General features: G+C 65.4%; 102 protein-coding genes, 1 tRNA gene and 1 pseudogene (1 of these 104 only partly in view). 56 read left to right on the top strand and 48 right to left on the bottom strand.

Annotated elements, in window-relative coordinates:
- Positions 1-205 carry the 3' portion of an N-acetyltransferase gene (locus MJ606_RS03920; RefSeq protein WP_243048091.1) on the top strand. The gene continues 452 nt to the left of window position 1, outside the view, so 205 of the gene's 657 nt are visible here — the last part of the coding sequence; its start codon lies off the left edge, out of view; the stop codon is at positions 203-205.
- Between the two features lie 55 nt (positions 206-260).
- On the opposite strand, the gene MJ606_RS03915 is transcribed toward MJ606_RS03920, so the two are convergent.
- From MJ606_RS03915 to rpsU, 3 genes are all read right to left on the bottom strand, one after another.
- Positions 261-431, bottom strand: coding sequence for a DUF1328 domain-containing protein (locus MJ606_RS03915; RefSeq protein ID WP_243048090.1), 171 nt, complete (start codon positions 429-431; stop codon positions 261-263).
- Between the two features lie 137 nt (positions 432-568).
- The gene (locus MJ606_RS03910; protein ID WP_243048089.1) at positions 569-1015 is read right to left on the bottom strand and encodes a GatB/YqeY domain-containing protein; all 447 of its coding nucleotides are present in this window, start codon (positions 1013-1015) and stop codon (positions 569-571) included.
- Between the two features lie 165 nt (positions 1016-1180).
- Complete coding sequence (gene rpsU, locus MJ606_RS03905; protein WP_055999514.1) at positions 1181-1396, bottom strand: 30S ribosomal protein S21; 216 nt, start codon at positions 1394-1396, stop codon at positions 1181-1183.
- A gap of 111 nt (positions 1397-1507) precedes the next feature.
- On the opposite strand from rpsU, the gene tsaD reads away from it, so the two are divergent.
- The 4 genes from tsaD (at position 1508) to MJ606_RS03885 (ending at position 4332) form a co-directional block, all read left to right on the top strand.
- On the top strand, positions 1508-2533 hold the full coding sequence (gene tsaD / locus MJ606_RS03900; protein ID WP_243048088.1) for a tRNA (adenosine(37)-N6)-threonylcarbamoyltransferase complex transferase subunit TsaD: 1026 nt from the start codon (positions 1508-1510) through the stop codon (positions 2531-2533).
- A gap of 28 nt (positions 2534-2561) precedes the next feature.
- Positions 2562-2918 carry a dihydroneopterin aldolase gene (gene folB, locus MJ606_RS03895; protein ID WP_243048087.1) on the top strand — a complete coding sequence of 119 codons (357 nt, stop codon included), beginning with the start codon at positions 2562-2564 and terminating at the stop codon, positions 2916-2918.
- Between the two features lie 3 nt (positions 2919-2921).
- A complete protein-coding gene (gene folK, locus MJ606_RS03890; RefSeq protein ID WP_243048086.1) occupies positions 2922-3404 on the top strand; it encodes a 2-amino-4-hydroxy-6-hydroxymethyldihydropteridine diphosphokinase in 483 nt (160 codons plus the stop codon).
- A gap of 67 nt (positions 3405-3471) precedes the next feature.
- Positions 3472-4332 (top strand): DUF6159 family protein, encoded by an 861-nt coding sequence (locus tag MJ606_RS03885; RefSeq protein ID WP_243048085.1) that lies wholly within the window; start codon positions 3472-3474, stop codon positions 4330-4332.
- 35 nt (positions 4333-4367) lie between these two features.
- Here MJ606_RS03885 and MJ606_RS03880 read toward each other — a convergent pair whose 3' ends face one another.
- Positions 4368-5114, bottom strand: coding sequence for a pteridine reductase (locus MJ606_RS03880; RefSeq protein ID WP_243048084.1), 747 nt, complete (start codon positions 5112-5114; stop codon positions 4368-4370).
- A gap of 61 nt (positions 5115-5175) precedes the next feature.
- On the bottom strand, positions 5176-5820 hold the full coding sequence (locus tag MJ606_RS03875) for an EcsC family protein (RefSeq protein ID WP_243048083.1): 645 nt from the start codon (positions 5818-5820) through the stop codon (positions 5176-5178).
- Between the two features lie 212 nt (positions 5821-6032).
- On the opposite strand from MJ606_RS03875, the gene MJ606_RS03870 reads away from it, so the two are divergent.
- Positions 6033-8231, top strand: coding sequence for a TonB-dependent receptor (locus MJ606_RS03870; RefSeq protein WP_243048082.1), 2199 nt, complete (start codon positions 6033-6035; stop codon positions 8229-8231).
- A gap of 97 nt (positions 8232-8328) precedes the next feature.
- The gene (locus tag MJ606_RS03865; protein ID WP_243048081.1) at positions 8329-9522 is read left to right on the top strand and encodes an SAM-dependent methyltransferase; all 1194 of its coding nucleotides are present in this window, start codon (positions 8329-8331) and stop codon (positions 9520-9522) included.
- A gap of 27 nt (positions 9523-9549) precedes the next feature.
- Here the strand turns inward: MJ606_RS03865 and MJ606_RS03860 are convergent, their stop codons facing one another.
- The 6 genes and pseudogenes from MJ606_RS03860 to MJ606_RS03835 all read right to left on the bottom strand — a co-directional run bounded on the left by MJ606_RS03860 (position 9550) and on the right by MJ606_RS03835 (position 18734).
- On the bottom strand, positions 9550-11142 hold the full coding sequence (locus tag MJ606_RS03860; protein WP_243048080.1) for a glycosyltransferase family 39 protein: 1593 nt from the start codon (positions 11140-11142) through the stop codon (positions 9550-9552).
- An 88-nt stretch (positions 11143-11230) separates the two neighbouring features.
- Positions 11231-12174 (bottom strand): annotated as a pseudogene (locus MJ606_RS03855) (glycosyltransferase family 2 protein).
- Positions 12175-12242: 68 nt separating this feature from the next.
- Positions 12243-14198 (bottom strand): LTA synthase family protein, encoded by a 1956-nt coding sequence (locus MJ606_RS03850; RefSeq protein WP_243048079.1) that lies wholly within the window; start codon positions 14196-14198, stop codon positions 12243-12245.
- Between the two features lie 157 nt (positions 14199-14355).
- A complete protein-coding gene (locus MJ606_RS03845; RefSeq protein WP_243048078.1) occupies positions 14356-15585 on the bottom strand; it encodes a multifunctional CCA addition/repair protein in 1230 nt (409 codons plus the stop codon).
- A gap of 115 nt (positions 15586-15700) precedes the next feature.
- Positions 15701-16639 carry a complex I NDUFA9 subunit family protein gene (locus tag MJ606_RS03840; RefSeq protein WP_243048077.1) on the bottom strand — a complete coding sequence of 313 codons (939 nt, stop codon included), beginning with the start codon at positions 16637-16639 and terminating at the stop codon, positions 15701-15703.
- A 13-nt stretch (positions 16640-16652) separates the two neighbouring features.
- On the bottom strand, positions 16653-18734 hold the full coding sequence (locus MJ606_RS03835) for a transglycosylase SLT domain-containing protein (RefSeq protein ID WP_243048076.1): 2082 nt from the start codon (positions 18732-18734) through the stop codon (positions 16653-16655).
- 217 nt (positions 18735-18951) lie between these two features.
- Between MJ606_RS03835 and MJ606_RS03830 the strand changes: the two genes are divergently transcribed.
- Positions 18952-20571: a glycoside hydrolase family 17 gene (locus tag MJ606_RS03830; RefSeq protein WP_243048075.1), complete on the top strand. Its 1620-nt coding sequence runs from the start codon at positions 18952-18954 to the stop codon at positions 20569-20571.
- Here MJ606_RS03830 and MJ606_RS03825 read toward each other — a convergent pair.
- The 5 genes from MJ606_RS03825 to MJ606_RS03805 all read right to left on the bottom strand — a co-directional run bounded on the left by MJ606_RS03825 (position 20470) and on the right by MJ606_RS03805 (position 24233).
- Complete coding sequence (locus MJ606_RS03825) at positions 20470-20904, bottom strand: hypothetical protein (RefSeq protein WP_243048074.1); 435 nt, start codon at positions 20902-20904, stop codon at positions 20470-20472. The two genes, MJ606_RS03830 and MJ606_RS03825, sit on opposite strands and share 102 nt — an antisense overlap.
- Positions 20901-21710, bottom strand: a complete 810-nt coding sequence (locus MJ606_RS03820) for an endonuclease/exonuclease/phosphatase family protein (protein WP_243048073.1) — start codon at positions 21708-21710, stop codon at positions 20901-20903. The genes MJ606_RS03825 and MJ606_RS03820 overlap by 4 nt, the downstream gene beginning before the upstream one ends.
- Before the next feature lie 119 nt (positions 21711-21829).
- Complete coding sequence (locus MJ606_RS03815) at positions 21830-22483, bottom strand: thiol:disulfide interchange protein DsbA/DsbL (RefSeq protein ID WP_243048072.1); 654 nt, start codon at positions 22481-22483, stop codon at positions 21830-21832.
- A 44-nt stretch (positions 22484-22527) separates the two neighbouring features.
- Entirely contained in the window at positions 22528-23391 is an 864-nt protein-coding gene (locus tag MJ606_RS03810) for a thiol:disulfide interchange protein DsbA/DsbL (protein WP_243048071.1), read from the bottom strand.
- Positions 23392-23465: 74 nt separating this feature from the next.
- The gene (locus tag MJ606_RS03805; protein ID WP_243048070.1) at positions 23466-24233 is read right to left on the bottom strand and encodes a c-type cytochrome; all 768 of its coding nucleotides are present in this window, start codon (positions 24231-24233) and stop codon (positions 23466-23468) included.
- A 110-nt stretch (positions 24234-24343) separates the two neighbouring features.
- Here MJ606_RS03805 and yihA point away from each other — a divergent pair, with 110 nt between their 5' ends.
- Complete coding sequence (yihA, locus tag MJ606_RS03800) at positions 24344-24985, top strand: ribosome biogenesis GTP-binding protein YihA/YsxC (protein WP_243048069.1); 642 nt, start codon at positions 24344-24346, stop codon at positions 24983-24985.
- Here yihA and MJ606_RS03795 read toward each other — a convergent pair.
- Complete coding sequence (locus MJ606_RS03795; protein ID WP_243048068.1) at positions 24982-25473, bottom strand: GAF domain-containing protein; 492 nt, start codon at positions 25471-25473, stop codon at positions 24982-24984. The two genes, yihA and MJ606_RS03795, sit on opposite strands and share 4 nt — an antisense overlap.
- 127 nt (positions 25474-25600) lie before the next feature.
- On the opposite strand from MJ606_RS03795, the gene bioD reads away from it, so the two are divergent.
- The 3 genes from bioD (at position 25601) to dcp (ending at position 28962) form a co-directional block, all read left to right on the top strand.
- Positions 25601-26272, top strand: a complete 672-nt coding sequence (gene bioD / locus MJ606_RS03790) for a dethiobiotin synthase (protein ID WP_243048067.1) — start codon at positions 25601-25603, stop codon at positions 26270-26272.
- Between the two features lie 50 nt (positions 26273-26322).
- The gene (locus tag MJ606_RS03785) at positions 26323-26673 is read left to right on the top strand and encodes a hypothetical protein (protein ID WP_243048066.1); all 351 of its coding nucleotides are present in this window, start codon (positions 26323-26325) and stop codon (positions 26671-26673) included.
- Positions 26674-26748: 75 nt separating this feature from the next.
- Positions 26749-28962: a peptidyl-dipeptidase Dcp gene (dcp, locus tag MJ606_RS03780; RefSeq protein ID WP_243048065.1), complete on the top strand. Its 2214-nt coding sequence runs from the start codon at positions 26749-26751 to the stop codon at positions 28960-28962.
- 78 nt (positions 28963-29040) lie between these two features.
- Here the strand turns inward: dcp and MJ606_RS03775 are convergent, their stop codons facing one another.
- From MJ606_RS03775 to MJ606_RS03740, 8 genes are all read right to left on the bottom strand, one after another.
- Complete coding sequence (locus MJ606_RS03775) at positions 29041-30408, bottom strand: glutamate--cysteine ligase (RefSeq protein ID WP_243048064.1); 1368 nt, start codon at positions 30406-30408, stop codon at positions 29041-29043.
- Positions 30409-30491: 83 nt separating this feature from the next.
- Positions 30492-31871, bottom strand: coding sequence for a sensor histidine kinase (locus MJ606_RS03770; protein WP_243048063.1), 1380 nt, complete (start codon positions 31869-31871; stop codon positions 30492-30494).
- Positions 31864-32529, bottom strand: coding sequence for a response regulator (locus tag MJ606_RS03765; protein ID WP_243048062.1), 666 nt, complete (start codon positions 32527-32529; stop codon positions 31864-31866). The genes MJ606_RS03770 and MJ606_RS03765 overlap by 8 nt, the downstream gene beginning before the upstream one ends.
- 285 nt (positions 32530-32814) lie before the next feature.
- A complete protein-coding gene (locus MJ606_RS03760) occupies positions 32815-35823 on the bottom strand; it encodes a TonB-dependent receptor (RefSeq protein ID WP_243048061.1) in 3009 nt (1002 codons plus the stop codon).
- A gap of 882 nt (positions 35824-36705) precedes the next feature.
- Complete coding sequence (grxD, locus tag MJ606_RS03755) at positions 36706-37629, bottom strand: Grx4 family monothiol glutaredoxin (RefSeq protein ID WP_243048060.1); 924 nt, start codon at positions 37627-37629, stop codon at positions 36706-36708.
- A gap of 62 nt (positions 37630-37691) precedes the next feature.
- Positions 37692-38549 carry a UDP-2,3-diacylglucosamine diphosphatase gene (locus MJ606_RS03750; RefSeq protein ID WP_243048059.1) on the bottom strand — a complete coding sequence of 286 codons (858 nt, stop codon included), beginning with the start codon at positions 38547-38549 and terminating at the stop codon, positions 37692-37694.
- 145 nt (positions 38550-38694) lie between these two features.
- Complete coding sequence (locus tag MJ606_RS03745) at positions 38695-39291, bottom strand: SGNH/GDSL hydrolase family protein (RefSeq protein WP_243048058.1); 597 nt, start codon at positions 39289-39291, stop codon at positions 38695-38697.
- 13 nt (positions 39292-39304) lie between these two features.
- Positions 39305-40549: an aminotransferase class I/II-fold pyridoxal phosphate-dependent enzyme gene (locus tag MJ606_RS03740; RefSeq protein ID WP_243048057.1), complete on the bottom strand. Its 1245-nt coding sequence runs from the start codon at positions 40547-40549 to the stop codon at positions 39305-39307.
- 151 nt (positions 40550-40700) lie between these two features.
- On the opposite strand from MJ606_RS03740, the gene rsgA reads away from it, so the two are divergent.
- From rsgA to aceE, 4 genes are all read left to right on the top strand, one after another.
- Positions 40701-41756, top strand: coding sequence for a ribosome small subunit-dependent GTPase A (gene rsgA / locus MJ606_RS03735; RefSeq protein WP_243048056.1), 1056 nt, complete (start codon positions 40701-40703; stop codon positions 41754-41756).
- A 176-nt stretch (positions 41757-41932) separates the two neighbouring features.
- Entirely contained in the window at positions 41933-43207 is a 1275-nt protein-coding gene (locus MJ606_RS03730; protein WP_243048055.1) for a flavohemoglobin expression-modulating QEGLA motif protein, read from the top strand.
- Positions 43208-43341: 134 nt separating this feature from the next.
- On the top strand, positions 43342-45633 hold the full coding sequence (locus tag MJ606_RS03725) for an NADP-dependent malic enzyme (protein ID WP_243048054.1): 2292 nt from the start codon (positions 43342-43344) through the stop codon (positions 45631-45633).
- A gap of 268 nt (positions 45634-45901) precedes the next feature.
- Complete coding sequence (gene aceE, locus MJ606_RS03720) at positions 45902-48595, top strand: pyruvate dehydrogenase (acetyl-transferring), homodimeric type (RefSeq protein ID WP_243048053.1); 2694 nt, start codon at positions 45902-45904, stop codon at positions 48593-48595.
- Between the two features lie 61 nt (positions 48596-48656).
- On the opposite strand, the gene MJ606_RS03715 is transcribed toward aceE, so the two are convergent.
- The 3 genes from MJ606_RS03715 to MJ606_RS03705 all read right to left on the bottom strand — a co-directional run bounded on the left by MJ606_RS03715 (position 48657) and on the right by MJ606_RS03705 (position 51667).
- Positions 48657-48980, bottom strand: a complete 324-nt coding sequence (locus MJ606_RS03715; protein ID WP_243048052.1) for a hypothetical protein — start codon at positions 48978-48980, stop codon at positions 48657-48659.
- Between the two features lie 97 nt (positions 48981-49077).
- Positions 49078-50274 (bottom strand): 5-demethoxyubiquinol-8 5-hydroxylase UbiM, encoded by a 1197-nt coding sequence (gene ubiM, locus MJ606_RS03710; protein WP_243048051.1) that lies wholly within the window; start codon positions 50272-50274, stop codon positions 49078-49080.
- A 121-nt stretch (positions 50275-50395) separates the two neighbouring features.
- Positions 50396-51667 (bottom strand): MFS transporter, encoded by a 1272-nt coding sequence (locus tag MJ606_RS03705; protein ID WP_243048050.1) that lies wholly within the window; start codon positions 51665-51667, stop codon positions 50396-50398.
- A gap of 157 nt (positions 51668-51824) precedes the next feature.
- Between MJ606_RS03705 and MJ606_RS03700 the strand changes: the two genes are divergently transcribed.
- From MJ606_RS03700 to MJ606_RS03690, 3 genes are all read left to right on the top strand, one after another.
- Positions 51825-52712: a LytTR family DNA-binding domain-containing protein gene (locus tag MJ606_RS03700; RefSeq protein WP_243048049.1), complete on the top strand. Its 888-nt coding sequence runs from the start codon at positions 51825-51827 to the stop codon at positions 52710-52712.
- A gap of 97 nt (positions 52713-52809) precedes the next feature.
- Positions 52810-53538, top strand: coding sequence for a hypothetical protein (locus MJ606_RS03695; protein ID WP_243048048.1), 729 nt, complete (start codon positions 52810-52812; stop codon positions 53536-53538).
- Between the two features lie 61 nt (positions 53539-53599).
- Positions 53600-54046, top strand: coding sequence for a DUF6491 family protein (locus tag MJ606_RS03690; RefSeq protein ID WP_243048047.1), 447 nt, complete (start codon positions 53600-53602; stop codon positions 54044-54046).
- A 57-nt stretch (positions 54047-54103) separates the two neighbouring features.
- Here the strand turns inward: MJ606_RS03690 and MJ606_RS03685 are convergent, their stop codons facing one another.
- Positions 54104-54925, bottom strand: coding sequence for a ferritin-like domain-containing protein (locus MJ606_RS03685; RefSeq protein ID WP_243048046.1), 822 nt, complete (start codon positions 54923-54925; stop codon positions 54104-54106).
- Between the two features lie 146 nt (positions 54926-55071).
- Positions 55072-55488, bottom strand: coding sequence for a universal stress protein (locus tag MJ606_RS03680; protein ID WP_243048045.1), 417 nt, complete (start codon positions 55486-55488; stop codon positions 55072-55074).
- 339 nt (positions 55489-55827) lie between these two features.
- Between MJ606_RS03680 and MJ606_RS03675 the strand changes: the two genes are divergently transcribed.
- The 8 genes from MJ606_RS03675 (at position 55828) to MJ606_RS03640 (ending at position 60973) form a co-directional block, all read left to right on the top strand.
- Entirely contained in the window at positions 55828-56286 is a 459-nt protein-coding gene (locus tag MJ606_RS03675; protein WP_243048044.1) for a hypothetical protein, read from the top strand.
- Between the two features lie 96 nt (positions 56287-56382).
- Positions 56383-56925: a peroxiredoxin gene (locus MJ606_RS03670; protein WP_243048043.1), complete on the top strand. Its 543-nt coding sequence runs from the start codon at positions 56383-56385 to the stop codon at positions 56923-56925.
- Complete coding sequence (locus MJ606_RS03665) at positions 56925-57488, top strand: hypothetical protein (protein WP_243048042.1); 564 nt, start codon at positions 56925-56927, stop codon at positions 57486-57488. The genes MJ606_RS03670 and MJ606_RS03665 overlap by 1 nt, the downstream gene beginning before the upstream one ends.
- Positions 57489-57549: 61 nt before the next feature.
- Positions 57550-58302 (top strand): DUF2884 family protein, encoded by a 753-nt coding sequence (locus MJ606_RS03660; RefSeq protein WP_243048041.1) that lies wholly within the window; start codon positions 57550-57552, stop codon positions 58300-58302.
- A 109-nt stretch (positions 58303-58411) separates the two neighbouring features.
- Entirely contained in the window at positions 58412-58852 is a 441-nt protein-coding gene (locus MJ606_RS03655; protein ID WP_243048040.1) for a PA2169 family four-helix-bundle protein, read from the top strand.
- A 109-nt stretch (positions 58853-58961) separates the two neighbouring features.
- Positions 58962-59234: a DUF2845 domain-containing protein gene (locus MJ606_RS03650; protein WP_243048039.1), complete on the top strand. Its 273-nt coding sequence runs from the start codon at positions 58962-58964 to the stop codon at positions 59232-59234.
- A 151-nt stretch (positions 59235-59385) separates the two neighbouring features.
- Entirely contained in the window at positions 59386-59688 is a 303-nt protein-coding gene (locus tag MJ606_RS03645; RefSeq protein ID WP_243048038.1) for a DUF2845 domain-containing protein, read from the top strand.
- Between the two features lie 76 nt (positions 59689-59764).
- Positions 59765-60973, top strand: a complete 1209-nt coding sequence (locus MJ606_RS03640; protein ID WP_243048037.1) for a low temperature requirement protein A — start codon at positions 59765-59767, stop codon at positions 60971-60973.
- A gap of 45 nt (positions 60974-61018) precedes the next feature.
- Here the strand turns inward: MJ606_RS03640 and MJ606_RS03635 are convergent, their stop codons facing one another.
- On the bottom strand, positions 61019-62035 hold the full coding sequence (locus tag MJ606_RS03635; protein WP_243048036.1) for a 2-dehydropantoate 2-reductase: 1017 nt from the start codon (positions 62033-62035) through the stop codon (positions 61019-61021).
- Positions 62032-63690, bottom strand: a complete 1659-nt coding sequence (locus MJ606_RS03630; RefSeq protein WP_243048035.1) for an FAD-binding dehydrogenase — start codon at positions 63688-63690, stop codon at positions 62032-62034. Before MJ606_RS03630 ends, MJ606_RS03635 begins: the two co-directional genes overlap by 4 nt.
- 226 nt (positions 63691-63916) lie before the next feature.
- On the opposite strand from MJ606_RS03630, the gene MJ606_RS03625 reads away from it, so the two are divergent.
- From MJ606_RS03625 to lpdA, 4 genes are all read left to right on the top strand, one after another.
- Positions 63917-64753: a DUF2884 family protein gene (locus tag MJ606_RS03625; protein WP_243048034.1), complete on the top strand. Its 837-nt coding sequence runs from the start codon at positions 63917-63919 to the stop codon at positions 64751-64753.
- 155 nt (positions 64754-64908) lie between these two features.
- Positions 64909-65742 (top strand): mechanosensitive ion channel domain-containing protein, encoded by an 834-nt coding sequence (locus MJ606_RS03620; RefSeq protein WP_243048033.1) that lies wholly within the window; start codon positions 64909-64911, stop codon positions 65740-65742.
- A gap of 159 nt (positions 65743-65901) precedes the next feature.
- Positions 65902-67584: a dihydrolipoyllysine-residue acetyltransferase gene (gene aceF, locus MJ606_RS03615; RefSeq protein ID WP_243048032.1), complete on the top strand. Its 1683-nt coding sequence runs from the start codon at positions 65902-65904 to the stop codon at positions 67582-67584.
- A gap of 92 nt (positions 67585-67676) precedes the next feature.
- Positions 67677-69443, top strand: coding sequence for a dihydrolipoyl dehydrogenase (gene lpdA / locus MJ606_RS03610; protein ID WP_243048031.1), 1767 nt, complete (start codon positions 67677-67679; stop codon positions 69441-69443).
- A gap of 78 nt (positions 69444-69521) precedes the next feature.
- On the opposite strand, the gene MJ606_RS03605 is transcribed toward lpdA, so the two are convergent.
- The 4 genes from MJ606_RS03605 to dinB form a co-directional block, all read right to left on the bottom strand.
- Positions 69522-70571, bottom strand: a complete 1050-nt coding sequence (locus MJ606_RS03605) for a hypothetical protein (protein WP_243048030.1) — start codon at positions 70569-70571, stop codon at positions 69522-69524.
- A gap of 395 nt (positions 70572-70966) precedes the next feature.
- Positions 70967-72841: a sulfotransferase family protein gene (locus MJ606_RS03600; RefSeq protein WP_243048029.1), complete on the bottom strand. Its 1875-nt coding sequence runs from the start codon at positions 72839-72841 to the stop codon at positions 70967-70969.
- A gap of 61 nt (positions 72842-72902) precedes the next feature.
- Complete coding sequence (locus tag MJ606_RS03595; protein WP_243048028.1) at positions 72903-75809, bottom strand: TonB-dependent receptor; 2907 nt, start codon at positions 75807-75809, stop codon at positions 72903-72905.
- Positions 75810-75970: 161 nt separating this feature from the next.
- Complete coding sequence (dinB, locus tag MJ606_RS03590; RefSeq protein WP_243048027.1) at positions 75971-77083, bottom strand: DNA polymerase IV; 1113 nt, start codon at positions 77081-77083, stop codon at positions 75971-75973.
- 149 nt (positions 77084-77232) lie between these two features.
- Here dinB and MJ606_RS03585 point away from each other — a divergent pair, with 149 nt between their 5' ends.
- The gene (locus MJ606_RS03585; RefSeq protein WP_243048026.1) at positions 77233-78561 is read left to right on the top strand and encodes an amino acid permease; all 1329 of its coding nucleotides are present in this window, start codon (positions 77233-77235) and stop codon (positions 78559-78561) included.
- 88 nt (positions 78562-78649) lie between these two features.
- Entirely contained in the window at positions 78650-80833 is a 2184-nt protein-coding gene (locus MJ606_RS03580; protein WP_243048025.1) for a beta-agarase, read from the top strand.
- A 149-nt stretch (positions 80834-80982) separates the two neighbouring features.
- Here the strand turns inward: MJ606_RS03580 and MJ606_RS03575 are convergent, their stop codons facing one another.
- The 3 genes from MJ606_RS03575 to MJ606_RS03565 are packed head-to-tail and all read right to left on the bottom strand — an operon-like array spanning position 80983 to position 82779.
- The gene (locus MJ606_RS03575) at positions 80983-81393 is read right to left on the bottom strand and encodes a hypothetical protein (RefSeq protein WP_243048024.1); all 411 of its coding nucleotides are present in this window, start codon (positions 81391-81393) and stop codon (positions 80983-80985) included.
- Between the two features lie 31 nt (positions 81394-81424).
- The gene (locus tag MJ606_RS03570) at positions 81425-81883 is read right to left on the bottom strand and encodes a DUF962 domain-containing protein (RefSeq protein WP_243048023.1); all 459 of its coding nucleotides are present in this window, start codon (positions 81881-81883) and stop codon (positions 81425-81427) included.
- On the bottom strand, positions 81883-82779 hold the full coding sequence (locus tag MJ606_RS03565; RefSeq protein ID WP_243048022.1) for a phosphoribosylaminoimidazolesuccinocarboxamide synthase: 897 nt from the start codon (positions 82777-82779) through the stop codon (positions 81883-81885). Before MJ606_RS03565 ends, MJ606_RS03570 begins: the two co-directional genes overlap by 1 nt.
- A 200-nt stretch (positions 82780-82979) precedes the next feature.
- Between MJ606_RS03565 and MJ606_RS03560 the strand changes: the two genes are divergently transcribed.
- From MJ606_RS03560 to MJ606_RS03535, 6 genes are all read left to right on the top strand, one after another.
- Positions 82980-83306, top strand: a complete 327-nt coding sequence (locus MJ606_RS03560) for a c-type cytochrome (protein ID WP_243048021.1) — start codon at positions 82980-82982, stop codon at positions 83304-83306.
- Positions 83303-84115, top strand: coding sequence for a co-chaperone DjlA (gene djlA, locus MJ606_RS03555; RefSeq protein ID WP_243048020.1), 813 nt, complete (start codon positions 83303-83305; stop codon positions 84113-84115). Before MJ606_RS03560 ends, djlA begins: the two co-directional genes overlap by 4 nt.
- A 101-nt stretch (positions 84116-84216) precedes the next feature.
- The gene (gene rpe, locus MJ606_RS03550; RefSeq protein ID WP_243048019.1) at positions 84217-84897 is read left to right on the top strand and encodes a ribulose-phosphate 3-epimerase; all 681 of its coding nucleotides are present in this window, start codon (positions 84217-84219) and stop codon (positions 84895-84897) included.
- 770 nt (positions 84898-85667) lie between these two features.
- Positions 85668-86357, top strand: coding sequence for a proteobacterial dedicated sortase system response regulator (pdsR, locus tag MJ606_RS03545; protein WP_243048018.1), 690 nt, complete (start codon positions 85668-85670; stop codon positions 86355-86357).
- Complete coding sequence (locus MJ606_RS03540) at positions 86357-86956, top strand: hypothetical protein (protein ID WP_243048017.1); 600 nt, start codon at positions 86357-86359, stop codon at positions 86954-86956. Before pdsR ends, MJ606_RS03540 begins: the two co-directional genes overlap by 1 nt.
- Positions 86957-87043: 87 nt before the next feature.
- The gene (locus tag MJ606_RS03535) at positions 87044-89056 is read left to right on the top strand and encodes an ATP-binding protein (protein ID WP_243048016.1); all 2013 of its coding nucleotides are present in this window, start codon (positions 87044-87046) and stop codon (positions 89054-89056) included.
- 21 nt (positions 89057-89077) lie between these two features.
- On the opposite strand, the gene MJ606_RS03530 is transcribed toward MJ606_RS03535, so the two are convergent.
- Entirely contained in the window at positions 89078-90274 is a 1197-nt protein-coding gene (locus tag MJ606_RS03530) for a hypothetical protein (protein ID WP_243048015.1), read from the bottom strand.
- 152 nt (positions 90275-90426) lie between these two features.
- Between MJ606_RS03530 and trpE the strand changes: the two genes are divergently transcribed.
- The 3 genes from trpE to MJ606_RS03515 all read left to right on the top strand — a co-directional run bounded on the left by trpE (position 90427) and on the right by MJ606_RS03515 (position 93506).
- Complete coding sequence (trpE, locus tag MJ606_RS03525) at positions 90427-91902, top strand: anthranilate synthase component I (protein ID WP_243048014.1); 1476 nt, start codon at positions 90427-90429, stop codon at positions 91900-91902.
- 2 nt (positions 91903-91904) lie between these two features.
- Complete coding sequence (locus MJ606_RS03520) at positions 91905-92606, top strand: hypothetical protein (protein WP_243048013.1); 702 nt, start codon at positions 91905-91907, stop codon at positions 92604-92606.
- Between the two features lie 225 nt (positions 92607-92831).
- A complete protein-coding gene (locus MJ606_RS03515) occupies positions 92832-93506 on the top strand; it encodes a hypothetical protein (RefSeq protein WP_243048012.1) in 675 nt (224 codons plus the stop codon).
- Between the two features lie 44 nt (positions 93507-93550).
- Here MJ606_RS03515 and MJ606_RS03510 read toward each other — a convergent pair whose 3' ends face one another.
- A complete protein-coding gene (locus tag MJ606_RS03510; RefSeq protein WP_243048011.1) occupies positions 93551-94303 on the bottom strand; it encodes a M15 family metallopeptidase in 753 nt (250 codons plus the stop codon).
- Positions 94281-95501 (bottom strand): dipeptidase, encoded by a 1221-nt coding sequence (locus tag MJ606_RS03505; protein WP_243048580.1) that lies wholly within the window; start codon positions 95499-95501, stop codon positions 94281-94283. The genes MJ606_RS03510 and MJ606_RS03505 overlap by 23 nt, the downstream gene beginning before the upstream one ends.
- Before the next feature lie 126 nt (positions 95502-95627).
- Here MJ606_RS03505 and MJ606_RS03500 point away from each other — a divergent pair, with 126 nt between their 5' ends.
- The 7 genes from MJ606_RS03500 (at position 95628) to MJ606_RS03470 (ending at position 102368) form a co-directional block, all read left to right on the top strand.
- The gene (locus tag MJ606_RS03500) at positions 95628-97034 is read left to right on the top strand and encodes an SH3 domain-containing protein (RefSeq protein ID WP_243048010.1); all 1407 of its coding nucleotides are present in this window, start codon (positions 95628-95630) and stop codon (positions 97032-97034) included.
- Positions 97035-97163: 129 nt separating this feature from the next.
- Complete coding sequence (locus MJ606_RS03495; RefSeq protein ID WP_243048579.1) at positions 97164-97886, top strand: L,D-transpeptidase family protein; 723 nt, start codon at positions 97164-97166, stop codon at positions 97884-97886.
- A 177-nt stretch (positions 97887-98063) separates the two neighbouring features.
- The gene (locus tag MJ606_RS03490; protein ID WP_243048009.1) at positions 98064-98660 is read left to right on the top strand and encodes an aminodeoxychorismate/anthranilate synthase component II; all 597 of its coding nucleotides are present in this window, start codon (positions 98064-98066) and stop codon (positions 98658-98660) included.
- Positions 98657-99733, top strand: a complete 1077-nt coding sequence (trpD, locus tag MJ606_RS03485) for an anthranilate phosphoribosyltransferase (protein ID WP_243048008.1) — start codon at positions 98657-98659, stop codon at positions 99731-99733. Before MJ606_RS03490 ends, trpD begins: the two co-directional genes overlap by 4 nt.
- A 42-nt stretch (positions 99734-99775) precedes the next feature.
- Positions 99776-100570, top strand: coding sequence for an indole-3-glycerol phosphate synthase TrpC (gene trpC, locus MJ606_RS03480; protein WP_243048007.1), 795 nt, complete (start codon positions 99776-99778; stop codon positions 100568-100570).
- Positions 100571-100573: 3 nt separating this feature from the next.
- Positions 100574-101272, top strand: coding sequence for an HAD family hydrolase (locus MJ606_RS03475; protein ID WP_243048006.1), 699 nt, complete (start codon positions 100574-100576; stop codon positions 101270-101272).
- A gap of 88 nt (positions 101273-101360) precedes the next feature.
- Positions 101361-102368, top strand: coding sequence for a helix-turn-helix domain-containing GNAT family N-acetyltransferase (locus MJ606_RS03470; protein ID WP_243048005.1), 1008 nt, complete (start codon positions 101361-101363; stop codon positions 102366-102368).
- Here MJ606_RS03470 and crp read toward each other — a convergent pair.
- On the bottom strand, positions 102365-102979 hold the full coding sequence (crp, locus tag MJ606_RS03465) for a cAMP-activated global transcriptional regulator CRP (protein WP_243048004.1): 615 nt from the start codon (positions 102977-102979) through the stop codon (positions 102365-102367). The genes MJ606_RS03470 and crp overlap by 4 nt on opposite strands.
- Positions 102980-103338: 359 nt before the next feature.
- Between crp and speD the strand changes: the two genes are divergently transcribed.
- Positions 103339-104124 carry an adenosylmethionine decarboxylase gene (speD, locus tag MJ606_RS03460; RefSeq protein ID WP_026633844.1) on the top strand — a complete coding sequence of 262 codons (786 nt, stop codon included), beginning with the start codon at positions 103339-103341 and terminating at the stop codon, positions 104122-104124.
- A gap of 104 nt (positions 104125-104228) precedes the next feature.
- On the opposite strand, the gene coq7 is transcribed toward speD, so the two are convergent.
- Complete coding sequence (gene coq7, locus MJ606_RS03455; RefSeq protein ID WP_243048003.1) at positions 104229-104870, bottom strand: 2-polyprenyl-3-methyl-6-methoxy-1,4-benzoquinone monooxygenase; 642 nt, start codon at positions 104868-104870, stop codon at positions 104229-104231.
- Positions 104867-106081: a (Fe-S)-binding protein gene (locus MJ606_RS03450; protein ID WP_243048002.1), complete on the bottom strand. Its 1215-nt coding sequence runs from the start codon at positions 106079-106081 to the stop codon at positions 104867-104869. The genes coq7 and MJ606_RS03450 overlap by 4 nt, the downstream gene beginning before the upstream one ends.
- Positions 106082-106215: 134 nt before the next feature.
- Between MJ606_RS03450 and rplM the strand changes: the two genes are divergently transcribed.
- The 4 genes from rplM (at position 106216) to MJ606_RS03430 (ending at position 108717) form a co-directional block, all read left to right on the top strand.
- Entirely contained in the window at positions 106216-106644 is a 429-nt protein-coding gene (gene rplM, locus MJ606_RS03445; RefSeq protein WP_130619814.1) for a 50S ribosomal protein L13, read from the top strand.
- A gap of 9 nt (positions 106645-106653) precedes the next feature.
- On the top strand, positions 106654-107046 hold the full coding sequence (rpsI, locus tag MJ606_RS03440; RefSeq protein ID WP_243048001.1) for a 30S ribosomal protein S9: 393 nt from the start codon (positions 106654-106656) through the stop codon (positions 107044-107046).
- Positions 107047-107112: 66 nt separating this feature from the next.
- Positions 107113-107186 (top strand) — tRNA-Gln (locus tag MJ606_RS03435).
- An 82-nt stretch (positions 107187-107268) separates the two neighbouring features.
- Positions 107269-108717, top strand: a complete 1449-nt coding sequence (locus tag MJ606_RS03430; RefSeq protein WP_243048000.1) for a site-specific integrase — start codon at positions 107269-107271, stop codon at positions 108715-108717.
- On the opposite strand, the gene MJ606_RS03425 is transcribed toward MJ606_RS03430, so the two are convergent.
- The 3 genes from MJ606_RS03425 to MJ606_RS03415 form a co-directional block, all read right to left on the bottom strand.
- Positions 108714-109949: a hypothetical protein gene (locus MJ606_RS03425; protein WP_243047999.1), complete on the bottom strand. Its 1236-nt coding sequence runs from the start codon at positions 109947-109949 to the stop codon at positions 108714-108716. The two genes, MJ606_RS03430 and MJ606_RS03425, sit on opposite strands and share 4 nt — an antisense overlap.
- A gap of 411 nt (positions 109950-110360) precedes the next feature.
- Positions 110361-110594 (bottom strand): hypothetical protein, encoded by a 234-nt coding sequence (locus tag MJ606_RS03420; RefSeq protein ID WP_243047998.1) that lies wholly within the window; start codon positions 110592-110594, stop codon positions 110361-110363.
- Positions 110595-111538: 944 nt separating this feature from the next.
- Entirely contained in the window at positions 111539-111946 is a 408-nt protein-coding gene (locus MJ606_RS03415) for a very short patch repair endonuclease (RefSeq protein ID WP_343214789.1), read from the bottom strand.
- A 225-nt stretch (positions 111947-112171) separates the two neighbouring features.
- Here MJ606_RS03415 and MJ606_RS03410 point away from each other — a divergent pair, with 225 nt between their 5' ends.
- The gene (locus MJ606_RS03410) at positions 112172-112477 is read left to right on the top strand and encodes a hypothetical protein (RefSeq protein ID WP_243047996.1); all 306 of its coding nucleotides are present in this window, start codon (positions 112172-112174) and stop codon (positions 112475-112477) included.
- A gap of 10 nt (positions 112478-112487) precedes the next feature.
- Positions 112488-113510, top strand: a complete 1023-nt coding sequence (locus tag MJ606_RS03405; RefSeq protein ID WP_243047995.1) for a DNA cytosine methyltransferase — start codon at positions 112488-112490, stop codon at positions 113508-113510.
- Positions 113511-113586 lie beyond the last annotated feature (76 nt).

The raw sequence follows: 113586 nt of genomic DNA, 5'->3' as shown, positions 1-113586 counted from the left end.
CCGGGCCCTGATCGATCAGCTGATCGGCACGGCGCGGGACGCGGGGCGCCATCGCGTGGCGCTGGACGTGGCGGTCAGCAACCCGCGCGCCGAGGCGCTGTATCGGCGCGCGGGTTTCAAGGTGGTCAGCGAGCGGCGCTCACGGCTGGCCAGGGGCGAGACACGGGTGCCCGATCATCGGCGCATGGAGCGCATCATCGATTGACCTGGGGCCGGTTCTCGCTCTCCGGCGTGGACTGCGCGGAGAGTGGGCGCTGGCGCTAGACGGCGTGGATCACGCCAATCACTGCCAGCAGCGCCAGCAGGAACAGGATCACGAAGATCGCAAACAGCACCTTGGCGATAGTGGCGGCGACACCGGATACGGTGCCGAAGCCGAGCCAGCCGGTGACCAGCGAGACGATGGCGAGAATGATGGCCCACTTGAGCATGCGCTACTCCCTATGCAATGGGGTTGCCGCCGGCAACGCCGCCGATGGCGCTACCGGTTGTAGGGGGCCGTACGTGAAGAGGGTGCAGTGAGGAGCTGTATGTCGCGTGCACGCCTGCGACAGGGTGGGCTTTTTGTTCAGCCGGCCAGGCGCGCCTTGATGCGGCCCGAGACCACGCCCATGTCGGCGCGGCCGGCGGCCTTTTCCTTCACGGCGGCCACCACCTTGCCCATGTCGCGCGCCGACGCGGCGCCGGTGTCGGCGATGGCGGCGGTGATCAGCGCGTCGATTTCCTCGTCGCTGAGCTTGGCCGGCAGATAGGTCTCGATCACCGCCATTTCGTTGCGCTCGACCTCGGCCAGGTCCTCGCGGCCGGCAGCCACGTACTGGCTTACCGAGTCTTTGCGCTGCTTGAGCATCTTCTCCAGCACCGACAGCACCTGGACGTCGTCCAGCTCGATGCGCTCGTCCACTTCGCGCTGCTTGATGGCCGCCAGCATCAGGCGGATCACGCCCAGGCGATGCTTGTCGCCGCCGCGCATGGCCGTCTTCATGTCTTCGGTAAGCTGCTGCTTGAGGGTCATGGCCTTTCCTTTGGAAGCACACAAAGCCAGCGTTGCTCCAGGCAACGCCGGCCAGTGTAAGGGTAAAGAACAGCGGCGGCGGATTAACGCGCCAGCTGCCGGTTAACCCGGGTCGCGGCGCCTGGGCGCCGGCAACCGATCGTCCGCACGGGGCGGACGATGGACTCAGTACATGCGGGTCTTGCGCGAAACGTCGCGCGAGAGGCGGCGCAGGTGGCGCTTGACCGCGGCAGCACGCTTGCGCTTACGCTCCTGGGTCGGCTTCTCGTAGAACTCGCGCTTACGGGTTTCGGCCAGGACGCCGGCCTTTTCGCAGGTGCGCTTGAAGCGGCGGAGGGCAAGCTCGAACGGCTCGTTCTCGCGGACTTTTACGCTGGGCATGGAGACTCCAAGTGTTAGACTGGCCCGCACTAACGAGCCGGTGGAATACGGTGAGCCGCGAAGTATAACGTGGAAACGACAGCATTTTCAAAGCCCCAGTCAGCCAAGCCTGTGCTGGGCATCGAAACCTCCTGTGACGAGACCGGCGTGGCCCTGCTGCAGTGGGAACCCGCCGCGCCCGGCCGCGGCCTGCTTTCACATACCCTCTACAGCCAGATCAAGCTGCACGCCGACTACGGCGGGGTGGTGCCGGAGCTGGCCAGCCGCGACCACGTGCGCAAGCTGCTGCCGCTGGTGCGCGAGGCGCTGGCCGAGGCCGGCCTGACCCCCGCCGACCTGGGCGGCGTCGCCTACACCGCCGGCCCCGGCCTGGTGGGTGCGCTGCTGGTCGGCGCTTCGGCCGCCCGTGCCATGGCCTGGGCGCTGGGCGTGCCGGCCATCGGCGTGCATCACATGGAAGGCCACCTGCTGGCGCCGCTGCTGGAGGATGACCCGCCGGCACCGCCGTTCGTGGCCCTGCTGGTCTCCGGCGGCCACTCCATGCTGGTGGAGGTGAAGGGCATCGGCCAGTACCGCATCCTGGGCGACACGCTGGACGATGCCGCCGGCGAAGCCTTCGACAAGACCGCCAAGCTGATGGGGCTGCCCTATCCCGGTGGTCCGGCGCTGGCCACGCTGGCCGAGCAGGGGCGTCCCGGCGCCTTCCGCTTCTCGCGCCCGATGACCGACCGTCCGGGGCTGGATTTCAGCTTCTCGGGCCTGAAGACCCAGGTGCTGCTGGCCTGGCAACACTCGGACCAGAGCGAGCAGACCCGCGCCGATATCGCCCGCGCCTTCGAGGAGGCGATTGTCGACACCATGATCATCAAGTGCCGCCGCGCCTTGCAGGCCAGTGGTGCGAAACGGCTGGTGATCGCCGGTGGCGTGGGCGCCAACAAGCACCTGCGTGCCGAGCTTGCCGCGGCCGGCGCGAAGGATGGCTTCAAGGTGTACTTTCCGCGCCTGGCGTTCTGTACCGACAACGGCGCGATGATCGCGCTGGCCGGCGCCATCCGCCTGGCGGCGGGCCAGCACCAGGACGCCTCGGTGCAGGTGTTCCCGCGCTGGGATCTGGAAAGCCTGCCGCCGGCGCGGTGACGGCGGCGGTATCCGTTACCCTATCGCCATGGATATCGTTTTCATTGAAGACCTGCGCATCGATGCGGTGATCGGCATCTACGACTGGGAGCGCCGCGTGCGCCAGACCTTGTCGTTCGACATCGAGATGGCGTTCGACAACAGCGTGCCCGCCGCCAGCGACGACATCGCCCACACGCTCAACTACAAGGACGTGTCCAAGCGTCTGATCGACTATGTGGGCGCCTCCCGTTTCGGATTGGTGGAGACACTGGCCGAGCGTTGCGCGGCGATCATCCGCGAAGAGTTCGGCGTGTCGTGGGTGCGGCTCAAGCTGTCCAAGCCCGGCGCGGTGCGTGGCGCCAAGGCGGTGGGTGTACGCATCGAACGTGGCACGCGTCCTTAGAGCATGGCGCGCGTTTACCTGAGCCTGGGCTCCAACCGGGAGCCAAAGCGCTATCTCGCCGCCGCGCTGGTTGAGTTGCGCGAGCGCTTCGGCGAGCTGGCGGTGTCCCCCGCGTATCGCAGCCAATCGGTGGGTTTCGACGGCGCCGATTTCATCAATCTGGCGGTGGGGCTGGATACCGATCTTTCGCCCGAGGCGCTCAACGACTGGTTGCACGCGCTGGAGGACCGCCACGGCCGGCGTCGCGACGTGCCGCGCTTCTCCGATCGCACGCTCGATGTGGATATCGTGCTTTACGACGACCTGGTGCGGCAGGGCGAGGGCCATCTGGACATCCCGCGCAAAGAGCTGCGCCACGCGTTCGTGCTCAAGCCGATGGCCGATATCGCGCCGCAGCTGGTGCATCCGGTGAGTGGTCGGACCATGGCGGCGCTGTGGGCGGCCTTCCCGGTGGACAGCGAGCCGCTGGTGCCCGAGCCGCTTTGACCCATGCACTGTCGCCCGTGCATGGCGGGTGTTAGAACATCGCGGTCCATCACACGGAGGTCGCTTTATGGCAGGTCGGTTTTCACGCAGCTGGAGCCTGATGAAGGCCAGCGCGGCGGTGTTGCGTTCGGACAAGTCGCTGTTGATGTTTCCGCTGGCGTCCGGCATCTGCTGCCTGCTGGTGGCGGCAAGCTTCCTTATCCCCATCGGCATGGCGTTTGCCGCGGCGGACGGGGTAGGGGGCGAGACGCACCAGCGCGCGCTGTCCACGGGCGGCTATGTCGCGTTGTTCCTGTTCTACCTGGTGCAGTACTTCGTCATCATCTTCTTCAACACCGCGCTGGCCGGCGCCGCGCTGATGCGGCTACGCGGCGAGCCCACCAGCTTTGCCGCCGGTTTCGCGCTGGCGCGCGAGCGGGTGGTGAGCATCTTTGGTTACGCATTGATCGCTGCCACGGTGGGCCTGGTATTGCGCGCCTTGCAGGAGCGCCTGGGGCTGATCGGCCGGCTGGTGGCCGGCTTCCTCGGCCTGGCCTGGACGGTGGCCACCTTCCTGGTGGTGCCGGTGCTGGCCAGCCAGGAGGTGGGGCCGACCGAGGCGATCAGTCGCAGCGTCGCGCTGCTCAAGCGCACCTGGGGCGAGAACATCATCGGCAACGCCGGCATCGGCGTGGTGTTTGGCCTGCTGATGTTCCTCGCCATCCTGGCGGCAGGCGGACTGATCGTGGGCGCGTTCGCGATGCAGTCGATCGCGGCGGTGATCCTGGCCTTCGCGGTGGCCGCCATCGGCATCACCCTGCTCGGCCTGATCCAGGCTTCGCTGCAGGGCATCTATGCGGCGGCGTTGTACAACTATGCCGAGGAAGGGCAGGTGGGCTATGGCTTCGACCAGGCCATGCTCGAGCAGGCGTTCAAGCCGAAGCAATAGGCGATAAGGACGGGACGCGCAGTGCGCGTCCCGTTCTACACGGACAGCGTCCGTCCGCCATCCACGCGGATGATCTGCCCCGTCACGAACGGGGCATCGCGCAGCAGCCACAGTACGGCGCCGGCCACATCCTCCGGCGAGCCGGCGCGCTGCAGCGGCGTGCGGGCCAGCATGGCCTGCTGATCGTCGTACGGCTTGCCGTCGCTGGGCCACATCACCGCGCCGGGCGCCACGCCATTGACCCGCACGTCAGGCCCCAGGTCGAGCGCGAGCGAGCGCGTCATGGCGGCCAGCGCCGCTTTCGCCATGCAGTACAGCGGATGCTGGGCGAGCGGGCGTTCGGCGTAGATATCCACCAGATTGACGATGGCTCCCCGTGCTTCCCGCAGCGCGGGCACCGCCGCCTGCGCGAGAAAGAAGGGGGCCTGCGCGTTGGACGCGAACAGCTCGTTCCACTGCGTGGGCGTGGCCGTGCCCAGTGGCGTGGGATAGAACGCCGAGGCGTTGTTGACCAGCGCATCGAGCCGGCCGTAGCGGGCCAGCACGCGTTGCACGACATCGGGCAGGGCGTCCAGATCGGCCAGTTCGGCCTGCACGGTATAGGTGCTGCCGCTGCGCTGGCGTTCGAGCGAAGTGGCCAGCCGCTCGGCTTCCGTGGCCGAGCGGCGATAGTGCAGCGCGAGGTCGTAGCCGGCGGCGTGGAGGGTCCGCGCGATCACCGCGCCCACCCGCTTGCCGGCGCCCGTGACGAGGGCGACCGGACGTTCGTGGCGTGGATTCATGCGCGGGCTCCTGCGTGACGCGATGGGGCTGCGAGCTTGCCGCAAACCGCGCGGGGCGTCATCAGGTCGCGGCCTTGTCGGTGGGTGCGCCGCCTTCCACCGGTGCTTCATCGGTGCTGAAGGGGGCGCCGAACATGGCGATGGCGGTGCGCGCCACCTGTCCGGTGTCGTAATAGGCGTAGGCGCCCACGCCCATCGCGCCCACCACCGGCAGCCATCGCGAGATGCCCTTGCCCACCGCGCGCTGGGTCACCTTGATGCCGACGGTCTTGGCGACGTGTTCGGCCACGCTATAGGTGATGCGGCGAAACAGCAGGCGATCGCCCACCCGCACCACCAGGTCGCGGAACGCCTGCGCGGTGGTGTGGCGGAACAGGCACCACAGCATCTGCTCGCGCCCCAGCTCCGAGTGCTGGCCATAGGCGGCGGCGATGTCGCTGACCATCTGCGCCTGGATCTTCCAGATGGCGATCAGCTCCGGCAGCACGGTGAGCCAGCCCAGGGGCCCTGGGGGCAGCGCCAGCGAACCGGCGGTGAGCGCGGCGCGCTGGGCGGCACGGGCGGCCAGCCGGCGGGCTTCGGCCTCCGGGTTCCGGCTGCCTTCGATCTTGCTGTCCGGGATCTGGCTGACGAAGTCCAGGATGGCCTGGGTGACGCGGCTATGGTCGGCAATGACCGCCGGCAGCTGGGAGGAGGGTTTGCTCATGGGCCTGCGGCTCGCTGGGCACGGCGGCTGCCGTATGGCCGCAGTCTAGGCCGTGGCGGTGAAACCCCGCTGACCCCGCCGTGCGGTGGCAGGCTTAACGTAGGATGTTGCACCGCAATGCATGACTTTTGGGGCAGGCGGCTGGCGGTTTAGAATGGCAATGTTATAACGTATCGAAAATAGCAACTTCACCGCCCCTTTCCGGAAACCCGATGAAACGTTCCCTGCTTGCCTTGAGTCTTGCTGTTGCGCTTGGTGCCGTCCCGACGGCGTTTGCCCAGACCAATCCGAACGCGGATGCCAGCAGCGCAGCCACTACCGGCGATGCCGGTGGCAACGGTGCTGACACGACCGGCGCCGCCAGCAACAAGCCGGCCAAGGTGAAGCAGCTCGGTACGGTGGACGTGAGCGCCGCGCTCGACCAGGCCCGCAACTCGCTGTCGCCGGATACCGGCAGCAGCCAGTACGTGATCGACGAGAAGGCCATCCAGGCGCTTCCGCTGGGTGATTCGACGCCGCTGAACCAGGTGATCCTGCAGGCGCCGGGCGTGGTGCAGGACTCCTATGGCGGGCTGCATGTGCGTGGCGACCACGCCAACCTGCAGTACCGCATCAATGGCGTGATGCTGCCCGAATCGATTTCCGGTTTTGGCCAGGCGCTGGACGCCCGCACCATCCAGAGCGTGACCCTGCTCGACGGCGCCCTGCCGGCCCAGTACGGCGAGCGCACGGCGGCGGTGGTGGACATCACCACCAAGAGCGGTTCGTCGCTGGGCAACGGCGGCAGCGTCGGCATCACCGGTGGCTCGTTCGGCACGGTCAATCCCAACGCCTCACTGTGGGGCAGCAACGATCGCTGGAGCTACTTCCTCACGGCGAACTACCTGCAGAGCGATGTCGGTATCGAGAATCCGACCGCCAGCCGCTCGCCGATCCACGACCACACCAACCAGGTGAAGGTGTTCGGCGACATCAGCTACCTGATCAACAACGATACGCGCATCAGCTTCATGTTCGGCGCGAGCAACAACCGTTTCCAGATTCCCAACAATCCCGACCAGGAGCCGCAGTTCGGCTATCTGGATACGGTCAATTTCAACTCCGCCGATCTCGATGAGCGCCAGAACGAGCAGACCCGCTTCGGCGTGCTCTCGCTGCAGGGCAAGCTGGGCGAGACGGCGTATCAGGTGTCGCTGGGCCAGCGCTATAGCGGCTTGCAGTACATGCCCGACGATATCGGCGACCTGATGTTCAACGGCGTGGCCGCCGCCATCAACCAGAGCGACCGCGCCAGCACGCTGCAGGCCGACTTCTCCATGCCGTGGGGCGGCAGCCATACGTTGCGCTACGGCCTGTACGGCAACTTCGACCAGGCCGTTACCAATACCAATTCGCTGGTGTTCCCGGCCAATCCGGACGGCAGCCAGGCCAGCACGGTGCCGTTCAACATCTTCACCGGCGACAAGATCACCGCGCGTACCTGGGCCGCCTATGTCCAGGACGAATGGAACATCAACGACAAGTGGACCCTCAACTACGGCTTGCGTGGCGACCAGTACGAAGCATTCCGTACCGAAAGCCAGCTGAGCCCGCGCGTGGGCGTGGTGTGGCAGGCCACCGACAGCACCACGGTGCATGCGGGCTACTCGCGCTACTTCACGCCGCCGGCGAACGAGCTGATTTCCTCCAAGGACATCAACGCATTCGCCAACACCACCAATGCGGTGCTCAACTACGGCAACAACACGCCGCTGGCCGAGCGTTCCAACTATTACGACCTGGGCGTACAGCAGAGCATCGGCGCCCACTGGACGGTGGGCCTGGATGCGTACTATCGCGACGTGAGCCGCCTGCAGGATGAAGGCCAGTTCGGTGCCGCCTTGGTGTATTCCACCTTCAACTATCGGTACGGCCGCATCCGCGGCACCGAGTTCAGCCTGAACTACGACAACGGCCCGGTGACCGCGTACTTCAACTTCGCCTACAACCGCGCGATGGGCAAGGACGTGATCACCAGCCAGTACAACTTCGCGCCGGATGAGCTGGCCTATATCGCGGACAACTGGATCCATCTCGACCACGACCAGAAGCTGACCTCGTCCGGCGGCATCAACTACGCCTTCACCGACAGCACCAAGATCGGCGCCGACTACCTGTTCGGCAGCGGTTTGCGTGAGGACGGCGAGGTGCCCAACGGCCTGTCGCTGCCGTACTACTTCCAGCTCAATCTCAGCGTCTCGCACGACTTCAACTTCGACAGCACCGGCAAGTTCCATACGCAGCTGGCCCTGATCAACGCGCTGGATCGCAGCTACGAGCTGCGTAGCGGCACCGGCGTGGGCGTGGGCGCGCCGCAGTTCGGTCCCCGCCGCGGCGTGTTCCTGAGCTTGCAGAAGGACTTCAATTTCTAAGTCAGCTGGGCCCGTCCCCCGCCATGGCCTTCCTCCCTCACGAGGCCATGGCGGGGGCATGGGTTATCCTTTGCCTGTACTTCCACAGGCAACGTGCATGTCCTCCCGACTCCCCGAACCTGGCGCCGACGAGCGCGCCCATTCCGACCGGCTGCTCGCGCGCCTGCGCGAGGAGATCGCCGCGCACGGACCGATGCCGTTCTCGCAATACATGGAGCGCTGCCTGTACGCGCCGGGCCTGGGCTACTACAGCGCAGGCAAGACCAAGTTCGGCGAAGCCGGCGACTTCATCACCGCGCCGGAGCTGGGCGAGCTGTTTGCGCGCTGCGTGGTCAATGCCACCCATCCCGTGCTGGAGCTGCTCGGCGAGAACGCGGATTTCCTGGAGCTGGGCGGTGGCAGTGGCGCGTTTGCGGAAGCCGCGCTCAAGGCCTTCGCCGCCAGCGGTACGCTGCCGCGTCGTTACCTGATCCTCGAACCCAGCGCGGACCTGCGCGAGCGCCAGCGCGAACGGCTGCGGCAGGCGCTGCCGGCGGAACTGTTCGCCCGTGTGCTATGGCTCGATCGCCCGCCTGAGCAGGATTGGCGCGGGGTGCTGTTCGCCAATGAAGTTATCGATGCGCTGCCCACCACGCGCTTCACCATGCGCGCCGGCGAGGCCTACGAAGAATACGTGGCACTCGATGGCGAAGGCCGGCTGATGCGCGTGGATCGCCCCGCCGATGCGCTGGTGTCCGGCGCGGTGCGGCATGTCGAGCGCGACATGGAGGTCGAATTCGCCGATGGTTATCGCTCGGAGATCCTGCCGCAGCTTCCTTACTGGGTGCAGGCCATTGCCGGGTCGCTCACAGCCGGCGTGATGCTGTTCGTCGACTACGGTTATGTGCGGCGCGAGTTCTACCTGCCCGAGCGCGACGATGGCACCCTCAGGGCGTACTACCGGCATCGCGCGCACAACGACCCGCTCTACCTCCCCGGCCTCAACGACCTTACCGCCTCGGTGGATTTCACCGCGCTGGCCGAGGCCGGCAACAGCGCCGGCTTCGGTGTCGCCGGTTACCTGTCGCAGGCGCAGTTCCTGATCGGCAGCGGCCTGCAGGAAGCCTTCGAGGCTGCGTATGAAAGCGCGCCCGACGAGCCGGCACGCTATCGGCTTGCCCAGGAAGTGAAGAAGCTGACCATGCCCGACCAGATGGGCGAACGCTTCCAGGCGATGCTGTTCGCACGCGGCATGGAGGTGGTGCCGCTACCGGCGGCGTTGCTCGAAGCGGACCAGGGCGAGCGGTTGTAGGCGTCCAAGGCGGGCCATTCGCACAACTCACTCGGCATCCAGCCAATAGAATGTAGGCATGCCTTCCCTGGTGGTAAAGGTACGCTCGGTGATCGAGCTGGCGCCAGCCGACAGCAGGGTTTGACGGTAGTGCTCGCGGTTGGCGATATCCCAATACACAAGTCGAAAGTGTCGATAGCCCGCTTTGCGAAGCTTATCGAAGGTTTCAGGCTGGGAGTCGGTCACGTAACGGACGCGATTGCCGGTGAGGAAACTGAATGAAGTAAAGAAGCCCCATTCGGGAAAGATATACGCCACATCTTTGGGGGCATCTCTGGCCTCGACAGCAAGAGTCGTCAACGCCTCCGGGCTTTTGGCCCCGCCGCCGGTTTTGGCGAGCCGTTCGTGGAAGTCAGCCTGCTGCACCAGGTTTCCCGCCAGGCAGCCCACGATCACAAGACCAGTCACCGCATTTTTCATGCGAAGCGAGAGACCTGCCCAGCGCCCTATCTCTGCCACCAATAACGTGGCAAGCAGATAGAGGAACGGAACGAGCACAGAAAAGTGATGGACCCAGAGACGCTGGCCGAACAGCAGGGCCACGCTTACGAAGGATACTGGCAGCAAAGCGGGCAGCGTCTGCAGCAGGTGTTCGTCGCGGCGGAAAAGCCGCAAGACGCATAGCGCAGTCAGGCTTAGGGTGACGCCCGCGAACAGGTAGAACTTTATGACGCCCCAGGTGAATGGCAGTGGCTGGCCGAAGATCATGGCTTCGTTACCGCTGTCCGTGACAGCGAGTCGGATCAGCTGCCATGCGTAACCGAGATGACCACCGCTGGCGCCATTCGCGTCGAAGGGGTGAAGCTGGGAAAGGAGACTGCGGATGAAGGCCAGTGCAGGCTCGACACCGTGCAGTTTAAGCACGAGGGAGAGGTATCCCAAGGCAAAAGGCAGCATGCCTGCTGCGAGACCGATGATCCAGATGGGCAGATCGCGCCATCCATTTCGTGAGCGTAGTGCCACCAGCATCAGCATGCCTGGCACAAAGAACAGCAGGACGAAATAGCCATAGCCGGCCAATCCCGCAAATACGCCTGAAAGAAACGTGCGGTGCCGTAGGACGAGCGATCTTTTATCCGCGGGGAGTGCAAGGAGCAACGAGACGAACAACCAGGCGGCGCCACCTAGAACGATGTAGAACTGGGTGCGAAAAGAGGCGGTAAAGGCCAGTTCGGTCGCAAGGCCCAGTCCGCATGCCAGGGCGAGCCCATTCGAACGCGTCAAGCGCCGGGCGGTGAGGTAGACGGCGCTGAGCAGAATGACCCCGAATACCGCTTGCGCGAGCCGCAAAGTGGCTACGCTGCAGCCGAACAGAGCGAAGAGCGGCAAGCCCACATAAACGTTTTGCACGCCATGGTAGAGGTTGCCCAGCAGCGGGAAGGTGCTTGAGGGAAGCGCTGCGCCAGGGTTGTGCAGCCGATGATCCAGCAGTTGCGCGGCGAGGAAGTCCGGGTTGATGGCATCCATGTAGATGCCGGGCAGCTGGATCTGCGCAACGACGAGCATCATGAAGGTGGCTATGGGTAGCAGCCAAAGACACCGCCCGACAATGTCGTCGCGGTCGGAGAAGTCGAAACGCATCAGGCGAGCCATCCTAGATCGAAGCGCCAAGCATCTTGCCAGAATTCCTGCGCGGAGTTCCGGGTAGCTGGCATCGATGAAATCGACCTCAGGGCTCGTCGGCACCAGGCGGATGGTAGGCCAGATAGGCCAGGTGCTTTTGCTCGCGCCGGCCCAGCGTGACCGTGTCGAGAATCAGCCCGCAGACCAGGAAAATCGCCGCCAGCAGCACGAGGGCCGAGCACAGGATGGCGGTGGGGAAGCGCGGCACCAGCCCGGTTTCGACATAGGTGGTGAACAGCGGAACCGCGAGCAGCAGGGATTCAGCATGCATGCCACCGCGCCCAGCGAGAAGAACGCCAGCGGCCTGCCGTTCTTGGTCAACGCGAGAATGGTCATGAGGATGCGCCAGCCGTCTGTCCATGTGCTGAGCTTGCTCTGTGAGCCGTCCATGCGCGCGGCGTAACGGGTCGGGTGCTCGGCCACCGGCATGTGCTGCTCCAGCGCATGCACGGTCAGTTCGGTTTCCACCTCGAAGCCACCGGCGCGCGCGGGATACGATTTCACGAAGCGCCTGGAAAACACCCGGTAACCGGAAAGCATGTCGGAAAAGGTGCGGCCGAAGATGCGTCCGGTCAGCTCCGTCAACAGCCAGTTGCCGAAACGGTGTCCGTGGCGGTAGGCCTCAAGTTCGGTGCTGACACGCGTGCCGACCACCATGTCCAGCTGCTCGGCCAGCAGTCGCTCGATCATCACGGGCGCTTGCGCGGCATCGTAGGTGGCATCGCCATCCACCAGCACGTACACATCGGCATCGACGTCGGCGAACATGCGTCGCACGACATGCCCCTTGCCCTGCAGGTCCTGCCGGCGCACAACGGCGCCCGCGGCGGTCGCCGCGGCCATGGTGCCGTCGGTGGAGTTGTTGTCGTAGACGTAGATGCGCGCCTGCGGTAGGGCCGCCGCGAAGTCGCGCACCACGACAGGGATGGCAACTGCCTCGTTATGGCAGGGAATCAGGACCGCAACGCGGGTCTTCCTTGAATGGCTCATCGCTTCGAGGGCGCAAAGGACGTGGGCGTCAGTGTCTCAGAAAACCCACGCCTTTGGCTCGGCCCCTGCTATTTCACCGGCGTACTGTCTTCCGGTCGTTTCACCATCAGGCCATGCTTGAACAGGAACGCGGCCACCTGGTAGTACGCCGTGGCGTCGTCGACCTGGCCCTGGTCTATCGGCGTGTTGGGCACGGCGTCGCCGTTGTCGAAGTTCGGGCGCAGCTGTTCGAGCTTGCGCTGCGGCTCCAGCACCGTCAGCACGTCGCCATGCAGGTAGCCGAGCTTTTCGTAAGTGGCGGGGAAGGCGCGCTCGCGGCCGGGTTCGAGCTCGAAGAGATCGGCGCCGAAGAAGCGGCTGCGGTAGCTGAAGTTCAGCAGGCCCAGCACGGTGGGCATGATGTCCACCTGCGCCATCTGGCGCGACACGCGCTGCGGTGCGATGTGCTTGGGTGCGTAGATCCACAACGGGATGTGGTAGCGGTTGATCGGCACGCTGGTGCGGCCCGCGCTGGAGGCGCAATGGTCGGCGGTGATCACGAACACCGTGTCGTCGAAATACGGTTTGGCCTGCGCGCGCTTGATGAAGTCGGCGATCGACCAGTCGGTGTACGCCACCGCGGCTTCGCGCGTGCCGTTCTTCTGCGGCACGCGGTTGGCCGGCACGGTGAAGGGGCGGTGGTTCGAGGTAGTCATGATGTGCAGGAAGAACGGCTTGCCCTGCGCATGGGCCTCGTCCATCTGCTTGAGTGCCAGCGTGTAGAGATCCTCGTCCGCCACGCCCCACACGTTCTCGTGGTGGATGACATCGTTCTTGCCGATGTCATTGCGATCGACCGTGCGATAGCCGTTGTGCGAGAAGTAGTAGTTCATGTTGTCGAAGTAGCCGTAGCCACCGTAGACAAAGTCCGACTGGTAGCCGCGATCGTTGAAGATGTCGGCTACCGACAGCAGGTTTTCGTTGTTGTGCGCCTTGACGATGGAGTCGCCGGGCGTCGGCGGCACGGACAGCGACAGCGCTTCCAGGCCACGCACCGTGCGGGTGCCGTTGGCGTAGAGGTGGTCGAAGAACATGCTCTGGCCGATCAGCGCATCGAGGTTGGGCGTGATGCCGCGCTTGTCGCCGAATTCCTTGAGGAAGTCCGCCGACAGGCTCTCCACGCTGATCAGCACTACATTGAGGTGTTTTTCCGGGCCTTCGTGGCGGATCTCGCGGGTGAGGTCGCGCGGATCGTCGTTGACGTAGGTGGCCTCGGGCGTCTTGACCAGCTCGCGTACGCGCTTGAATGCTTCATCGTCAGGCAGCGTGCGATAGAAACGCGAATAGTCGAGATGGCTGCTGCGGAAGGCTGCGAAGAACTCGTAGATGCCGTTGCCGGAAAGCTCGTTGACGTAGGCGTTGTCGGTACGGTCCTTGTAGGTGCCCTTGAACGCCACCGCCGTGATCACCGTGATCAGCAGCCACACCAGCACCACCTTGCCGCGCTGCAGGAAGCGCGTGCCGCCGTCGCTGGCGCGCAGTCCGCGGCGGCTGAACCATACGATGGCCAAGGTGGCCAGGGCCAGCAAGCTGATCCAGGTGCCCAGCGGATACGACTCGCGGATATTGCCGATCACCTCGGTGGTATAGACCAGGTAATCCACGGCGATGAAGTTGAAGCGCGTACCGAATTCGCCCCAGAACACCAGCTCGGAGGCGCCGACGAACATCAGCCCGAACAGCAGGATCGCGCCGAGGGCGTAGAGCGCCCATTGGCCTGCACGCGACACGTAGGCGCGCTGCGGCATTAGCCACAGGTACAGCACCAGCGGCCAGGCGACATAGCCAAAGACGATCAGGTCATAGACCAGGCCCACGCCGAACGCATAGGCCCAGTACAGCGGATGGTGCGGTACGCCACTGCCCGCCATGAACAGCAGCGCGATGCGCGTGATCGCCCCGATCAGTACATAGCAGATGGCCAGCCACCAAAGCGGGCGAAAGCGCTGGCGCAGCGGTGAGGTCGGGTTGGATGCAATCGGCACGGATAGCTCCGGACAAAAGGAAAGGTGATGCCGTACCGTCCTGGTCGGGGCACGCGACCCGTCTTTATACACGCGGGGAGGCCCACGTGGCATCGCGGGCGATATTGAGCCAGCTACCTTAGTAACAGCTGTCTTCCGTCAGGCTTTCCGTGCCGGCTCAGGCGAGGGGGCGGCACAAGGCCGCGATCGCGGCGACCCGCGCCGCCGCCATGGCCTCGCCGATGGCCGGCCCTTGCAGGCCCCTGGCCACAAACGGCGCCGAACTGACTGCCGCCGCCGCATCCCGCGCCTGCCGCAGGTAAGCGGCCTGCGGATAGGCGTCGTGCTCATGCCCCAGGCGACCGCGCTTGTCCGCCTCGCAGGCGGCCAGGAATAGCGCCAGCCGCTCGGGCCGCCGCAACGCGTCCAGCGAGGAGAGCAGGCGCAGCACGGTGGCCGGCTTCAGCTCGAAGGCCCGGTGCGCGTTGAGATGCTCGCGGCACACCTGCTCGGCCAGGGTGGCGTGCTCGGTCGGCACCTTCAGGCGGGCGACCAGCCGCTGCAGCGGCGCCACCCCGGCGTGCTCATGGCCCAGGTGGCGCGGCAGGACATCAGCGGGCGTCAGCGCCTTGCCCAGGTCGTGGGTGAGCGCGCAAAAGCCCACCACGTCGCTGCCCGGGGCAATGCGCGCCGCCATGTCCAGCACCATCTCCACGTGCAGCCCGGTGTCGATTTCCGGGTGGAACTCCGCGCGCTGCGGCACGCCATACAGCGCATCCACTTCGGGAAACAGCACGGCCAGCGCGCCCGACTCGCGCAGCACGCGCAGGAAAGCGGAAGGCTGCGCTTCGCCCAGGGCCTTGCGCGTCTCCTGCCATACCCGCTCGGGCACCAGGTGATCCACCTCGCCATCGCGCACCATCTGCTGCATCAGCGCCATCGTCTCCGGCGCCACGCTGAAGCCCAGCGGCGCGAAGCGTGCGGCGAAGCGCGCCACGCGGAGCAGTCGCACGGGGTCTTCCACGAACGCTGGCGACACGTGGCGCAGCAGGCGTCGTTCGAGGTCGCGGGCGCCGTCGAACGGGTCCACCAGTGAACCATCCTCGGCCTCGGCCATGGCATTGATGGTGAGGTCGCGGCGCGCGAGGTCTTCTTCCAGCGTCACGCCAGGATCGGCGTGGAAGGCGAAGCCGTGATAGCCATGTCCCGTCTTGCGTTCGGTGCGCGCCAGGGCGTATTCCTCGCCGGTCCTGGGATGCAGGAAGACCGGAAAATCCTTGCCGACGGGGCGGTAGCCCTGGGCGAGCAACTCCTCGGGGCGGGCGCCGACCACGACATGATCGCGATCGGCGACTGTCCGGCCGAGCAGTTTGTCGCGGACGGCACCGCCGACGAGATAGATGCGCATGAGGGGGATTCTGCCACGGGGTGGGGATGTGCTTGCTGCTCATCGTGCGGATGGAGGTTGGGCAAGCGCGAGGCGCGCTTGCCCAACCTCCATCCGGCTGACCAGCCAAAAAAGCTCAGCGCGTCCGCGCCAACGCCAATCGCCGCTCCCTCGCGGGCGCATGCAGCAGCACCGGCAACCATGCCGAGAACGGCTGCGGCGTGATGCCCAGCGCCGCATAACCATCCACCTTGCCCACCGAGTCGGTCCGCAGCGTGCGGAAGTTGTCCAGCGAAAACGGTTTGCCCGGCAGCAGCTCGGCGACCTGCGCCTGCAGCCGTCCCAGGCTGTCGGGCAGCGGAATGATGGGTGTGCGCAGGCCGAGGGTGTCGCGGATCTTGTGCACGATCTCGCCCAGCGTGAGCACTTCCGGCCCGTACAGCTCGTAGCTGCGGTCGACGCCGAGCTTGTCGTCGCCGACGCAACGGGCGATGGCCTCGGCCACGTCGCCTGACCAGGTCGGCGCAAGGCGCGAGGCGGCGCGCGCCAGCGGCAGCACCGGCAGCTGCTTCAGCAGGCTGGCAAAACGACTGACCAGGCCGCCGCCCGCGCCGAACATCACGCTGGGCTGGTAGATGGTCCAGTCCAGCGACGAGTTGCGCACCTGCGCCTCGGCCTCGCCCTTGCTCTTGAGGTATTGCGACAGGCCCTGGCCCGCCTTGAGCGCGCTCATGTGATGCAGTCGCGACACGCCGGCGGACTGGCAGGCGGCGATCACGCGCTGGGTCAGCTCCACGTGCGCGCGCTGGAAGCTCTGGTCGCCCACGTTGTTGAGGATGCCGACCAGGTTGATGATGGCGTCGGCGCCGTCGAACTGTCGGCGCAGCGCGTTGCCGTCGTAGATGTCGACGCTGCGGATGCGCACGTTGGGCAGCACGCCCAACTCGCGGCGGCGCTCGCGGTTGCGCGAGAGCAGCAGGATGCGATGGCCATCGGCGGCCAGTCGCGGCAGCAGTTGCCTGCCGACGAAGCCGGTGCCGCCGAGGACGACCAATTGCTGTGCTTTCCGGGTCACACGTATCTCCACGTCAACGCGTACCACTGGATGAGGCAGCGGCCGGCGCCGGCATGCTGCTGGCAGGGGCGGCAGTGGCTGCTTCCGCCGGTGCGGGCGGGGCGATCACTGGGCAAGTCGCCAGCTTACGCTGACTGTGGCCATCGGGGAGTTGGTAGGTCTGCCCAATCGGCGTCAGGCGCTGGGACAGCGTTACCGCGTTGCCGTGCTGGCGCCAGTCGTAGATCACCGCGAAGGACATCACGCGCGCCACGTACTCGCGGGTTTCCTTGTAGGGAATGGTGGCGACGAACAGGTCGGGGGACAGGCTGCCGCGCGCTTCGAGCCATTGGTCCACCTTGCCCGGGCCGGCGTTGTAGGCGGCGCTGGCCAGCCATGGCGCACCGTTGAAGCGATCCGCCATCTGCGCGAGATAGCGCGTGCCCAGCTTGATGTTGACGACCGGGTCGAACAGCGTGTCGCCGCCGCCCCAGTCGAGGCCGTTGCGCTTGGCCACCAGCGCGGCCGTCGACGGCAGCAGCTGCATCAGGCCACGCGCGTCGGCGCCGGAGCGTGCGTCGGGCATCCAGGCGCTTTCGGCGCGCAGGATGGCGTATGCCCACGAGGGATCGATGCCGGCTTCCTGCGCCTGCGGCACCACGCCGTCCTGGCTGGCCAGCGGGAAGCGCTGCTCGTAATAGCGCAGGGCGTCGCCGGTGTTGAAGGTGAACACGGCGCGGTCGTACCAGCCGCGGCGGTAGGCGAGGTCCACCGCCAGCTTCAACGTATCCGGATCGGCGCCGTCGAGCGCCTGTGTCCATTCGCGGCGCGCCAGCTTTGGCAGGTCCACCGCGTACAGTTCGAATGCGCGCAGCAAACCGCGATTGGCCAGCAACGCCTGCTCGCGTTGCGGGTCGCCGTTGAGCGTGAGCTGGCAGATGCCGTAGGGCAGGCCAAGACGATCGGCGGCGAGGAAGCCGAAGAAGGTGGGTTCCGTCGCCAGCGAGGTGAGCACGCGCTGGGCGTCGGCACTGCGGCCCAGTTCGGTCAGTGCGCGGGCACGGAACCAGCGCCATTCGCCGTCCTGCTGCTGCGTCGGCGGCATCGCGTCGATGGCGGCAAGCACGGCCGTCCAGTCCAGCTGCGCCAGCGCGGCGCGCACGCGCCACTCGCGGCTCACATCGGTCTGCGCCGAGGGCGGCAGGGCGATCAGGCGCGACAACGCGCTCTGGTCGTAATCGGTGGCGTGGAACAGGGCCAGCGCATACAGCACGCGGTCGCGTTGCTCGGGAGAGAAGGTGAAACGACTCTGCAGCTTCTGCCAGGCGATGTCGGCGGTGACCGACTGGCGGCGCGCCAGCCGTTCCAGCGCCAGCGTGGCGGCCTGGCGGTCGCGCGGCGTATCGGGCCACTGCGCCGCCGCGGTCACCGCGCTGCCCGGGTCGCGCAAGGCGGTGGCGATGCGTTGCGCTTCCGGTGTCTGATCGGGCGGCAGCCAGTCGGCGATTGCCGCGATGGTGCCCGGCTGGTTGGCGTCGGCGGCGCGGTCGATGCGGTCCCACAGGCGCGGCGCGGTGAGCAGGCCCTGGTCGTGTGCGGCGCTCAGCACCGGATCGCAGGCGCTGGGCAGCTTGGGCTTGGCCCACAAGGCGGCGAGATCGCGATCGAAGTCGAGCGTGCCGCCCTTGGCCAGCTGCGCCTGCAGCGCGTTGCAGGCCAGCGCATCGCCGAGGCCGGGCTGGTACATGGCGAGGAAGCTGTCCCAGTCCTGCCGGCGGGCCAGTTCGGTCAGGAAGTCGCGGCGCAGGTCGCTCGCCGGAATCAGCCCGGGATTGCGCTTGAGATAATCCTCCACCCGGGCCCGGTCGAGCTGGCGGATGTCGTGGGTCAGCGCCGCTGCTTCCAGGTAGGGGTAGAGCGGATAGTCCTGCAGCCCGCTGGCCAAGCTGCGCCAGCCGTCGCCACCCTGCTGGGCTGCGGCGTAGGCCTGCCTGAACGTCGCGCGCTGGGTCTCGGTGGGTTCGGCGGCGCTGGCGGCACCGGCGGCCAGCCACAGGCCAGCGATCACGATGAGCAGACGTCGGGCGTAACGCCGCGGTGCTGCGTGAAGGGACATGACAACTCCTTGGGGCTTGTTCAATGCCGATCCCGGCACAGTGTACTTGGCGACTTCCGCTGGGACGGTGCGCTGCAGAGCCCGGCAGCATGGCCAACGGCCGCTGAGCGTGGCGTGAAACGCCGGGGTGGCCGGCCGCACACATGGCGGAGCGGGCCAGCCTGATAGAATCGCCCGCCCATCAGGCGCCGCATCCGGCGCATTCGTCAGGAAGCGCATGTCGCCATCGCCCTCGCCGTTATCCCGTGTAGCGCCGCTTGCGTGGCTGATCCTTGTCGCGGCCGCACTGTCGGGTGGGCTGTGGTGGTGGAACGTTGGCCGTCCGGTGCCGCTGGCCGACACGCCCACCGCGCATATCGCCTGCGTGTCCTATGCGCCCTTCCGCAAGCCGGGCGAAACGCCGCTCGATCCTCGTGCCTTCGTCAGCCCCGAGCGCATCGACGCCGATCTGCGGGCGTTGTCGCAGCGCTTCGATTGCGTGCGTACCTACTCGCAGGGCCTCGGCCTCAACGCCGTGCCGCAGATTGCCCAGCGCTACGGCATGAAGGTGCTGATGGGCATCTGGATCGGCCGCGATCCGGCGGGCAACGAGCGCGAGATCCAGCTGGGTATCGCCACCGCCAAGGCCTACCCGGACGTGTTGCGTGGCGTGATCGTGGGCAACGAGGTGCTGCTGCGGGGCGAGCAGTCGTCCACCTCGCTGGCGGCCTATGTGAACCAGGTGCGCGACGCGATCCATGACACCCACGTACCGGTCACCTATGCCGACGTGTGGGAGTTCTGGCTGCGTTATCCGCAGATGGCCAATGCGGTGGACTACATCACCATTCACATCCTGCCGTACTGGGAGGACGAACCGGTCGAACCGAAGGACGCCCTGCAGCATGTGGCCGAGGTCTATGCCCATGTGAAGGCGAGTTTTCCCGGCCGCGCGGTGATGATCGGCGAGACCGGCTGGCCCAGCGAGGGCAAGCAGCGCCGCGGCGCCGCCGCCAGCCTGGTGAACGAGGCGCGCTACCTGCGCGAGTTCCTGCGCTACGCCGGCAGCGTGGACATGCCCTACAACGTGATCGAGGCCTTCGACCAACCCTGGAAGCGCCAGCAGGAAGGCACCGTGGGCGGCTACTGGGGCATCTTCGATGTGAATGCGCAGCCGAAGTTCGCCATGCAGGGCCCGGTGGTGGAGGAGCCGCGCTGGCTGCTGGGCTGGTGGGCGGGCGCGGCGGGCGCGGTGCTGTTCCTGCTGGCCGGGCTGTGGCGCCGTGAGTGGCGCAGCCCGCGCAGTCGGGTGGCGCTGGCGCTGGCGGGGTTCGCCAGCGGCACCGCCATGGCATGGCAGTTCCGCCAGATGTGGTTCGCCTGCCGCAACCAGACCGAATGGGTGTTCTGCGGACTGATCTGCCTGCTGGCGCTGCTCACCGCCATTGCGCTGGCCCGCTGGGTGGCCGCGCGACTGGGCGGCCTGCCGGCGACCAAGGCACCGGACCCGCGGCTGCGTTTCTGCTGGATGTTCGCGCTGGCCTTCTACGGCCTGCTGCTGGCCTTCGATGGCCGCTACCGCGATTTCCCGCTGGGCATGTTCTGGCCGCCCGCGCTGGGCTACCTGCTGGCCTCGCTGCTGGATGTGCGGGATGCCGTGCTGCCTTCGGTGGAGGCGCGCTTTCTCGCCTGCGTGATGCCGCTGCTGGCGGCCATGGCCGTGGTGCAGGAGATCGGGCTCAGCCCGCCGGCCTGGCTATGGCTGGGCGTGAACCTGGCGCTCGGTGGCGCGGTGTTGGTCGACTGGCGTCGGGCCAGCCGCCTGCAGGCGCACCAGGCGCAGGCAGCCGATCAATAGCGCCAACGCGCCGGGCACGAAGCAGTACAGGATCACCGCGAACAGGCCGGTCGCCGCGGCGAGCCACGCCAATGGCAGCTTCTGCCAGCGCAGCGCCAGCACGGTGGCCGCCATCGCCACCCAGCCGAAGATGCCGATCGCCCAGCCGAAGATGTTGCCGGTGATGAAGCCGGTGACGGTCAGGTGGCGCAGGTCGCAGCTGAGGGCGTGGCTGGTCTCGCAGATGCGTGCCACGTCGGCCGATTCGATCAGCCCATAGCGCAGCCCGGCGGCGATCGCGCCGACGACGAGCACCAGCAGCCAGGGCAAGGTAAGGCAGAGCAAGCGCTTCATCGGCGGAGTCGGTGGGTGCGTGGTGCGACATGGTCGGGCAAGCGGATCTCCGCTGCCAGCGGCAGGTGGTCGGAAAACGCTTGCGGCAGCGCCCAGACCTTGTCGAGCCGGATCGACTCGGAGGTCAGGATATGGTCCAGTGCCTTGCGCGGCTTCCAACTGGGGAACGTCGGCGTGGGCTGCGCCGGGCCCACCAGGCTGGAGTGGGCGAACAGCTGCTGCATCTCGGCGCTGCGCACGTCGGTATTGAGGTCGCCCATCAACACGGCATGGCGATAGTCCTGCAGCACCTCGGCGATGAAGGCCAGCTGCCTGGCGCGGGCCGGCGCGCTCAGCGACAGGTGGGCGATCATCACTGCCAGCGCATCCGGACCCTCGCCAAACCGCGCCAGCAGGGCGCCACGGCCCGGGATGCGGCTGGGCAGCGGGTAGTCCAGCACGCTGGTGGGTTCCAGCCGGCTGATCAGGCCGTTGGCCGAGTGGGCCAGGCGCGCCATCGGGCGATTGGGCTGATGGCTCCAGAACGGCATGCCCGCTGCTTCGGCGAGATAACGGGTCTGGTTGAGGAAGCCCGAGCGCAGGCTGCCGGCGTCGGCTTCCTGCAGGCCGATCACGTCGAACTGCGGCAGCACTTCGGCCAGGCGGTCGAGGTTTTCCAGCTTGCTGCGGCCGGGCAGCACCGCGTTGATGCTGCGAGTGACGTATTCGCTGTAGCGCTGGACGCTGGCGCCGGCCAGGATATTGCAGCTCAGCAGACGCAATCGGCGTTCAGGAGCGGCAGCGGGCTTGGGATCGGCGCGGGTCATCGGGCGGGCAGGGTAGTCGCAAAAGGGTGGCCGCCGCCATCGCGGCGGCGATCCGGCCCGTAAGAATGCCCAGTTTGACGTGAATGCGGGGAAAGTCCCAGGGGCCCTCCCCGCCAGGCTTACTTGCCGGCCAGCTCGCGCTTGGCCAGCCACTGGGTCAAGGCGGACAGTTCATCCAGGGTCTTGACGTTGGCGCTGCGGTACTTGCCGTTGACCACGATGGTCGGGGTGCCGTCCACCTGCCACTGCTGGACCAGCGTCATGTCCTTGCGGATCTGCGCGGTGACCTCGTCCGAGCTGGCGATGCGCAGGAACTCCTCGCGATTCACCCCATGGCTGGCATAGAAGTCGGCCAGCTCGTCCAGCGTGGAGATCGGGTAGTGCTCGTCGAACTTGGCCTTGAACAGCGCCAGGTGCGTCTGCTCCACCACGCCCAGCTTCTGGGCGGCGTAGAACGCGCGGGCGTAGGGCAGCCATTCGTCGTTGAACGCGGCGGGCATCAGCTTGAACACCACGCCGGGCGGCAGCTGCTTGCGCAGCTGGTCGGCGATCGGCGCGAAGTGGGCGCAATGGATGCAGCCGTAGGAGAACACCTCGACCACTTCCACCTTGCCGGCATCGCTGAGGCGATGGGCCGGGCCGGCGATGGTCACGTACTCGGCACCGTCGGTGTACGGCGCCGGCTCATTAGAGCCGGTGGCGGTGCAGGCACTGGCCAGCACCAGGCCGGCCAGCAGGCCAAGTACGCGCAGGGGGGCAAAACGCTTGAACATGGGTCGGTACTCTCGGGTGATTGGTGTCGGTGGCGGGCGGGGGCTTACTTGCCGGCCGCTTCCTTGGACACCAGCCACTTCACCAGTTCAATCGCCTGCTCGTCGCCGCCGGCGGTGCCGCGGTCGAGGCGGTACTTGCCGTCGATGATGATGGTGGGCGTGCCTTCCACGCCATAGGCCTTCACCAGCTCGTCGGCGCGCTTGACCTTGGTGTTGATGGTGAAGGAGTTGGCCGTGGCCACGAATTCCTTCGGGTCGACGCCGAACTTGGCATAGACCTTGGCGGCGTCGTCGAGCGTGGGCAGGGCGGAGGACGGCTTGAGGCCGCGGCCGCCGGGGGCCATGGCGCTCAGTTCTTCGCTCTTCCACACGGCGTCGTACATGGCGTCGTTGGCCTTGTCGGCCACGCCCAGCGCCTGCGCGGTGAGGTAGGCACGCTGCAGCATCGGCCAGTTTTCCTGCGGCATGAACGAGGCCGGCAGATAGGCCACCACGGCGTCGGCGGGCAGCTCCTGCACCAGCTTGTTCATCACCGGGTGGAACTGGTTGCAGGCCGGGCAGCCGTACGAGAACACCTCGACCACTTCAACCTTGTCGGTATTGGTGAGCTTGGGCTGGGCCGGCTCGATGCGGACATAGTTCTTGCCTTCCACCCACTTGCCGTCGTCGACGAACGGGGTGGCCGGCGGCGCGGCGGGCGCGGGCGCCTGGGCGGCCGTGCTGGCAGCGGCAGGCGCCGCCGTGCTCGCGGCTGCCGGGGCGGCAGCGGTCGAAGCGGCCGGCGGCTGGGCGGCGGGCGCGCTGGCGGCAGGGGCCGGTTGCGGCGCCGGGCTGGCGTTGTCGTTGTTGTTGCTGCAGGCGGCGAGCGCGAGCAGGGCGGTACACAGGAACGACAAACGCTTCAACATGGTGATCCTCGGTGCGCTGGGCATGGCTTGGAACGAACACGCCAGCCGGGTGCCGGCCGGCGTGTGCAGGGCAATCACTTGGCGGCGGAGGCGCCCGCCCCTTCGGCGGCGTGCAGGCCTTCGACATAGCTGGCCACGGCGGCGATGTCCTTTTCGTCCAGTTTCTTGGCAATGCCCGGCATGATCTGGGCATGGGCCTCATCGCCCCAGGTCGTGCCGTCGTGCCAGGCCTTCAGCGTGGCCTCGATGTACTGCGCGTGCTGGCTGGTCAGCTGCGGGTACATGGCGCCGGGGTTGCCGCGGCCGTCGATGCTGTGACAGGCCATGCAGGCGGGTACGCCCTTGCTGGTGTCGCCTTCGCGATACAGCTGCTGGCCGCGCGCGACCAGCGCCTGGTCGGCCACGCCGGGCAGCGACGACTTGCTGGCGAAGTAGGCGCCGATGTCGTGCATGTCCTGTTCGGACAGCGGGGTGGCCATGCCCAGCATGATCGGGTTCTGGCGCTTGCCGCTCTTGAAGCTGGTCAGCTGGTGGGCGATGTACGACTCGTGCTGGCCGGCAAGCTTCGGGTATTGCGGGTCGCTGGAGTTGCCGTCCATGCCATGGCAGGCGCCGCAAACGGCGGCCTTGGCGGCGCCGGCGGTGGCGTCGCCCGGCTTGACGGCGGCCGGTGCAGCGGCAGCTTGTTCGGCGGTGGCGGCCGCGGCAGGCTGGGCGGCGCTGGCCGCGGCGGCCGGTGCCTTGGCTTGCTGGGCGAGAACCACGCTAGAAGACAGCGCAAAGACGAGGGCTACGGCATAACCAACAACAGCGGACCGAGAACCGGCGGGCCGAAAACTCATACACTTGTCTCCCGAAAAACTGCTATGGCTGCACGGCTCGCACAGACCTGCACGTCCGCAACTGGCAGAAACTCCCGGATTATCTCTGCGCCACCTTAGTCGGTCAAACCATGCCAAATCCCTTACAGGGCGCCCAGTTCGTGCTGGCTGCCCATCGAATCTCGCAGCTCCCGCACGATAGTGGCGGCGAGGTGGCGTTCGCCGGTCGCTCCAATGCGGGCAAGTCCAGCGCGCTCAATGCGTTGACCGGCCATCGCGGCCTGGCCCGTACCTCCAAGACGCCGGGGCGCACCCAGCAGATGGTGGCCTTCTCGCTGCCGCCGCTGGTCCAGGGGGACGGCCAGCCGCCGCTGGAGGTGCGTCTTATTGACCTACCCGGCTATGGCTATGCCAAGGTGCCGCCTGAACTGCGCGATCACTGGAAGCAGGAGATCGACGCCTATCTGCATCGGCGGCGCAGCTTGCGGGGCATTGTGCTGATCAGCGACATCCGTCATCCGATGAAGGAATTCGACCGGATGATGCTGGAGTTCTGCTTCGCCACTCACCTGCCGTGCCACGTGCTGCTGACCAAGGCCGACAAGGTCTCGCGCAGCCAGGCCGCGCAGGCGCTGGCTTCGTTGCGCAAGGAGCTGGCCGCTGGCGGCACGCAGGCCACCGCTCAGGTGTTCTCGTCCTCCGCGCCGACCGGCGTGGACGAGGCGCGCGACACGGTGATGACCCTGCTGCGCACGCCCCGCATCGACGCTTAGCGGTTAACGCTCTGCATGAACACCGCGCACAGTGCTTCCATGCCCGCGCGGTCTTCATCGTCGAAGCGCGCGATGCGGGGGCTGTCCACGTCCCACACGCCGAACAGGCTGCCGTCGGCGCGCACCAGCGGCACCACGATCTCCGATTGGGAGGCGGCGTCGCAGGCGATATGCCCGTCGAAATCGTGGACGTCGCGTACCACCTGGGTGGTGCGCGTCTGCGCGGCGGTGCCGCACACGCCGCGGCCAAGCGCGATGCGGATGCATGCGGGCTTGCCCTGGAACGGTCCCACCACCAGCTCGCTGCCGTCGAACAGATAGAACCCGCACCAGTTGAGGTCGGCCAGGCTGTGGTAGACCAGTGCGGAGAAGTTCGCGGCATTGGCGATCACGCTGGGCTCGCCTTCGAGCAGGCCGCGCGCCTGGCTGCACAGGTCCTCGTAGTGTTCGCGCTTGCTGGCGTAGGCCTGCGTGGTGACTTCAAACATGACATCGGCCCTGTCGGCAAAGTCCGTATTATGCGCCTGACCAGCCGGGGTGCGGCGATCGCGACCGCCCGGCGGCGACGGCACGTCGGGGTGGTGTTTTCTCATTCGTCATCAGGGGTGACGTGACATGTCGACATTCTTTATCGCGGGTACCGATACCGGCGTGGGCAAAACCCATGCCACCTGCGCGTTGCTGCATGCGTTGCGCGCCCAGGGGCTGAACGCGTGCGGCATGAAACCGGTGGCCAGCGGTTGCGTCGAGACGGCCGAGGGACTGCGCAACGAGGACGGCCTGGCGCTGCAGGGGGCGAGCAGTGCGCCGATGCCCTATGAATGGATCAATCCCATCGCCCTGCGCGAGCCGGTGTCGCCGCACCTGGCCGCCGCGCACGAGGGCGTGGAGATCCGGTTGGCTCCCCTTTTCGAGGCGTTCGAACGGCTGCGCGACATCCATGACGTGGTGCTGGTCGAAGGCGTGGGCGGCTGGCTGGTGCCGCTGTCGCGCGGGTTGCTGGCGTCGGACATCGCGCGGCAATGGCAGTTGCCGGTGATCCTGGTGGTGGGCTTGCGTCTGGGCTGCATCAATCACGCCTTGCTCAGCGCGCGCGCCATCGCCACCGATGGCTGTCGCCTGGTCGGCTGGGTCGGCAACCTGATCGATCCGGACATGGCCGCGGTCGACGAGAACCTGGCCACCCTGCGCCAGCTGTTGCCGGCGCCTTGCCTGGGCGTGCTGCCCCATGGCGTCCCGGCCCATGTCGCCGCATCGCAACTGGATGTGGGCGCGATCTTGGAGTGATTTCACATGGCGTGTGCTTGCATGCGCCCATTCCGCAGGAGAGCCTTGCCATGTCCATTCGCAGTCACTACTACCTTTCGATCGCCGACCTGGCCCATGCGCGCGGTCCGGTGCCGTCACTGAGCTATGACGGCGCGGGGCCGGATGACCTGGCCGCTGCATTGCAAAATGCCGTGCGTACCCCCGGGCTGTTCGAGCGCTGGCGCGCCCTGCAGGACGAGCCGGACGACGTCGATCCGGCCCTGGGGGCGATCGACCCGGCCGCCACGGTCAGCGCTCGCGTGGATGACCTGCGCATCGACGTGGACCTCATCACCGACCTGCCGATGAGCATCGTGCGGCAACGGCTGAACCTGTTGATCGGGCCGAGCTGGCAGCTGCGGGATATGCGAAAGGCCTGACTTCCAGCCCTTGGCACCCGTGCCGGGGTGTGGTTACGCTCGGGGTTTGTTTCACCGCCCACATGGGGAACCCCGATGCTCCGTCTTCGTACACTCGTGATTGCCACTTCCATCGCGCTGGCTGCCTGCTCGCAGCAGTCCAACGACCAGGCCAAGCCGGCCGAGCAGCCGGCCCCGGCGAGCACCGCCCCGGCCAAGGCCGCCAGCGCCGCCGCCCCAGCCGCCGAGGTCAGTGCCGTGAACCCGTTCCTCGAACCCAGCACGCTGCCGTTCCAGGCGCCGCCGTTCGACAAGATCAAGGACGGTGACTACCAGCCGGCCTTCGAGGAGGGCATGAAGCAGCACCTGGCGGAGATCGAGAAGATCGCCGACAACCCGGAGCCGCCGACCTTCGAGAACACCTTCGTGGCGATGGAGAAATCCGGCGCCCTGCTGACCCGCGTCATGCATGCGTTCGACGCGGTGAGCGGCGCCAACACCAACGACACGCTGCAGAAGGTGCAGGAAGAGGAAGCGCCGAAGTTCGCCGAGCACCAGGACGCCATCGTCATGAACGCCAAGCTGTTCAAGCGTGTCGAGACGATCTACGACCAGCGCGATTCGCTCAAGCTCGATCCGGAATCCAAGCGCCTGGTGGAAGTGGTCTACAAGAACTTCGTGCACGGTGGCGCCAAGCTGTCCGACGCCGACAAGGCCAAGCTGAAGGACCTCAACAAGGAGGAGTCGAGCCTCACCACGCAGTTCACCAACAAGCTGCTGGCCGCCACCAAGGACGGCGCACTGGTAGTGGACGACAAGGCCAAGCTCGATGGCCTGTCCGACGGCGAAATCGCCTCGGCCGCCGAAGCCGCCCAGGGCCGCAAGCTCGACGGCAAGTGGGTGATCCCGCTGCAGAACACCACGCAGCAGCCGGCGCTGCAGCCGCTGAACGATCGTGCCACCCGCGAAGCGCTGTTCAAGGCCTCGTGGAATCGCGCGGAGAAGGGCGACGCCAACGACACCCGCGAGCTGATCTCGCGCATCGCGCAGATCCGCGCCGAACAGGCCAAGCTGCTCGGCTACCCGAACTACGCGGCGTGGAAGCTGGAAGACCAGATGGCCAAGACGCCGGAAGCGGCGCTGAAGTTCATGGACAACCTGGCGCCGGCCGCCACCGCGCGTGCCGCGCGCGAGGCCAAGGACATCCAGGACCTGATCGACCAGCAGAAGGGCGGCTTCAAGGTCGAGGCGTGGGACTGGAACCACTACGCCGAGCAGGTGCGCAAGGCCAAGTACGACCTCGACGAGTCGCAGATCAAGCCGTACTTCGAACTGGACAACGTGCTGCAGAACGGCGTGTTCTACGCCGCCAACCAGCTCTACGGGCTGACCTTCAAGGAGCGCAAGGACATTCCGGTGTGGCAGCCGGATGTGCGCGTGTTCGAAGTGTTCGACAAGGACGGCACCTCGCTGGCGCTGTTCTATTGCGACTACTTCAAGCGCGACAACAAGAACGGCGGCGCCTGGATGAGCAACCTGGTCGACCAGTCCAAGCTGCTGGGCACCAAGCCGGTGATCTTCAACGTCGCCAACTTCGCCAAGCCGGTGGCGGGCCAGCCGGCGCTGCTGTCGTTCGACGACGTGATCACCATGTTCCACGAGTTCGGCCATGGCCTGCACGGCATCTTCGCCGACTCGCAGTACCCGACGCTGTCGGGCACCTCGACCGCGCGTGACTTCGTGGAATTCCCCTCGCAGTTCAACGAGCACTGGGCGACCGATCCGAAGGTCTTCGCCAACTACGCGAAGAACTACAAGACCGGCGAGCCGATGCCGCAGGAGCTGGTGGACAAGATCAAGAAGGCCGCCACCTTCAACAAGGGCTACGACATGACCGAACTGGTCGGCGCCGCCCTGCTCGACATGAGCTGGCACAGCCTCAGCGCCGATGCGCCGAAGCAGGACCCGGACAAGTTCGAGGTGGATGCGCTGACCAAGGCCAAGATCAACCTCAGCTACGTGCCGCCGCGCTACCGTTCCAGCTACTTCCAGCACATCTGGGGCAACGGCTATGCCGCCGGCTACTACGCCTACCTGTGGACCGAGATGCTGGCCGACGATGCCTTCCAGGGTTTCGTGGAGCACGGTGGCCTCACCCGCGAGAATGGCGATCGCTTCCGCGCCATGATCCTCTCGCAGGGCAACACCGTGGAACTGAGCAAGCTGTACCACGACTGGCGCGGCAAGGAGCCGAGCATCGAGCCGATGCTGCTCAATCGTGGCCTGAAGGAAGCGCCGCAGAAGAAGTAAGGCGTTGCCCGATAGGCAAAAAAGGCCGGCATTGCCGGCCTTTTTTGTGGGCGGATGTCGCCCGGTGCCGGGCGCCGCTCAGTAGGCGAATTCGCGGAACACCGGGTCGACCACGCCGCCCCAGGGGCCGTGGAACAGCTCCAGCTTGCGTTCGGCGGGGGTCTGGTTGGCCTCGACGATCTCGATCATCGGCTCCAGGTAGATGCTTTCGTCGGCGCCGTTCTTGTTGAGGCGGGCACGGCGCTTGAGGCCGTGCGCGGCGATCTTCAGCGTCTCCGCCGCCAGTTCGCGCACGCTGTGCTGGCGGAACGGCAGCTTCAGCGCCTGCCTGGGCACACCGTCGCGCAGCGCGTGGCGCTCGGCGCGGGTGAAATCCTTCACCAGGTCCCAGGCGGCCTGCAGCGCGTCGTCGTCGTAAAGCAGGCCCACCCACAGCGCCGGCAGCGCACACAGGCGGTTCCATGGGCCACCATCGGCGCCGCGCATTTCCAGGTACTGCTTGAGGCGTACTTCCGGGAAAGCGGTGGTGAGGTGGTCGGCCCAGTCCTTCATGCTGGCCTTGACGCCGGGCAGGGCGGGCAGGTCGCCGCTCATGAACTGCTTGAAGTCCTGCCCGGCCAGGTCGACGTAATGGTTGTCCTGGTAGCTGAAGTACATCGGCACATCGAGCATGTAGTCGACGTAGCGCTCGTAGCCGAAGCCGTCCTCGAACACGAAATCGAGCATGCCGGTGCGGTTGGGGTCGGTGTCTTCCCACACGTGCGAGCGGTAGGAGAGATAGCCGTTTGGACGTCCGTCGGTGAACGGCGAGTCGGCGAACAGCGCGGTGGCGATCGGCTGCAGCGCGAGGCTGGTGCGGAACTTGCGCACCATGTCCGCCTCGCTGGAGAAGTCCAGGTTCACCTGCACGGTGCAGGTGCGCGTCATCATGTCCAGGCCGAGGTTGCCGACCTTGGGCATGTACTCGCGCATGATCTTGTAGCGCCCCTTGGGCATCCAAGGCATCTCGTCGCGGCGCCACTTCGGCTGGAAGCCCATGCCGAGGAAGCCGATGCCGAGGTCTTCGGCGATCGAGCGCACTTCCGCCAGGTGGGAATTCACTTCGCAGCAGGTCTGGTGCACCGACTCCAGCGGCGCCCCGGACAATTCCAGCTGGCCGGCCGGCTCCAGGGTGATGGAGGCCTTGTCGCGCGACAGCGCCACTGGGCTGTCACCCTCGCGGGCCACCTCCCAGCCATAACGCGTGGCCAGGGTTTCCAGCAGCACGCGGATGCCGCGATCCCCTTCGAAGGTGGGCGGGCGCAGGGTGTCGGTGAGGAAACCGAACTTCTCGTGCTCGGTGCCGATGCGCCAGGCGTCGCGTGGTTTCTCCCCCGCCGCCAGGTAGTCGGTCAACTGCTGGCGGCTGCCGATCGGCGTGCTCTTGACGGCACTAGGTATGGACACGGGGAACTCCTGACAAAGGGTGCCTCCCACTTTGGGGCTGATGGGCGCAAATTCAAAGTGCCCATGCAACGATGCTTCGCCGATCAGCCGGCGTCGGGGAAGTCGATGCGCATGCGGGTGCCCTGGCCCGAACGGCCGTCATGGATGCTCAGTTGCGCGCGATGCACGCGCGCCACCTCATCGACGATGGCCAGGCCCAGGCCGCAACCGTCTCCTGTACTGCCGGCGCCCCGATAGAAACGTTCGCGCACCTTCGCCCGTTCCGCCAGGGGGATGCCGCTGCCGTTGTCGTCCACTTCGAGGAACGCCCTGCCGTCCTCGATGCCGCAGCGAAGGGTGATATTGCCGCCAGCGGGCGTGTGGCGGATGGCGTTGTCGATCAGGTTGATCAGCAGCTCATGCAGCAGCCAGTACACGCCGGTGACCTGGGCCGCCTGGCTGTCCGCGCCCAGATCGATGCCGTGGGCCAGCGCGCGATCGAGCGAGCTGTCGATCACCTCGCCGATCAGCCGGGGCAGCTCGATCGAGGTGAAATGGCTGGCGCGATGCACGGAGGGTTCCGCGCGCGCCAGCGTCAGCAACTGGTTGGCCGTATGCGCCAGGCGATCCACGCCGCCCTGCAGCAGGCCGATGCGCTCCTGTAGCGGTGTGCCGGCGGTGTCGCGATTGAGTACTTCCAACTGGGCCTTGAGGCCGGTCAGCGGGGTGCGCAGTTGATGCGCCGCATTGGCCAGGAAGTGCTGCTGCGAAAGGACCGAATCGCGCACCCTGCCGAGCAGGGTATTGAGCGATTCCACCACCGGCAGTACCTCGCTAGGCACCTGCTCGACCGAGAGCTGCGACAATGCCAGCGGCGGGCGTCCGGCGATCTGCCGGCTCAGGCGCTGCAACGGACGCAGGGCGATGCGGATGCCGATCAGGGCGATGACCAGCACGGCGGCCATCTGGATGGTGTCGTTGATCAGGAAGGCCACATCCAGGCGGTGCACGGCCCGATCGCGCCGCAGCGGCGTTTCCGCCACGGTCACGGTGATCGGGGATCCCGTCTCGTTGGTGCGGTAGCTGGCGAGCCGCACCGGTTCCCCCCGGTAATGGATGTTGGTGTAGCTGAAGCCGTCCGCCGACTGGCTGTCCGGTGCCAGCGGCAGGTCGGGCACGCCGGCGATGGTCTGCCCGTCAGGCAGGCTTACGCGGTAGAAAAAATGCTCGCCGGCCATCGCGCGCAGCGGCGGCGGGGGGTGTTGCGGCAACGCCACCTGCGCTTGACCGTCCGGCGTGGGATGGATACGCGCCACGATTGCCAGCGCGGCGCGCGACAGCGAATGATCGAAGGCACTGTGGATCGGGCTGACGATGACGTGGTGGTCCACCGCGACGCCAGCCACCAGCAACAGTAACAGCGGGGCCAGCAGGTAACTCAACAGCCGGCTATGGACGCTGGCCGGATGCTTGCGATTAGCCATCTTCGAGGCGGTAGCCGAGTCCACGGATGCCGCGCACGGTAGCGGAGCCGCCCAGCTTGCTGCGCAGGCGCGACACGTGCACCTCGATGGCATTGCCCGAGATGTCTTCGCTCCAGCCGGTGATGGCCTGGGTGAGTCGATCCTTGCTCACCACGCGTCCGCTGTGATGGGCCAGGCATTCGAGGATGGACCACTCGCGGCGGGTCAGCTCCAGCACCTCGCCCGCAACGTTGAGCGCACGGCGACCGGCCAGGTCGATACGCAGGCCGCCGACCACGATCTCATTGGCCGCCGCCGCCGTGGCGCGACGGATCAGCGCACGGCATCGCGCCGCCAGCTCCGGCAACGCGAACGGCTTGACCAGGTAATCGTCGGCGCCCAGGTCGAGCGCATTGATGCGGTCGTCCAGCCCATCGCGTGCAGTCACGATCAGCAAGGGCAGCGAGCTGCCGCTGCGACGCAGGCGGCGCACCAGGCTCAGCCCGTCCTCGCCGGGCAGGCCAAGATCGACAATGGCCAGGTCGTAATGGGTGTCAGCCAAGCGGGCCGCGACAGACTCGGCATCAGGCACGGCATCGACGACGTAACCGCTGCCAACCAGCCCACGGGTAATGGCGTCGGATACCAGGGAATCGTCTTCGATTAGCAGGATGCGCATGGGACACGAGAATAGGTCAGTGCCGACATGCTAGCAGGGGCATATATAAGCCACCTAGCAACAAGGCAGCTGGATACTTTGTTACCAAAAAGTTACTTGACGTGCCCAAAAAGGAGGCGGCAGATCCTTTGCCGCCTGGTTCGTCGGGAGCAGGTGATTGCCTGCATCGGTAACGGAAGGGTGATTTGGGCGAGGCTCCCGGAATGTTTTGAACCGGAATGCTCCCCCTTGCGGGGGAGCGTTGGAAAGGGAGCGGTCCGTCGACTCCTTTGGGGACTCCCTGGGTCAGAAGTCGTAGCTGACGCCGAACTGCACGTAACGCGGGGTCGTGTAGAACAGTGGCACTTTGTACAAGGCGGATGCCTGGCCGGGGCCCGATTCCGACGTGCCATACAGCTCGGTGGCACGCTGCTGGTCGAACAGGTTGTAGACCTGCACCGAGAACGCCAGCTTGTGCTGTGCCCAATCCGGACGGTACTCGGCATTCAGGCTGAGGATTTCGGTCCATGGCGTGCGGCCGCTGGAACCCGGAGCAGCCGGGGTGCCGTTGGGGCCGCAGAAGTGGTACGACGAACCGTAGCCATAAGGGTCGTCCTGCTGCGGGCCGAAATAACCCAGGCAGACCACCGGCGTGCCGGACAGCACCTGCAAGTTACCGCCAACCAGCCATTCCGGCGTGATCTGGTAGTAGCCATAGGCCTTGATCTGGTGCCTGCGATCGTTGGCCTGATCACCATTGGCATAGGTCATCACGCCCTTGTTGTCCCAGTCCTCGGTCTGCGAGACGTCTTCCTGACCGATGTCCGAACGCACCGAACCCTCGGTATTACCGTAGCTATGCGACCAGGTGTACATGAGCTTGCCGTACCACTTACCGTCGAACGGATGCTCCAGGTACGTATCCAACGCCACGTACTTGCGCAGCAACGAAGGCATGCCCAGCGCCGACCACGGCACGACCATGGTGCCGTAGCCACCGGTAGCCAGCGGCACGTTGATGTCCGCCGTGCGACCCGGGTTCATGATGTAGCAGCCCGAGCCCTCTGCCGCCACTGGGTCGAAACCCTGAGAGGCACCGACAGCACCAAAGGTCGGATAGTCGCAGACGTCGTCAAGATCGTTGCGCAGCACGCGGTAAGTACCCTTGGCGCCAGCGGTCCACTTCTCGCCGAACAATTCGAACGCCTTGTCGACGCCCGCGATGTATTCATCCTGGTATTCGGCCTTCACGTTGCTGCTGGTGACGGTCTTCGGGTCAGGCGGTGTGCCGTATTCGTTGTTGGCTGACACGCCCGGATACACGTCCTGCGGAATCTGCGTCAGACCGGTCGGCACACCCGTGGCCGGGTCGATACCGGTATAGGTGAAGTACTGGCGCGTGTAGGTGCTGCCCGCCGCGCCGCGGATCGCGACGTTGGTCGGTTCGTCGAGGTAGTAACGGCCCGCATTGCCGTAGACCTTGAGACTGGAGTCGCCGTACACGTCCCAGCTTGCACCCAGGCGCGGAGCCCAGTTCGGCCTGCCCAGACGGATGTAAGGCACGCTGTCGGGGTTGTAGTTGGTGAACTGGTCGTTGCGCAGGCCGAGGTTGAGCAGCAGCCTGTCGGTGACCTGCCACTGGTCCTCGATGAACTGCGCGCGCTGCTTCACGTGCACCACGGCGGCGCCGGTGGTGTAGATGTACTTGTCTACGTAGTAGCCATTGCCGCCCGGTGCGCCAACGCCGGCGCCTGGCAGCGTGCTGATCGGAAGATTCGGATCACTCTGGCCGTACTCCCACGAATAGCCCGGACCCGGCTCGATATTGCCGATGTCGTAGGACGCCACGTTGAGGTTATCGATACCGGCGGTGATCGAGTGGCTGCCGATCTTGTAGTTGATGTCGAGCCGGTAGTTGGTGCTCTTGTCGTGTGCGTCGGGATTGGAGACCGAGCCCGATGTCTGCGGTCCGACGATCGGAATGCCGCCGTTGTAGGCCGGGTTCTGGTACTCCGAGGATAGGATGCGCGAGTCGGGACCGCCGCCAGCATTGCTGTAGTTGGTTTGTGTCATCTTGCCGTACAGCGCATCGACGGTGAGGCTGTCGGTGATGTAGCCGGTGTACTTGGCGATCCACAGGTCGGCGCCGTTCTTGGTCGCCACATCCGGACCCAGGTAGTCGCCATAGGAACCCTTGCTCGGGCCCGCACCGTAGTTGTAGGCGTAGACGTTGCCGTTGTATTCGGTCTTGTTCGACGCGCCGGTCAACTCAATGATGTTGTTGTCGGTGATGTTCCAGTCGATCTTGCCATACCACTTCGGATCGGAGTACGAATAGGTCTTGACCGTGCCGTTGGAGGTCGAGCCGACGTTGACGCCGTTCTGCTGCTGCACGCCTTCGACCGCGCCGAAGATGTACAGCTTGTCTTTGATCAGCGGGCCGCCGAAATACGCGTCATACGTATAGGTCGACTGGCTATTGTTGTCCTGACGATAGCGATAGAGCTGGCCGTTGGTCAGGTAGTAATTGTCCGGGTTGCTCTGCGCCCAACTCGGTTGGTACAGCACCTGTCCGCCGAACTGCCACTCGTTGGTGCCGCGCTTGCCGACCTGGTTGATCACACCGCCGTCCGAGCGACCGTAGGCCGCGCCGTAGCCACCGGTCAGCACCTGTTCCTGGTCCACTGCGCCATACGGCAGGGTCAGGCCGCCGAAGTTATGCAGCGGATCGCTGGTGTTGAAGCCATTGATGTAATACGCGTTCTCCGCCACGGAAGAGCCGTTGAACGAATTGAGCGTCTGGCCCGTGGTGCTGGTGAAGTAGCCACTGCCCTGGTTCACACCGGGGGCGAGCGTCGCGATGGCTTCGGCGGAGCGCTGCAGCGGAAGCTTGGCCAACTGATCGGCCGTGATCACGGTACGCGAATCCACCTGGCTCACGTCGATGGCGGGCAGGGCATTGGCCATCACGGTAATGGCGGTCAGGCTCTTGGCGCTGTCCGCGGTTGAGGCGGCAAACGTTACCTGTGTGCCGGCGCCGACCACGAGGGCCACGCCCGAGCGTGAATCCACGATGGCGCCATCCTTCTTCAGGCTGACCTTATAAGTGCCCAGCGGCAGGCTCGTAGCCGAGTAGCGGCCGTTGGCATCAACCGGTACTTCGCGGTTAAGGCCACCATCGCTCTGGATGAGCACGGTTTCGCCGGCTGCGACCGGTGCGGTACCGAAGATCGAGCCGGTGGAGCTTTGTGCGAAAAGCGGGCTGGCCAACGTGACGCCGGCAGCGACGGCAAGTGCGAGTGCGGTGCGGCGCATGACCGGCTTTCGGGCCGGAGAAACCAATCTATCGATAGACATTCAATCCCCTTGTAGCAAGTGATACCACTCAACAAAAGGACCTGGACTGACGTGCAGGCGCACGCTACCGCGCCGTGCCTGGCACGGATCGGTTGACAGGTCCTATCCCCAAAAAACAGCCCGCCTGAGGCGGTGGATGTATGGCGGCAGGTGGGCTACGTGCCCCTGCGGGCGTTGCCGTGCCGTGTTATGGGCTAACCGGCGCTGATAGCCGGCCGTGCGAGATCGCCGCAACATGGGGTGAGCACATCATCGTTCCACGGCATGACCTTCTCCCTCTACACCAGAGCCGGCGGCGATGCGCCGAGCTCAGCAACGAATTACGCAATTATTTAGGCCAGCCGATCCCACTCCGCCTCGTCTCCGAAGTGGTTGAATCAATTGGATTAAAATTGCTCCCCTGCACTATGGGCCGGCGTTGGATCGGCCTATGTCCTAAGTAATGCCCGTACGACCTTACGGGTAACTAACGAGTCACACAATGGTTTCGTAACGGCGCAAGAATGTGACGAGAAAACAAACTGAATGGAATGTTTCAGTTTGGTAACGCGCATGAAATTGCGCCATTAGTCGTGATTTGGTGCCGTGGGTGGTCGCTGTCTACTTGTTTCAGCATTTTTATCGCAATAAAAAGCGATATATTTGTGACGGTTTCGTTGATTATTGCGCTGCACCATTTGCGAATATAAACCGTTGCTGAATATTTTGAGGCGACGGCGTAGATTGGGCGAGATAACTGTACCGTCCTGAGGTGGGCTGGACCGCGTCCAGCGTGCGGCAAAAAAAAGCGCCCAAGAAACGGGCGCCTTCAATCAAGGGATTACGACTTCTGGAGGCGGCTCAGTAGCGCGGCACCGTCGGATCGATCTCACGGGCCCATGCATCCATGCCACCCTCGACGTTGTAGACCTTGCTGAAGCCGTGCGCGGCGAAGCGTTCGGCCACGCCGCGGCTGGAGACGCCATGGTGGCAGATGAAGGCGATCGGGGTGTCCTTGGGCAGGGCGGCGAGGGCGTCGTAACCCTCTTCCTCCAGCACGCGGGCCTGCGCCAGCGGGGCGGCCTGGGCGCGGCCGTGGGCCGGACGCACGTCCACCAGCACGATGTCGCCGGCGGCGAGGCGGGCCTTGAGCTGCTGCACGGTGAGCGAGCCGATCTCCTGGGCACCCGGGAACTTCAGGCTCAGGCCCTCGCCCTGCACGGTGGATACCCAGTCGATCACGATGCCCTTGGCGCGCTGGGCGCTGCCTGGGTCGAAATGCACCTCGATGCCGTTGGCGCTGACCACGATGTCGTGGTCGCCGGCCGGCGCCAGCTGGAAGCCGGCGCTGTGGTCCGGGCCGATTTCCAGGTGCAGGGCCAGGCCCTGCGCGTTGGCGGTGCCCTGACGGATGGCCTCGGCGGCCTTGTCGGTGATGGTGATCTCAGGCGGCGTGCGATCGGGCGCTTCCGCGCCGAACAGCTGGTGCAGCTCGCCGCTGGCGTACATCTGGCGAATGATGTCGGCGCCGCCCACCAGCTCGCCGCCCACATAAAGCTGCGGGATGGTCGGCCAGTCGCCGTAAGCCTTGATGCCTTCACGGATTTCCGGGTCTTCCAGCACGTTGACCGTGTGGTAGTCGGGCAGCAGCTCGTTGAGCGTGTTGGTGGCGGCGGCGGAGAAGCCGCACATCGGCTGCTGGCGGGTGCCCTTCATGAACAGCACCACGCGGTGGTCGTGCAGCAGGGATTCGATACGTTCGCGGGTGGCGCTGTCGAGGGACATGGAGAACTCCGGCAAAGAGGGCGGATTGTACGCCCCCCATATGCCGCCGGCATCCGCCTCATTCAAGCCGCGGGCCGCAGCTCTCCCAGATCCAGCCGATTGCGGGTGAGTGGCGCCAGCGCCAGCGCGGCGGCGGGCGAGGGCAGCACCAGCTCGCGGCTGGCCCGGCCTAGCGGGGCGTGCTGTTCGCTCCAGTGGATCAGCTCCATCGCGCCGGTGTGGTCCTCTACCAGCACCGTGCAGTGCTCCACCCAGTCGCCATCGTTGAGGTACAGCACGCCGTCCATCTCGCGCACATGGCCGAAATGGATGTGGCCGCAGATATGGCCGTCGAAGCCGCGTTCGCGCGCGTCACTGGCCACACGCTCCTCATAGGCGCGGATATATGCCAGCGCCTTGCCGATGTGTGATTTCACGATGATCGACAGCGGCAGGTAGGGCAGTTCCAGCCGGCGGCGCATGGCGTGCACGCGGCGGTTGGTCCAGCAGATGAAGCGATGCATGACCTCCCCCAGGTGCACCATCCATGTGCGCCCGACCTGCTCCGGATCGAATTCGTCGCCGTGGCTGACGCGGTAGCGGCGCCCGTCGGCGCCCTCATGCACCGCATCCAGCGCGATCTTCACGCCGCCAAAGCTCTGCCCGGCCAGGCCGCGCACGGGTGCGTCATGGTTGCCGGGGATATAGGTGACCTCGATGCCGCGCCGGGCCATATCCAGCACCTCGGCGATTACCGCGCCATGGTCGGCGTGCCACCAATGGCGACGCGCCAGCGCTTCCATGTCGATGATGTCGCCCACGAGATAGAGCTTCTCGCAGCGAAGCTTGCGCAGGAAATCGAGCAGATAGCCCGCCTTGCAGTCCGGCGTGCCCAGATGCACGTCGGAGATGAAGGCGCTACGGCAGTGGAAGGTCGCCATGGCCAAGTCTCCCGGTGGTTACCGGGATGCCAGAATGCCGGCCGCACGTCACCGCACGATGGCGGAATGGTTGCAAAGTGGTTGCGGCGGGGGGGTGTTGGGTTGTGGCGATCACGCCACAACCCGAATCCAGCACCCGGCGGCACTAAGAAAAGATGGCCTTCGCGGCAGGCAACGCCGCTTCCATCCACAATGTGTATTGCCCCGCCGACGGATGCAGTCCATCGGCAGCCAACAAGCCAGGGTGCTGGCGGGAAATCCCCGTGATATCCACCCAATGCACGCCACGTTGCCCCGCCTCTTCACGGGCGATAGCGTTATAGATGTCCAACTCCACGGCGATGCGTGCGACGTCACGACCGCTGTCGCGCGCAAACGGCGTGACGCCCCAGTCGGGGATCGACAGCACCAGCACATGCGCAGGCCGCTGCCCGGCCAGCGCAATGGCGCGCTGAAGCAACTGGCGAAATTCGTCCCGATAGTTGTCCGCATCACGCCCGCGATACTGGTTGTTCACGCCGATCAGCAGGCTGACCAAGTCGTAGGGCGGATGAAACTCGGTGCCATCCATCGCCGCCGCCAGCTCGTCGGTGGTCCAGCCGGTGGTGGCGATGATGGTGGGCGCGCCCAGCGCCACGCCTGCCTGGTGCAGGCGCGCGGCGAGTTGCACGGGCCAACGGCCGGCGGCCGCGACGCCTTCGCCGATCGAATACGAGTCGCCCAGGGCGAGATAGCTCAACACGCCGGCACTGCGCTTAGGCGACAGCGGCGGCGCGGGGCTTCTGGGCCTTCGCCATGCCGGCGAGTACGCGTTCAATGCGTTGGAATACTTCGCGCAACTGGTCGGGCGGGGGCAGCAAGGTCAGGCGCAGGTGGCGGCTGTGCGGCACGTTGAAGCTGCTGCCGGGAACCACCAGCACCGATTCCTCTTCGAGCAGGCGCAGCGCAAAGGCGTTGTCGTCGAAATCCGCCAGGCGATCGGCGCGCACGCGCGGGAATGCATACAAGGCGCCAGCCGGCGACACGATATCGAGGAACTCGCTGGCCGCGACGCCTTCGAGTACCGCGCGGCGCGCCTCGTGCAGGCGGCCGCCGGGTGCTGTGAGTGCATTGATGGTGGGGGCGCTCTGCAGCGCGGGGCGCACTGCCCATTGCGCGGTGACATTCGCGCACAGGCGCAGCGCCGCGAGCAATTGCAGCGCATCGCGGTAATCGGTGCTGCGTGCCGGATCGCCGGAAAGGCTCATCCAGCCGACGCGATAGCCGCAGGCGCGGTGCACCTTGCTGAGGCCGCCGAAGCTCACGCAGGGCAGGTCGCCGGCCACCGCGGCCAGCGGCTGGAACGGCGTGCCGTCGTAGAGGATTTCGTCGTAGATCTCATCGCTGAGCAGCAACAGGCGATGACGTGCGGCGATGGCGACGATCTGCTCGAGCAGTTCGCGCGGATACACCGCGCCGGTGGGATTGTTCGGGTTGATCAGCACCAGCGCGCGCGTACGGGGCGTCACCAGCGCCTCGATCTCGGCTGGATCGGGCAGATGGCCATGTTCGGCCAGGCAGCGGTAATAGCGCGGCTTGCCATCGTTGAGGATGGTGGCGGCGCTCCACAGCGGATAGTCGGGGCTGGGCAGCAGCACTTCGTCGCCGGGCTGCAGCAGGGCGCGCAGGCTCAGGTCGATCAGTTCGCTGACGCCATTGCCGATGAAGATGCGCTCCACTTCCACGCCGTGCGCACCGCGATGGCGCTGTTGCGCGGCGATCACCTCGCGGGCTTCTTCCAGGCCCTGCTCGTGACCGTAGGCCTCGCTGTCATGCAGATGCCGCGCAATGGCCTCGCGCAGGTGGGCTGGCGTCTCGAAGCCATAGCGCCCGGGGTTGCCGATGTTCAGCTTGATGATAGGCAGCCCGGCGGCCTCCAACTCGCGCGATCGCCGCGTGAGTGCGCCACGGATTTCATAGCGCACGTCCGCCAGGTGCGCACTGGGTTTGATCGAGGCCAACGCGAGCGTCCTTCATTCTTCGTTATCGCCGACGCCTGGCGCCGGGGCATGCCCGCATGCTAACAGCGTAGGAGGGCCAGGTGGCAACCCAAAAAGCGGCGAAAAAGGGCGTTGTGTCGGGCTTCGCACGGGCAAGGCATAATCGTTACCCATGACCGAAGCCGACATCATCGAGCGATTGCGCCGCATTGGCTGGCGCGGGGACGCTCTGCCCCCCCAGGGGCGGCGCCTGGCGCGCGTGGTCGCGCAGCATCGCGCGGGCTATGAGCTGCATGATGGCGAGACCCTGTTCGGGGCGCAGCCCGCCGGCCACTTCCTCAAGCGCAGCCTCGATCCGGCCGAGCGTCCGGCGGTGGGGGACTTCGTGGAGCTGGAGCCCGGCAAGCCGCCGCATATCGTCACCGTGCTGCCGCGCCGCACGGTGCTGTCGCGGGCGGCCGCGGGCGAGCGCTATGAGCGGCAGATCATCGCCACCAATATCGACTACGTGTTGGTGCTCACGGGCCTGGACGGGGATTTCAACCCGGCCCGCATCGAGCGCTACCTTTCGCTGACCGAAGGTTCGGGCGCCCAGCCGGTGGTGCTGTTGAGCAAGCTCGATACCCGCGAGGATGCCGACGAACTGCTCGCTGCATTGCGCGCCCGCCTGCCGGAGGGCACGCCCATCCACGCCATCAACGGCAAGGATCCGGCCACCGTGGCGGCGCTGGCCCCCTACCTGCAGCCGGGCGACAGCGCCGTGCTGGTCGGTTCGTCCGGCGCGGGCAAGTCCACCTTGACCAACACGCTGTTGGGCAGCGAAAAGATGGCCACCAGCGCGGTGCGCAGCCACGACAGCCGTGGCCGCCACACCACCACCCACCGGGCCCTGCTGCAGCTGCCCAGCGGCGGCTGCCTGATCGATACCCCGGGGATGCGTGAACTCAAGCTCACCGGCGAGGAGAACCTGGATCTGTTCGCCGATATCGACGAGCTGGCCGAACAATGCCGCTTTGCCGATTGCGGCCATGGCAGCGAACCGGGCTGCGCTGTGCAGGCCGCGCTGGACAGCGGCGACCTGTCCGCCGAGCGCTGGCGCAACTACCTGAAGCTGCGGGACGAACGCGAAGAGCAGGCCACCACCCTGGAGGCCAAGCTGCGCCGCCAGCGCGGCGGCCGCCCGGCGGAGCGGCCGCACGGGCATCGGGGCACCCGCGATCGCGAGTAAACCTGCACGCCGCGCTTGCGGCGGTTGCCCCGGAAAGCACTACTATCGGCGCATCACAGCTGGGGTGCTGGCATGCAGCGGCTTTCGTCGCCTTTCTCGTTCTTCCATAAGCGGGTGTTTCCCGCCTTCTGGTTCGGTTTCCCGGCGATTTTCGACGTCCGGCGCAGGAGGCCGGCATGAGCGTAGTCGGCTCCCGCGTCGCCCCGGGCATGCAGCGTTACGCGGATCTCGACCAACGCCTGCTGGCGGCGGTGAAAGGCATCCGTATCCTGCCCACGGTGGCATGGCCCGCCTCGCTGGAGGACCGCATGATCGCGGCCTACGGCAAGGGGCAATACGCGCTACCCGAGGTGACCTATCACGCCCCGGACCTGTCCGCCGAACGCGCCGAGCTGGCCGCCATCGAGCGGGAGGCCGGCTATGACGATCCCATCGGCGAATACCTGTGCCGCACCGCCGAGTCGTGGCGCATCGCGGCGGAAATGCTCGAGGCCGTGGGCACGAATGGCGTCACCGCGCCGTCGATCGTGCTGTACGGGCGGCCGGGCGATGCCATTCCGGGCAGTGATCGCAGCAACCTTGATGCCGCGCGCTACTTCGTGGAGCTGTCCGATGAACTGGGTTCGGACCTGCTGGCCGACGATGTCGACATCAGCATTCCCGCCGACCGGTTGCGCGACGACCTGCGCCACACCCTGGACGAGTTCTTCGGCGCCGGTCAGATCGCGGTGGAAGTGGACCCGGAATTGACCGCCAAGGCCGCCGCCGGCGCCACGCGCATCCGCCTGCGTGGCGGCACCACGTTCAGCGAATACGACCGCCACCAGTTGCTGGCGCACGAGGCCTTCGTGCATTCGCTCACGGCACTCAACGGGCGTGCGCAGCCCTTGCTGGCCTCGCTGGGGCGCACTTCGCCGCGGGTCACCGCCACCCAGGAGGGGCTGGCGGTGTTCGCCGAGCTGATGTCCGGCGCCATTGACATCTCGCGGCTCAAGCGCATCAGCCTGCGCATCCTGGCCATCGACATGGCGCTCAATGGCGCGGACTTCGTCGAGGTCTACCAGTTCTTCAGCCATCGCGGGCAGAGCCCGGCGGACAGCTTCCACTCGACCCAGCGCGTGTTCCGTGGCGTGCCGTTGACCGGCGGTTCCGCGTTCGCCAAGGACAACGTGTACCTGTCCGGCCTGCTGGCCGTGCACACCTTCTTTCGTTGGGCGCTCAAGCAGCGGCGCATGGACATGCTGCGGCATTTGTTCGCGGGCAAGCTGGCGCTGCACGACGTGATCAGCCTGCAGCCGCATTTCGAATCCGGCGACATCCTGCCGCCGCGCTGGCTGCCGCCGTGGATGCAACACGTGCACGGCCTGGCTGGCAAGCTGGCGTTCTCGTTGTTCGTCAATCGCATCCACATGGGCAAGGTACAGGCGGAGACGTTGTCGTTGAGTCTGTAGAGCGGTGAGGGCGAGTGAACGATCGCTCCATCATGCTGCGGCGCAGCGTCGGGGCAGGGCGTCCGCCGGTGCTACCATTCGCGGATGCCGCATCGCGGCCCTAGATTCCCCCTCACATCCGATCAACGCATCCCATGGCCCTCCCTGAAGATCTGCGTCTAGCTGCGCTCGAGTACCACCGCTTCCCGACCCCGGGCAAGATCAAGGTCACCGCGACCAAGCCGATGGTGACCCAGCGCGACCTCGCGCTGGCCTACTCGCCGGGCGTGGCCTATGCCTGCGAAGCCATCGTGGAAGACGCCAACGCCGCCAGCGAAATGACCGCGCGCGGCAACCTGGTGGCGGTGATCACCAACGGCACCGCGGTGCTGGGCCTGGGCGACATCGGCCCGCTCGCCGGCAAGCCGGTGATGGAAGGCAAGGCCGTACTGTTCCAGAAGTTCGCCGGCATCGACGTGTTCGACATCGAAATCAACGAGCGCGATCCGGACAAGCTGGTCGACATCATCGCCTCGCTGGAGCCGACCTTCGGCGGCATCAACCTCGAGGACATCAAGGCGCCGGAGTGCTTCATCGTCGAGCGCAAGCTGCGCGAGCGCATGAAGATCCCGGTATTCCACGATGACCAGCACGGCACTGCCATCATCGTCGGCGCCGCCGTGCTCAACGCACTGGAAGTGGTCGGCAAGAAGATCGAGGACGTGAAGCTCGCCACCACCGGCGTCGGCGCGGCGGGCATCGCCTGCCTGGACATGCTGGTGGCGCTGGGCCTCAAGCCGGAACGCATCCTGGCGTTTGATCGCGACGGCGTGCTGTACACCGGCCGCGACCACATGGACCCGGACAAGCAGCGTTATGCGCGCGATACCGACAAGCGCACGCTGGCCGAGATCGTCGAGGGTGCGGACATCTTCCTGGGCCTGTCGGCGGGCGGCATCCTCAAGCCGGAGATGGTCGCCAGCATGGCGGACCGCCCGATCATCATGGCCTTGGCCAACCCCAATCCCGAGATCGCGCCGGAAGACGCCAAGAAGGTGCGTCCGGACTGCGTCATCGCCACTGGCCGCTCGGACTACCCGAACCAGGTCAACAACGCGCTGTGCTTCCCGTATATCTTCCGCGGCGCGCTCGATGTGGGCGCCACCGTCATCAACGAGTCGATGAAGACCGCCTGCGTGCGCGCCATCGCCGAGCTGGCCCGCCGGGAGGCCGGTGACCTGGCCAGCGCCTATGGCGGCGACGTGCCGACGTTCGGCCCTGAATACCTCATTCCGCGTCCGTTCGATCCGCGCCTGCTGGTGATGCTGGCGCCAGCGGTGGCGCAGGCCGCGATGGATTCGGGCGTCGCCAAGCGCCCCATCGTGGACATGGAGGCGTACAAGGAAAAGCTCGGCCAGTTCATCTATCGCACCGGCCTGCTGATGAAGCCGGTGTACGAGCGCGCACGCGCCGACCGCAAGCGCGTGGTCTATGCCGAGGGCGAGGAAGAGACCGTGTTGCGCGCGGTGCAGACGGTGATCGACGAGCGCCTGGCGTTCCCGATCCTGATCGGCCGCCCGAGCGTGATCGAGACGCGCATCCAGCGCCTGGGCCTGCGCATGCACGCAGGCGTGGACTTCGAGATCACCAACATCGACGACGATCCGCGCTTCAACGAGTACTGGCAGCAGTACCACGCGCTCACCGAGCGTCGTGGCGTGTCGCCGGCCGCCGCCAAGAACCTGATGCGTTCGCGTCCCACGCTGATTGCCTCGCTGATGGTCGAGCGCGGCGAAGCCGATGCGATGATCTGTGGCCTGGTCGGTCGCTTCCACAAGAAGCTCGGCTACATGCGCAGCGTGTTCGGCCTGGACCCGGGCGTGTCGTGCACCTCGGCCATGACCGGCGTGATCAACGACCAGGGCGCGTGGTTCTTCCTTGACACGCACGTGCAGTGCGACCCCACCGCCGAGCAGATCGCCGAGGCGACGCTGCAGGCCAGCTATCGCCTGAAGCTGTTCGGCATCGAGCCGAAGATCGCGCTGCTGTCGCATTCCAACTACGGCAGCCACGACAATCCGAGCGCGGCCAAGATGCGCCGGGTGCGCGAGATCCTCATCCAGCGCGGCCCCCGGCTCGACATGGACGGCGAAATGCAGGCCGACACCGCGTGGGACGAGGCACTGCGCCTGCGCATGTTTCCCAACACCACGCTGAGCGGTCGCGCCAACCTGTTCGTGATGCCCAACCTCGATGCCGCCAACATCGCCTACAACCTGGTGCGGGTGATGACGGATGGCGTGGCCATCGGCCCGATCCTGATGGGCGTCGACAAGCCGGCGCATATCCTCACCCCGGCGGCCACGCCGCGGCGCGTGGTGAACATGACGGCGATCGCCGCGGTGGATGCGCAGATTCGCGCGGCGCAGGGCGAGCGACGCAGCTGATCGGCTTGGCCAACGTCGCGCTTGTCGGAGACGGGGCCTGCGGGCCCCGTTTCTTTTTGGCCAAGACACCCGGGCCAAGGGATAGGAGCATCGCGCCACGGTTGTCCAATCAATCAATACGTTCCGCCCCATTCGCCCGCGTATTGTCTCGATCCAATTGGCGAAAAACCAAGCCGGAGCTAAACTCGGCCGGTTCCCCGTCTCCCATGCAGGAGACGCCCACCTATAGCCGCGCCATCCCCCGGCGCCGCGGAGAGAGAAGCTCCCCATGGATCAGCTCGACGACATCCTCCACCAGGACCTCGACCCCACCGAAACCCAGGAATGGGTCGAATCGCTCAATGCGGTCATCAACCACGACGGCACCGAGCGCGCGCATTTCCTGCTGGAGAAGATGGTCGACTCGACCCGTCGCGCCGGTGGCTACCTGCCGTTCAACCCCACCACCGAATACGTCAACACCATCGCGCCGGGCAACGAGGCGAAGATGGACGGCGACGCGGCGATGGAATGGCGCATCCGCACGCTGATCCGCTGGAACGCCATGGCCATGGTGGTGCGCGCCAACCGCAAGCCGGGCGAGCTGGGCGGCCATATCGCCAGCTTCGCCTCGTCGGCCACGCTGTACGACGTGGGCTTCAACCACTTCTGGCGCGCTCCCAGCGCCGACCATCCGGGCGACCTGGTGTTCCACCAGGGCCATTCCAGCCCGGGTATCTACGCCCGTTCGTTCCTCGAAGGCCGCATTGGCGAAGACCAGCTCGACCTGTTCCGCATGGAAGTGGCCGGCCACGGCCGCGGCCTGTCGTCGTACCCGCACCCCTGGCTGATGCCGGACTACTGGCAGGTGCCGACGGTATCGATGGGCCTGGGCCCGATCCAGGCCATCTACCAGGCGCAGTTCTGGAAGTACCTGGAACACCGCGGCCTGATGCCCAAGACCGATCGCAAGATCTGGTGCTTCATGGGTGACGGCGAAACCGACGAGCCCGAGTCGCTGGGCGCCATCTCGCTGGCCGGCCGCGAAGGCCTGGACAACCTGGTGTTCGTGATCAACGCCAACCTGCAGCGCCTGGACGGCCCGGTGCGCGGCAACGGCAAGATCATCCAGGAGCTGGAAGGCGTATTCCGTGGCGCCGGCTGGAACGCCATCAAGGTGATCTGGGGCAGCTACTGGGATCCGCTCCTCGCCCGCGACACCAAGGGCGTGCTGCGCAAGCTGATGATGGAAACCGTCGACGGCGAGTACCAGGCGTGCAAGGCCTTCGGCGGCGCGTACACGCGCGAGCACTTCTTCAACAAGTATCCCGAAACGCGCGAGATGGTGGCCAACCTGTCGGACGACGACATCTGGCGCCTCAACCGTGGCGGCCATGACCCGCACAAGGTCTATGCGGCCTATCACCAGGCGGTGAACACCAAGGGCATGCCCACGGTGATCCTGGCCAAGACGGTGAAGGGCTATGGCATGGGCGCGGCCGGCGAGTCGCAGAACCCGACCCACCAGCAGAAGAAGCTGGACGCCGATGCCGTGCGCCACTTCCGCGATCGCTTCAACATCCCGGTGCCGGACGACAAGCTGGCCGACGTGCCGTACTACCACCCGGGCAAGGATTCGCCGGAAGTGCAGTACATGCTCGAGCGCCGCCGCGCCCTGGGCGGTTTCCTGCCGCAGCGCCGCCGCCACACCGACGTGAAGCTCAAGACGCCGGAACTGTCCGCGTTCGAGCAGATCACCAAGGGCACCGGCGAGCGCGAAATCTCCACCACCATGGCGCTGGTGCGCGGCATGAACCTGTTGCTGCGCGACAAGCAGATCGGCGAGCGCATCGTGCCGATCGTGGCCGACGAGGCACGCACCTTCGGCATGGAAGGCATGTTCCGCCAGATCGGCATCTACGCGCCGTTCGGCCAGAAGTACCGTCCGCAGGACGCCGACCAGCTGCTGTATTACCGCGAAGACCAGCAGGGCCAGGTGCTGCAGGAAGGCATCTCCGAGGCCGGCGGCATGGCCGCCTGGATGGCTGCGGCCACCAGCTACAGCATCAGCAACCAGCCGATGCTGCCGTTCTTCATCTACTACTCGATGTTCGGCTTCCAGCGCATCGGCGACCTGGCCTGGGCCGCCGGTGATATGCGCGCGCGCGGCTTCCTGATCGGCGGCACCGCCGGCCGCACCACGCTCAACGGCGAAGGCCTGCAGCACGAGGACGGCCATTCGCACCTGCTGTCCGGCGCCATTCCCAACGTGAAGTCCTATGACCCGACGTTCTCCTATGAGATCGCGGTGATCCTGCAGGACGGCACCCGCCGCATGGTGCAGGAGCAGGAGGATGTGTACTACTACCTCACCGTGATGAACGAGAACTACAGCCACCCCGACCTGCCGCAAGGCGTCGAGGAAGGCATCATCAAGGGCATGTACCTGTTCAAGGACGCCGGCAAGCCGAAGAAGGGCGAGCCGCGCGTGCAGCTGCTGGGTTCGGGCACCATCCTGCGCGAAGTCATCGCCGCCGCCGAGCTGCTGGAGAAGGATTTCGGCGTCACCGCCGACATCTGGTCCTGCCCCAGCTTCAGCGAGCTGCGTCGCGATGGTTTCGACGCCGAGCGCTGGAATCGCCTGCACCCGGAAGCCGAGCCGCGCGTGCCGTACGTGACCGGCCTGCTGCAGGGCCGCCAGGGTCCGGCCGTGGCCGCCACCGACTACGTGCGCGAGTACTCCGACCAGATCCGTGCCTTCATGCCGGATGGCATGCGCTACACCGTGCTGGGCACCGATGGCTTCGGCCGCTCGGATACCCGCGAGCACCTGCGCGGCTTCTTCGAGGTCGATCGCTACTGGATCGCGCTGTCCGCGCTGTCCGCGCTGGCGAAGGATGGCAAGGTCAACGCCAAGGACGTGAGCCGCGCGATCAAGACCTACAAGCTCGATCCGGACAAGCCCAATCCGCTGACGGTGTAAGTAGTCATAAAGAAAACGCCGCGATCATCGCGGCGTTTTCTTGCATCAGGCGGGTGCTGGTTCAATCTTCATCCCGGCCGCGCAGCAGATGCCGCAGCAGGAAAAACGCGCCCACCGTGCCGGCAATGATGGCGGTGGTGGCCACCGGGTGGCGGGTCACGTGGCGACGCAGGCGGCGGTACTGGTAATTCGCCTCGTCGGCGAAATCCTCGGCGGCATTGGACAGTCGCCGGCCGTAGTCGCGGTGGTTGCGACCAAAGCGACGGCTCGCCTGGCGTCCGCGTTCGGCCAGCTCGCTGGCCCGGTCGGCGGCTTCATCCGCATAGTGGCGCACGCGTTCGCGCACGCCGTTGACGCTGTTCTCGATGTCGTACTGCCTGGCCATGGCCACCTCCGTGCAATCTAAGGTTCAACGTTGCCAGCACCTGCGTGAGTGGTGCGTAAACAGTCATCCTGCGGCCGCCGCCGCATTTTCCCTGGGTTTATCCGGGGCAGCTGGCCGGGCAGCGACCACCGGACGCGAGCAGGTGCGCCAGGCTGAGGCGGAACGGCGGCAGCGCCTGGCTGGCCCGCAACAGGGCGGTGCGAACGACGCGCGCGGGCGGGCGGTCATCGGTGTACAGCTTCACGATGGCCAGCGTGGCGAGGTAGAGCGGCATCGTGGCGATGCGATGGGCGCGCTGGTAGCGCATCAGGACGTGTGCGGAGGCGATGTCCTGGCCGTCACCGCATGCCTGGCGGACCGCCTTCGAGAGCGCTTCCACGCTTTGCAGACCGAGGTTGAAGCCATGGGCGGTCACGGGATGCATGCCTACCGCCGCATCGCCAATGAGCGCGAAGTGCGGTGCGGTGAAGCGGCGGGCGTACACCGCCACCAGCGGATAGGCGTGCCGCGTGCTGGTCAGGCGCATATGGCCGAAGCGACCGTCGAAGCGGCGATGCATCTCGTGGTTGAACTGCTCATCATCCAGCGCCATGACACCTTTCATGGCCTGCCCCGGCAAGGTGAGCACGATGGACGCTTCGTTGTTGTGCAACGGCAGCAGGGCGAGCGTCTGGCCGTGATCGAACCATTCCAGCGCTTGCTGCTGGTGTGGTTGTTCCAAGGCCATGCGGCAGACCAGCATGGTCTTGCCGAAGTCGTGCATGTCCGCGGGAATGCCGGCATCGCGGCGCAGCTGCGAGAAACGGCTGTCGGCGGCGACGGTCAGTCGGGCATTGAGCGTGGAGCCATTGGACAGGTGCAGCCGGGACGCGTCGCGATCGAGTGAGATGGTGTGCACGGCGGTGTCGCCGATCAAGGTGATGCGGGGATCGTGCTCGATCGAGGCATAGGCCGCACGGCGAATGCGATCGTTGGGTACCAGAAAGCCCAGCTCTTCGCTGCCGGTGTTGGTCGGCGTCACATTCAATCCGCGCAACCCATGGCCATTGAGTACCCGCGCGCTGCGCAACGGCGAGATGTCCATGGGGCCAAGCCGGCCCCATATGCCCAGCTCGCGCAGGATGCGCACGGAGCGTTGCGTCAGCGCGATTTCGCGTCCATCGAAGGCGGGCTCGCGGAGCATGTCCACCGGTTGCCGCTCGACGATGACGATGCTGAGCCCCGAATCGGACAGTGACCTGGCAAAGCACAACCCGGCCGGGCCCGCCCCGACGATGACGACATCGACATTCATTCCCTTGATCCCGGTCGCGCAAGGAACGCCCATGCTAGCGAGGGCCGTCGTCACCATCATGATGCGCGTCAAGCCGGTGCGGCGAAGACTGGGCCGCGCCTGGCGTTGGCGCGATGGCGGTTCAGATCGCCTCGGCGCCTGCCGTGGCGGCCGGCTCGGCCGGCGCCGCGCGCAGGCTTTGCCGCCGCCGCAGGGTCGGGAACATCAGCATCCATAGGCCCACCACCACCAGCGTGCCGACGCCGCCGATCAGGGTGGCGTTGACCGCGCCCACCCAGGCCGCCAGCAGGCCGGATTCGAATTCGCCCAGCTGGTTGGAGGTGTTGATGAAGATCGCGTTCACGGCGCTTACGCGCCCGCGCATGTCGTCGGGCGTATCCAGCTGCACCAGCGCGCCGCGTATCACCATGCTCACCATGTCGAACGCACCCAACGCGAACAGCGCGATCAGCGAGAGCCACAACGTGGTAGACACCGCAAACACCAGCGTTCCCGCGCCGAAGCCGGCGACGCACGCAAACATGATCGGGCCGACGCGGCGTTCCATGCTGTGGCGCGTCAACCATAGCGACATCAGCAAGGCGCCCACGGCGGGCGCGGCGCGCAACAGGCCCAGGCCCCAGGGACCGGTGTGCAGGATGTCCTTGGCGAAGACCGGCAGCAGCGCGGTGGCGCCACCCAGCAACACGGCGAACAGGTCCAGCGAGATTACGCCCAGCACATCCGGTCGTTGCCGGATGAAGTGCACGCCCGCGAACAAGGTCTTCAACGTGGCCGGTTCGCGTCGCGGCGGGGCCTGTTCGTAGCGCAGGCGGCCCATCAGCAGCGTCGCCGCCAGGTAAAGCACAGCACAGACCACGTACACCGTACCGGGGCCGGCGACATACAGCAGGCCGCCCAGCGCCGGTCCCACGATCTGTGCGGCCTGCCCGGCCGAGGCGCTGGCTGCCATCGCCCGGGGCAGCACGGCGGGAGGTACCAACGCCGGCAACATGGATTGCAAGGAAGGGAATTCAAAGGCCTTGGCCACGCCCAACAGGAACACCAGCGCCAGAATGCCGGCCTCGTGGGCCAGGTGCGCCAGGCTGATCGCGGCCAGCACGATGATGGCGATCAGTTCGGTGATCAACCCCAGCCGCACGATGCGGCGGCGGTCGAACTGATCGGCCACATGGCCGGCCGGCAACGCCAGCATCACCGAGGGGAAAAACTGCACCAGGCCGATCAGGCCCAGGTCCAGTGCGCGTCCGGTGATGGCGTAGATCTGCCAGCCGACCGCGACCGACAGCATCTGGAAACCAAAACTCGAACAGGTGCGCGCAAACCAGAAATGCACAAAGGCCCGGTGCGAACGCAGCGAGTCCGCCGAAGGCGAGGCGGGGGAGGATGTCATCAAGGGAATCCTGGGGAAGCGGCAGCATTATCGGCGGCCCAACCAGGTCGGCAAAGTGCCGTCATCGCTGCCCAGGGCTATCGGGCTTGCCGCGTGTAGCCTGTCGCCACCGCGTCGGGCGTGCAGTGGCGCCATGCGGCCACGTAGAATCGCCGCCATGACGACACGGCGCGGGTTCGACATCAGGAAATTCGAGCGCTGGCGGCGCCCCTTCGAGATAGGCATCTGGGTCGTCGTGATCGCGCTCAATACGGTGTTCAACGGCATGGTGTCGTGGTTCGATCATGGGCGCGGGGCGCACAAGGTGGCGACCATCGAGCCGTGGATCTGGGAAATCAGCAGCAGCGTGGCGCTGCTGATCCTGGCGCCATTCGTGGTCATGGCGACACGCCGTTGGCCCTTCCGCTTCGATAGCTGGCGCCAGAGCCTGAAGGTGCACCTGGTGTTGACGCTGCCCTTTTGCCTGATCCATGTCGGCGCGATGGTGGGGCTGCGCAAACTCGCCTATGCCATGCTCGGCGCCCATTACGACTTCGGCAACTGGCCCGTGCAGTTGGGCTATGAGTACCTGAAGGATTTCCGCACCTATTTCATTTTCGTCGGCTCGATCTGCCTGTACGGCTTCGTGCTACGCCGCCTGCAGGGCGAGGCTACGCTGCTGGCCGAGCCTGACGAGGGACCGCCGGTGGAGCCCATCGAGCGGCCCGAGCGTTTCCTGGTGCGCAAGCTGGGCAAGGAATTCCTGATTGCGGCGCGCGAGATCGAATGGCTGCAGGCCTCGGGCAACTACGTGAACCTGCATGTGCGCGGGCGCGATTATCCCTTGCGCGCCACCATGGCCGGCATCGAGGAGCGGCTCGACCCGCAGCGCTTCGTGCGCGTGCATCGCAGCTATCTGGTCAATCTCGACTACCTGCTCGAGATCGAGCCGCTGGAAACCGGCGATGCCCGACTGACCTTGCGCGATGGTGCCACCGTCCCGTGCAGCCGGCGTTTCCGGAACCAGTTGCGCGAACGCTTCGGTGACACGCCGGTGAGCGCATGAACCGCCGCGCAGCTGGCACAACCGGACGTATCGGGAGGTTGCGCCCCGCCTCCCGCCCGTTTCACCCTAGACACTTTCCAGATAGCGGATCTTGCCCATGAACCCGTCGCGTCTTCGTTTCGCCGCCACCGCTTTCGGCACGGCGCTTGCCCTGGCCGGTTGCTCGCAGTCCGGCGATCAGGCCCAGGCACCGCAACCGGCCCAGGCGCCGGCCGATGCATCGGCGCAAAAACTCGACACCTATCGCCAGCTGGTACGCATCGGCAACGACGAGATGGCGGTGGCCATGGGCAAGGAAATCGTCAGCCGATACCCGAACAGCGATGCCGCGAAAGAGGTGCAACAGAGCCTCCCGGCGATCGAGAAGCGCTACACCGAGAACAGTGAAAAGAATCGTCTGGCAGGTCTGTGGCTGTATCAGGTATCGCCGATGGAAGGCGGCACACAATCCACCGCCACCATCTACAGCAGCCAGCCTGCGGGTGACGACCGGGTGCGCCTGGTGCTGCGCCGCCATACCGCCTGGGGACAAAATGCGTTCCTGTTCAGCAGCGGCCACGGCTTTGTCTGCAAGGCTACCTGCACCATCAAGGCCACCTTCGATGGCAAGCCGGGCAGCATCAAGGCATTTGCCCCCAGCACCGGCGAGCCGGCGCTCCTGTTCAGCGACGACAAGGCCTTTATCGCGCAGCTGGAAAAGGCCAGGAAGATCACCATGGATGTGACCCTGCAGGACGGCGAGAAGAAGGAAACGCTGGTGTACGAAGTGGGTGGGTTCGATCCGGCCAAATGGCAGCCCGTCGCCAAGCAGGCCAGCAAGAAATAGCAGCGTCCACGCGCCGCCTGCTCATGCGTTTGGACGGGCAGCAACAACGGAGATCATCGTCATGGCAGTCAAACCTATCCTCGCCACCCTTGCCGTAGCCATCGCACTCGCCGGCTGCGCCCGGGTCGGCAAGGACTACACCGCACGCATGGAGGCGCGCCAGCAGGCTTACGTCACCGCCGCCGGTGCACCGGTCAACAGCTTCCATTATTTCAACTTGTGGTCGTGGGAGCCGCTCAGCGACAACGCGCTGGCCATCTATACCCGCCCCAATGAAGCGTGGCTGCTGGACCTGGATGGCAAATGCCGCAACCTGGAGTTCACCAATCACATTGGGCTGACCTCCAGCGCGAGCGAAGTGTCGGCCCGGTTCGATCGCGTGATCACGGGACCGGCCGACGCGCCGTGCTTCATCAAGCAGATCCGGCCGGTGGACCTGGGCAAGCTCGATTCGCCGCAGCAGGGCAAGCCGCGTGAGGTGGAGGAAACCCCGCGGCCGGCGAAGTAGAGAGTCCGCGACGGCCTGGTGCGTCCTCCCCGCGCAGGCAGGGAGGACGGGCAGGGCTCAGTGCAGAAACAGTTTCTCGGCGATCTTCGCCAGCGGCTTCTCGATGGCGTTCTGCAGGCGCGCGGGAAGATCCAGCGGCTTGAGCAGCATCTTCACCGTCATCTCGGCGGGAATGTTCCGGCGCAGCAGGCCCTGGGCGCGGCCCGTCACGCGGCGGAACTCGGCCTCGTTGTCCTTGTGCTGCGGATAGCACTGGTTGAACACGTGGCGCAGCGCGATGTCGCTGTCCTCGCTCTTGATCTCGTTGACGCGCCGCAGGATGGCGCGAAACACCTTGTAGCGGCCAAAGCCCTCGCGCTCGCGATACAGCCGGAAGTGCTGGTAGAAATGCTTGTAGTGGCGTACTTCATCACTCTTGATATGCCCGGTAAGCTGCTTGAGCACCGGCTCGTCGGTGATGTCGTTGAGCGCGCGATAGAGGCTGGCCGTGCCGGTTTCCACCACGCAACGCGCCGCCAGCTCCAGGCCGCGACTGGGTTCGAGCTGATCGGTCGTGCATACCGCGCCGTATTCCTGCCAGAACGAGGCGAAGCCGCGTTCCCAGTCGAACTCCGGCCATACGGCCTTCACATAGGCGGCAAGGGCCCGGCCGTGCTGGAGTTCCTCGTGTTCCCAATGCTGGCTGAGCCAGGTCTGCAACGCTTCGTCGCCGGCAAAATGGTCGACCAGATTGTGGGTGTACAGGTCCGAGCCGCTTTCCACGAACGACGAACTGCATAGCAGGAAGAACAGGTCTTCGTTCTGGCGTACGCGAGAGACCTCGATTCGGCTGAAATCCAGACTCTCCAGGGTCCAGGGCAACGATGTGGCATAGCTCACGCGGGCATTCCTGTGCGGGCCTTGGCCGGCGGCGCCTTCTTTAGGGGAAGGCGCCGCCGGCCTGGCATGTCGATATTGTGACAACAGCATACGACGTGACGGCGCCATCGGATTAACGGGCGCCGACCTCGGAGGTTCCGGGGGCTTCAGCGGATCACGGTGACCGGCACGTGGGCGCGCTGTAGCACCTCGCCCGAGACCGAGCCCAGCAACCAGCGCGCCAGGGCGCCCCGCTCGGTATGGCCGATCACGATATGGTCCACGCCATGCCGCTGGACCTGTTCGAGCAATACATCGCCCGGGCTGCCATGCACCACTTCCGCGTCGATCAGCGTGTCCGCATCGGGCACCAGGTACTTGAGTTCGTCCAGCAGGTCGGTGCAACGCCGGGCGCCCTGGTCGGCGACCATCAGCGCGCAGGTATCGGCGCAGCCCTCGGTCACCTGCAGCACCGATACCACGCGCACCCGCCCGCCGCAGGCGCGGGCAAGCGCCACCGCAAAACGAAAAGCCTGCTGCGAGGACGGTGAACCGTCATAGCCGACCAGCGAGTACTTGAGCATGAAGTTCCTCTGGGCACGACGCGGGCCGTGACGCCTGGTCCGTCACCCGATGGCGGCGACGCTCGACGGGGTGTTCCTGGCCTGCTGGTTTTGCCGGATGTTCCGCAGCGTACCCTGCGCTGATCATGCCCGCTACAGTGGCCATCGCGCGGCTCTGGGCCACCATGGCTCGGCCCTCCGTGCCCCGTAAGTGAAGCCCGGCCAAGGCATCCTCCACGCCATCTTCACGTGAGGAGGCCAGGATGAACGCACCCAGGCACGTATCCCGAAGCGTTCAGGATGGCTGTTCACAATAGCAGTCGCTGTCTGAAGTCCCACTCACGAACCAAGGAGAAGACGATGATCAAGCGTACATTTGGAATGGCCGCCCTGGTGCTGGCTTGCGCTGGCGTGATGACCGCGCTTCCGGTCACCCGGGCGCAGGCAGCCGACGCTGAAGTGAAGTGCGACCTCAGTTTCAGCCTGTCCGGCTGGTCCGTGATCTACAAGCACGCGTCGGGCAGCGGCACCGTGGTCTGCAGCAATGGCCAGCGCGCCAAGGTGAAGATCAGCGTGAACGGCGGTGGCCTGACCGCAGGCAAGTACCGCATCGACAACGGCAAGGGCGATATCACCCATGTGCGTAGCATCAACGACGTGTTCGGCGACTATGCACAGGCAAGCGCCGAGGCCGGCGTGATCAAGAGCGGCGAGGCGCAGGTGCTGACCAAGGGCACCACTTCGCTGGCGCTGCATGGCAGTGGCGAAGGCGTCAACCTGGGCATCTCGGTGGGCCAGTTCTCCATTACCAAGCAGTAACCGGACCCCGTTGCTCGACCGCAAAGGGCGCCTATGGCGCCCTTTGTTTTGGCAGCGCGTACACTGCTCCCGGTTTCCACCCTTCGGAGTGTCGTCATGCGTCGATTGTCGCTGCTAATGATGTTGGTTGTGCTGCTTGGGTTCATCGTTCCCGTCCATGCCGACGAGCCGTCGGCGCTGCCGCAGGTGGGGCAGGCCGCGCCCGATTTCCGCCTGCAGGACCAGAACGGCAAGTGGCAGACGCCCGCCGATCACCGCGGCCACTGGCTGGTGCTGTACTTCTATCCCAAGGATTTCACGCCCGGCTGCACCACCGAGGTCTGCACGTTCCGTGACGATGTCGCCAAGCTGCGCCAGGCCGGCGCCGACGTGCTGGGCGTGAGCCTGGACGATGTGAAGTCGCATGCGGAATTTGCCGCGAAGTACCACGTGCCGTTCCCGCTGCTTTCCGATGCCGACAGCAAGACCGCGCAGGCCTACGGGGTGCTGACTTCCAAGGTGGGCTTCAAGTACGCACGCCGCACCACCTTCCTGATCGATCCGCAGGGCAAGGTCGCCAAGGTCTACCAGGACGTGGACCCGGAGAAGAATTCCGCCCAGGTGCTGGCGGACCTCAACACGCTGAAGGCGTCCTCCTGATGCTTTTGAAAGTGAAGCGCGGTGATGCCCGTTCCAGCGGATTCGCAGCGTGGCGCATCCTGGTGTGGCTGATGTTGTTGCTGGCCGCATTTGGCTGCCTGCAGAACGCGGTCCACGCCCAGCACCTGTGGGATGCGCTGCGCGGTCATGCCACGCTGAGCGACGATGCCACGTCCCAGCTGCACCGCATGCTGGCCTGGGATGCAGGCTTCTTCACCGCCGCCTTCGCGACGGTGGTGGTCTGCGCGGGTGCCATCCTTCACCAGGCCTGGGCGCGGCCCGCCCTGCAGGTGGTGGCGGTGGCGCTGGCCCTTGCCTGGGGGCTGGTGGGTGGCTTGGCGTCGCTGTCGCAATGGCATGATTTCAGTAGCGCGATTGCGCTGACCAATGCGCAGACGCCGCTCAATGAGGCCTACCAGGCAGCGTTCGCCCACGTGCGCCGTACCTTCATGGTCTCGCTGTCATTGCGGGCGCTGGCCGTGCCGGTACTGCTGTGGCTGGCCTGGTACCTGGGCCGACCGCAGGTGCGGTCGCAGTTTCGGCCGCGCCCCGTGCGCCGCTGAGTTCAGCGGCGGTTGCGGCGCGGGCGGTTATCGCTGCCGCATGGTCGTTACCGGATCTTCCATGCGCATGCGCCGCCTGCCTGTCGCCCTCACGCTCCTGCTGCTTCCGCTGGCGCTTCCCGCGCAGGACCTGGCCACCACCTGCCACGCCAGCAGCAGCTATGACCTGACCCTGGCGCCGGATCACCTGTTGTTCGATCGGCCGCAACCGGCGCCGCGCCAGGTCGAGTTGCGCGACGGCAGCCTGCGCACCGACGGCGCCGCCGTGGCACTGCGGGCGGAGGATCAGGATCGCCTGGCCCTGTTCGAGCGGGAGCTGCGCGCGCTGGCGCCGCGCGTCAAGGCGGTGGCCGTCCAGGGCGTGGACCTGCTGGCCTCGGCGGTGCATGACGAAGGTGCTCGCCTCTCGCTGGGGCTCGATACGCGTGCCGAGCTCGATCGCCGCGTGGCCGCGCGGGCGGCCGGGCTGAAGCAGCGCATTGCTGCCAGCAACAGCACCCACGATTGGCAGGGCAACCTGGCCGACCAGTACGCCGACCAGTTGGCAGCCGAGCTGCTGCCGTTGCTGGCCAATGACCTGGGCCAGCAGGCCGTGCAGGCGGCCATGAGCGGTGACCTGCAGGCGGCGGCCGACCTGCGTGACAGCGCCACCGACCTGGCAACCCAGTTGCGTCCGCGGCTGGAGCAGCGCATGCAGGCGCTGGCGCCGCAGGTAAAGGCCCTGTGTCCGGCCATCCAGCGACTGGCCGAGCTGCAACAAGGCGTGCGGGATGCCGGTGGCCAGCCGCTGAACCTGCTGCAGCTGGGGCAGTAGAACGCAGGCTGAGCGGGTTGGGGCTGCTTCGCCGGGATTAACCTTCCGCTAAGTGGCGAAGTACCAGCATGGTCACCGCAGTTCCCCCCGGAGTTCAGGAGGCGACCTCGTGTCGCACGCTCGCATACCGCACTACAACGCCCTGATCCGCCGGGGCATCGATGATCGCGACCTGTACCGGCGCGCACTGACCCAGGTGCGCGAGCCCGGTCTGCAAGCCCTGCTGACGGAAAACCTGCAGACGCTCGACGTGCTGATCGGCGACCTGCAGGCGCAGGTTCATGCCAGCGGCCGTTCGCCGGCCCGCCATGGCACGCTCGCTGGCGCCATACGCAGCGCGCTGGCCGAAGTGACGGCGGGCTTCGCTTCCAACCGGGATGCGGCCTGGGTGCATCGTCTGGCGCGCAACGAGTGCTCGCTGTTGCATCGCTTCGAGCAGCAGATGGCCCATGCCTCGGACGAGTCGGCGCGCGTGCTCAGCGTGCAGCTGTCGCGGCTGCATGGCATCCATCGGGACATGCACTGTCTGGCCGGTACCACCCATGGTTGAATGCTGCACGGGTGCCGGTCGTCCTGCTTGATGTCCACGGCCATCGTCACGACGTGATGGATCGTTTCGGGTGTTTCCGGTACCGCCGTTTACCGACAAGGAGTTCATCATGCGCCGCTATCTGGTCATCCTGCTGTTGTCGTTGAGCCTGGCCGCGCACGCCGGCAGTACGCTGCGCATCGGCAGCGAGGTACTTACCGTGGGCGATAGCGCCGTGCGCGCGATGCAGCTGCTGGGCAAGCCTGATTACAAGGAGCCGGTGGAGAGCGATTTCGGCGGCTACCAGGGCGAACGTTGGCAATACCAGCGCGACGATGGGCACATCGTCATCGTCACCATCATTGCCGGCAAGGTCGCCGACATTCAGGACCGCACCCGCTAAGCAGGGCCTGCATCGCCCGCCCGCGCGCCACGGCTGCGCGGGTTGGCGTCCTACAGCGACGCGCGGCCGCAGCGTCTGCCTTGCCTCTCTGCCTCATCGCTAAGGTGAATAGCGCCGCACACGAGGTGCGGCGGCGGGCAGGGGAGTGCTCATGCGTCGAATGCTTGGTTTGATTGGCCTGCTGGCGGCGTGCGTGGCCTATGCGGGCAGCGGCACGTTGCGGGTCGGCAGTCAGGTGCTGGTGGTGGGGGACAGTGCGGCCCGGGTGGTCGAGCTGCTGGGCAAGCCGACCTACAAGTCCAGGGGCAAGGCGGCATCCCACACGACGGGTCGCGGCAAGCCGCGCAAGACAGGTCGTGCGGAGAGCGCTGGCGAGCAGTGGCAATACCGCGTGGGCAACCGGCTGGTCACCGTGGTAGTGGCCGATGGCAAGGTCAGCGCCATCCGCGACTGAGGGCTTGGCGCTGCGGAGGATGGCGACGGTGCGGCCACTCATGCGATAACGGGCGCGACTCCAGGGAGGTCGTGCCATGTCAGAAGTGCCTGTAAGCATCCCTAGCTTGCTGCGTCCGCGCCAGGCCGGCATGCACGGCAAGGTCACCAATATCGAGCTGTTTTTCGATCTCGTGTTTGTGTACGCGGTGACCCAGCTTTCCCACACGTTGTTGCGTGACCTGAGCCTGTTCGGTGCGTTGCATGTGCTGCTGCTGTTCCTGGCGGTGTGGTGGGTATGGATATTTACCGGCTGGATCACCAACTGGCTGGACCCGGAGCGACTGGCGGTGCGCCTGTTGCTGCTGGCGCTGATGTTTGCGGGCTTGCTGCTTTCCACGGCGCTGCCCGAGGCGTTTGGCGTGCACGGGCTGATGTTTGCGGGCGCCTATGTCTTCATGCAGGTGGGACGCTCGTGCTTCATGCTCTGGGCATTGCGGCATTCGCCGCTGGCGGCGCGGCGCAATTTCCATCGCATCACGACATGGCTGGTGGTTTCCGGCGTGCTGTGGATCTATGGCGGGCTTATCACCGGCGAGGCGCGCCTGGCCTGCTGGACGATCGCGCTCGCCATCGAGTACCTGGGGCCGGCGATGTTCTTCTACGTGCCGGGCCTGGGGCGTTCCAGCACCAGCGAGTGGGACGTGGAGGGTGGCCACATGGCCGAGCGCTGCAGCCTGTTCGTCATCATCGCGCTGGGCGAATCGGTGGTGGTGACCGGCAGCAGTTTCGCGGAGGGCGCGCGCACGCTCGATGCCTGGATGGCGTTCGTGATCGCCTTCGTCGGCTGTGTGGCGATGTGGTGGATCTATTTCGACATCGGCGCCGAACGCGGTAGCCGCTCGATCCGCGAATCGACCGATCCGGGACGTACCGCGCGCCTGGGCTATACCTACCTGCACCTGCTGATTGTCGCCGGCATCGTGGTGGGCGCCGTGGGCGATGAGCTGAGCGTGAGCCACCCGCATGCCGTTGCCGATGCGGCGCAGGTGGCCGTGTTAATCGGCGGCCCGGCGCTGTACCTGCTGGGCAACGCGCTTTTCAAGATGACGGTCAATCACACCCGCTTCCCGCTGTCGCATCTGGTGGGGCTGGCATTGTTGCTGGTGCTGCTGATACCTGCGCCCAGGTTGTCCGTGCTTTCGCTGGCGGCGTTGACCACGCTGTGGCTGGTGGTGGCGGCGGCCTGGGAGACGCTATCGCTGCGCAACCTGCGGCGCGAGCTGTACGAAGCAGAAAGCCATTGAGCGTCATGACGCTACCCTCCGCTGCGCGGAGCGTGGCGGATGAATCTACGCGACGCGCAATTCTTCCAGCAGCTGCTTGGCACGCCATGCATGTCGCTGGCGTTCCGCTTCACGCATCAATTCCACCAGGCGGGCATTCACCGGTGCCTGCGTGGCGTGCATGGCGGCCAGCCGCACGATCTCGCCGTTGATGGCGTCGACCTCGGTCGGCCGGCCGGCCTCGAGGTCTTCCCACATGGACGAGCGCGCCAGCGGATCGATCGCCAGCAGGCGCGAGGCGAGCCGGCGGAACCAGGCATCGGGCATTTCCAGCACACGCGGCAACCAGCCGGGTGGCAGCGGCGTCAGCCGGGCCGGGCGTATGCCGGCGATGGCGAAGACCGCCAGCGCTTCGCGTTGCGCCATCGCCAGGCACAGCCGCCACGCGCGCTGGGACAGTTCTTCCCGCAGTGGCAGGCCGGACAGCGCGTTTACCGCGTTGTTGAGATTGAGCAGCAGCTTGGCGGCCTGCACCGCGGGCATGTCGTTGCGCGCGGATAACGGCAGCCCCGCCGCGGCGAACAGCGGAAGAAACGGCGCCAGCGCATGGTTCGCTTCCACCATCAGTTCGCCCGCGGAGCCCTGGTGGAAGATGCCCGGCCCACGCTGCAGGACATTGAAGGGCACCATGCCGGCCAGCACCGGATGCCTGGGCAGCACGGCGCGAAGGATCTCGGTGTTGTGCAGGCCGTTCTGGAAACTGATCACCGGCACGCCGGGCGCGATCACGCCGGCGAGCTCGCGCGCGGCGGCCTCGGTGGCGGAGGACTTTACCGTCACCAGGATCAAATTCGCCTTGGCGGCGGCGAAGGGATCGATCTGCAGGTCCAGCGCGCGGGCGGGGATGTGGCCGCGGTGACCGTGCAGGTCGCTCCACGCCAGCCCGCGCAGGCGCAGCGCGTCGATCACGCGGCGGCGGCCGATGTAGGTGACGCGGGCATGCTCATGCAGTCGCCCACCGAGGTAGCCGCCGACGCTGCCGGCGCCGTAGATGGCGATGCGGGGCTTGGCGTGCTCGCTCATGCCACCGCCTTTGCCGCCGCGCGTCCGGCGATGCGTCCGGAGAACAGGCAGCCGCCCAGGAAGCTGCCTTCCAGGGCGCGATAGCCATGCAGCCCGCCGCCGCCGAAACCGGCGGCTTCCCCAACTGCGTAGAGGCCGGGCAATGGTTGGCCATCGTGGCCGAGCACGCGTGCGTCTAGGTCGGTTTCCAGTCCGCCCAGCGTCTTGCGCGTGAGGATGTTCAGGCGCACGGCGATCAATGGCCCGTTGGCCGGATCGAGCAGGCGATGCGGCTTGGCCACGCGCACGAGCTTGTCGCCGCGATAGCGTCGTGCGTTATGGATGGCCATGACCTGGCCGTCCTTGGCGTACGGGTTGTCGAACTGCAGGTCGCGGGCTTCCACTTCCCGACGGATCTGCGCCGCGTCGAGCAGCGAGTTGCCGGCCAGCGCATTCATGCCGGCCACCAGCTCTTCCAGCGTGTCGCGCACGATGAAGTCGCGGCCATGCTGCTTGAACGCTTCCACCGGTGCGGGCGCACCCTTGCCGACGGCGCGCTTGGCGACCTGTCGCCAGTTTCTGCCGGTGAGGTCGGGGTTCTGTTCCGAGCCGGACAGGGCGAACTCGCGGCGGATGATCTGCTGGTCGAGCACGAACCAGCTGTAGTCGTAGCCGGTGCGGCGCAGGTGTTCCAGCGTGCCCAGCGTGTCGAAGCCCGGCCATAGCGGGCCGGGCAGGCGCCTGCCGGTGGCGTCGAACCATAGTGAAGAAGGGCCGGGCAGGATGCGGATGGCGTGCATCGGCCAGATCGGATGCCAGTTCTCGATGCCTTCCACGTAGTGCCACATGCGGTCGCGGTTGATCAGTCGCGCACCCGCATTTTCGCTGATGCCGAGCATGCGGCCGTCCACGTAGGCGGGTACGCCGCACAGCATATGCGCGGGTGGCGGGCCCAGCCGTTCGGGCCAGTTGCGGCGTACCAGTTCATGATTGCCGCCGATGCCGCCGGACGCCACGATCACCGCCTGCGCACGTTGTTCGAAGGCCTGCACTTCATCGCGCGAACTGGGCTTGCCGCGCTCGGCGCCATCGGCGGCCAGCACCTGGCCGTGCACGCCGACCACGGCGCCGTGTTCCACGATCAGTTCATCCACCCGGTGGCGGAAGCCGAACTGCAGCAGGCCCTTGGCTTCCGCTTCGCGTGCGCGGCGCACGAACGGCTCGATCACGCCGGGGCCGGTGCCCCAGGTGACATGGAAGCGCGGTACTGAGTTGCCGTGGCCGATGGCGCCATGCCCGCCGCGCTCGGCCCAGCCCACCACCGGAAACCAGCGCATGCCCATGGCGTGCAGCCAGCGGCGCTTCTCGCCCGCCGCGAAGTCCACATAGGCTTCGGCCCAGCGCCTGGGCCAGTGATCCTCGGCACGGTCGAACGCGGCCGTGCCCATCCAGTCGGCCAGCGCCAGGGCATGCGAATCGCGCACACCCATGCGTCGCTGCTCCGGCGAATCGACAAAGAACAGCCCGCCGAATGACCAGAACGCCTGTCCCCCCAGGCTTTGTTCCGGCTCCTGGTCCAGCACCAGTACCCGCTTGCCGGCATCGGTCAGCTCGGTGGCGGCCGCCAGCCCAGCCAGGCCGGCGCCTACCACGATGGCGTCACGTCCCTCCCGCATCCCACGTCCCCACATGGTCAACCCTGGGCAGCGAACTTAGCGGGTGCCGGCAAGGATGCCTATGCGCACTGCGACATAAAAAACCGCGGCTGGAAAACCATGGATCAGAGCCATGACCGATGGCAGGGCATGACACCTGGCCCATGTCGCGCCGCGCCATGCGGCGCATCGTGTATTGGAAGCCATGCGACGGCTCGCATGGCTTGCAGCCTGGGGAGGCACTGGTATGCGCAAGACATGGTTGGCCTGGGCGCTGGCGGCGGGCGTGGCCTTCGGCGGCGCGGTGCAGGCGCGCGATATCCATTTCAGTGATGGCAACTGCGGTTACTCGACCGATTACGACGTGCGCGTGACGCCGGACGGCATCGACTTCCAGCGCACGGCTGGCCAGCCTGGCCGCGTCTTCATGCACGACGGCCAGCTGCGGGTAGATGGTCGTGAGGTGGCGGTGTCCGCGGGCGATGCCGCCCGCCTGCGCGCCTACGAGACGCAAGTACGCGCGCTGCTGCCCGAGGTAGCGGGCATCGCGCGCGAAGGTGTCGACATCGGCTTTGCCGCGATGCGCACGGTGCTGCTGACCTTCGCCGAAAACAATGACGAGCGGCAGGACATGGTCAGCCGCCTCGATCAGAACCATCGCCTGGCCCTGGCCCGCATCGACGACGGCCTGGGCAAGGGCGTGTGGAAGCAGCACGACATGGACGATGTGATCGAAGGCAGCATCCAGGCATCGGTTTCCGACCTGGTCGGCAAGGTGACCGGTGCCGCGGTCAAGGCGGCGCTCAGTGGCGATCAGGGCAAGGTCGCGGCGCTGGAAGCGCGGGCCGATTCGCTCGACGCCACCATCGACAAGGAAGTGAATGCGCGCGCCGATCAGCTCGACCAGCGCGCCGCCGCGCTGTGCCCGCGGCTCGGTTCGCTGGACCAGTTGCAGCAGCAGATGCAGTTTCGCCTGCAGGACGGCTCGCGGCTGGTCCTGCTGACGCACGACAACAGCAACCACAAGAAGCTGGCTACAGCCACGGATCAGGCGCGCGCCGCTGGAGGCGATTCCGCGCATTGATCGCCCGGCCACCGCGCCCGCGCATGGCCGCTATCCCGCGCCGCGCCATCCCCCTGGCGCGGCTTTTTTGTGCGCGGCGCTTGCGGCGGTGGCAACGGAACCTTGATCGATGGGCTGCTAGCATCCCCGGCTTTGTCACGCACGAGTCCTGGCCCATGCACGACCTCCTGGCGCGCCTGCATTTTTCCGAAGGCACCATCACCACCCTCATCAACGTGAGCATCGCCGTGGTGATGCTGCTGATCGGCCTGTGGCTGGCCGCGCGCGTGGCCAACTTCGCCCGTCGCGCCATGCGCCGCGCCAATGTCGACGAAACCCTCAGCGGCTTCCTGCGCAACCTGATCAATGGCGTGCTGGTGGCCCTGCTGATCGTGATGGCGCTGCAGCAGGCCGGTGTACCTTCGGCGCCGCTGGTGGCGGCGCTGGGTGCGGGCGGACTGGCCATTGGCCTGGCGCTGCAGGGCTCGTTGAGCAACCTGGCCTGGGGCGTGCTGCTGATCGTGTTTCGCCCGTTCCGCGTGGGCGACTTCGTCCACGCCGGTGGCATCGATGGCACGGTCGAAGGCGTCAGCCTCATGTACACGCTGCTGGTGATGCCGGACAACCGCGAGGCGGTGGTGCCCAATGCCAAGATCGGTTCGGAAGCCATCATCAATTTCAACCGCCGTGGCACGCGGCGCTTCGAGTTGAAGGTGGGCATCGGCTACAAGGACAGCATCGGCAAGGCGATGGACCTGGTACGCGAGCTGTACGCGGCCGATGCGCGCATCCTGAGCGATCCCGCGCCGGGCGTGTGGACGGAGAGCCTGGGCGACAGCGCGGTGGTGTTGGTGCTGCGCGGCTATACCCGCAGCGGCGATGTCTGGGCTACCCAGACGGATTTGCTGCGCGCGGTGAAGGAGCGCTTCGATGCCGAGGGCATCAGCCTCCCGTATCCGCAGCGCGAGCTGACGGTGGTGCAGGGTTCCTTGCCGGGGCGAACGGCTTGAAGCCGGGCCGAATCGTGCCACCAGGCCGCTGCATACGTATGCGAATGGTGGATTAAAACGATCCAAAAGCGACCGAAAACGGGTGTCGTTCGTTATGATTGATGCCTTACGCGGCCGTCATCCCCGCACGGCACGCCATCGCCATCCGTAGGAGAAACCATGGCCGACCTCAAAGAAGCACGCGTTCCCGACATCGGCAGCGAGAACGTGCCGGTGATCGAAGTGCTGGTGAAACCCGGCGACAAGGTGGCCAAGGAGCAGGGCCTGGTCACGCTGGAGTCGGACAAGGCGACCATGGAAGTGCCGGCCCCGTTCGCGGGCACGGTGAAGGAAGTGAAGCTCAAGGTAGGCGACGAAGCCTCCGAGGGCACCCTGATCGCCATCATCGAAGTGGACGGCGCAGCCGCCGCCCCGGCGCCGCCGCAGTCCGCGCCGGCCAAGGCCGAAGCCCCCAGCAAGGCCGCACCGGCCCCCGCTCCCGCCCCGGCTGCCGCCGCACCCGCCGCCAATGGTGGCGTGCGCGAGGTGCGGGTGCCGGATATCGGCAGCGCCGACGTGCCGGTCATCGAAATCCTGGTGAAGGTGGGTGACACCATCGCCAAGGACCAGGGCTTGATCACGCTCGAATCGGACAAGGCGACGATGGAAGTGCCGGCGCCGTTCGCGGGCGTGGTCAAGGAACTGAAGGTCAAGGTGGGTGACGAGCTGTCCGAAGGCAGCCTGATCGCCCTGGTCGAGGCCGCTGGCGGTGCGCCGGCCGTGGTGCCCGCAGCACAGCCGGCGCCGGCCAAGGTGGCGGCAGCACCGCTGGTGGAAGAAAAGCCCGCGCCCATCGGCGGCCGCAGCGTGTTGCCGGGCAATGCGCCCGAGGGCGACGTGCCGCCCACCGTGCGCCCGCCGTTCGACTCGGGCATCGTCATGCCGGGCGATGCCCCGTATGCCAGCCCGGCCATCCGCGCCTTTGCGCGCGAGCTGGGCGTGGACATCCACCAGGTCAAGGGCAGCGGCCGTGGCGGCCGCATCCAGCGCGATGACATCAGCGCCTATGTGAAGCACGCGCTGGCCTCGGGCGCGCGTCCTACCGGTGCGCCGGTGGCGGCGGGCGGCGGTCTCAACCTGCTGCCCTGGCCCAAGATCGACTTCAGCAAGTTCGGCGAGATCGAAGAGAAGCCGCTGTCGCGCATCCAGAAGATTTCCGGCGCCAACCTGGCGCGCAACTGGGCGATGATCCCGCACGTCACCCAGCACGAAGACGCCGACATCACCGAGCTGGAAGCGTTCCGCAAGAAGCTGGGCGAAGAGAACAAGGACCTGAAGATCACCCCGCTGGTCTTCCAGATCAAGGCGGTGGTGGCGGCGCTGAAGAAATTCCCGCAGTTCAACGCCTCGCTCGACGAGAGCGGCGAGAAGCTGGTGCTCAAGAAGTACTTCCACATCGGCATCGCGGTGGACACGCCCGATGGCCTGGTGGTGCCGGTGATCCGCGACTGCGACAAGAAGGGCCTGCTGGACCTGGCCATCGAACTGGGCGAGATCTCCAAGAAGGCGCGCGACAAGAAGCTTGGCCCCAACGAAATGTCCGGCGGCTGCTTCTCCATCTCCTCGCTCGGCGGCATCGGCGGCACGGCGTTCACGCCGATCGTCAATGCGCCGGAAGTGGCGATCCTGGGCGTGTCCAAGGCCTCGATCAAGCCGGTGTGGAACGGCAAGGAATTCGCGCCGCGCCTGCTGCTGCCGTTGTCGCTCAGTTACGACCACCGCGTCATCGACGGCGCGCTGGCGGCGCGCTTCGCCTCCTTCCTCGCGCAGCAGCTGGGCGACATCCGCCGCCTGCTCCTGTAATTGCTCCCTCTCCCATCGGGGAGAGGGTCGGGGTGAGGGGCGGCCCCCGCGTCGCCCCCATGCATAGCGAAAAGAAATTCCAAGGATTCCCCATGGCAAGCACCATCGAAATCAAGGTTCCCGACATCGGCGGTCACGACAACGTGCCGGTGATCGAGGTGCTGGTGAAGGTCGGCGACACGGTCGCCAAGGAACAGAGCCTGATCACGCTCGAATCGGACAAGGCGACCATGGAGATTCCCTCCAGCGCCGCCGGCGTCATCAAGGCGTTGAAGGTGAAGGTGGGCGACGAGGTGTCCGAGGGCGCGGTGATTGCCGTGCTGGAAGCCTCCGGCGCCGCCACCGAGAAGACCGAGGCGCCCAAGGCTGCCGCGGCGGCACCCGCACCCGCGCCTGCCAAGGCGGCTGCTCCGGCGCCGCAGGCAGCCGGAGCATCGGGCAGGACGGCCGACATCACCTGCAAGCTCGTCGTGCTCGGCTCTGGTCCGGGCGGTTACACGGCGGCGTTCCGCGCTGCGGATCTGGGCGTGGACACCGTGCTGGTCGAGCGTTACGCCTCGCTGGGTGGCGTCTGCCTCAACGTGGGCTGCATCCCGTCCAAGGCGCTGCTGCACGCGGCCGCGGTGATCGACGAAGCCGAGGCCATGGCGGCCCACGGCGTGACCTTCGGCGCGCCGAAGATCGATATCGACAAGCTGCGTGACTTCAAGACCAAGGTGGTCGGCAAGCTCACCGGCGGCCTGGCTGGCATGTCCAAGCAGCGCAAGGTGCGCACGGTGCAGGGCGTGGGCACCTTCGTATCGCCCAACGAAATGGAAGTGAAGACGGCTGAAGGTACCCAGCTTATCCGCTTCGAGAACGCCATCATCGCCGCGGGCTCGCAGTCGGTGAAGCTGCCGGCGTTCCCGTGGGACGACGAGCGCATCATGGATTCCACCGGCGCGCTCGAACTGAAGGACGTGCCGAAGAAGTTGCTGGTCGTCGGCGGCGGCATCATCGGCCTGGAAATGGCCACGGTGTATTCCGCGCTCGGCAGCGAAGTGACCGTGGTCGAGTTCATGGACCAGATCATTCCCGGCGCCGATGCCGACCTGATCAAGCCACTGGCGCAGCGCCTGGGCAAGAAGCTCAAGGGCGTGCACCTCAAGACCAAGGTGGTGGATGCCAAGGCCACCAAGAAGGGCATCGAGGTCAGCTACGAAGGCGAGAGCATTCCCGAGACCGCGCTGTTCGATCGCGTGCTGGTCGCAGTGGGGCGTTCGCCCAATGGCAACAAGATCGGCGCCGACAAGGCCGGCGTGGCCGTGACCGATCGTGGCTTCATCAACGTCGACACGCAGATGCGCACCAACGTGCCGCACATCTTCGCCATCGGCGACCTGGTGGGCCAGCCGATGCTGGCGCACAAGGCCACGCACGAGGCCAAGGTGGCGGCCGAAGTGGTGGCCGGCTTGAAGAGCCATTTCGATGCGCGCGTGATTCCGTCGGTGGCCTACACCGATCCGGAAATCGCCTGGGTCGGCGTGACCGAGCGCGAGGCGAAGGAAAAGGGCCTGAAGATCGGCGTGGGCAAGTTCCCCTGGGCCGCCAGCGGACGCGCCATCGGCATCGACCGCACGGAAGGCTTCACCAAGCTGCTGTTCGATGAGGAAACCCATCGCGTGGTGGGCGGCGGCATCGTCGGCCCGCACGCAGGCGATCTGATTTCCGAGGTGGCGTTGGCGATCGAGATGGGCGCGGAAGCGGCCGACATCGGCCTCACCATCCACCCGCATCCCACGCTGAGCGAGTCGGTGGGCATGGCCGCCGAAATCTATGAAGGCACCATCACCGACCTGTACCTGCCGAAAAAGAAGTAACCTCGCTTCGGCAGATGAATAGAAAAAGCCCGGGTTTCCCCGGGCTTTTTTTGTGCATGTGCTGGATGGCAGGCGTTCTCAGTTCGACTCGGTGAACTGGATCGAGGGCGTCGAGCCACTCGAGGCGGTGCAGCTGCCCAGGTTCAGGTTGTTGCTCTCGCCGGTGGTGCCCGAGTCGGCCACGCACGAGGGCGCAGTGGTGGAACCATCGCTCACCGCCACCTTCACCGTGATCGACGAGCCGCTGTTGAACTCCGCCTCGGAGCCGCCGGCATTGCCGACCACATTGAACTCCGCCTCCTTCCACACCTGCGCCAGGTACAGCACGCTGTCCTTGCCGCTGGAGCTGTAGGCCGTGGTGCCATTGGTGAACACCACCGTGTCGTTGCCGCCGGACGAAACCGTGCCGGTCAGCTTCACGTTGGCCAATTGCGTCGCCGGTACGTCAGGTGCGGTGGCAGCGGCGCTGTTCTTGTAGCAGTCGCCCTCGCCATCGCTCTCAAAGCCGCTGGGGCAACGGCTGCTGCCGTAACCGATCAGCCAGTACTGCATGAACACGGCCGCCTCGCCTTGTTCTTCGTAATCCGGCGCATACACGAACTGCTGCCAGATCGTGCAGCCGGAGTGGCTCTTGCATGCGGAAGTGGTGGAGTCGAAGCTGGAGTTGATCTGCAGCGAGTACTCGTTCGCGCCGAGAATGCCGCCGCCACCGTAGGCGGCCACGCCCACGCCCTTTTCCGACGTCACCCCCGTCACGCTCGGGAAGCTGCCCACCGCCTGGGTGATCAGCGAGGTGGTCTGCAAGGTGTAGTCATTGCCGTTGCCGGCGGTTTCCGGGCTGCTGAAGGTGTGCCAGCGCGGCAGCGGCCGAATGCGTGGGGTGGCCTGCTTGCACGCCACCTGGTGCCAGATGACGCTGGGATACTCGGCCTGGAAGCAACCTTCCGAAGGCGTTGCGACATGCGCGATATCTTCACGCCAGCTGTCACGCGCCTGTGCTTCCAGCGGGCTGACGAGCTCGCTTGGAGCCTGGGCGGAAACATGGTTGGACTGGGCAGCACAAACAGCAGGTAGCGCGGTGGCGCCGACAAGGCCGGCGACAAGTGCCAACGTCAGTTTTGCTCGCATTGAAATTCTCCCTAAGTACGCGAATAGCCATCGGTTCCGACCCATGACGATTCATGAGTCGGTGATTTCCAACAACAACTCACCCACAAACCGACAACTGGAACAGTTGTCAGTCGATCTCAACGATTACCTTGATGCTTCCCCTGATAGAACACGATGAAGCGATGACGTGCTTGCAACTGAGTACTCGGTCACGATTGGAACAACTGCGTAAGCACCTGCGTCATGTCGTAGACATGTTCGTGTGATTCGAAAAAAAATTCGCCATGGGCCGGATAAGCACACCGGAATGCATGGTGGTGTCGACGCTCCGTGATGATGCGTTCACGTCGCAACGCAATGCGCACGGCGTGGATATGGTTCGCGGACGTGCGCCAGCGAAGGGCGCGACAGCGTCAGTCGCTATAGCCCAGGCGTTCCATCATCGGCTGCAAGATCGGCAGTACCGGCTCGAACTTCTCACGATAGGCATGCCATCGATTCACCGCCTTGCCATGAATGTTCTGGGTTACCTGCGCATAGCTGGGCGTGCTGATAAAACCCTTGTTGCGCGCGTGCTCCGCAAATTGCGCCATCGGCGATGCGTCGCTCACTTGCAGGAACTGCCCCAGGCGCGTCACGTGTTCGTCGAATCGCGCCACCACCGATTCGTAGCGCCATTCCAGCACGCGGGGCGCGAATATTTCCACGTGCCGGTACCAATGTTCGAAGGCATCGACGTAGCCTCGGGCCAGGCGTTCCAGCGACGAACACAGCACCATGAAGGCGGGTGAGCGGAACGGTTGCATGAAGCAGCTCAGCAGCACGTCGCACGGATGCCGCAGGCACAGGATGATGCGTGCCTCCGGAAACAGCCGCGCGATCATCGGCAGGCACAACATGTTGAGCGGGTTCTTGTCGACCAGTCGGCGCTGGCCAAGGTCGGGCGCCACGCGCCGAACCATGTCGGCATAAATGTCGCGAAGCTGATCCACGTTGTGCTGTGTCAGGTGTGCCAGATCGGCCGGATAGACCTGCCCGGTCAGCTGCATGCGCTTGATCAGCTCGTAGACAAAGGCGCGCTCATCCATGGAGCGAAAGTCGGGATGGGCATCGAGCATTTGTTCCAGGAGGGTGGTTCCCGAGCGCGGGAAGCCCACGACAAACACCGGGCTTTCCTGGCTGCTCGGCGCTTGCCGCGGCGTCCACCGATCAAACTCGATGCGGCTCACTTGCTGGGTCACCATATCGAGCGGCTGGCTGCCTTCGGCCAGCAGCTCGGGCACGAAGTCCGCCGCAAAGGCCAGTTGCTTGGCATGCGCGATCTGCAGTGCCTGCCAGGCTTCATCGTGGCGTCGCTGCTTGTCTCTGGCCGCGGCAAGGCTGAAGGCGGCATTGGCCAGCACCTGGGCGTCATGGCCTTCGTCCAGCAGCTGCTGATAGATCGCCGCCGCCTGGTCCAGCTCGCCAAGACGCGCAGCCAAGCTTGCGTGTACCTGCAGGCCTGCCTGGCGCAGCGTTTGTTCGGTGGGCGGCAGTGACTGCAGCCGTTCCAAGGGCAGCGCCGACAGCTCCGCCCTGGCGTATTCGATCTGGTTGTTGCGCTCGTACAGTGAGGCGCGCAAGGCCGCGATGCGCGACTGCACCAATGGCCGCTGTGGTCCCTCGGGCAGGATGGCCTGATCGAGCGAGTGAAACGCAGTCGCCTGGTGGCCGAGGCTCGACAGTATGGTGGCGAGGATCAATGCCTGGTCGGCCGGTTGTGGCGGCCAGTCGGCGGCGCCTTCAAGGGCGACTTCGGCGCCCCGGGTGTCGCCGCAAAAGTGACAGGCATACGCCGCCTGCAGGCGTGCCTCGACAAAATCCGGTGCAAGGCTCACTGCCTGCAGCAGGGCTTCACGTGCGAGCAACCAGCGTTCCTGCTGCGCGTACAGCAGGCCCAGGTTGTAGTGGACCTCCGCCTGTTCGGGGGCGAGGCTCACGGCCTTGAGCATGGCCTGTTCGGCCGTGCCTGCATCGCCGGCCTGGCGGGCCACGATGCCAAGGTTGTTCCAGTATTCGGAAACGTCGGGCCGGCGTGCCGTCAATCGACGGAAGGTGGCGACGGCTTCTGTGCCGCGAGCTGCGGACTGCTGCGCAAAGCCGAGCAACAGCAACGCGGTGTCGTCAGCGGTATCGAGGTCGGCGATGGATTCGCCGAGGGCCAGCACGCGTGACATGTCGCCGTGGTTGTAGGCAGCGAGCATGTTTGCAAGCAGCTGCTGCGATGAGGGGGAAACAGGTTCGCTCATCGTTGGATCTTAGCAGCGGGTGGCCGCAACCTCGCGGTTGCGGCCACCTTCGTGCGGTCGATCAGAACTTCACGGTGACGCGGGCCCAGTAGTAGCGGCCCAGGGTGTCGTACGTTGCCGTGTCGACGTTGTAGTTCAGACCGTTCTGGTACACCAGCGGCGGGATCTTGTCGCTCAGGTTGTCGACGCCGATATCGAGGCGGGTGTGGTACTTCGGAACCTCATAACCGGCCTGGATCGAGTGATAGGCCACGCCGCCCATCGGGGTGGACACGGACGCACCGGTATCGGCGTAGGCGGTCAGGTTGGACAGGTGGTTGATATAGCGCGTCTGCCACTGGGCGCTCCAGTTGCCCAGGTTCCAGTTAAGCGTCCAGGTTCCGCGCCAGCGGCTGATGTTGCCGAACTGCTGGGTGTAGGTGCCCGCATAGTTGACGGTCGTCGCGCCCGGCTGGCCTGGCGTGGCGTCGTTCTTGTACGTATCGATGTACGTGGTGTTCAACGACGTCTTGAAGTGGCCCGGATCCACACCGCCGATATCGAAGTGCGGAATCACGTAGTTCAGCGTGAAGTCGACGCCGCTGGTGCTCAGGTTGCCCAAATTGACGACCGGCGTGTTGACGTAGTTGATGCCACCGGCCAGCGAGCTGCTGCTGTTGTAGCGGTTGATGTACGAGCAGTATGGGCTGCTGTCGTTGGCGTAGCACGAGTTGAGCACGGTCTGGGCCTGGATGGCCGTCAACAGGTTGCTCAAGGTGACACGCCACAGGTCGACCGTGGTCGACGCGCCCTCCAGCCAGCCCGGCGAATAGACCAGGCCGAAGTCGAACGAGTTGCCGTGTTCGGGCTTCAGGCTGGCGCCGGCGGGTGCCGCGCCCGAGTAGTAGGCGGTGATCTGCTGCGACAGGTTGTTGTTGGTGCCCGGCAGCACGTACTGACATGCATTCGGATGGGCGGCCAGCGTGGCGGCGGGCAGGTTGACGCAGGGATCGTTGATGGTCGGGTTGGCGATGGTGCGGCCGTCGTACAGCTCGTCGAGGTCGGGCGCGCGGAACACCTGCGATACCGTGCCGCGTATCAGCAGGTCGGCGATGGGGCGGTATTCGATGGCGAACTTGCCATTGGTGGTGGTGCCCGTGGTGCTGTAGTTGGAGCTGCGCACACCCAGGTCGATGTTCAGCGCGTAGGCCCAGGGCTGTTCGGAAAGCAGCGGAATCAGCGTCTCGGCGTACAGTTCCTTCACGTTGATGCTGCCGCTGGCCGGCGAGCCGCAGGCTTCCTGCAGCACCGTACACGTGCCGGTGGTCGGATCCAGGATCGCGTCGGCGGTGACGTCGTAGTTCATCGTGTTCTTGCGGTAGAGCGCGCCCGCAGACAGCTGCACCGCGCCCGCCGGCAGATCCCACAGCTCACCCGAAGCGTTGGCCTGCGCCTGCTTCATGGTGTTGGTCATGGTGTAGATGGGATTATCCACGCCCTTTCGTAGCAGGGCGCTCACCGCCGGATCGGCCTGGTCGAAGATATTGGCGCCGGCGTTGATGGCGGCCTGGAAGTCGGGGATGTTGACTTCGTTGTAGTCGGTCTGCACGCGATGCGAGTGACCGTAGTCGATGCTGGCATCCCAGATCCACGTGCTCTGGCCGAAGTTGCCGCGCAGGCCCGTATTGATCTGCTCGTTGGTGGTGGTGTAGGTATGCAGGCGATTGCCCAGGCCGGTCAGGCGCGTGCTGAAGAAATTGCCGCCGTTGTTCGGGTTGCCGAAGGTGACGCCGAACGGGTTGATCGGATTGTTGGCCGCTACGGTCCAGCCATCGCTCACGCTGGTCGGCGCCGGGGCATCCTGGCCCGACGAGTTGGTATGGTTGTAGAAGGCGTCGGCGAAGAACGTGACGTAGTCGTTGAACTTGTAGTTGCCCAGCACGAACACGTTGGTGCGTTCGCTCTGGGTCTGGATGTAGTTGTAGGCGTTGTAGTTGTAGACGTCGCTGGCGCCGTTGAAGCAGCGGTAGTTGTTGAGGCTGCTGCCGTTGCCGTTGGCCAGGGTGAGGTTGGCGACGCCGCTGCTATCTGCGCAGCTGGCGAGCGGTGAGCCGGCCGGCAGGTTGCCCGCAGGTACCTGCAGGCGCCCGCTCGGAATGGTGTGCGAGCCCGAAATCTGCGGGCCGGAACTGTACAGCGACAGCTGGTACGCGGAGAAACTCCGGCGCGTGGCGAGTACCGGGTCCTGCTTGTTGTAGTCGATGCCGGCGACGATGTTGCCCTGGTCGCCGCTGGCGCCCACGGTGAACTGCGCGCCGTGGCGCTGGCCGTCGCCGTGGCTGGAGATGCCGTCGTTGGCGGTGAGTTCGGCGCCGGTATAGTCCTTGCGCAGGATGAAGTTGACCACGCCGCCGATGGCGTCCGAGCCGTACACCGTCGAGGCGCCTTCGGCCAGCACATCGACGCGCTCGATCATGTTCTGCGGAATCATGTTGAGGTCGGCGTTGGCCAGGCGTTGGCCGTCCACCAGCACCAGGGTGCGGCTGGTGCCGAGACCGCGCAGCGAGACGCGTGCCGCGCCGTCGCCACCTTCCAGCGTGGGGCTGGCTACGCCGCCGCCGTTGCTGTTGTTCTGGGTGTTGGTGGCGTTGCCCGCGATGCTGGGCAGCTGTTGCAGCACGTTGCCCAGGGTGGGACTGCCGTTGTTGGTGATCGCGCTGCGGTCCAGCGTGACGACCGGGCTGGCGGTTTCCGCATCCACGCGGCGAATCAGCGAACCGGTGACCGTCACGGCGGTCAACGTCTTGGCGTTGCCCTGCTTGGGCTGCTCGGTAGTGGGCTGGCTCTGTGTCTGGGCCTGAGGGCCGGACGTCGTCGAGGGATCCTTCCCACTTGCATCCTGGGCTTGCGCCACTGCCGCCGTCGATGCGATGCCGACGGAGAGGGCCAAACGTACCGCTATGGATAGGCGATTGTAGTTGGACTGCATGGTGTCTCCCCAATTGATTGGCAAAGGGACCCCGCTATAGGCGCCTAGACGTCTATAGGGAGGGGTGTTGCCGTGTTTTCCCCGACCCAAATGTTTCAGGAAATCGCGGGCGAGTAAAGGCCCATTTAACAAATCTTTTGGTACGCAGCGTGCCAGTTCATTCAATCGAAGGATCGTGCGCCGAAAAGATCGCTCTGCGCGGCGAAGCTGTCGGCGTCCACAAAACCGGCCAAACCCACGCCTACCAAGCGATAGCGGCTGTCGGCGGGCCTTTCCACACGGTCCCGCAGGGCGCATGCGATGTGCGCCAGTTCGAGCGCGGATTCCGGTCGGGAGGGAGGGGTGAAACTACGCGTGAGCGTGTGAAAGTCCGACGTTTTCAGCTTCAATACCACCGTACGGGCCACCCGGGCGGCGATTCCTTGCGCCTCGCGCTGGTGTGCGGCCCAGGCTTTTTCGGCAAGGCGATGGATAGAGGGCGCAAGTTCCTGCAGGGTCAGGTCGTGCTCGAACGTGTCCTCGGCAGACACCTGCAGGGTGGGCCGATCCGGCTGCACCGGATGGTCGTCGATGCCCAGTGAGAGCTCGTGCAGGCGCCGGCCCCAGCGACCGAATGAGCGTTCAAGCTCGTGCGCGGCAACGCGGCGAAGGTCGCCTACGGTGCGCAGGCCAAGCTCGGCCAGCCTGGCTTCCATCACCTTGCCCACGCCGGGCAGGCGCCCTACCGGAAGCGGTGCGAGAAACGCCTCGACCTGATGCGGCCGGATGACGAACAGCCCATCGGGCTTGCGCCAGTCCGAGGCGATCTTGGCCAGGAACTTGTTGGGTGCCACGCCAGCGGAAGCGGTGAGCTGCGTTTCCTCGCGGATCGCCGCACGAATGGCCTCGGCGGTGGCGGTGGCGGAGGGCAGGCCGGTATGGGTGGTGGTGACGTCGAGGTAGGCCTCGTCCAGCGACAAGGGCTCGATCAGGTCGGTATGCCGCGCGAAGATCTCGCGCACCTGCCGCGATACGGCCTTGTAGCGACCAAAATCCGGCGGCACGAAGATCGCCTGCGGGCACAACCGCTCCGCGCGCACCGCGGGCATCGCCGAGCGCACGCCGAACGTGCGCGCCTCATAGCTGGCCGCGCACACCACCGAGCGCGCGCCGCGCCACGCCACCACCACCGGCTTGCCGCGCAGCGAGGGATCGTCACGCTGCTCCACCGACGCGTAGAACGCATCCATGTCGACGTGGATGATCTTGCGGGGAGTGGCGGGCACTGGAGGCATGGCGGCGGAAGAGGCCATACAGTCAAGCACGAAAACCCCCGGCGCGTGTCGGGTAACCACGTTTACGCGCAGGGTCAGGTCGAAGTGGATGGCTCACTCGCGCTATCGTCCATCCTTCATACCCGCCGCGAAGGATGCCGTGCCGCCCCATGACTGACGAGACCTCTCCCGCGTATCTGCGCCGCCTGGGTACCTGGGATGCCGCTGCCATTGTGATTGGCGGCGTGATTGGCGCCGGCATTTTCCGCAGCGCCTCCACCGTGGCCGAACGCACCTCGTCGGGTGCGCAGCTGTTGACCCTGTGGGCGGTGGGCGGCCTGCTCACGCTGGCGGGGGTGCTCTGTTATGCGGAGCTGGGTGCGCGGCGGCCGCAGGCGGGCGGCGTGTATATCTATCTGCGCGAGGCCTTTGGGCAGCTGCCGGCGTTCCTGTTCGGCTGGACCATGGCGCTGATCAATTACCCGGGCAGCGTGGCGGCGGTGGCCACCACGTTCGCGGATTATTTCTGCGCGGCGCTCGGCATCCCGCTGTCGTGGGTGAAGCCGGTGGCGGCCGGTGCCATCGCTTTCATCGTGGGCGTGAACTTCTTCGGCATCAAGGCCGGCGCGCGCATGCAGAACCTGTTCACCCTGCTCAAGCTCACCGCGATCACCTTGCTGGTGATCGTCGGTGTGGTGCTGGCGCATGGGCAGCTGGGCACGGTGCTGGCGCCGGATACGGCGCATCCGGTGCCGCCGGGGGCGTTCCTGGGGGCGTTGCTGCCGGTGCTGTTCACCTACGGCGGCTTCCATTACCTCAACGACCTGGCCGGCGAAGTGCGCGAGCCGCAGAAAACCCTGCCGCGCGCGCTGGGACTGGGCCTGGGCGGCGTGGTGGTCTGCTATGTGCTGGTCAACTTCGCCTACCTGGCCGGGCTGGGGCATGCGGGGCTGGCCGCCAGCCAGGCGCCCGCCGCGGACCTGATGCGCAAGCTGTTCGGTGAGCATGGCGCCACGCTGATCGCGGTGGGCATCGCCTGTTCCACCTTCGGCTATTGCAGCATCGCCATTGCCGGCGGCGCCCGCGTGCTGCAGACCATGGGCGCGGATGGCATGTTCTTCCGCGCGGTGGGGCGCATCGATGCGCGCTCGCACGCGCCGCAGGTGGCGCTGGCCGTGCTGGGTGCCTGGGCCATCGTGCTGGTGTTGTCGGGGAGTTTTGGCCAGTTGCTGGACTACACCACGGTTGGCGAGTGGCTATCGCATGCGTTCGGCATCGCCACGCTGTTCTGGTACCGGCGCCGTTTCAGGAACGAGCCGTCGCCGTATCGCGTGCCGTTCTATCCGCTGCTGCCGCTGCTGTTCGTGTTCACCGTATTCGGCGTCATCATCGCCACCACCATTCATTCGCCCGGCGATGCCGGCATGAGCCTGCTGTTGATCCTGGTCGGAGTACCGGTGTATTACGCGTGGCGGGCCTGGCAGCGGAGGGCGGCATGAATTTGCGCCGGCATGCCGGCGCCGGGCAGCAAGGTGGCCTTCAGTCGAGACAGGCATACTGCCGCCATTTCCACGTGTCGGGCCGACGATGAAACGGATCGCTCCTCTTGCCCTGTCCTGCCTGCTCGCCCTCGCGGGTTGCCACAAGGCCAGCGACACCGACCGCGCTGACCTCAGCCGGGCCGCCGCGACACCGCCGGCGACCGCCAGCCATGGCACGGCGCCCACCACGCAGACCACGCTCGATCATGTGACGCGCGAGGGCGCGCCGGTCACTGTCGAAGACATGTCGCTGGAGCGCTATGTATTCCAACCGTCGCCGCAACCGCAGCTGGTGGTGGCGCTGAGCCAGGGCGAATGGGACTGGTCCAAGGAAGGTGCGCTGCATGTGGACATGCAGAACGCCATGCCGTGGGCAGTGACGCTGACGGTGGATGTCGACGGCAGCGGGGAAGGGCAGCACCTGCATGCCACCATCCCGGTGCCGGCGGGTCCGCCATCCACGCTGGTAGTGCCCCTGCATGCGACCTCGCCCCGGGCGATGGGCATGCAGGCGGGTCCACCCATGCCTTATATGCAGGGCGGCAAGCGCATCCTGCTGGCGACCACGGTGGAAGGGTCGCTCGATCTCGCCCATGTGAAGGCGGTGCGACTCGGTACGCCCGCGCCGAGCGCGCCGCAGACCCTGCTGTTCGGCAAGCTCAACACGTCGCGTGGCGACCATGACCTGCGTGATGCCTATACCGGCATCGTCGACGCCTGGGGCCAGTACACGCGCGGCCAGTGGCCCGGCAAGGTCGATTCGGATGACGCGCTGCGCGGCGGGCGGCACAAGTTCCAGCAAGGCGCCGCCGCGGCCGCGCCGGTCGCCCGCAAGGGCTTTGACCGCTACGGCGGCCGCACGGACCTGGCGGCATTCAAGTCCACCGGCTGGTTCCGCACCGAGCATCGCGACGGACGCTGGCAGTTGGTGACGCCCGAGGGCCATGCCTTCTTCTCGCTGGGCGTCAACGTGGTCGACGACGACGGCGGCCGCACCTATATCGAAGGCCGCGAATTCATGTTCAAGGACCTGCCGCCCGACAGCGGGCGCTGGGCCCCGTTCTATGGCAGCGCCCCCAAGTCCATCAGCGACCAGGCGGCGTCGAGCGGCATCGGCTATCACCATGGGCGCTGGTTCGACTATTACTCGGCCAACCTGTTCCTGGCCGATGGGCGCCATTGGCGCCAGGCCTGGCGTGCGCGCACCGTCGAGCGGCTGCTGGACTGGGGCTTCAACACGCTGGGCAACTGGAGCGACGAGGCGCTGACGCAGACGCATCACCTGGCCTATACGCGCTCGATCAACATCGCCGGCGTGTTCGGCAATGTCTCCAGCGGCTACGACTACTGGGGCCGCATGCCCGATCCGTTCGATCCGCGCTTCGCCCAGGCCGCCGAGGCCGCCGCCGCACAGGCGAGCAAGGACGTGCGTGACGATCCCTGGATGCTCGGCTACTTCGCCGACAACGAGCTGGCCTGGGCCGGCCAGGGTCCGCAGGGCCGTTGGGGCCTCGCGCAGGGCACGCTGCGCGGCGAGGCGCGCAGTCCGGCCAAGCAGGCCTTCATTGGCGAGCTGAAGAAGAAGTACGCCACGCCGGCGAAGCTCGCGGCAGCCTGGGGCATCACGCTGGACTCGTGGGATGCGTTGAACGCCACCAACTTCGCGGCGCCCAATCCGGATGAGGCCCATCCGGCGATTGCCGACGACTACAGCGCCTGGCTGCGCGAGTATGCCGACCAGTACTTCCGCACCGTGGCGCAGGCGATCCACAAGCACGATCCGCATCACCTGTTCCTCGGCGGCCGCTTTGCGGTGCACACGCCCGAGGCGGTGGCCTCATGCGCGCAGTATTGCGATGTGGTGAGCTTCAACGCCTATGCGGATGTGCCCGAGCACGCCTTTGACGCGGCGGCGTTCGCCAAGCTGGACAAGCCGGCGCTGATCACCGAATTCCACTTCGGTTCCGACGACCGCGGCCCGTTCGGCAAGGGCGTGGTGCCGGTGTGGACCGAGCAGCAGCGCGGCGACGCCTATGCGCGCTATATCGCGGCGGCCGTGGCCGACCCGTCCATCGTGGGCGCGCACTGGTTCCAGTACGTGGACCAGCCGGTCACCGGCCGCCTGCAGGACGGCGAGAACGCACATATCGGCCTGGTGGCGATCACCGACCGGCCGTTTACGCACTTCGTGGACGCGGTGCGCGAGGCGAATCGCAAGACGGGGTATTGATTGATATGGTTCCCTCTCCCCTTCGGGGAGAGGGTAGGGTGAGGGGCCGGTCTAGCGATAAGGCTGCTTCAAGCGAGGTCCCTTGGTGCCTTTACGCAAGCACCTGCCCTCACTTCGATGCCCTCCCCTCCGGAGAAAGAAGGCCAGACCTAGCCCGCCAAACTGGTCGCGATCCCCACGCTCACCGCCATGATCGCCGCCACCGCCATGCACGCGCTGGTGGGGCGGATACGGTGTGCGTCGATGCGCGGAATAAGCCGCCACAGCAGCACCGCGCCGATCACCATATCCACCACCAGCGCACTGCGCAGCAGGGTGGAATTGAGCAGCGGCGCAAACGGTGGCCGCAGGTGCCCTTCATGCATGGCCACGCCGGTGATGATCAGCAGGCTGACCAGGCTCCATACCAGGCAGGCCAGGTAGGTGCGGTTGAACACTACCGGGCAGCGCTCGATCCAGCGCAGCACCGACCACGCGATGATGGCGAAGAACAATGCGCCGATGCTGCTGTAGAGCACCCACCAGAGCAGCGTGCTGAGCAGGGTAAGCAGGGTGGTCATGCGGGATCCTCGGAATGACGATCGGCGGGCGTCAGATACCGGCGCGGCGCAGCAGCTTGTCCATCAGCCATGCCGGGCCGACCAGCAGGTAGGCCAGGTCAGTGAGAAAGCTCGGGCGCCGGCCTTCGATGGCGTGGCCGATGAACTGGCCGATCCACGCCACCACGAACACGCCGGCGGCCAACACGCGCAGTAATGTCGGCCCGAGCTGGCGGTAGAGCAGTTCGGTGAGCAGCGCCAGCGCCGCCATGGCTAGCAACAGCGCCGCGCCGAGGCGATGCGAATGTTTCCAGTACCAGGCAAAAGCCAGCACCAGCATGCCGACGGCCCAGAACCCTTGCCGGCCCAGCAATGGCGGTACCGGGACCGTCCACACCAGCGCGATCACGCACCACACGATCAGCGGCACGCAGATCCAGTGCAGGATGCGATTGGTCGGGTGCTGGTGATCGGCGCTGTAGCTATCCAGCCAACGCTGCATGTCGCCCATCAGTCGAGTGTGATGCCGGCCAGGCGCTGCAGCGCCTCGGCGTACTTGGCCGAGGTACCGGCGATGACATTCGCGGGCACGTGCGGGCCCGGCGCCTGCTTGTTCCAGTCCAGCGTTTCCAGGTAGTCGCGCACGAACTGCTTGTCGTAGCTCGGCGGGCTGATGCCCACCTGGTACGAGGCGGCCGGCCAGAAACGCGAGGAGTCGGGCGTGAGCATTTCATCCATCACGTAGAGCTTGCCGTTTTCGTCCGTGCCGAACTCGAACTTGGTATCGGCAATGATGATGCCGCGCTCGGCGGCATAGGCGGCGGCCCACTTATAGATGGACAACGTGGCCGCGCGTACCTGCTCGGCCAGGTCGGCGCCCACGGCGGCCACCACGGCGTCGAAGCTCACGTTCTCGTCGTGGTCGCCCACGGCGGCCTTGGTCGACGGGGTGAAGATGGGTTCGGGCAACTGCTGGGCCTGCTGCAGCCCGGCGGGCAGCTTGATGCCGCACAGCGAGCCGGTGGCCTGGTAGTCCTTCCAGCCGGAGCCGATGAGGTAGCCGCGCGCAATCGCCTCCACCGGCACCGGCTTCAGGCGGCGGGTCACCACGGCGCGCTTCTCATACAGCTTCAGGTCGGTGCCGGCGGGCAGCACATCGCTCAGCGGTGTGTGCAGCAGGTGGTTGGGCACCAGGTGCTCGGTCTTGCCGAACCAGAAATTGGAGATCTGCGTGAGCATCTCGCCCTTGCCTGGAATCGGGTCGGGCAGCACCACGTCGAAGGCCGACAGGCGGTCGCTGGCGACGATCAGCAGGCGGTTTTCCGGCAGGGCATACACGTCACGCACTTTGCCGCGATGGATCAGCTCCAGGCCGGGCAGGTTCGATTGCAGCAGGGTGGTGGGCACGTTCGTTCGCTCCTGGATGGCCGGCCTGGGGTGTCCAGAACGGCAGGCATGCATACCGGCGCTCAAGCCGCACCGGCGATCAAGCCGCGCATTGTAGCGGGTGGCGCCTGTGCGGGAGGTGTGGCCGCGGCGTGTCGCCATCGGGCCGGCGCCTCGCCGGCTGCTAGAATCGGCGCTTTTTGAGCCCCGGGTTTATCCCCATGGTCCAGCTGTCCCGCATCGTTCTCGCCAGTACGCTGGCCGTGGCCGCCATCGGCCCGGCCCCGGCGGCGGCGCCGGCCAGGCCGGCGCGGCTGGGCCTGTGCGCGGCCTGCCATGGCGAAACCGGCATGGCCCAGATTCCCGGTGCGCCCAACCTGGCCGGCCAGCAGCTTGACTACCTGCGCCAGGCCCTCCAGCAATACCGCGACGGCCGCCGCAACGTGCCGCTGATGCGGGCCGCGATCGGCCCGGTGAGCGACGCCGATCTCGATGAACTGGCACGCTGGTACAGCGCGCAGACACCACTCCAACAAGGCAAGCCATGACCTTCACCTGGACCCTCTGGTTCGCCCTGTTCGGCCTGATCTTCGGCCACGGCCTGCCCGGCGCCGTGGTGGGCGGCATCACCGGTTTCATCATCGACAGCCTGCGCCAGGGCCAGCGTCGGCGCGTCACGCCCCAGGCCGGCGGCTATATCAGCCCGCTGTTCGCCTTGCTGGGCGCGGTGGCCAAGTCCGATGGCCGCGTGTCGGAGGCGGAGATCGCGGTGGCCGAGCGCCTGATGCAGCGCATGGGCCTGGAACACGAGCAGCGCAAGCTGGCCATCACCGCCTTCAATGCTGGCAAGCAGCCGGAGTTCGACGTCACCCCGGCCATCGAGGAGCTGCGCCGCTGGGTGGGCCTGCGCCGCGACCATGCCTTCCCCGTGCTCGACGTGGTGATCGAAACCGTGCTGGCCGAGGGCAACCCGCCGCCGGAGAAGATGGCGATCCTGCGCCAGCTGGCGTTCGCGCTGCGTGTGAGCGACATGGAGCTGATGGCGCTGATGGCCATGAAGGGTTATGCCTGGAACGCCACCGGCGGCTCGCGCGGCCATGGCGGCTACGGCTATGGCAACGGCGGTTATGTGCCGCCCCAGCGCAATACCCAGGGCCCCGACCCCTATACCGTGCTGGGCATCTCGCGCAGCGCGGACGACCGGGCGATCAAGCGCGCCTATCGCAAGCTCATCTCCGAACACCATCCGGACCGCCTCGGCGACCTGCCCGAAGCCATGCGCAAGCAGGCTGAGGCGCGCGCCAGCGAGATCAACGCGGCCTACGAGCGGATCAAGGCCGAGCGCGGCTTCAAATAGACTTTGCGGTGATTTGTAGGAGCGCACCCTGTGCGCGACCGCAGCCACCATCCAACCCCTCAGGTCGCGCACCTTATGGCGCTCGCCCAGGAAACCGAATCATGAGCAAGCAATCGAACGTCATCGCCCCGTCGATCCTCTCCGCCGATTTCGCCCGGCTGGGCGAGGACACCGCCACGGCGCTGGCCGCCGGGGCGGACTGGGTGCATTTCGACGTGATGGACAACCATTACGTGCCCAATCTCACCATGGGCCCGATGGTGCTCAAGGCGTTGCGCGATTACGGCATCACCGCGCCGATCGACGTGCACCTGATGGTCAAGCCGGTGGATCGCATCGTGCCGGACTTCGCCAAGGCCGGCGCCAGCGTGATCAGCTTCCACCCGGAGGCGAGCGAGCATGTGGATCGCACCATCGGCCTGATCAAGGATTCCGGTTGCCAGGTCGGCCTGGTGTTCAACCCGGCCACCTCGCTGAGCTGGCTGGACTACGTGATGGACAAGCTCGACCTGATCCTGCTGATGTCGGTCAATCCGGGCTTTGGCGGGCAGAAGTTCATCCCCTCGGCGCTGGACAAGCTGCGTGAAGTGCGTCGCCGCATCGATGAAAGTGGGCGCGCCATCCGGCTGGAGATCGACGGCGGTGTCACGGCAGCCAATATCGGCGAGATCGCCGCTGCGGGGGCCGATACCTTCGTGGCCGGCTCGGCCATCTTCAACGCGCCCGATTACCGGGCCGTGATCGAGGCGATGCGCCAGAACCTGGCCGCCGTGGGCGCCTGATACGGCGCGGATACCGAGGCCGGATAGAAAAATCCCGGCGCAATCCGCGCCGGGAGAAATTCGTCGGAACGACGTGTGAGGAGAGCACCGGCAGCCTCGAATCCACGGCAAGCATTCGCGACCACCGGGTACTAGGACCGGCCTTTGTCGATTTGGTTCCCCGTTCGAGCGATCCCCCGGGGCGGCACGCAAGTTCAATCAGGCGCGCCAAAAAAATCCCCGCCGTAGCGGGGAAGGAACGTGCCCACAGGGTTGGACGAGAAACTTACAGCGGCTGCCGATCCGGGCTGGCTTCATCAGCCCCGGTGGCTGGCGCGCATCCGTGCGCACCAGCCACCTCCATGCCTTCCACGGCGGGTGACCGGAAACGATCGTTCAGCACGGTATCGCCAGGCATGAGAAACCGGCTCAGTGCAAGCTCATGACCAGGCCGAGCACCAGCGCGCCCAGCGCAAGCACCACCCGCAGCGGCTCAAAGCTATGCAGCTCGGCATTGGGATCGACGGGTGGTTGGCCGGTGGGACGCATGGGTGACTCCTTCGGTAGACGGGTGCCATTCGGCCAGCCGGGGCGGCGCCCCCCGAGACCCGAAAATGGCAAAACGCGGGCAAGATCGGGCGTTGGCCTGACAGGCAAGATCGCCGGGCCGGCCGCCAAGCTGTGGCGCCACGCCGGCCGCAAAGGGCGAAACGCGGGCAACGCGCGGCCATGGCTTGCGCACGGGCGGCCCACGCTTCACGCTGCGCGCCATTGCCAAAACGGAGTAAGCCATGGGCCGCAGTATCGCCATCGTCGAGGACGAGCCGTTGATCCGCGCCAACTATGTCGAGGCGCTGACCCGCTTCGGCTACGAGACGCGCGGCTACGGCTCGCGGCAGGAGGCCTCCAGCGCATTCGCCATGCGGCTGCCGGAGCTGGTCATCATCGACATCGGCCTGGGCGACGAGCCCGAAGGCGGCTTTGACCTGTGCCGCGAGCTGCGCGCCAAGTCGGCCACGCTGCCGATCATCTTCCTCACCGCGCGTGATTCGGATTTCGACGTGATCTCCGGCCTGCGCCTGGGCGCGGACGACTACCTCAGCAAGGACACCAGCCTGCACCAGCTGGCGGCGCGCATTGCGGCGCTGTTCCGCCGCATCGAGTCGCTGAAGGTGCCCGCCAGCAACGAGACGGTGATCGAGCACGGTCCGCTCAAGCTCGAATCCGAGCGCATGCGCATCAGCTGGAACGGCGAGGAGATTCCGCTCACCGTGACCGAGTTCTGGATGGTGCATACGCTGGTGCGCTTCCCCGGCCACGTGAAGAATCGCGACCAGCTGATGCGCGAGGCCGAACTGGTGGTGGACGACGCCACCATCACCTCGCACATCAAGCGCATCCGCAAAAAATTCATCGCCGTGGCGCCGGAGTTCGACGCCATCGAGACGGTGCATGGCGTGGGTTACCGATGGAAACCGTAGTGAAATATCTGGCCGCTCTTTGCTTGCTGTTGCTGGCGCTTGGCGTGCATGCCGGGGAAGACAGCCAGGGGCGCGGCGTGATGGTTTACGGCAAGGCGGACCGCGAGGTTCCCGGCTGGGCGATCCTCACCGATTTGCCGGATGGCTGGACCCAGGACTGCTGCGTGTATGCCAAGGCCATCGGCGTGAACCTGGTGCTGTACAAGGGCGAGTGGACCGGTGAACCCGAGCGCGTGATGGTGCTCAACGTTTGGCCGTCCAAACTGTCGTCGCTGGAAGCCGAAGTGCAGGACGATCGCCATCATTACCTCGATCGCGATCCCGCCGGGAAGGCCGCCGAGTTTGTGCTCGACAACAAGGCCATGACCTGTCGCGGCGTGCAGTACGAAGGTTCCGACCACAAGGACGATGTCGTCGCGTTTTGCGATCCCGGCCTGGCCACGGGCATCCGCCTGAGCTGGTCCATGACGCTTGCCCACGATGATCCGCAGAAGGCGAGTCTGCTGGCCCGGTTCCGTCACGTGGTCGAGCAGTCGACATATATGAAATACGAGGACAAGACGAAGGGGCAGGGCGGCGCCGTCAAGGCGAAGCGCTAGTTCTTTTGGACATCCGGTGTTTCTGCTCGCCGTCGCGGTCTTGACCGGGGCAACGACTTTTCCGCCCGCGCCCTATATCGTCCCGCCATGACCCTGCGCCGCAAACTGCTGCTTGTCGCCCTGTGCACGCTGGCCCTGCCGGTGGCAGGGTGGTTGTACGTGAGGCAGATGGAAACTCTGCTGCGCGAGGGCCAGGCCCAGGCGCTCACCGCATCGGCGCGCGCCATGGCGCGCAGCCTGGTGGTCACCGATGCGCCGCTGCCGCCGGCGGGGCCGGTGTGGTATGTGCAGGAGGCTGCCAACCCCATCACCATCGACGGTTACGGCGACGACTGGGCCCCGCTCACGCCCTGGAGCCAGGCGCTGGACAAGCGCGGCAAACTGTTGCTGGCCGAGGATGCCGACTGGCTCTACCTGTATGTCGATGTGCGCAGCCCCCAGCGCACGCGCGCCGATGCTGGCGATCCCAATGCGCTCAATGCCGATCATCTGGTGTTGAGCCTGGGCAAGGGCGCGCAGTTGCGCCGCTACCTGCTGGCCAGCGCGGCGCCCGGCCCGGTCGCCGCGCGGCCGCTGGATCCACCGGTCGACGGCCTGCCCACGCAGATCAACGCGCAGTGGCAGGAGGACGGCAGCAGCTATCACGTGGAGCTCCGCCTGCCGCGCAGCCTGGGGCTGGACGCGCTCGGGCTGGCCATCTATGACCCGGCCACCGGGGGCGATCCACAGGCAGTGCAGAGCCGTCCGCTGGTGACGTATTCGCCGGTGCTCTCCAAGGAGCTGGAGCAGCTCGCGCTCGATGGCGTGCAGGCCCGCGTGCTGGCGCCACAGGGCTGGCTGCTGGCGCGCACCGGACATCTCGTCACGCCCGCCGCCGCATCGGCCGACCAGCCCGGTTGGTTCGCCGCCCAGGTATATCGCTCGCTGCTGGCCGACCAGGTGGGCGATGCCGAACCGTGGATGCAGGACGTGCCGCGCCTGGACGTGGCTGAAGTGCGCGAGGCCGCCGACGGCAAGCCCGCCACGCTGTGGCGGCAGGGCGAGGCGCGCGGCAGCGTGGTGCTGGCCGCCGCCGTGCCGATCGAGCGGGACGGGCAGGTTCATGGCGTACTGCTGCTGGAACAGGCCAGCCGCGCGGTGCCGTTGCTGGCCAATCGCGCGCTGCTGGGCTTGCTGCTCACCAGTTTCGGCGTGCTGCTGGTGGCGGGGGCGATCCTGCTGATCTTCGCCACGCGGCTGAGTCTTCGCCTGGGCCGCCTGCGCGACGCGGCCGAGCGCGCGCAGTTGAACGATGGACGCCTGGACGGCCCGTTCCCGATGACCAGTGCGGATGATGAGATCGGTGACCTCGCACGCAGCTTCGAGCGGCTGTTCGAGGTGGTGGGCGGCTACACCGACTACCTGCGCACGCTGGCCTCCAAGTTGTCGCACGAGTTGAACACGCCGCTGGCGATCGTGAAGTCCTCGCTGGACAACCTCGAACATGCCCTGCAGGCGCAGCACGCCATGCCGCCCGATGCGCAGCCTTACCTGCTGCGCGCGCGCGACGGCGTGGCGCGCCTGGGCGCACTGGTGCGCGCCATGAGCGAGGCCAGCCGCATGGAGCGCGCCATCGCCGCTGCCGAGCCCGAAGACGTGGACCTGGTGGAAGTGGTGCGCGGCTGTACCGAGGCCTATCGCCCGCTGGCCGGCACGCGCCGGCTGGAGAGCGTGCTGCCACCGTCGCCGCTCTACCTGCATTGCGCGCCGGAACTGATCGCGCAGGCGCTGGACAAGCTGTTCGACAACGCACTGTCGTTTACGCCCGATGGCGGCTGGCTGCGCCTGACCCTGCGCGCCGTGGGCGATGGCGCCGAGATTGAACTGGCCAACCAGGGCCAGCCGTTGCCGGCGGCCATGCAGGGACGGTTGTTCGATTCGCTGGTGAGCCTGCGCGACAAGGCCACGCCGGGCGACGCGCCGCACCTGGGCCTGGGGCTCTACGTGGTGCGCTTGGTGGCCGAGCGCCATGGCGGCGTGGCCATGGCGCGCAATCTTGAGGATGGCAGCGGCGTGGCGTTCACGCTGCAACTGCACGGCATGCCGCGACAGCGCCTGTGACCGCGGCTACAAGCGCGGGGATTATTTCACCTCGCCCAGCGTCCATCCGCCGCCACCCGGCATCACCGCGATCTGCTTGACCGTGGTGGCGGCGCAGTCGCCCGGTTGGCTGGTGCATTGGGCGAGGGTGATGCGCAGGTGCTGGTCGTCGCTGAGATCGAAATCCGTCAGGCGGGTGGTGGCCAGCGAGACCGCCGTTTCCAGCGCGGTGCCGATGAACACGCCGTGGTGGAACACGTACAGCTGCAGGGCGCTCGGTTGGCACTGGCTGTCCACCGTGACGGCCGCTTCGGCGACATAGGTATCGCCTTTGCGCTGCGCGCGTCCGGTCAGCAGGCGCTGGCCGGTGAGCAGGAAGCGGTCTTCGTCATTCTGTGGCGCGGCGGTGCTGGCGATGCACTGCACGGGTGTCCCTGCCGCGCTGGCCGGTGCGTTCGCCGCCAGTGGCTGCAACGGTCGCGGCACATAGGGTTGCGCCACCGGTACCGGGGCGGGGCGCTGCATCCACAAAAAAAGCGCGGTGCCGCTCACCAGCAGCGCGGCCACGGCGTAGGCCCGGCCGCGCAGCAGCGGCCGGCGATAGAGGTAAACCAGCGCGCCCAGCGCCAGCAATACGGCGACCGGCGCCAGCGGGCGCCAAAGCAGCGCCAGCAACCCGAACAGGGCGGCGACGACGGCGAGGCTGGACAAGGGGGGCTTGAGCGCCGCCGCGGGCGCCGAAGCCGGAAGCGGCGGTGGCATGGGAGGAATCTCGCCGGCGGCGTGTAGCGACGTCGCGCCATCGAAGCCGGGCGGGGCCGAGGGGCCAGCGTCCTCCCCCGTAGGCAGCGGCGGTACGGCCACGTCGTTGGGAACGGGGTGCCAGGCGAACCACTGCTGTCCACCGTCATGGCACCACTGGTCGCCCGGCCGGGCGTAATGGGCGAGGGCCGGTTCGGGCAGCGGGCCGCGGATCTGCTGGTCGCGGCGCAGCCATACCAGGGCATTCCCATCGGGCCAGACGTCGGCCTCCACCCCCATGTCCCGTAGCTGGGTCGCCTGGGCCTCGGCGGTGGCGGTGTCCAGGCCGCGCCGGATGATCAGCGGTGCACGTTCGAACACGCGGTCGCGAAAGCCGCTCAGCTCCATGCCGAAGGCCGCCGCCATGCGGGCGTGGACGGTGGCGGGGTCCTGCCCATCGAGCAGGCGGCCGGAAAGTACCAGGCAACGGTGGTCCATACCCTTCGATTCCCCTGCGAGTGCCGCGTCGTGCACTGATCGGGCAAGGGTAGGCGCGCGGCATCAAGCGGACAAGTCATACGTGGATATCGGTGAAAAGCGAGGCTGCCCCTACAATGGCCGTTCAAGCTTGGCCATCCGGACTCCCCTACGTGATCTCCCGAGACGAATTCGACGCACTGGCTGCCCAGGGTCATACCCGCATCCCGCTGGTGCGCGAGGTGTTTTCCGACCTCGACACGCCGCTGTCGGTGTACCTGAAGCTGGCTGATGGCCCGTATACCTTCCTGTTCGAATCGGTCGAGGGCGGCGCCACCTGGGGGCGCTATTCCATCATCGGCCTGCCGGCACGGCGCGTGTACCGTTTTCGCGGCCATGAGCTGGAAGTGGAAGACGCCGGCGAGGTGACCGAACGCCGCCACGTGGCCGATCCGCTGGGCGAAATCGAAACCCTGCGCCAGCAATACGACGTGCCGCGCCTGCCGCAGCTGCCGGCCTTCAGCGGCGGCCTGGTGGGCTACTTCGGCTTCGAGACGATCGGCTATATCGAGCCGCGCCTGGCCCGGTGGGATCGCGCCGACGAGCTGGGCACGCCCGACGTGCTGCTGATGCTGGCCGAGGAAGTGGCGGTATTCGACAACCTCAAGGGGCGCCTGTACCTGATCGTGCATGCCGACCCGTCGCAGCCGCACGCCTATGCGCAGGCGCAGCGCCGGCTCGACGCGCTGGTCTATCGCCTGCGCCAGAGCGGCGTGTCGTATCCGCAGCTCAACCAGAGCACCGCGCTGGACGAAGGCGACTTCAAGTCCTCCTTCACCAAGGAAGAGTTCGAGGCGATGGTGGAGCGCGCGAAGGAATACATCCGCGCCGGCGACATCTTCCAGGTGGTGCCGTCGCAGCGCCTGAGCGTGGGCTTCAACGCGCGGCCGGTGGATGTGTACCGCGCGTTGCGCGCGCTCAACCCGTCGCCGTACATGTACTTCGTCGACCTGGGTGCCACGCAGATCGTCGGTTCCTCGCCGGAAATCCTCGCGCGGCTGAAGGACGGCAAGGTGGTGGTGCGCCCGCTCGCCGGCACGCGCAAGCGCGGCGCCACCGAGGCGGAGGACCGCGCGCTGGAAGCCGAGCTGCTGGCCGACCCCAAGGAGCGTGCCGAGCACGTGATGCTGATCGACCTGGGCCGCAACGACGTGGGCCGCATCAGCGAAACCGGTACGGTGGAAGTGAGCGAATCGTTCGTGGTGGAACGCTACTCGCATGTGATGCACATCGTGTCGCAGGTGCAGGGCACGTTCCGCCAGGGGCTGGGCTATATGGACGTGCTCAGGGCGACGTTCCCGGCGGGCACGCTCAGCGGCGCGCCGAAGATCCGCGCACTGGAGATCATCCAGGAGCTGGAGCCGTACAAGCGCAACATCTATGCCGGTGCGATCGGCTGGATCGGCTGGTGGGGCGATGCCGATACCGCCATCGCCATCCGCACCGCGGTGATCCAGGACGGCCGCCTGCACGTGCAGGCCGGCGCGGGCATCGTCTACGACTCCGACCCCTCCGCCGAGTGGGAGGAGACCATGAACAAGGGCCGCGCCCTGTTCCGCGCCGTGGCGCAGGCGGCGAAGGGCCTGTGAGCATGTCGCGATGCGTTGCGCTGTCGTGCGCGCTGGGGCTCGGCGGCGGCCTGCTGGTGGCGCCCATGCAGGCAGGTGCGCAGGAGGCGACATCCGGGTGGCGCGATGATTTCACCTCGCGGGTGGAAGCGCTGGCGCTGTTGCAGTCGCTCAACGCGGAGCTGCTCAGCCACCCCAGCGCCACGTTGACGCTGGAGCGCTGGTGCGGCGCGCACCATCTCGCCGCCGAGGCCAAGGTCGTGGCCGAGCGCGTGCATGGCGTGGACAAGCCGCTGCCCGAGGATGCGCGCAAGCAGCTCGATATCGGTCCCGATGAGCCCGTGCGCTATCGCCGCGTGCAACTGGCCTGTGGCGGGCATGTGCTGTCCGAGGCCGACAACTGGTACGTGCCCTCCCGGCTTACCGAAGCGATGAATCGCGAGCTCGACAGCAGCGACACGCCGTTCGGCAAGGTGGTGCAGCCGCTGCATTTCCGTCGACAGACCTTGTCGGCCGACCTGCTGTGGTCACCGCTGCCGCAGGGCTGGGAAAGCGGCGCGCCGCTGCCGGCGATGCCTGGTGCTCCCATGCCCATGCCGCGCCATGTGCTCGAGCACCGCGCGGTGCTGTACGACCAGGCCAACCGGCCCTTCAGTCTGGTGGTCGAGAGCTACACATCGGAAGTTCTTTCGTTCGTTCCTGCCGGGCCGCACCCGGGGCCTTGAGTCAGCCTTTTGGGGGACTCGTTTTTCTGCGAAGCTTCCTGCAAGAATGCGCGAGCACAGTCACTGGAGGGGTGGCTGTGCCAACCATCGCCCCTGTCGACTGACAGGCCGCCCGTGCTCCACGGGCGCTCGATGCGTAGTTCGGCCACCTCTTCGTTTCCCGCCGTACGGCCATCTTGGAGGATGGTCCGGGAACGCGCGGGATTTCATCGTCAGGGGAATGACATGCAGCACTTATGGAAGAAGGGCGTCGTACTTGCGTGTGCTTTGACTGTTACGGGGTGCGCTTCGATAGTGGGTGGTCGCTATCAGAAGGTTGCAGTGGACACGCGCGCCGCGGACCAGAGCGTTCGTGCAGACTGTACGCTCAGCAATGGCAATGGATCGGTTCGTGTGGTGACGCCTGGTACGGCGGTGGTGCACCGCTCTGCCCAGAGCCTCAACGTCACTTGTGAAAAGGATGGCAAGCAGATTGCGCAGCAGGCCTATGACGCGAACCTTCGCGGCATGTTCTGGGGCAATCTGCTGTTTGGCGGGGTGATCGGCATCGTCGTCGACTTGTCCAATGGTTCGGCTCAGCACTATCCGGACAAGCTAAGCGTGATGCTGCCATCCTCATTCGCCTTGGATGCGCCGGTACCGGCGGGTAATAGCAGCTCGCCGTTGTTGCCGGGGGCTTCGACTTCCAGCGGGCTGGCCAGCCTTGATCGTCGCGTAAGCCAGGGCATGTTCAACGCGGCACAGAATGTGGCGGCTTCGCATCAGTGCAATCGTGCCATCCATGTGCTGATGGTGGATGGCAAGCGCGCCATGTTCGAGTCGCAGTGCCCGGATACCAGCGTGGTGCAGATTGAATGCGAGGGCGAAAGCTGCACGGCCATGCAGCCGTCTGCTTCGTAATGGTGAGTGGCGCGCAGCTTGGCGCCGCGCGCCCTACCCATATTTCACTGCACCGGCACGTCGTAGATCACGTCGGGCATCGGTGCCGGCATCAGGGAGAAATGCCACCATTCCATGGCGTAGTTGCGAAAGCCCTCGCGTTCCATCGCGGCCTTCAGCAGCATGCGGTTGGCGTGCTGCGCCGGCGTGACCTGCGCTGAGTCGGTGTTGGCCCGCGTGCCGAAGTAGTCGAAATCGGTGCCCATATCCAGCGGCGCGCAATGGGTGTCGTCGGCATTGCAGCGGAGCAGGGTGAGGTCCGCCGTGGCGCCGCGGCTATGGCCGGATACCGGCGCGATGTAGTCGCCCAGCAGCGCGCGCTTGTCCAGCTCGGGATAGTGCGTCGCCTTGGTGCGCTGGTCGGCCAGGTCGCCGGCCCAGCGTACGAAATGCTTCACCGCGCGCGCTGGCCGGTAGCAGTCGAACAACTGCAACCGCAGGTGCTGTGGCCGCAGATCGTGTTCGACGCGCGCCAGTGCCTCGGCGGCAGCACGTAGAAGCAGGCACTTGGGCGCGAGATAGCCGTCCACGGGGGCGCCGACGAAGTTGTCGCTGCCGGCGTACTTGATGTCCTCGGCGATATCCGGCACCAGTTGCCGGATATCGACCAGCCCGGCCTCGGCCGCTGTTTTCGCCGGAGACAAGATCGGCGCCGAGTCGGCTTTCGCGTGCGTTGCCAGCAGCAGGGCCGCGAGGCAGATCGCGGCTCGCAGCCCGGTGGTGATGGTGCCTTGATCAACGGGTCGAGTGTTTGGCATCGGCATGCTTCTCCACGTCGCCCCATACGCGCAGCAAATTGCCGCCCCACAGTTTGGCGATGTCGTCGTCGTTGAAGCCCTGGCGGCGCAGTGCCGCGGTGACATTGCGCGTCTGCGATGCATCCATCCAGCCGGTAATGCCGCCGCCGCCGTCGAAATCCGATGCGATGCCGACGTGATCGATGCCGGCCACATCGACCATATGCCTGATGTGCGCGGCGAAATCGTCCACCGTGGGCAACGGGAACGCCGCATCGATGCGGCGCATGCCTTCGATGTAGGCCGGCAGGTAGTCATGCTTCTCGCTGTCGTAGACCTTGTCGCCGGCCTGCCTGGCCACCTGGGCCTGCAGCGCCTTCTCCGCCAGCTCGCGGCCGGGGTCGAGCTTCAGGAAGCCCTTGTACGCCACCGCCTGGATCACGCCGCCCTTGGCCGCGATGGCGCGCAGCAGGTCATCGGGCAGGTTGCGCGGGTGATTGGTCAGCGCGCGCGAGGACGAATGCGAGGCGATGATCGGGGCGCTGGACAAGGCCAGCACATCGCGCACGCACGCATCGGAAGAATGCGAGACATCGACCATGATGCCGAGCTGGTTGGCGCGCCTGACCATGCTGCGTCCGAAGTCGCTGATGCCGGCGTCGCTCAGCGGCGGATCGCCCAGGTCCGCTTCCGGCGTGGAACTGGTGCACAAGTCGTTGTGTCCCATATGGGCGAGACCCACGTAGCGCGCACCACGCGCATAGGCGGCATCGAGGTTCTTGATGTCGTGGCCGAGCGAATAGCCATTCTCCACGCCGATCATCGCCGACAGCTTGCCCGCCGCGCGGTTGGCGCGCACCTGATCCGGCGTGGTGGCGAGGCGGATGCGATCGGGGTAGGTCTTGAGCATGAGCGCGATGGCGTCGTACTTGCGCTGCGCTTGCGCCACCGCATCGGCATAGCCGGCCGGTGTCAGCGGGCCTTGCGGGACATACACGATGAAGAATGCCGCATCGAGGCCACCGCGTTCCATCTTGTCCAGATCGACCTTCAGCACCGGGGAGCTGGCCGCGTCGAAGCGGACGTCGTGCATGAAGGCGAAGGGAATATCCACGTGGGTGTCGAGGGTGATCGGCGGGTCCTGCTGGGCCCATGCCGCGCTGCTGCCGAGGGCCATGGCCAGTGCAAGGCTGCGGCCAAGCGTACCGAACATCTTCATGTTCATGCTGTCCTCCCCAGGGTGGAGTCTGGCATCGTACAAGTTTGGCGGCGTCGATGCCGTGGTTGTGTCCGCCGCGTCGCCAGGCGATATGCTCGGTGGCGTGTTTCGAGGTAAGGCTTGCCCATGCGCTGGTTCCCGCTTGCTGCACTGTGTCTCGTGGTTGCCTGTGGCGTCGCCCCGGTGGCGGCGCATCAGGATGCCGCCCCGCTTGCCGTGCCGCCGTCGGGCGTCATCGGCATCCACGACGATGCCATGCTCACCGCGGACTTCTGGATCCATCAGCTGGCCCAGCCCGACCGGGTGCTGCTCGATACGGCCGCCATCACGGCGCGGAACGCAGCGCTGTTCCAGCGCGATCCATCCATGCGCGACCTGCACACGCTGCCGAGCACCTTGATGCGCGCCCAGGTGCTTGGCTGGATCAAGGCGATTTCCAAACTGCCCGTGAAGCCTCTTTACGACGAGCAGGGCGTGCGCGTGCCCGAGGCGCAGCTGCAGCAGATCGTCGATCAGCTCGCGCTTGATCGCGTGCCGGCGGAGCAGCCCACGCGCTATGGCCTGGTGGTGCGGCGTTCGGCGTTGCGCAGTTTTCCCACCGATCTGCGCGTATTCACTTCCGTCGATGACCAGGATATCGATCGATTCCAGGAGACCGCCGAGTTTCCCGGCACGCCCGTGGTCATCGAGCACCAGAGCCGCGATGGCCAATGGTTGTTCGTGCAGAGTCCGCGCTACGCGGCCTGGACGCGCCGGGAAAATGTGGCCGAAGGCTCGCCCGGACAGGTCTTTGGATATGCCGCGCGGTCGCCGCAACGCGTGGTGACCGGCGCCAGCGTGTCAACCGTCTATACGCGGGAGCAGCCGGCCGTGTCGCAGCTGCAGCTGGATATGGGCGTGGCCGTGCCGGTGCGGGTCGATCAGCCCGCCGACCAGCCGGTCAATGGCCAGTCGCCTTATACGTCATACGTGATCGACCTGCCGGTGCGCACGGCAAGCGGCGGGCTTGCGTTCTCCCCAGCGCTGCTGCAGCGGCAAGCCGATACCGCGGATCGCTATCTGCCGCTGACCGAAGCGAACATCCTCCGCCAGGCCTTCAAGTTCCTGGGTGAGCGTTATGGCTGGGGCCACGCCTACGATGGCCGCGACTGCAGCGGTTTCGTATCGGACGTCTATCGCAGCATGGGGGTGCAGATGCCGCGCGATACCAGCCGGCAAGCCGCGAGCCCCGTGCTGGCGCATCAGTCCTTCACCGACAGGGACGGTCGCGACACGCGCATGAAGGCGGTCAGCGCGCTGCAAGTGGGCGACCTGGTCTATATCCCCGGTCACGTGATGATGGTGATCGGCCGGCTCAACGGCGAGCCGTACGTGATTCATGACACCAGCGGCATCAGTTATCGTGATGAGGGCGGCGCGATGCGGCAGGTCAAGCTCAATGCCGTCTCGGTGACGCCGTTGTCGCCATTGCTGTTGGACGGCCAGCACTCCTATGTCGACCGCATGACCAGCATCGTGCATGTGCGCCCGTAGGCAGCGTTCCGCAGCGACATGAGTGGCAAGCTCGACGAAAAGGGTGGTTCTACGGCTATGTCTGTTCGGATGAAAACACGCGTTCTGGCGAATCGGCTATGGCATGGCTGCCTGGTGCTGTCGCTGGTCATGGCTCCTGCGGCGGGCGGCAGGGTGATGGCTGCCGATGCCGACACCGCCTGGCAGGCGTCGCGCCAGATGGTGCTGGTGGTGATTCCCGACTGGAACACCAATCACGGCGTACTGCGGACCTACGAGCGCAAGGGTAGTGCCTGGCAACCGGTCGATGGCGCGCAACCGGTGACCATCGGCCAGGCCGGTGCCGCCTGGGGTTTGGGTCTGAACACGCCGCAAACTCAGGGGCCGCAAAAACACGAAGGCGACGGACGCAGCGCGGCGGGCGTGTATCGCATCGGCGAAGCCTTCGGCTACGCGTCGGCGGCGCCCACGCAGATGCCTTATCGCGCGCTGCAGGTATCCGACTACTGCATGGATGTCAGCGGCTCGCCGTACTACAACCGCATCGTGGACGAACGCGAGGTGGGCGAGCAGGGCGTCGCCGGATCCAGTGAGCCGATGCGCCGCGACCTGCATCTCAACGGCGACCAGCTCTACAAGGTCGGCTTCGTCATCGAGCACAACGCGCAAGGCCAGCCGGGCGCGGGAAGCTGCATCTTCGCCCACGTCTGGCGATCACCCACGGATGCCACCGCAGGCTGTACCGCCATGCCGGAATCGGCCATGCGCCAGTTGCTGGCCTGGCTGAAGCCTGAGGATCAGCCCATCTTCGTGCTGTTGCCGCAGGCCGAATATGAGCATTTGCACGGCGCCTGGCATCTGCCCGCGTTGTAACGGGACCCCATGAAGACGGTTGCCGTTGGGGGTATCCCTGCGTCGGGAATGCTGCAGCGCCGCGCGGCTTTGAGCACAATGCACTTCCTGCCATCGCGTGGCCACCGCTGGGCTAGTCCTGGGCTGGTGTCGTTCATGCGATATGTTTTCAAGTGTAATCAATGAGTTGGCCATGTCATGCTGCTGATGATCGACAATTACGACAGCTTCACCTTCAACCTCGTGCAGTACCTGGGCGAGCTGGGCCAGGAGGTGAAGGTGGTGCGCAACGATGCGCTGGACGTGGCCGGCATCCGGGCGCTGCGGCCTTCGCACATCATGATTTCACCGGGCCCGGGTACGCCGGACGATGCGGGCGTGTCGCTGGAGGTGTTGCGTGAGTTGTCGGGCGAGATTCCCGTGTTCGGCGTGTGCCTGGGCCATCAGGCGATTGGCCAGGTGTTCGGCGGCAAGGTGATCCGCGCCAAGCAGATCATGCACGGCAAGATTTCGCCGGTGCGTCATCGCGGCAAGGGTGTGTTCGCCGGCTTGCCCGATCCGTTCGAGGCTACCCGCTACCACTCGCTGGTGGTGGAGCAGGATTCGTTGCCCGACTGCCTGGAAGTGACGGCGTGGACCGAGAACGCCGATGGCTCGATCGACGAGATCATGGGCCTGCGCCACAAGACCTTGAACGTCGAGGGCGTGCAGTTCCACCCCGAATCGATCCTTACCCAGCATGGCCACGACCTGTTGCGCAATTTCCTCGGGCTGCCGTTGAAGCTGGCCGCATGAACGGCGCTGCCAACACCTCGCCGGTGGGCCGCCGCGTCACCATCACGCCGCAGGAGGCGTTGCAGCGCACGATCGAGCACCGCGAGATCTTCCACGACGAGATGATCGAGCTGATGCGGCAGATCATGCGCGGCGAAGTGAGTCCGCTGATGACCGCGGCCATCATCACCGGCCTGCGCGTGAAGAAGGAAACCGTGGGCGAGATCACCGGCGCGGCGCGCGTGATGCGTGAGCTGTCGGCCAAGGTGGAGCTGCCCGCGCATGAGCATTTCATCGACATCGTCGGCACCGGCGGCGATGGCGCGTCCAGCTTCAATATCTCCACCGCCTCGATGTTCGTGGCGGCCGCGGCGGGGGCTCGCATCGCCAAGCATGGCGGGCGCAGCGTGTCGTCCAAGTCGGGCAGCGCGGACGTGCTCGAAGCGCTGGGCGCCGTCATCGACCTGCCGCCGGCCCAGGTGGCGCAATCCATGCAGGAAACCGGCATCGGCTTCATGTTCGCGCCCAACCATCATCCGGCGATGAAGGTGGTGGCGCCGGTGCGCAAGGAAATGGGCGTGCGCACGCTGTTCAATATCCTTGGGCCACTGACCAATCCAGCCGGTGCGCCGAACATCCTGATGGGCGTGTTCCATCCCGATCTGGTGGGCATCCAGGTGCGCGTGCTGCAGGCGCTTGGCGCGAAACATGCGCTGGTGGTGTGGGGCCGCGACGGCATGGACGAGATCTCGCTGGGCGCGGCGACGCTGGTCGGCGAGCTGCGTGACGGCGAGGTGCGCGAGTACGAGGTGGAGCCGGAGGATTTCGGCCTCGCCATGGCCTCCAGCCGCAACCTGCGCGTGGAGAACGCCGAGGAGTCGCGCGCCATGCTGCTAGAGGCGCTGGAAGGCCGTCGCGGCGTGCCGCACGATATCGTCTGTCTCAATGCGGGCGCTGCCCTGTATGCCGCCAACGTGGTGGACGCCATCGCGGCCGGCATCGAATTGGCCCGCGCCACCATCGCCAGCGGCGCCGCCCGTGCGAAAATGGACGCCTTCGTGGCGACCACGCGGCGTCTGGCGGGCCAGGCCTGACGCTCACGCCACTTTCATGCCACGACCAAGCAAGCTTCCGTCATGACCGATATCCTCCAACGCATCCTTACCCGCAAGACCGAAGAGATCGCCGAGCGCAGCGCCAGGCTGCCGCTGGTGGAGCTGTCCTCGCGCGTGGCGGACCTGTCGGAAACACGCGGTTTTGCCGCGGCCATCGAAGCGAAGATCGATGCCGGCCTGCCGGCGGTGATCGCCGAGGTGAAGCGCGCCAGCCCGAGCAAGGGAGTGATCCGCACCGACTTCGATCCGGCGGCGATTGCCCGCAGCTACGAGGCCGGCGGCGCGGCCTGTCTCTCGGTGCTGACCGACCGCGACTTCTTCCACGGCAGCGAGGATTTCCTGCAACAGGCGCGCGACGCGTGCTCGCTGCCGGTGTTGCGCAAGGATTTCGTGATCGATCCCTACCAGGTGTACGAGGCCCGCGTGATCGGCGCCGACTGCATCCTGCTGATCGTCGCGGCGCTCAGCGATGCGGCCTTGCTGGACCTGTCGCTGCTGGCGGCCGAGCTGGACCTGGACGTGTTGTGCGAAGTGCACGACGCCGAGGAGCTGGAGCGCGCGCTGGCCCTGCCGGTGCCGCTGATCGGCGTGAACAACCGCAACCTGCGCACGTTCCAGACCTCGCTGGAAACCTCGCTCGAGCTGCAGCAGTTGATGGAATACGACCGCATCCTGGTCAGCGAGTCGGGCATCCATACGTCCGATGACGTGGCCCTGCTGCGCGATGCCGGCATCAACGCGTTCCTGGTGGGCGAGGCCTTCATGCGCGCCAGCGATCCGGGCAGCGAGCTCAAGCGCCTGTTCGCCGCGAAGTAAGCCATGTCCACAGGGGAAGCCAGTGTCACGCCGGCGGCAGCGCCGGATACGGATGCGCCGCGCACCGTGTTGTTCGATTTCGATGGCGTGCTGATTCACGGCGACGCGTTCTCGCTGTTCATGCGCCACCAGTACCAGCGTTCGCTGTGGCGCAAGCTGGCGGCGGTGCTGGCGTTGCCGTGGATGGCTGTGGTGTTGCCGTTCTCGCGCACGCTGGCGGTGCGGTCGCTGGTGCATGTCGGCCTGATGGGCCTGAACGAGCGTCGCTATCAGGCGGTGGCCCATGCCTTCGCGGCCAGCCTGGTGCGCCGCCCGCGCCAGTTCTGTCGCGACGGCCTGCACGCGTTGCGTCGCCACCAGGCCGCCGGCGACCGCGTCATCGTGGTTACCGGCTGCGAGCACGTGCTGGTCAGCCATATCCTTGAGCAACTGGGGCTGGCCGGCATCGACGTACTGGCCTCGCAGCTGCAGCCCGGCCTGCTCGGCATGCGGGTGAAGCTGCATAACGTGGGGCGCCGCAAACCGGCGCAGCTGGCCGCGCTGGGTGTGCGCGAATGGCGGGTGGCCTATAGCGATTCGCTGGCCGACGTGCCGATGCTCAAGCCGGCGGCCGAGGCGGTGCTGGTCAACGGCACGCCCAGGCTGTGCAAGAAGATGGAAAAGGCGCTGGGGCGCACCGTCACCCGGGTCGACTGGTTCTAGCCATCGATAAAGCCCGCCAGGTGGGGCTTGCGGGGACGCTTTCGGGCAATTACGTTAGCGCTAACGCAATTGTTCCGAGGTCGCTCCGATGTACCTCTCATCCCTGGGCGAGCTGGCGCTGGGTAGCCGGCTCAAGGCTCTCAGCGATCATTTCTATGCATCGGCCGACGAGGTCTACCGCGCCTGCGGGGCATCCATCGAATCGCGCTGGTTCCCGGTGCTGCGCTATCTGTGGGAGCACGGCGAGACTACCGTCAGCGACGTGGCGGCGGCCATCGGCCAGACGCATTCGGCGGTCAGCCAATTGGCCGACAAGCTGGTGCGTGCCGGCCTGGTCAGGCGGCACAAGGACGCCGAGGATGGCCGGCGCAGCCTGCTGCAGCTCACCACCAAGGGCCGTAGCGCACTGACCGCGCTGGGGCCGATCTGGGTGGCCGTGCGGCGCGGCGTGGCGGCTTCGTTGGGCGAGGACGCGGCAGCCTTGCTGGCTGCCCTGGCGGCGACGGAGCAGGCGCTGGGTGAGCGGCCACTGGTCTCCACCATCCTGGCCGAGCATGCGGCGTTGAGCGCGGCGCAGCTGGAGATCGTGCCGTACCAGCCGGCCCTGAAGGATCATTTCTACCGTCTCAATGCAGCGTGGCTGGAGCGCCACTTCCGCCTCGAGGATATCGATCGCGTGGTGCTTGGTGACCCGCAGACGCATGTGCTGGCGCCGGGTGGCGCCATCTTCTTCGCCCGCCTGGGTGATGCGGTGATCGGTACCTGCGCGCTGCTGCAGGAATCGCCCGGGGTTTACGAGCTTTCCAAGATGGGCGTGGACGAAACCTTCCGGGGCCTGGGTGCTGGACGGCAACTGCTGGATGCGGCCATTGCCGAGTTCAAGCGGCGCAAGGGCAAGCTGCTGTTCCTGGAGTCCAACAGCCGGCTGAAGACGGCGCTGCGCATGTACCAGCAGGCCGGCTTCGTCATGCAGCCCTCGACGCGGCCCGGCTCGCATTACCAGCGGGCGGATGTGTACATGGTCTATGAGCCTGCGGGCTCAAGGCCGGCCCCGGCGCAGCGGGGCGCGGCCAAGCGTGCCAAGGCGACCCGTTAGCGGGTGCCGCGCACCACGATGGTCTTGCCGGTCACGTCGATCATGCCCTGCTCTTCGAGCTGCTTGAGCACGCGACCGACCATCTCGCGGGAGCAACCCACGATGCGGCTCACTTCCTGGCGCGAAATGCGGATCTGCGTGCCTTCCGGATGGGTCATTGCGTCCGGCTCCTGGCACAGGTCCAGCAGGGTGCGCGAAATGCGGTTGGTGACGTCCATGAAGGCCATGCGGCTGACCTGGCGCGAGGTGCGCAGCAGGCGGTTGGTCAGCTGGGCGCCGATGGCGAACAGGATCTTCGGGCATTCCTCGCGCAGCGGGCCTTCCATCAGCTGGAACAGGCGCTCGTAGCTGATCTCGGCCATTTCGCAGGCGGTGCGGGTGCGCACCATCGATTCACGCTGGGCCTGCTCCACGAACAGCCCCATTTCGCCGATGAACTGGCCACGGCTCAGGTAGGCCAGGATCAGCTCGCGCCCCTGCTCGTCCTCGGTGCATACGGCCAGCGAGCCCTCGACGATGTAATACAGCGTATTGGCCGGGTCGCCGGGGCGGATGATGGCCGTCTTGCCCGGATAGCGGCGCCGGTGGCAAAGCGCCAGGAAGCGCTCCATCGATGCCGGGTCCGGGGCAAAGTTGGCTGGCGCCTGGGAGCGTTCAAAAGCTTGTTGTAGCTGATATTTAAGTTGCGCCACGTTGTGTCCCGTAGATTCAAGACGGGGTCCGCATACGGCCCCCGAGTGTCTGATTCTTCCCCTTGCGGGCATTATGGCAAACTAACTGGACCTGCCGAAGGTTCAGTTTTCCTTTTTTTTGCCGCATACTTCACGGTCTTTCGGACGCGATCTCCTTGTCGCGATCCGGTCACAAGGGTCGCGGAAGCTTATGCCTTCGCGTCGAATTTTCCAGCGGGGACCCTTGTCGCTAACCCGCCTCTACTGCTGGCCATCCGTCCCGGCCATGGAGAGTCGTTGTGGTGAAACCCCTTCCCCGTCTGCGCCTGCAGGGCTTCAACAACCTGACCAAGGCGCTGAGCTTCAATATCTACGACATCTGCTATGCGGTGTCCGAAGAGCAGCGTCAACGCTACATCGAATACATCGATGAGCAGTATGACGCCGATCGCCTTACCCAGATCCTGACGGATGTGGCCGAGATCATCGGCGCCAACATCCTGAACATTGCACGCCAGGACTACGATCCGCAAGGCGCCTCGGTCACCATCCTCATTTCCGAGGAGCCGGTGGTGGAGAAGCTGGGTCGCGACACCATTTCCGGTGCCGTGGTGGCGCACATGGACAAGAGCCACATCACCGTCCATACCTACCCGGAAACGCATCCGCACAACGGCATCGCCACCTTCCGCGCGGACATCGACGTGGCCACCTGCGGCGTGATCTCCCCGCTGAAGGCCCTGAACTACCTGATCGACAGCTTCGAGTCGGACATCGTCATCGCCGACTACCGCGTGCGCGGCTTCACCCGCGACGTGAAGGGCAAGAAGCACTTCATCGACCACAAGATCAACTCCGTGCAGGACTACCTGGCCAAGCACATTCGCCAGAAGTACGAGATGTTCGACGTGAACGTCTACCAGGAGAACATGTTCCACACGAAGATGCACATCAAGGACTTCGACCTTGATACGTATCTGTTCGAGGCGCATGCCGACGATCTCTCCTTCAAGGAGCGCCAGCGCATCGAGTCGCTGCTGCGCCGCGAGATCGAGGAACTGTTCCACGGCCGCAACCTGATGTAACGAAAAACCCGCCGAAAGGCGGGTTTTTTTCATGGGGCACGGAAATCGCCGGGGTGACGGTGAAGAAGGCTCGTCATTCCAGCGAAAGCTGGAATCCAGTGCCTTCAAATCCGGTACGCCACCGTCTTCATCACCATCGAGCTGAGCTGCATCAGCCCGGGAATCGGAAACGGCAGGTCGATCCCGCCGCGCACTCGGGCCTCATGCGCATGGCGCACCTCATCCGCCTGCATCTGCGACAGCACGGCACGTGAGCGCTCGTCCTGCGGTGGCAGCTTGTCCAGGTGCTCTTCCAGGTGTGCTTCCACCTGGCGTTCCGTCTCCACCACAAAGCCCAGGCTCACCGGGTCGCCGGCCAGCGCGGCGACCGCGCCGATGACGTAGCTGCCGGCGTACCACAGCGGATTGAGCAGGCTGGGCCGGCTGTCCAGCTCCTTCAGGCGTTCGGCGCACCAGGCGAGGTGATCGGTTTCCTCGTCCGCGGCGTGCTGCAGATGCGCACGGTTTTCTTCGCTGCGCGCCAGCGCGGCCTGGCCGTCATAAAGCGCCTGCGCGCAGACCTCGCCGGTGTGGTTGATGCGCATCAGGCCGGCCGCGTGGCGGCGCTCGGCGTCGTCCATGTCGGCGTCGTCAAGCGCTTCGGCGGGCGAGGGACGGGCGGCCTCCGGCGCGCCGGCCACGGTTTCCAGGGCGCGCTCGATGCCGGCCAGCAGGCGATCGAGCGGGGAAAGCGTGCGTACATTCATGGCGGGTTCTCCAGTTGCTGCGCCAGCAGGGTCAGCGGGTGCATGTGCGGCCAGCGTCGGCCATCGGCGTCCATGCCTGCGGCGAGATGCAGGCGACAGCCGATATTGGACGACAACAGCTGCTGTGGCGCCAAGGTGGCGATCTGTCCCAGCACACCTTCGCGCAGGCGTGCGGCGCGTTCGGGAAACTCCAGCATGTGCGAGCCCGCCGCGCCGCAGCAGTGCGGCGGGCGCGGCACTACGGCGACGTCCAGCTCCGGTACCTGGCGCAGCAGCCGCTGCAGCGCCACTTCACTGCGCGCCACATTCAATTGTGTGCACGGCAGATGCAGCGCGACGCGGCGCGCCAGGGGGCGAAACGCAAGTCGTTCGGCGCGGGCCGCCAGCAAGGTGACGGGATCGGCCACGGTGATATCGGGCAGGGCGCGGCGCAGCGTACCCAGGCAACCGGGCGTAATGGTGATCAACTGCTCGGCGCCCGAGGCCCGCCAAGCGTCGCGTACGCGTTCGGCCAGTCGATCTGCCGCGGCCATCTCACCGCCGTGTAGATCGATGGCGCCACAGCAGAATGCAGGCAGGCGCGTCACCCGGTAACCCGCCGCTTCCAGCAGGATGATGGCGGCGTGCTCGGCGGTGGCGTCCTCCACGCTGGCCACGCAGCCGGGAAACAGCGCGATGACGGGGTGGCCGGCGGATGGGTTTTGCCGCAACGGCGGCAGCGCATCCTGGGTGTCCACCTGCAAGGTATCCAGCGCGGCCCGCCAGGCAGAGCCGGCCGGCAGGCGATCGGCAAGCCGTGTTTTCCATTGTGCCAGGCCGATCGCGCCGCCTATGCCTGCCGCCAGCCGCAGCAAGGATGGCTGCTTCAACAGGGCCAGCAGTTCGCGCGGGCGTCTGGGCGACGGGCCGGTGAGCGCGCGCGTTTCCACCAGCAGCTCACCATATTTGACGTTGGCCGGGCACACCCGCTCGCAGTTCAGGCAGCCCAGGCAATGGTCCAGGTGCTCCCGTAGCTCGGCCGTGGGCTCGGCGGCGCCCCGGGCCAGCGCGGCGGCAATGGCGATGCGCCCGCGCGGCGATTCGGCTTCATTGCCGTCCAGCGCATAGGTGGGACACACCGGCAGGCATAATCCGCACTGCACGCACTGGTCGGCGAGGGCAGCGATATGTTGTTCTCGGGCATGGGGGGGCTTTTCAAGCGCCATACTCATCATGCTATCATTGCCAGCTCGCAGCCCGCCGGTCGGTGGGCTTGCGCGATAGATGAAAACTCCGTTATCATCTCGCGCCTTTGTTCCACCGATTACGTGTACCGCCCATGAGGCGGCAGACCAGGTATTCTGAAATGAAAACGTTCAGCGCCAAGCCGGAAAGCGTCAAGCGCGATTGGTTCGTGATTGACGCCACGGACAAGACGCTCGGTCGTCTGTCGACCGAGATCGCCCGCCGTCTGCGTGGCAAGCACAAGCCGGAATTCACCCCGCACGTCGACACCGGCGACTACATCGTCGTGGTCAACGCCGAGAAGGTGGCCGTCACGGGCGCCAAGCTGGACGACAAGATGTACCACCGCTTCACCGGCTACGTCGGCAACCTGAAGACCACCAGTCTGAAGGACCTGCTCGCTACCCATCCGGAGCGCGTCATCGAAATCGCCGTCAAGGGCATGCTGCCGAAGAATCCGCTCGGCCGCGCGATGTACCGCAAGCTCAAGGTGTACGGCGGCGCCGAACATCCGCATACCGCTCAGCAGCCGCAGGCGCTGGAAATCTAAGGAATCATCATGGCGATCCAGCAGAATTACGGTACCGGCCGCCGCAAGACCTCCGCCGCCCGCGTGTTCCTGCGCAAGGGCAAGGGCGAGATCACGGTCAACGGCAAGACCCTCGAGCAGTTCTTCGGTCGTGAGACCTCGCGCATGATCGTGCGCCAGCCGCTTGAACTGATCGAGGCCGCCGACAAGTTCGACATCAAGGTCACGGTTGCCGGCGGTGGTATCACCGGTCAGGCCGGCGCGATCCGCCTGGGCATTGCCCGCGCGCTGATCGAGTATGATGAATCCCTGAAGTCGCCGCTCCGCAAGGCCGGCTTCGTGACCCGCGACGCCCGCGAGGTCGAGCGCAAGAAGGTCGGTCTGCATAAGGCCCGCCGCGCTACCCAGTTCTCGAAGCGCTAATTCTCCTCGGAGAGTTGCTTCGACGGTACGGTGCACCAAGTCAGAGCGCACCGCTCCGCAGGGTTTTGGGAGATCGTCTAACGGTAGGACAACGGACTCTGACTCCGTTTATCTAGGTTCGAATCCTAGTCTCCCAGCCAGTTGTACTAAACCCCTGAGAAATCAGGGGTTTTTTTATGGGTGAGATTCTTCCCCTTGGACACTGGCTTGGACACTTCAGCCATGCGTCTACCGTCGTACCTGGTTCGCTGCCCCTCCGGCCTTTTTCACTTTCGTCTGAAAGTGCCGATAACCCAGCAAGAGCGGTTTGGGAAGGTCATCAAGCGCAGTTTGCGCACCCATGACCCCATCAAAGCCCAAGCGTGGGCCCTGGCACTTGCCGATAGGTATGCTTTGGCCTTCAGAACAGGAGACCAAGGGATGGCAGGCAAGGCCCCTCCAAGCGTTGACGAAATTTTGGACCGGCTGAACAAGGGGGCGGGGCCGAAATTCGATTACATCCAAAATCCGGATGGAACCATCGAGGTCCGAAACATCAACGGGCCTCAAGATGCGGAAACCGCTATCGCCTTTCTGAAAGCGTTGGGTTCGGTCAATGCCATCAATGAGGTGTTGGCCGAACGGGACAGGGCGCAGGTCAAACCTGCCACCAAGAAGGGGCTGACCCTCAAAGAAGCTTTGGCCATCTACACCGTTGCCGAAGCGGGAACGGTCAAGGAATGGGATGCCCGCCTCCGTGCCCTCAACAGCTTCATTGGAAAAATGGGGGCTGATACGCGGGTGACCGATGTATCAAGACCTTTGGCAGCCGAGTGGGCCAATGGGCTGATGCTCAACGGCGGCATGCAGAAGAAAACCGCGTCGGGCTATGTCAGCCATTGCGCCCAGTTGTTCAAGTTCCTCATCCAGCAAGGCCACCTTGAAAATAACCCCGTGAAGGGTGTGGTGGTGGTGACGGCCCGTGAAAAGAAGATGCACAAGCGCCAAGGTCGCGGCTGGGAACCCTTGGAAGAGGCTGACCTGAAGCGCATTTTTGACCCTGCAAATTTCGCTCGGACTGAAACACAACACGCCCGATGGGGGATGCTGTTGATGCTCTATTCCGGGGCGCGTGTGGGTGAGGTGGCGCAAATTCATCTCCGCGATTTCGAGATGCGCGATGGTCACCCATGTCTGAAGATCCTCACGGATAGCGATGGGCAAAGCGTGAAAACCGATGATTCAGAACGGTTGGTCCCCTTGCATCCCGACCTGTTGAGGTTTGGCGTCATGGAGCGCGTGGAAAACCTCCGAGAAGCGGGGGAAGATAGGTTCTTTCCCGGTCTTAATCTTGCGGGCAAGGCTGGGGTGGGTAGTGCCATCACCAAGGCTTTTGGCTACTACCTAAAAGACATGCTTAAAATCCGCCCGCGTCGCCAGCTTGGACGGTTGGGAACCCATAGCATCAGAAAAAATGTGATTCACGCTTTGCAAGGATGTGACTTGTCCGCAGAACGGCGGCGCGCACTGGTCGGCCATGAAGCCGATGACCCCACGCCCGATGTGCATGAAGTGCACTACATGCGGTCTTGGACGGCCAAAGAGCTTGCCGTATTTTTTCCAGGCTTGAAGTGGGGGGAATGGCTGGATGTCGATGGCCTGAAAAACTTGCTTGAAACCACCGTGGTCTAACCGGGCGGTTTCGGCTTCATCGTCACCCGTGATGGATGAGTGGCAGGCGAGCGGGGTGACGCTGAATTGGGTGACGAATTCGGAAAGTTGGGTTTGCCGTTGACGCGTACTTGTTTTCGTCGCTCGTGCTTCTCAATGTTTGAGGCCCGTGAGAGGGTCTTAGGGCTGCGTGGCGGCTTTCCCGTTGATGCGGAATAGCCTCGACCACCTCCACCATGACCGCGTCGCCCATAACTCTCTAGAGATTGCGTCGAAGCGTGGCCCATGAATTGAGCTGCCACAGCAGGCTTTATCTTCGTTGCCTTCAAGTCACTGGCAACTTTGTGACGGTAGCTGTAACAGGAAAGGCCCGGTTTCAGTTTTGCCAGGAATCGGTTGAGGCTCCGATAGTCGGCTTCTGTGGTGCGAATAGTTAGACCATCTGAAGCCTTCACGCGGTCAACCAACAAAGTGATGAAGGCCCTTTGTGCTGGGTTAAACGCATCCATGTCACGACCGCACAGGCGAACATCAAAACCTCGTGTGGCATCGACCTTCGCACCCTGGATGTTTGCAACCAATTGGGTCTTTCCGTTGGTGACCATCGTTTTCAGTTGAACCCCCTTCGGATTCATCATTTCGGCAGGTCGCATGCCAAACAGGTCCAGCAGGAAAAGCCGTTCCGCATGTCGGTCAGCCAGTGTTCGGGACACCATCAATCCATCGACATAGGCGCTTTGCGCAGATGGAGCCGAAGGCCCATATCTTTTGCTTCTCTTCGGAGTTGAAGCTCCGGAGGCTTTTAGCTTTTTCGCTTTGTCTTGCCATGTGGCATGACCGGGTTGCAGGAACATTTCGTCCAGCACTGCGCCGACTTCAAAAGCATGCCGTGTCCATTTCTCAGCCCCATCCCAGTCCCCTGATTTGCGCGCTTTTTCAGATGCCCTGCGTGCATCATTGATGGCTTCGACCATGCTGAACTTCATGGCGGCGCGTAAAAAATTATGATGCTGCTTTGTGGCGGCTTTCTGAAGTGGCGTAAGGCCATCAGTTAGCATTTGCAAAGCTGCGCGCCGATACCGTTCCGCCGTCTTGTTACTGACATCAGTTTTGGGCGCATCGCTCAGTACCCGTCTGGTCTGATTGTCTGCAATGATGCCGATGGGTCTCTGGGTACGGTCGGCTTCCTTTGCAACGCGGCTCCATCGGGTTTCCAGTGCATGTGTGTGGGCACTCCGGAAAAAATTTTCCATCGGGTCCACTCCTGCCGTCGTGACCGCTGAAAATTTTTTCCTACAGCCCACGCTCACAGAACTCCCGTTCTGAGAGCAGCTCCCTCCCTTTGGTCGGTCGCGGTTCGTTTTGGCTCCCGCCAATTTGCATCCATCGCCGTCTATCGCCGTCGATGTATGCAAAACACTCCCCAGATTGTCGGACACTTTTTTTGTGTCCGACAATCTGAAAATGGCCGCAAGCTTGTTCGTCAATTTCATCGGTCGTTGATTGAGGTGTGCAGTGTGTCGGCAAGTAAGGCTTGCTCGGTCTCCATAAACTTCGGCCGATTCAGTAAGTATCGTTGAATGGTTCGTGCAGGCAATGCGTGCCTTCTCTCCGACCAGCTTCGCAGATTTCTGAAAGTCGTCAATTCGCTTGGCCAGAAGTTTTCACTTCGATAGGCTCCTTGGATTAGGTGTCAGTTTCGTTGAGCCACCTTTCCCACCGGCTGATTCTTCACCTTGGCGTTGCATGGCATCTCGTCTAGCGTGGAGCCTCTCAAGAATCGCCGTCATCTGGAAACCAAGTTGGATTTCCCTGTCTTGTGCCGTTTGCCTTTGTATGTCGCGGGAAAATTCCATCTCTTCCTGAAGCTCTTTAATGATTAGGTCAAGCTCGGTCATGTTGTTACTCCGTTGCCTTTTTCCTACACATAGCAAACATCGAGACGTTGGCAAGATGGCGAAGGATTGACAGGTTTCGAAAAACTGTTATTCGTAGATGACGACATTGGACAAGATGAGTTTGTTCGATGTTTGCTGGTCAGTGCTATGCGTCCAGGAGACTATAGTTTTTGGCTTCGGTCGAAGGCGTAAGTAGATCCCGACTCGATTCTCACTGGCAGCCATCTGAACCAGTGACGCTGCATGATGTGTTCATTGTTCTGTGGGCAACAGCGCCGGAACTTGGGTAGCGTGTGCGTTGTAGGACCGCGACAAACCAAGGGTGAGACATCACTGAATGGGGCAAGCCGGCACCGGAGAGACACCCACCCAAAAGGTGGACGGGGGAACCCGGAGCAGTGGTGGCGAAAAGATGCACCATGAATCCCCCTACTCAACAGCAAGCGCCATTGTTGTTGGGCTCCTACGGTCAATCCCGTGGAGGAAACAGGTCATCCAAATGCCAGCAGTAGGCATGGGGCGAGCACGCCCCAATAAAGCCGCTACCGCGCTAAGCGGTAGTGAGCTTTTCAATCCCAGCCGGAATAGGCGTCCGAAGGTTTGAAAGAGTGAGCGCTACAGCGCGAACGATGAAAACCGAACGGCGCACCGACGACCCCTTGGGGGGTCTAGGTATTGGGGGGGAGGCAAGGCGCGAAAGCGCCGCGCAGGTTCAAATGAAAGAGAGCATGCGCTTTTCCAGGTCTTGGGACGCGTGCTGGCAGAAGTTGAAAAACTTGCAATGCACCGAAGGACCGGGCGAATGGGGGAGAACTGTTTTGGTTGGAAACCAAGGAAACGGGACCCATTCCAAGAGCCTGAAAAGCAGAAATGGGAACTATTGTCCCGAACTTATGGCTTCCGCCCTTGGAATGGTTCGTACGCGGAGGTGGTGTGTTCTTAGGTCAATGTTCGAGAAATCGTTGAATCCGTCGTAACCATGAGTTCTCCCTTCGTAGCTGGCATTCCCATACGGTAGCTACACCCCATCCTAGTCTCCTTAGGAGAGCCGCTGTCTGTCTATCACGCTGACGGTTCCGTTCAATTTTCGCAACCCAATACTCTGTGTTTGATTTTGGGTTGTAGTGCTCCCCTCTGCATCCGTGTCCATGCCAAAAGCAGCCATGAACGAAGATGACTTTCTTGCGCGCACGGAATACCAAGTCTGGCTTTCCAGGGAGCTCCTTGTTGTGCAGTCTGAAACGGTAGCCAAGTGCATGGAGGGTCGACCGTACTTTCCTCTCAGGCTTTGTGTCTTTGGACCTGATCAGCGACATGTGCTTGCTGCGTTGTTCGGAAGAAAGTCGATCCACAGGTCTATCTCTCTTGCATGCGTGGACCTATTCAGCTTGCGAAGATCCGGGGCGTCGATGACGGGCGGCTAGACGAGTCAACATTAAAGCGCAGACCGTGAGATTGGATTCGGCTATTGTGGTGGCTTGCTGGAAGACACATTAAATAATGTGTTAAAAACATAATTTAATGTATTATGCTTATAGCACTATGTGGGTCGCACATGATATTGTTATGCTTTATGCATGACGTACGACGAGTTCAGGCGGCAACTTGGAAAGGCGGGTTTGACGGTGAAAGATTTTGCGCTGCTGATCAAACAGACGCCTAACTCGATCACGAACTACTCGCGTCAAGGAGATGTCCCATCTCACTTGGCCATCATTGCCACGTTGATGGGTGAAATGGCTGAAAACGGGCTTGACTTCAAGGCAGTGGTCCAGCGTATAGAGATTGACTCCAACAAACCCCGAGGTGGTTCGATGAAAGGGCGGTTTGGTGGTAGTAAGCAGCAAGATATTTTTCAGAATCACAGAACTAAGAATAATTAGGAGAGGCGCCGTGGCATTTGATGGAACCACCAGCGCGGGTGCAACTAGCTCGAACACTTCATCCCAGGCCCAGCGGGCACAGCCCCGGCCGCAGGCAAAGGCCTCACGTGCGAAGAGTTTTACCGTCGTATCGCTCTTCTCGGGTTGCGGTGGAATGGACCTTGGATTCAAAGGTGGGTTTTCATTCCTGGGCAACAGCTATGCTCAGCTCCCGTTCTCTATCGTATGGGCCAATGAACTCAATCCTGCTGCATGTCGCACCTATAAGAGGAATATCGGTGCGCACATCCACGAGGGGGACATCTGGCAAATGATGGATCACTTGCCAAAGTCTGCAGATGTCGTGATAGGTGGATTCCCGTGCCAGGACATCTCCGTCAATGGGCTTGGCGCTGGCCTATCGGGTAAGAGATCTGGTCTGTATCGCGCCATGGTGGAGACCGTTGCGCGGACGAAGCCCAAGGTCTTCATTGCGGAGAACGTCAAGGGGCTTTTGATGAAGCATCATGCTAAGGCTCTGAAGAAGGTTCTTAGCGATTTTAGGAGTCTCGGATACGATGTTTCGTATCACCTGTATAACGCTGCCCGCTATGGTGTGCCGCAATCTCGCGAGAGGGTGATCATCGTTGGAACTGCTCCTGGCGTGAAAAGTTTTTCGGTTCCGCAAGCCACTCATGATAAGAAGAACTTTGTAACTGCCAGCCAAGCGCTTGATGAGCTTGCTCATCTTGATGAGGACGAACGCATCAACCACATCTGGAGCAAGGCCAGTCGAAGTCCGGAACAAGGAGATAGACGTCTAATTGCAGACCGCGTTGGGTATACGATTAGGGCCGAATGCCACGGGAATATCCAATGGCATTATGAAGCCGATCGCCGCATTTCCATGCGTGAGGCGGCACGTATCCAGTCATTCCCTGACAACTTCATTTTTGAATCGAAACTACGAGAGACCGAAAGGCAAGTAGGTAACGCAGTGCCGCCGGTCTTGGCTTGGCACGTGGCCAAGTCGGTAGCCGCATGCCTTAAATAAGGCTGAGGCTACTGGACGAAAAGATCTTTGCAGGCTTAAGCTGGCCCGATCTTTAGGTCGGGAGGTGCGCTGTGCG

It is taken from the genome of Dyella sp. RRB7 (assembly GCF_022761115.1).
Lineage (GTDB): Bacteria > Pseudomonadota > Gammaproteobacteria > Xanthomonadales > Rhodanobacteraceae > Dyella.
The sequence above is the reverse complement of the archived record's forward strand: the minus strand, read 5'-3'. Positions and strand labels throughout refer to the sequence as shown.

What these genes read in the sequence shown, in the direction of transcription:
- MJ606_RS03915 (WP_243048090.1), bottom strand. Translation starts at nt 431, where the DNA reads ATGCTCAAGTGGGCCATCATTCTCGCCATCGTCTCGCTGGTCACCGGC.
- MJ606_RS03910 (WP_243048089.1), bottom strand. Translation starts at nt 1,015, where the DNA reads ATGACCCTCAAGCAGCAGCTTACCGAAGACATGAAGACGGCCATGCGC.
- rpsU (WP_055999514.1), bottom strand. Translation starts at nt 1,396, where the DNA reads ATGCCCAGCGTAAAAGTCCGCGAGAACGAGCCGTTCGAGCTTGCCCTC.
- folB (WP_243048087.1), top strand. Translation starts at nt 2,562, where the DNA reads ATGGATATCGTTTTCATTGAAGACCTGCGCATCGATGCGGTGATCGGC.
- folK (WP_243048086.1), top strand. Translation starts at nt 2,922, where the DNA reads ATGGCGCGCGTTTACCTGAGCCTGGGCTCCAACCGGGAGCCAAAGCGC.
- MJ606_RS03885 (WP_243048085.1), top strand. Translation starts at nt 3,472, where the DNA reads ATGGCAGGTCGGTTTTCACGCAGCTGGAGCCTGATGAAGGCCAGCGCG.
- MJ606_RS03880 (WP_243048084.1), bottom strand. Translation starts at nt 5,114, where the DNA reads ATGAATCCACGCCACGAACGTCCGGTCGCCCTCGTCACGGGCGCCGGC.
- MJ606_RS03875 (WP_243048083.1), bottom strand. Translation starts at nt 5,820, where the DNA reads ATGAGCAAACCCTCCTCCCAGCTGCCGGCGGTCATTGCCGACCATAGC.
- MJ606_RS03870 (WP_243048082.1), top strand. Translation starts at nt 6,033, where the DNA reads ATGAAACGTTCCCTGCTTGCCTTGAGTCTTGCTGTTGCGCTTGGTGCC.
- MJ606_RS03865 (WP_243048081.1), top strand. Translation starts at nt 8,329, where the DNA reads ATGTCCTCCCGACTCCCCGAACCTGGCGCCGACGAGCGCGCCCATTCC.
- MJ606_RS03860 (WP_243048080.1), bottom strand. Translation starts at nt 11,142, where the DNA reads ATGCGTTTCGACTTCTCCGACCGCGACGACATTGTCGGGCGGTGTCTT.
- MJ606_RS03845 (WP_243048078.1), bottom strand. Translation starts at nt 15,585, where the DNA reads ATGCGCATCTATCTCGTCGGCGGTGCCGTCCGCGACAAACTGCTCGGC.
- MJ606_RS03835 (WP_243048076.1), bottom strand. Translation starts at nt 18,734, where the DNA reads ATGTCCCTTCACGCAGCACCGCGGCGTTACGCCCGACGTCTGCTCATC.
- MJ606_RS03830 (WP_243048075.1), top strand. Translation starts at nt 18,952, where the DNA reads ATGTCGCCATCGCCCTCGCCGTTATCCCGTGTAGCGCCGCTTGCGTGG.
- MJ606_RS03825 (WP_243048074.1), bottom strand. Translation starts at nt 20,904, where the DNA reads ATGAAGCGCTTGCTCTGCCTTACCTTGCCCTGGCTGCTGGTGCTCGTC.
- MJ606_RS03820 (WP_243048073.1), bottom strand. Translation starts at nt 21,710, where the DNA reads ATGACCCGCGCCGATCCCAAGCCCGCTGCCGCTCCTGAACGCCGATTG.
- MJ606_RS03815 (WP_243048072.1), bottom strand. Translation starts at nt 22,483, where the DNA reads ATGTTCAAGCGTTTTGCCCCCCTGCGCGTACTTGGCCTGCTGGCCGGC.
- MJ606_RS03810 (WP_243048071.1), bottom strand. Translation starts at nt 23,391, where the DNA reads ATGTTGAAGCGTTTGTCGTTCCTGTGTACCGCCCTGCTCGCGCTCGCC.
- MJ606_RS03805 (WP_243048070.1), bottom strand. Translation starts at nt 24,233, where the DNA reads ATGAGTTTTCGGCCCGCCGGTTCTCGGTCCGCTGTTGTTGGTTATGCC.
- yihA (WP_243048069.1), top strand. Translation starts at nt 24,344, where the DNA reads ATGCCAAATCCCTTACAGGGCGCCCAGTTCGTGCTGGCTGCCCATCGA.
- MJ606_RS03795 (WP_243048068.1), bottom strand. Translation starts at nt 25,473, where the DNA reads ATGTTTGAAGTCACCACGCAGGCCTACGCCAGCAAGCGCGAACACTAC.
- bioD (WP_243048067.1), top strand. Translation starts at nt 25,601, where the DNA reads ATGTCGACATTCTTTATCGCGGGTACCGATACCGGCGTGGGCAAAACC.
- MJ606_RS03785 (WP_243048066.1), top strand. Translation starts at nt 26,323, where the DNA reads ATGTCCATTCGCAGTCACTACTACCTTTCGATCGCCGACCTGGCCCAT.
- dcp (WP_243048065.1), top strand. Translation starts at nt 26,749, where the DNA reads ATGCTCCGTCTTCGTACACTCGTGATTGCCACTTCCATCGCGCTGGCT.
- MJ606_RS03770 (WP_243048063.1), bottom strand. Translation starts at nt 31,871, where the DNA reads ATGGCTAATCGCAAGCATCCGGCCAGCGTCCATAGCCGGCTGTTGAGT.
- MJ606_RS03765 (WP_243048062.1), bottom strand. Translation starts at nt 32,529, where the DNA reads ATGCGCATCCTGCTAATCGAAGACGATTCCCTGGTATCCGACGCCATT.
- MJ606_RS03760 (WP_243048061.1), bottom strand. Translation starts at nt 35,823, where the DNA reads ATGCGCCGCACCGCACTCGCACTTGCCGTCGCTGCCGGCGTCACGTTG.
- grxD (WP_243048060.1), bottom strand. Translation starts at nt 37,629, where the DNA reads ATGTCCCTCGACAGCGCCACCCGCGAACGTATCGAATCCCTGCTGCAC.
- MJ606_RS03750 (WP_243048059.1), bottom strand. Translation starts at nt 38,549, where the DNA reads ATGGCGACCTTCCACTGCCGTAGCGCCTTCATCTCCGACGTGCATCTG.
- rsgA (WP_243048056.1), top strand. Translation starts at nt 40,701, where the DNA reads ATGACCGAAGCCGACATCATCGAGCGATTGCGCCGCATTGGCTGGCGC.
- MJ606_RS03730 (WP_243048055.1), top strand. Translation starts at nt 41,933, where the DNA reads ATGAGCGTAGTCGGCTCCCGCGTCGCCCCGGGCATGCAGCGTTACGCG.
- MJ606_RS03725 (WP_243048054.1), top strand. Translation starts at nt 43,342, where the DNA reads ATGGCCCTCCCTGAAGATCTGCGTCTAGCTGCGCTCGAGTACCACCGC.
- aceE (WP_243048053.1), top strand. Translation starts at nt 45,902, where the DNA reads ATGGATCAGCTCGACGACATCCTCCACCAGGACCTCGACCCCACCGAA.
- MJ606_RS03715 (WP_243048052.1), bottom strand. Translation starts at nt 48,980, where the DNA reads ATGGCCAGGCAGTACGACATCGAGAACAGCGTCAACGGCGTGCGCGAA.
- ubiM (WP_243048051.1), bottom strand. Translation starts at nt 50,274, where the DNA reads ATGAATGTCGATGTCGTCATCGTCGGGGCGGGCCCGGCCGGGTTGTGC.
- MJ606_RS03705 (WP_243048050.1), bottom strand. Translation starts at nt 51,667, where the DNA reads ATGACATCCTCCCCCGCCTCGCCTTCGGCGGACTCGCTGCGTTCGCAC.
- MJ606_RS03700 (WP_243048049.1), top strand. Translation starts at nt 51,825, where the DNA reads ATGACGACACGGCGCGGGTTCGACATCAGGAAATTCGAGCGCTGGCGG.
- MJ606_RS03695 (WP_243048048.1), top strand. Translation starts at nt 52,810, where the DNA reads ATGAACCCGTCGCGTCTTCGTTTCGCCGCCACCGCTTTCGGCACGGCG.
- MJ606_RS03690 (WP_243048047.1), top strand. Translation starts at nt 53,600, where the DNA reads ATGGCAGTCAAACCTATCCTCGCCACCCTTGCCGTAGCCATCGCACTC.
- MJ606_RS03680 (WP_243048045.1), bottom strand. Translation starts at nt 55,488, where the DNA reads ATGCTCAAGTACTCGCTGGTCGGCTATGACGGTTCACCGTCCTCGCAG.
- MJ606_RS03675 (WP_243048044.1), top strand. Translation starts at nt 55,828, where the DNA reads ATGATCAAGCGTACATTTGGAATGGCCGCCCTGGTGCTGGCTTGCGCT.
- MJ606_RS03670 (WP_243048043.1), top strand. Translation starts at nt 56,383, where the DNA reads ATGCGTCGATTGTCGCTGCTAATGATGTTGGTTGTGCTGCTTGGGTTC.
- MJ606_RS03665 (WP_243048042.1), top strand. Translation starts at nt 56,925, where the DNA reads ATGCTTTTGAAAGTGAAGCGCGGTGATGCCCGTTCCAGCGGATTCGCA.
- MJ606_RS03660 (WP_243048041.1), top strand. Translation starts at nt 57,550, where the DNA reads ATGCGCATGCGCCGCCTGCCTGTCGCCCTCACGCTCCTGCTGCTTCCG.
- MJ606_RS03650 (WP_243048039.1), top strand. Translation starts at nt 58,962, where the DNA reads ATGCGCCGCTATCTGGTCATCCTGCTGTTGTCGTTGAGCCTGGCCGCG.
- MJ606_RS03645 (WP_243048038.1), top strand. Translation starts at nt 59,386, where the DNA reads ATGCGTCGAATGCTTGGTTTGATTGGCCTGCTGGCGGCGTGCGTGGCC.
- MJ606_RS03640 (WP_243048037.1), top strand. Translation starts at nt 59,765, where the DNA reads ATGTCAGAAGTGCCTGTAAGCATCCCTAGCTTGCTGCGTCCGCGCCAG.
- MJ606_RS03635 (WP_243048036.1), bottom strand. Translation starts at nt 62,035, where the DNA reads ATGAGCGAGCACGCCAAGCCCCGCATCGCCATCTACGGCGCCGGCAGC.
- MJ606_RS03630 (WP_243048035.1), bottom strand. Translation starts at nt 63,690, where the DNA reads ATGCGGGAGGGACGTGACGCCATCGTGGTAGGCGCCGGCCTGGCTGGG.
- MJ606_RS03625 (WP_243048034.1), top strand. Translation starts at nt 63,917, where the DNA reads ATGCGCAAGACATGGTTGGCCTGGGCGCTGGCGGCGGGCGTGGCCTTC.
- MJ606_RS03620 (WP_243048033.1), top strand. Translation starts at nt 64,909, where the DNA reads ATGCACGACCTCCTGGCGCGCCTGCATTTTTCCGAAGGCACCATCACC.
- aceF (WP_243048032.1), top strand. Translation starts at nt 65,902, where the DNA reads ATGGCCGACCTCAAAGAAGCACGCGTTCCCGACATCGGCAGCGAGAAC.
- lpdA (WP_243048031.1), top strand. Translation starts at nt 67,677, where the DNA reads ATGGCAAGCACCATCGAAATCAAGGTTCCCGACATCGGCGGTCACGAC.
- MJ606_RS03605 (WP_243048030.1), bottom strand. Translation starts at nt 70,571, where the DNA reads ATGCGAGCAAAACTGACGTTGGCACTTGTCGCCGGCCTTGTCGGCGCC.
- MJ606_RS03600 (WP_243048029.1), bottom strand. Translation starts at nt 72,841, where the DNA reads ATGAGCGAACCTGTTTCCCCCTCATCGCAGCAGCTGCTTGCAAACATG.
- MJ606_RS03595 (WP_243048028.1), bottom strand. Translation starts at nt 75,809, where the DNA reads ATGCAGTCCAACTACAATCGCCTATCCATAGCGGTACGTTTGGCCCTC.
- dinB (WP_243048027.1), bottom strand. Translation starts at nt 77,083, where the DNA reads ATGCCTCCAGTGCCCGCCACTCCCCGCAAGATCATCCACGTCGACATG.
- MJ606_RS03585 (WP_243048026.1), top strand. Translation starts at nt 77,233, where the DNA reads ATGACTGACGAGACCTCTCCCGCGTATCTGCGCCGCCTGGGTACCTGG.
- MJ606_RS03580 (WP_243048025.1), top strand. Translation starts at nt 78,650, where the DNA reads ATGAAACGGATCGCTCCTCTTGCCCTGTCCTGCCTGCTCGCCCTCGCG.
- MJ606_RS03575 (WP_243048024.1), bottom strand. Translation starts at nt 81,393, where the DNA reads ATGACCACCCTGCTTACCCTGCTCAGCACGCTGCTCTGGTGGGTGCTC.
- MJ606_RS03570 (WP_243048023.1), bottom strand. Translation starts at nt 81,883, where the DNA reads ATGGGCGACATGCAGCGTTGGCTGGATAGCTACAGCGCCGATCACCAG.
- MJ606_RS03560 (WP_243048021.1), top strand. Translation starts at nt 82,980, where the DNA reads ATGGTCCAGCTGTCCCGCATCGTTCTCGCCAGTACGCTGGCCGTGGCC.
- djlA (WP_243048020.1), top strand. Translation starts at nt 83,303, where the DNA reads ATGACCTTCACCTGGACCCTCTGGTTCGCCCTGTTCGGCCTGATCTTC.
- rpe (WP_243048019.1), top strand. Translation starts at nt 84,217, where the DNA reads ATGAGCAAGCAATCGAACGTCATCGCCCCGTCGATCCTCTCCGCCGAT.
- pdsR (WP_243048018.1), top strand. Translation starts at nt 85,668, where the DNA reads ATGGGCCGCAGTATCGCCATCGTCGAGGACGAGCCGTTGATCCGCGCC.
- MJ606_RS03535 (WP_243048016.1), top strand. Translation starts at nt 87,044, where the DNA reads ATGACCCTGCGCCGCAAACTGCTGCTTGTCGCCCTGTGCACGCTGGCC.
- MJ606_RS03530 (WP_243048015.1), bottom strand. Translation starts at nt 90,274, where the DNA reads ATGGACCACCGTTGCCTGGTACTTTCCGGCCGCCTGCTCGATGGGCAG.
- MJ606_RS03520 (WP_243048013.1), top strand. Translation starts at nt 91,905, where the DNA reads ATGTCGCGATGCGTTGCGCTGTCGTGCGCGCTGGGGCTCGGCGGCGGC.
- MJ606_RS03515 (WP_243048012.1), top strand. Translation starts at nt 92,832, where the DNA reads ATGCAGCACTTATGGAAGAAGGGCGTCGTACTTGCGTGTGCTTTGACT.
- MJ606_RS03510 (WP_243048011.1), bottom strand. Translation starts at nt 94,303, where the DNA reads ATGCCAAACACTCGACCCGTTGATCAAGGCACCATCACCACCGGGCTG.
- MJ606_RS03505 (WP_243048580.1), bottom strand. Translation starts at nt 95,501, where the DNA reads ATGAAGATGTTCGGTACGCTTGGCCGCAGCCTTGCACTGGCCATGGCC.
- MJ606_RS03500 (WP_243048010.1), top strand. Translation starts at nt 95,628, where the DNA reads ATGCGCTGGTTCCCGCTTGCTGCACTGTGTCTCGTGGTTGCCTGTGGC.
- MJ606_RS03495 (WP_243048579.1), top strand. Translation starts at nt 97,164, where the DNA reads ATGGCTCCTGCGGCGGGCGGCAGGGTGATGGCTGCCGATGCCGACACC.
- MJ606_RS03490 (WP_243048009.1), top strand. Translation starts at nt 98,064, where the DNA reads ATGCTGCTGATGATCGACAATTACGACAGCTTCACCTTCAACCTCGTG.
- trpD (WP_243048008.1), top strand. Translation starts at nt 98,657, where the DNA reads ATGAACGGCGCTGCCAACACCTCGCCGGTGGGCCGCCGCGTCACCATC.
- trpC (WP_243048007.1), top strand. Translation starts at nt 99,776, where the DNA reads ATGACCGATATCCTCCAACGCATCCTTACCCGCAAGACCGAAGAGATC.
- MJ606_RS03475 (WP_243048006.1), top strand. Translation starts at nt 100,574, where the DNA reads ATGTCCACAGGGGAAGCCAGTGTCACGCCGGCGGCAGCGCCGGATACG.
- MJ606_RS03470 (WP_243048005.1), top strand. Translation starts at nt 101,361, where the DNA reads ATGTACCTCTCATCCCTGGGCGAGCTGGCGCTGGGTAGCCGGCTCAAG.
- crp (WP_243048004.1), bottom strand. Translation starts at nt 102,979, where the DNA reads ATGGAGCGCTTCCTGGCGCTTTGCCACCGGCGCCGCTATCCGGGCAAG.
- coq7 (WP_243048003.1), bottom strand. Translation starts at nt 104,870, where the DNA reads ATGAATGTACGCACGCTTTCCCCGCTCGATCGCCTGCTGGCCGGCATC.
- MJ606_RS03450 (WP_243048002.1), bottom strand. Translation starts at nt 106,081, where the DNA reads ATGAGTATGGCGCTTGAAAAGCCCCCCCATGCCCGAGAACAACATATC.
- rplM (WP_130619814.1), top strand. Translation starts at nt 106,216, where the DNA reads ATGAAAACGTTCAGCGCCAAGCCGGAAAGCGTCAAGCGCGATTGGTTC.
- rpsI (WP_243048001.1), top strand. Translation starts at nt 106,654, where the DNA reads ATGGCGATCCAGCAGAATTACGGTACCGGCCGCCGCAAGACCTCCGCC.
- MJ606_RS03430 (WP_243048000.1), top strand. Translation starts at nt 107,269, where the DNA reads ATGCGTCTACCGTCGTACCTGGTTCGCTGCCCCTCCGGCCTTTTTCAC.
- MJ606_RS03425 (WP_243047999.1), bottom strand. Translation starts at nt 109,949, where the DNA reads ATGGAAAATTTTTTCCGGAGTGCCCACACACATGCACTGGAAACCCGA.
- MJ606_RS03420 (WP_243047998.1), bottom strand. Translation starts at nt 110,594, where the DNA reads ATGACCGAGCTTGACCTAATCATTAAAGAGCTTCAGGAAGAGATGGAA.
- MJ606_RS03410 (WP_243047996.1), top strand. Translation starts at nt 112,172, where the DNA reads ATGACGTACGACGAGTTCAGGCGGCAACTTGGAAAGGCGGGTTTGACG.